102 protein-coding genes and 2 tRNA genes (2 of these 104 running past the window's edge) are annotated in these 115,343 nt (G+C 47.3%); 44 read left to right on the forward strand and 60 right to left on the reverse strand.

Going from position 1 to position 115,343, the window contains the following annotated elements; all coding sequences use genetic code 11:
* The 4 genes from ABD880_RS03430 to groL all read left to right on the forward strand — a co-directional run.
* Window positions 1-953: the 3' portion of a hypothetical protein gene (locus ABD880_RS03430; RefSeq protein ID WP_345162364.1), read on the forward strand. Its footprint begins 1,189 nt before the window's first position; the window shows 953 of its 2,142 coding nt (coding positions 1,190-2,142); its start codon lies off the left edge, out of view; its stop codon occupies window positions 951-953.
* 1 nt (window position 954) lies between these two features.
* The gene (secG, locus tag ABD880_RS03435) at window positions 955-1,326 is read left to right on the forward strand and encodes a preprotein translocase subunit SecG (RefSeq protein ID WP_345162366.1); all 372 of its coding nucleotides are present in this window, start codon (window positions 955-957) and stop codon (window positions 1,324-1,326) included.
* Window positions 1,327-1,644: 318 nt separating this feature from the next.
* On the forward strand, window positions 1,645-1,932 hold the full coding sequence (locus tag ABD880_RS03440) for a co-chaperone GroES (protein ID WP_345162368.1): 288 nt from the start codon (window positions 1,645-1,647) through the stop codon (window positions 1,930-1,932).
* A gap of 49 nt (window positions 1,933-1,981) precedes the next feature.
* On the forward strand, window positions 1,982-3,625 hold the full coding sequence (groL, locus tag ABD880_RS03445; RefSeq protein WP_345162370.1) for a chaperonin GroEL: 1,644 nt from the start codon (window positions 1,982-1,984) through the stop codon (window positions 3,623-3,625).
* A gap of 123 nt (window positions 3,626-3,748) precedes the next feature.
* On the opposite strand, the gene ABD880_RS03450 is transcribed toward groL, so the two are convergent.
* The 3 genes from ABD880_RS03450 to ABD880_RS03460 form a co-directional block, all read right to left on the reverse strand.
* Window positions 3,749-4,351, reverse strand: a complete 603-nt coding sequence (locus tag ABD880_RS03450) for a hypothetical protein (protein WP_345162372.1) — start codon at window positions 4,349-4,351, stop codon at window positions 3,749-3,751.
* A gap of 133 nt (window positions 4,352-4,484) precedes the next feature.
* Window positions 4,485-5,312, reverse strand: a complete 828-nt coding sequence (locus ABD880_RS03455; RefSeq protein ID WP_345162374.1) for a glycoside hydrolase family 25 protein — start codon at window positions 5,310-5,312, stop codon at window positions 4,485-4,487.
* A 103-nt stretch (window positions 5,313-5,415) separates the two neighbouring features.
* Window positions 5,416-7,005 carry a peptide MFS transporter gene (locus ABD880_RS03460; RefSeq protein WP_345162376.1) on the reverse strand — a complete coding sequence of 530 codons (1,590 nt, stop codon included), beginning with the start codon at window positions 7,003-7,005 and terminating at the stop codon, window positions 5,416-5,418.
* A 247-nt stretch (window positions 7,006-7,252) separates the two neighbouring features.
* On the opposite strand from ABD880_RS03460, the gene pckA reads away from it, so the two are divergent.
* From pckA to smc, 4 genes are all read left to right on the forward strand, one after another.
* Window positions 7,253-8,866 carry a phosphoenolpyruvate carboxykinase (ATP) gene (gene pckA / locus ABD880_RS03465; RefSeq protein ID WP_345162378.1) on the forward strand — a complete coding sequence of 538 codons (1,614 nt, stop codon included), beginning with the start codon at window positions 7,253-7,255 and terminating at the stop codon, window positions 8,864-8,866.
* A 125-nt stretch (window positions 8,867-8,991) separates the two neighbouring features.
* Entirely contained in the window at window positions 8,992-9,705 is a 714-nt protein-coding gene (locus ABD880_RS03470) for a 16S rRNA (uracil(1498)-N(3))-methyltransferase (protein ID WP_345162380.1), read from the forward strand.
* Between the two features lie 27 nt (window positions 9,706-9,732).
* Window positions 9,733-10,398 carry a DUF4159 domain-containing protein gene (locus ABD880_RS03475; RefSeq protein ID WP_345162382.1) on the forward strand — a complete coding sequence of 222 codons (666 nt, stop codon included), beginning with the start codon at window positions 9,733-9,735 and terminating at the stop codon, window positions 10,396-10,398.
* Between the two features lie 162 nt (window positions 10,399-10,560).
* Window positions 10,561-14,121, forward strand: a complete 3,561-nt coding sequence (gene smc, locus ABD880_RS03480) for a chromosome segregation protein SMC (RefSeq protein WP_345162384.1) — start codon at window positions 10,561-10,563, stop codon at window positions 14,119-14,121.
* A gap of 89 nt (window positions 14,122-14,210) precedes the next feature.
* Here smc and ABD880_RS03485 read toward each other — a convergent pair whose 3' ends face one another.
* From ABD880_RS03485 to ABD880_RS03505, 5 genes are all read right to left on the reverse strand, one after another.
* A complete protein-coding gene (locus tag ABD880_RS03485) occupies window positions 14,211-14,759 on the reverse strand; it encodes a lysophospholipid acyltransferase family protein (protein WP_345162386.1) in 549 nt (182 codons plus the stop codon).
* A gap of 82 nt (window positions 14,760-14,841) precedes the next feature.
* On the reverse strand, window positions 14,842-15,453 hold the full coding sequence (locus ABD880_RS03490; protein ID WP_345162388.1) for a hypothetical protein: 612 nt from the start codon (window positions 15,451-15,453) through the stop codon (window positions 14,842-14,844).
* 99 nt (window positions 15,454-15,552) lie between these two features.
* A complete protein-coding gene (locus tag ABD880_RS03495) occupies window positions 15,553-16,314 on the reverse strand; it encodes a patatin-like phospholipase family protein (protein ID WP_345162389.1) in 762 nt (253 codons plus the stop codon).
* Between the two features lie 3 nt (window positions 16,315-16,317).
* Window positions 16,318-17,160: an MBL fold metallo-hydrolase gene (locus ABD880_RS03500; protein WP_345162390.1), complete on the reverse strand. Its 843-nt coding sequence runs from the start codon at window positions 17,158-17,160 to the stop codon at window positions 16,318-16,320.
* Window positions 17,161-17,216: 56 nt separating this feature from the next.
* Window positions 17,217-18,164: an acetyl-CoA carboxylase carboxyltransferase subunit alpha gene (locus ABD880_RS03505; protein WP_345162391.1), complete on the reverse strand. Its 948-nt coding sequence runs from the start codon at window positions 18,162-18,164 to the stop codon at window positions 17,217-17,219.
* A 236-nt stretch (window positions 18,165-18,400) separates the two neighbouring features.
* On the opposite strand from ABD880_RS03505, the gene ABD880_RS03510 reads away from it, so the two are divergent.
* Together ABD880_RS03510 and ABD880_RS03515 are read left to right on the forward strand one after the other, a co-directional pair.
* Window positions 18,401-18,474, forward strand: a tRNA-Asp gene (locus ABD880_RS03510).
* A gap of 335 nt (window positions 18,475-18,809) precedes the next feature.
* Window positions 18,810-18,883: transfer RNA gene (locus tag ABD880_RS03515), tRNA-Asp, on the forward strand.
* 78 nt (window positions 18,884-18,961) lie between these two features.
* Here ABD880_RS03515 and ABD880_RS03520 read toward each other — a convergent pair.
* Window positions 18,962-19,723 (reverse strand): SOS response-associated peptidase, encoded by a 762-nt coding sequence (locus ABD880_RS03520; protein WP_345162392.1) that lies wholly within the window; start codon window positions 19,721-19,723, stop codon window positions 18,962-18,964.
* Window positions 19,724-19,925: 202 nt separating this feature from the next.
* On the opposite strand from ABD880_RS03520, the gene ABD880_RS03525 reads away from it, so the two are divergent.
* Window positions 19,926-21,224: a DEAD/DEAH box helicase gene (locus ABD880_RS03525; RefSeq protein WP_345162393.1), complete on the forward strand. Its 1,299-nt coding sequence runs from the start codon at window positions 19,926-19,928 to the stop codon at window positions 21,222-21,224.
* 241 nt (window positions 21,225-21,465) lie between these two features.
* On the opposite strand, the gene ABD880_RS03530 is transcribed toward ABD880_RS03525, so the two are convergent.
* Window positions 21,466-21,693, reverse strand: a complete 228-nt coding sequence (locus ABD880_RS03530) for a cold-shock protein (RefSeq protein WP_345162394.1) — start codon at window positions 21,691-21,693, stop codon at window positions 21,466-21,468.
* Window positions 21,694-22,301: 608 nt separating this feature from the next.
* On the opposite strand from ABD880_RS03530, the gene ABD880_RS03535 reads away from it, so the two are divergent.
* The 4 genes from ABD880_RS03535 to ABD880_RS03550 all read left to right on the forward strand — a co-directional run bounded on the left by ABD880_RS03535 (window position 22,302) and on the right by ABD880_RS03550 (window position 26,733).
* Window positions 22,302-22,493, forward strand: a complete 192-nt coding sequence (locus ABD880_RS03535; RefSeq protein WP_066511290.1) for a cold-shock protein — start codon at window positions 22,302-22,304, stop codon at window positions 22,491-22,493.
* A 493-nt stretch (window positions 22,494-22,986) separates the two neighbouring features.
* Complete coding sequence (locus tag ABD880_RS03540) at window positions 22,987-25,734, forward strand: S8 family peptidase (RefSeq protein WP_345162395.1); 2,748 nt, start codon at window positions 22,987-22,989, stop codon at window positions 25,732-25,734.
* Between the two features lie 195 nt (window positions 25,735-25,929).
* On the forward strand, window positions 25,930-26,379 hold the full coding sequence (locus ABD880_RS03545; RefSeq protein WP_345162396.1) for a hypothetical protein: 450 nt from the start codon (window positions 25,930-25,932) through the stop codon (window positions 26,377-26,379).
* Window positions 26,380-26,541: 162 nt separating this feature from the next.
* Window positions 26,542-26,733, forward strand: coding sequence for a cold-shock protein (locus ABD880_RS03550; RefSeq protein WP_066512944.1), 192 nt, complete (start codon window positions 26,542-26,544; stop codon window positions 26,731-26,733).
* 230 nt (window positions 26,734-26,963) lie between these two features.
* Here ABD880_RS03550 and ABD880_RS03555 read toward each other — a convergent pair whose 3' ends face one another.
* The 4 genes from ABD880_RS03555 to ABD880_RS03570 form a co-directional block, all read right to left on the reverse strand.
* A complete protein-coding gene (locus tag ABD880_RS03555) occupies window positions 26,964-27,866 on the reverse strand; it encodes a lytic transglycosylase domain-containing protein (RefSeq protein ID WP_345162399.1) in 903 nt (300 codons plus the stop codon).
* Between the two features lie 214 nt (window positions 27,867-28,080).
* The gene (locus tag ABD880_RS03560) at window positions 28,081-28,692 is read right to left on the reverse strand and encodes a cupin domain-containing protein (protein ID WP_345162401.1); all 612 of its coding nucleotides are present in this window, start codon (window positions 28,690-28,692) and stop codon (window positions 28,081-28,083) included.
* Window positions 28,689-29,162 (reverse strand): RNA polymerase sigma factor, encoded by a 474-nt coding sequence (locus ABD880_RS03565; RefSeq protein ID WP_345162403.1) that lies wholly within the window; start codon window positions 29,160-29,162, stop codon window positions 28,689-28,691. The genes ABD880_RS03560 and ABD880_RS03565 overlap by 4 nt, the downstream gene beginning before the upstream one ends.
* Before the next feature lie 151 nt (window positions 29,163-29,313).
* Window positions 29,314-29,712 (reverse strand): NUDIX hydrolase, encoded by a 399-nt coding sequence (locus ABD880_RS03570; RefSeq protein ID WP_345162405.1) that lies wholly within the window; start codon window positions 29,710-29,712, stop codon window positions 29,314-29,316.
* Window positions 29,713-29,950: 238 nt separating this feature from the next.
* Between ABD880_RS03570 and ABD880_RS03575 the strand changes: the two genes are divergently transcribed.
* Together ABD880_RS03575 and ABD880_RS03580 are read left to right on the forward strand one after the other, a co-directional pair.
* A complete protein-coding gene (locus ABD880_RS03575; protein WP_066511309.1) occupies window positions 29,951-30,142 on the forward strand; it encodes a cold-shock protein in 192 nt (63 codons plus the stop codon).
* Window positions 30,143-30,428: 286 nt separating this feature from the next.
* Entirely contained in the window at window positions 30,429-30,743 is a 315-nt protein-coding gene (locus tag ABD880_RS03580; RefSeq protein ID WP_345162408.1) for a hypothetical protein, read from the forward strand.
* Between the two features lie 60 nt (window positions 30,744-30,803).
* On the opposite strand, the gene ABD880_RS03585 is transcribed toward ABD880_RS03580, so the two are convergent.
* The 3 genes from ABD880_RS03585 to msrA all read right to left on the reverse strand — a co-directional run bounded on the left by ABD880_RS03585 (window position 30,804) and on the right by msrA (window position 33,044).
* Window positions 30,804-31,265, reverse strand: a complete 462-nt coding sequence (locus ABD880_RS03585; RefSeq protein WP_345162410.1) for a DUF4268 domain-containing protein — start codon at window positions 31,263-31,265, stop codon at window positions 30,804-30,806.
* A gap of 416 nt (window positions 31,266-31,681) precedes the next feature.
* Window positions 31,682-32,344, reverse strand: coding sequence for a transmembrane-type terpene cyclase (locus ABD880_RS03590; protein WP_345162412.1), 663 nt, complete (start codon window positions 32,342-32,344; stop codon window positions 31,682-31,684).
* A gap of 139 nt (window positions 32,345-32,483) precedes the next feature.
* A complete protein-coding gene (gene msrA, locus ABD880_RS03595; RefSeq protein WP_425575820.1) occupies window positions 32,484-33,044 on the reverse strand; it encodes a peptide-methionine (S)-S-oxide reductase MsrA in 561 nt (186 codons plus the stop codon).
* Window positions 33,045-33,188: 144 nt separating this feature from the next.
* Here msrA and ABD880_RS03600 point away from each other — a divergent pair, with 144 nt between their 5' ends.
* A complete protein-coding gene (locus ABD880_RS03600) occupies window positions 33,189-33,854 on the forward strand; it encodes a hypothetical protein (protein ID WP_345162414.1) in 666 nt (221 codons plus the stop codon).
* Between the two features lie 159 nt (window positions 33,855-34,013).
* Window positions 34,014-34,490 carry a DUF1622 domain-containing protein gene (locus ABD880_RS03605; protein WP_345162416.1) on the forward strand — a complete coding sequence of 159 codons (477 nt, stop codon included), beginning with the start codon at window positions 34,014-34,016 and terminating at the stop codon, window positions 34,488-34,490.
* Between the two features lie 161 nt (window positions 34,491-34,651).
* Here ABD880_RS03605 and ABD880_RS03610 read toward each other — a convergent pair whose 3' ends face one another.
* The 11 genes from ABD880_RS03610 to glgX all read right to left on the reverse strand — a co-directional run bounded on the left by ABD880_RS03610 (window position 34,652) and on the right by glgX (window position 50,597).
* Window positions 34,652-36,496 (reverse strand): serine hydrolase domain-containing protein, encoded by a 1,845-nt coding sequence (locus ABD880_RS03610; RefSeq protein ID WP_345162418.1) that lies wholly within the window; start codon window positions 36,494-36,496, stop codon window positions 34,652-34,654.
* A gap of 274 nt (window positions 36,497-36,770) precedes the next feature.
* Complete coding sequence (locus ABD880_RS03615; RefSeq protein ID WP_345162420.1) at window positions 36,771-37,355, reverse strand: pseudouridine synthase; 585 nt, start codon at window positions 37,353-37,355, stop codon at window positions 36,771-36,773.
* A gap of 80 nt (window positions 37,356-37,435) precedes the next feature.
* The gene (thpR, locus tag ABD880_RS03620) at window positions 37,436-37,984 is read right to left on the reverse strand and encodes an RNA 2',3'-cyclic phosphodiesterase (RefSeq protein WP_345162422.1); all 549 of its coding nucleotides are present in this window, start codon (window positions 37,982-37,984) and stop codon (window positions 37,436-37,438) included.
* A gap of 30 nt (window positions 37,985-38,014) precedes the next feature.
* Window positions 38,015-38,716 carry an MgtC/SapB family protein gene (locus ABD880_RS03625; protein WP_345162424.1) on the reverse strand — a complete coding sequence of 234 codons (702 nt, stop codon included), beginning with the start codon at window positions 38,714-38,716 and terminating at the stop codon, window positions 38,015-38,017.
* 183 nt (window positions 38,717-38,899) lie between these two features.
* Window positions 38,900-39,637, reverse strand: a complete 738-nt coding sequence (locus tag ABD880_RS03630) for a hypothetical protein (RefSeq protein WP_345162426.1) — start codon at window positions 39,635-39,637, stop codon at window positions 38,900-38,902.
* A gap of 18 nt (window positions 39,638-39,655) precedes the next feature.
* The gene (locus ABD880_RS03635) at window positions 39,656-40,405 is read right to left on the reverse strand and encodes a hypothetical protein (protein ID WP_345162428.1); all 750 of its coding nucleotides are present in this window, start codon (window positions 40,403-40,405) and stop codon (window positions 39,656-39,658) included.
* Window positions 40,386-41,264 (reverse strand): ABC transporter ATP-binding protein, encoded by an 879-nt coding sequence (locus ABD880_RS03640; protein ID WP_345162430.1) that lies wholly within the window; start codon window positions 41,262-41,264, stop codon window positions 40,386-40,388. Before ABD880_RS03640 ends, ABD880_RS03635 begins: the two co-directional genes overlap by 20 nt.
* A 331-nt stretch (window positions 41,265-41,595) precedes the next feature.
* Window positions 41,596-42,129: a DUF2911 domain-containing protein gene (locus ABD880_RS03645; RefSeq protein WP_345162432.1), complete on the reverse strand. Its 534-nt coding sequence runs from the start codon at window positions 42,127-42,129 to the stop codon at window positions 41,596-41,598.
* A gap of 81 nt (window positions 42,130-42,210) precedes the next feature.
* Window positions 42,211-46,443 (reverse strand): malto-oligosyltrehalose synthase, encoded by a 4,233-nt coding sequence (gene treY / locus ABD880_RS03650; protein WP_345162434.1) that lies wholly within the window; start codon window positions 46,441-46,443, stop codon window positions 42,211-42,213.
* Between the two features lie 142 nt (window positions 46,444-46,585).
* On the reverse strand, window positions 46,586-48,448 hold the full coding sequence (gene treZ / locus ABD880_RS03655) for a malto-oligosyltrehalose trehalohydrolase (RefSeq protein ID WP_345162436.1): 1,863 nt from the start codon (window positions 48,446-48,448) through the stop codon (window positions 46,586-46,588).
* Between the two features lies 1 nt (window position 48,449).
* A complete protein-coding gene (glgX, locus tag ABD880_RS03660) occupies window positions 48,450-50,597 on the reverse strand; it encodes a glycogen debranching protein GlgX (protein ID WP_345162438.1) in 2,148 nt (715 codons plus the stop codon).
* A 337-nt stretch (window positions 50,598-50,934) separates the two neighbouring features.
* Here glgX and ABD880_RS03665 point away from each other — a divergent pair, with 337 nt between their 5' ends.
* Window positions 50,935-52,221: a citrate synthase gene (locus ABD880_RS03665; protein ID WP_345162440.1), complete on the forward strand. Its 1,287-nt coding sequence runs from the start codon at window positions 50,935-50,937 to the stop codon at window positions 52,219-52,221.
* Window positions 52,222-52,337: 116 nt separating this feature from the next.
* On the opposite strand, the gene ABD880_RS03670 is transcribed toward ABD880_RS03665, so the two are convergent.
* The 3 genes from ABD880_RS03670 to ABD880_RS03680 all read right to left on the reverse strand — a co-directional run bounded on the left by ABD880_RS03670 (window position 52,338) and on the right by ABD880_RS03680 (window position 56,025).
* Complete coding sequence (locus tag ABD880_RS03670) at window positions 52,338-54,266, reverse strand: OmpA family protein (RefSeq protein ID WP_345162442.1); 1,929 nt, start codon at window positions 54,264-54,266, stop codon at window positions 52,338-52,340.
* A 4-nt stretch (window positions 54,267-54,270) separates the two neighbouring features.
* Window positions 54,271-54,852 carry a 7-carboxy-7-deazaguanine synthase QueE gene (locus tag ABD880_RS03675; protein ID WP_345164109.1) on the reverse strand — a complete coding sequence of 194 codons (582 nt, stop codon included), beginning with the start codon at window positions 54,850-54,852 and terminating at the stop codon, window positions 54,271-54,273.
* A 291-nt stretch (window positions 54,853-55,143) separates the two neighbouring features.
* Window positions 55,144-56,025, reverse strand: a complete 882-nt coding sequence (locus ABD880_RS03680; RefSeq protein ID WP_345162444.1) for a bifunctional 5,10-methylenetetrahydrofolate dehydrogenase/5,10-methenyltetrahydrofolate cyclohydrolase — start codon at window positions 56,023-56,025, stop codon at window positions 55,144-55,146.
* A 213-nt stretch (window positions 56,026-56,238) separates the two neighbouring features.
* Here ABD880_RS03680 and ABD880_RS03685 point away from each other — a divergent pair, with 213 nt between their 5' ends.
* Window positions 56,239-56,877 carry a carbonic anhydrase gene (locus ABD880_RS03685; RefSeq protein ID WP_345162446.1) on the forward strand — a complete coding sequence of 213 codons (639 nt, stop codon included), beginning with the start codon at window positions 56,239-56,241 and terminating at the stop codon, window positions 56,875-56,877.
* Between the two features lie 197 nt (window positions 56,878-57,074).
* Here the strand turns inward: ABD880_RS03685 and ABD880_RS03690 are convergent, their stop codons facing one another.
* The 4 genes from ABD880_RS03690 to ABD880_RS03705 all read right to left on the reverse strand — a co-directional run bounded on the left by ABD880_RS03690 (window position 57,075) and on the right by ABD880_RS03705 (window position 61,427).
* A complete protein-coding gene (locus tag ABD880_RS03690) occupies window positions 57,075-57,566 on the reverse strand; it encodes a c-type cytochrome (RefSeq protein WP_345162448.1) in 492 nt (163 codons plus the stop codon).
* A 68-nt stretch (window positions 57,567-57,634) separates the two neighbouring features.
* The gene (gene lepA, locus ABD880_RS03695; RefSeq protein WP_345162450.1) at window positions 57,635-59,422 is read right to left on the reverse strand and encodes a translation elongation factor 4; all 1,788 of its coding nucleotides are present in this window, start codon (window positions 59,420-59,422) and stop codon (window positions 57,635-57,637) included.
* A 204-nt stretch (window positions 59,423-59,626) separates the two neighbouring features.
* A complete protein-coding gene (locus ABD880_RS03700) occupies window positions 59,627-60,841 on the reverse strand; it encodes a sensor histidine kinase (RefSeq protein ID WP_345162452.1) in 1,215 nt (404 codons plus the stop codon).
* A gap of 211 nt (window positions 60,842-61,052) precedes the next feature.
* Window positions 61,053-61,427, reverse strand: a complete 375-nt coding sequence (locus tag ABD880_RS03705; RefSeq protein ID WP_345162454.1) for a winged helix-turn-helix transcriptional regulator — start codon at window positions 61,425-61,427, stop codon at window positions 61,053-61,055.
* A gap of 105 nt (window positions 61,428-61,532) precedes the next feature.
* Between ABD880_RS03705 and ABD880_RS03710 the strand changes: the two genes are divergently transcribed.
* Window positions 61,533-62,228 carry an NADPH-dependent F420 reductase gene (locus ABD880_RS03710; RefSeq protein ID WP_345162456.1) on the forward strand — a complete coding sequence of 232 codons (696 nt, stop codon included), beginning with the start codon at window positions 61,533-61,535 and terminating at the stop codon, window positions 62,226-62,228.
* A 120-nt stretch (window positions 62,229-62,348) separates the two neighbouring features.
* Here the strand turns inward: ABD880_RS03710 and ABD880_RS03715 are convergent, their stop codons facing one another.
* On the reverse strand, window positions 62,349-62,996 hold the full coding sequence (locus tag ABD880_RS03715) for a trimeric intracellular cation channel family protein (protein WP_345162458.1): 648 nt from the start codon (window positions 62,994-62,996) through the stop codon (window positions 62,349-62,351).
* Window positions 62,997-63,182: 186 nt separating this feature from the next.
* On the opposite strand from ABD880_RS03715, the gene ABD880_RS03720 reads away from it, so the two are divergent.
* On the forward strand, window positions 63,183-66,587 hold the full coding sequence (locus tag ABD880_RS03720; RefSeq protein ID WP_345162460.1) for a methylmalonyl-CoA mutase family protein: 3,405 nt from the start codon (window positions 63,183-63,185) through the stop codon (window positions 66,585-66,587).
* Between the two features lie 532 nt (window positions 66,588-67,119).
* On the forward strand, window positions 67,120-67,740 hold the full coding sequence (bamJ, locus tag ABD880_RS03725) for a BamJ family beta-barrel-assembly machinery protein (RefSeq protein WP_345162464.1): 621 nt from the start codon (window positions 67,120-67,122) through the stop codon (window positions 67,738-67,740).
* Window positions 67,741-67,806: 66 nt separating this feature from the next.
* Here bamJ and ABD880_RS03730 read toward each other — a convergent pair whose 3' ends face one another.
* Window positions 67,807-68,229 (reverse strand): hypothetical protein, encoded by a 423-nt coding sequence (locus ABD880_RS03730; protein ID WP_345162466.1) that lies wholly within the window; start codon window positions 68,227-68,229, stop codon window positions 67,807-67,809.
* A 370-nt stretch (window positions 68,230-68,599) separates the two neighbouring features.
* Here ABD880_RS03730 and ABD880_RS03735 point away from each other — a divergent pair, with 370 nt between their 5' ends.
* Window positions 68,600-70,549, forward strand: a complete 1,950-nt coding sequence (locus ABD880_RS03735) for a KUP/HAK/KT family potassium transporter (protein WP_345162468.1) — start codon at window positions 68,600-68,602, stop codon at window positions 70,547-70,549.
* Between the two features lie 116 nt (window positions 70,550-70,665).
* Here the strand turns inward: ABD880_RS03735 and ABD880_RS03740 are convergent, their stop codons facing one another.
* Entirely contained in the window at window positions 70,666-72,471 is a 1,806-nt protein-coding gene (locus tag ABD880_RS03740) for a M61 family metallopeptidase (protein ID WP_345162470.1), read from the reverse strand.
* A 126-nt stretch (window positions 72,472-72,597) separates the two neighbouring features.
* Between ABD880_RS03740 and ABD880_RS03745 the strand changes: the two genes are divergently transcribed.
* Both ABD880_RS03745 and ABD880_RS03750 read left to right on the forward strand, forming a co-directional pair.
* Window positions 72,598-73,188 carry a C40 family peptidase gene (locus tag ABD880_RS03745; RefSeq protein WP_345162472.1) on the forward strand — a complete coding sequence of 197 codons (591 nt, stop codon included), beginning with the start codon at window positions 72,598-72,600 and terminating at the stop codon, window positions 73,186-73,188.
* Window positions 73,189-74,132: 944 nt separating this feature from the next.
* A complete protein-coding gene (locus ABD880_RS03750; protein WP_345162474.1) occupies window positions 74,133-74,561 on the forward strand; it encodes a DUF2147 domain-containing protein in 429 nt (142 codons plus the stop codon).
* Between the two features lie 74 nt (window positions 74,562-74,635).
* Here ABD880_RS03750 and ABD880_RS03755 read toward each other — a convergent pair whose 3' ends face one another.
* From ABD880_RS03755 to ABD880_RS03765, 3 genes are all read right to left on the reverse strand, one after another.
* Window positions 74,636-75,106, reverse strand: coding sequence for a hypothetical protein (locus tag ABD880_RS03755; RefSeq protein ID WP_345162476.1), 471 nt, complete (start codon window positions 75,104-75,106; stop codon window positions 74,636-74,638).
* Window positions 75,107-75,325: 219 nt separating this feature from the next.
* Window positions 75,326-77,293, reverse strand: a complete 1,968-nt coding sequence (locus ABD880_RS03760) for a M1 family metallopeptidase (RefSeq protein WP_345162478.1) — start codon at window positions 77,291-77,293, stop codon at window positions 75,326-75,328.
* A 113-nt stretch (window positions 77,294-77,406) separates the two neighbouring features.
* Window positions 77,407-78,720 (reverse strand): T9SS type A sorting domain-containing protein, encoded by a 1,314-nt coding sequence (locus tag ABD880_RS03765; protein WP_345162480.1) that lies wholly within the window; start codon window positions 78,718-78,720, stop codon window positions 77,407-77,409.
* Window positions 78,721-78,866: 146 nt separating this feature from the next.
* Between ABD880_RS03765 and ABD880_RS03770 the strand changes: the two genes are divergently transcribed.
* A complete protein-coding gene (locus tag ABD880_RS03770; protein WP_345162482.1) occupies window positions 78,867-81,083 on the forward strand; it encodes a sensor histidine kinase in 2,217 nt (738 codons plus the stop codon).
* A 10-nt stretch (window positions 81,084-81,093) separates the two neighbouring features.
* Window positions 81,094-81,819, forward strand: a complete 726-nt coding sequence (locus tag ABD880_RS03775) for a response regulator transcription factor (protein ID WP_345162484.1) — start codon at window positions 81,094-81,096, stop codon at window positions 81,817-81,819.
* Between the two features lie 34 nt (window positions 81,820-81,853).
* On the opposite strand, the gene ABD880_RS03780 is transcribed toward ABD880_RS03775, so the two are convergent.
* The 3 genes from ABD880_RS03780 to ABD880_RS03790 all read right to left on the reverse strand — a co-directional run bounded on the left by ABD880_RS03780 (window position 81,854) and on the right by ABD880_RS03790 (window position 83,229).
* Complete coding sequence (locus ABD880_RS03780; protein WP_345162486.1) at window positions 81,854-82,486, reverse strand: cytochrome c oxidase subunit 3; 633 nt, start codon at window positions 82,484-82,486, stop codon at window positions 81,854-81,856.
* Between the two features lie 180 nt (window positions 82,487-82,666).
* Window positions 82,667-83,020 carry a hypothetical protein gene (locus tag ABD880_RS03785; RefSeq protein WP_345162488.1) on the reverse strand — a complete coding sequence of 118 codons (354 nt, stop codon included), beginning with the start codon at window positions 83,018-83,020 and terminating at the stop codon, window positions 82,667-82,669.
* A 2-nt stretch (window positions 83,021-83,022) separates the two neighbouring features.
* Window positions 83,023-83,229, reverse strand: coding sequence for a hypothetical protein (locus tag ABD880_RS03790; RefSeq protein WP_345162490.1), 207 nt, complete (start codon window positions 83,227-83,229; stop codon window positions 83,023-83,025).
* Window positions 83,230-83,381: 152 nt separating this feature from the next.
* Between ABD880_RS03790 and ABD880_RS03795 the strand changes: the two genes are divergently transcribed.
* Both ABD880_RS03795 and ABD880_RS03800 read left to right on the forward strand, forming a co-directional pair.
* Window positions 83,382-84,119, forward strand: a complete 738-nt coding sequence (locus ABD880_RS03795; RefSeq protein WP_345162492.1) for a TapB family protein — start codon at window positions 83,382-83,384, stop codon at window positions 84,117-84,119.
* Between the two features lie 251 nt (window positions 84,120-84,370).
* Window positions 84,371-85,087 carry a 3-ketoacyl-ACP reductase gene (locus ABD880_RS03800; RefSeq protein WP_345162494.1) on the forward strand — a complete coding sequence of 239 codons (717 nt, stop codon included), beginning with the start codon at window positions 84,371-84,373 and terminating at the stop codon, window positions 85,085-85,087.
* Between the two features lie 90 nt (window positions 85,088-85,177).
* Here the strand turns inward: ABD880_RS03800 and ABD880_RS03805 are convergent, their stop codons facing one another.
* Entirely contained in the window at window positions 85,178-86,326 is a 1,149-nt protein-coding gene (locus tag ABD880_RS03805) for a DEAD/DEAH box helicase (protein WP_345162496.1), read from the reverse strand.
* 117 nt (window positions 86,327-86,443) lie between these two features.
* Here ABD880_RS03805 and ABD880_RS03810 point away from each other — a divergent pair, with 117 nt between their 5' ends.
* Together ABD880_RS03810 and ligA are read left to right on the forward strand one after the other, a co-directional pair.
* On the forward strand, window positions 86,444-86,854 hold the full coding sequence (locus tag ABD880_RS03810) for an endonuclease domain-containing protein (RefSeq protein ID WP_345162497.1): 411 nt from the start codon (window positions 86,444-86,446) through the stop codon (window positions 86,852-86,854).
* Window positions 86,855-87,083: 229 nt separating this feature from the next.
* Entirely contained in the window at window positions 87,084-89,135 is a 2,052-nt protein-coding gene (gene ligA, locus ABD880_RS03815; protein ID WP_345162499.1) for an NAD-dependent DNA ligase LigA, read from the forward strand.
* Between the two features lie 187 nt (window positions 89,136-89,322).
* On the opposite strand, the gene ABD880_RS03820 is transcribed toward ligA, so the two are convergent.
* On the reverse strand, window positions 89,323-89,523 hold the full coding sequence (locus ABD880_RS03820; RefSeq protein WP_345162501.1) for a hypothetical protein: 201 nt from the start codon (window positions 89,521-89,523) through the stop codon (window positions 89,323-89,325).
* A 253-nt stretch (window positions 89,524-89,776) separates the two neighbouring features.
* Between ABD880_RS03820 and ABD880_RS03825 the strand changes: the two genes are divergently transcribed.
* The 4 genes from ABD880_RS03825 (at window position 89,777) to ABD880_RS03840 (ending at window position 93,637) form a co-directional block, all read left to right on the forward strand.
* Window positions 89,777-90,820: a sensor histidine kinase gene (locus tag ABD880_RS03825; protein ID WP_345162503.1), complete on the forward strand. Its 1,044-nt coding sequence runs from the start codon at window positions 89,777-89,779 to the stop codon at window positions 90,818-90,820.
* An 18-nt stretch (window positions 90,821-90,838) separates the two neighbouring features.
* On the forward strand, window positions 90,839-91,576 hold the full coding sequence (locus ABD880_RS03830) for a LytR/AlgR family response regulator transcription factor (protein ID WP_345162505.1): 738 nt from the start codon (window positions 90,839-90,841) through the stop codon (window positions 91,574-91,576).
* A gap of 99 nt (window positions 91,577-91,675) precedes the next feature.
* Complete coding sequence (gene dapA, locus ABD880_RS03835; protein WP_345162507.1) at window positions 91,676-92,554, forward strand: 4-hydroxy-tetrahydrodipicolinate synthase; 879 nt, start codon at window positions 91,676-91,678, stop codon at window positions 92,552-92,554.
* Between the two features lie 126 nt (window positions 92,555-92,680).
* Window positions 92,681-93,637: an alpha/beta hydrolase gene (locus tag ABD880_RS03840; protein WP_345162509.1), complete on the forward strand. Its 957-nt coding sequence runs from the start codon at window positions 92,681-92,683 to the stop codon at window positions 93,635-93,637.
* 84 nt (window positions 93,638-93,721) lie between these two features.
* Here ABD880_RS03840 and ABD880_RS03845 read toward each other — a convergent pair whose 3' ends face one another.
* The 8 genes from ABD880_RS03845 to ABD880_RS03880 form a co-directional block, all read right to left on the reverse strand.
* Window positions 93,722-94,459 carry a (Fe-S)-binding protein gene (locus ABD880_RS03845; RefSeq protein ID WP_345162511.1) on the reverse strand — a complete coding sequence of 246 codons (738 nt, stop codon included), beginning with the start codon at window positions 94,457-94,459 and terminating at the stop codon, window positions 93,722-93,724.
* Window positions 94,460-94,465: 6 nt separating this feature from the next.
* Window positions 94,466-95,317, reverse strand: a complete 852-nt coding sequence (locus tag ABD880_RS03850; RefSeq protein ID WP_345162513.1) for a hydroxymethylglutaryl-CoA lyase — start codon at window positions 95,315-95,317, stop codon at window positions 94,466-94,468.
* Window positions 95,304-96,620, reverse strand: a complete 1,317-nt coding sequence (locus ABD880_RS03855; RefSeq protein WP_345162515.1) for an O-antigen ligase family protein — start codon at window positions 96,618-96,620, stop codon at window positions 95,304-95,306. Before ABD880_RS03855 ends, ABD880_RS03850 begins: the two co-directional genes overlap by 14 nt.
* A 72-nt stretch (window positions 96,621-96,692) precedes the next feature.
* Window positions 96,693-97,808 carry a glycosyltransferase gene (locus ABD880_RS03860; RefSeq protein ID WP_345162517.1) on the reverse strand — a complete coding sequence of 372 codons (1,116 nt, stop codon included), beginning with the start codon at window positions 97,806-97,808 and terminating at the stop codon, window positions 96,693-96,695.
* A complete protein-coding gene (locus tag ABD880_RS03865; protein ID WP_345162519.1) occupies window positions 97,809-98,606 on the reverse strand; it encodes a glycosyltransferase in 798 nt (265 codons plus the stop codon). It lies immediately after the preceding gene.
* Complete coding sequence (locus ABD880_RS03870) at window positions 98,603-99,856, reverse strand: O-antigen ligase family protein (RefSeq protein WP_345162521.1); 1,254 nt, start codon at window positions 99,854-99,856, stop codon at window positions 98,603-98,605. The genes ABD880_RS03865 and ABD880_RS03870 overlap by 4 nt, the downstream gene beginning before the upstream one ends.
* A gap of 3 nt (window positions 99,857-99,859) precedes the next feature.
* Window positions 99,860-100,768 (reverse strand): glycosyltransferase family 2 protein, encoded by a 909-nt coding sequence (locus tag ABD880_RS03875; RefSeq protein WP_345162523.1) that lies wholly within the window; start codon window positions 100,766-100,768, stop codon window positions 99,860-99,862.
* 462 nt (window positions 100,769-101,230) lie between these two features.
* Window positions 101,231-102,517: a flippase gene (locus ABD880_RS03880; protein ID WP_345162525.1), complete on the reverse strand. Its 1,287-nt coding sequence runs from the start codon at window positions 102,515-102,517 to the stop codon at window positions 101,231-101,233.
* Between the two features lie 113 nt (window positions 102,518-102,630).
* On the opposite strand from ABD880_RS03880, the gene ABD880_RS03885 reads away from it, so the two are divergent.
* On the forward strand, window positions 102,631-103,503 hold the full coding sequence (locus ABD880_RS03885; protein WP_345162527.1) for a hypothetical protein: 873 nt from the start codon (window positions 102,631-102,633) through the stop codon (window positions 103,501-103,503).
* A 5-nt stretch (window positions 103,504-103,508) separates the two neighbouring features.
* Complete coding sequence (locus ABD880_RS03890) at window positions 103,509-104,114, forward strand: DNA-3-methyladenine glycosylase family protein (RefSeq protein ID WP_345162529.1); 606 nt, start codon at window positions 103,509-103,511, stop codon at window positions 104,112-104,114.
* A 136-nt stretch (window positions 104,115-104,250) separates the two neighbouring features.
* Here the strand turns inward: ABD880_RS03890 and ABD880_RS03895 are convergent, their stop codons facing one another.
* Both ABD880_RS03895 and ABD880_RS03900 read right to left on the reverse strand, forming a co-directional pair.
* Window positions 104,251-105,168, reverse strand: coding sequence for a DUF58 domain-containing protein (locus tag ABD880_RS03895; RefSeq protein ID WP_345162531.1), 918 nt, complete (start codon window positions 105,166-105,168; stop codon window positions 104,251-104,253).
* A complete protein-coding gene (locus ABD880_RS03900; RefSeq protein ID WP_345162533.1) occupies window positions 105,149-105,565 on the reverse strand; it encodes a septal ring lytic transglycosylase RlpA family protein in 417 nt (138 codons plus the stop codon). Before ABD880_RS03900 ends, ABD880_RS03895 begins: the two co-directional genes overlap by 20 nt.
* A gap of 132 nt (window positions 105,566-105,697) precedes the next feature.
* Here ABD880_RS03900 and ABD880_RS03905 point away from each other — a divergent pair, with 132 nt between their 5' ends.
* Window positions 105,698-106,033 carry a DUF3276 family protein gene (locus ABD880_RS03905; protein WP_345164111.1) on the forward strand — a complete coding sequence of 112 codons (336 nt, stop codon included), beginning with the start codon at window positions 105,698-105,700 and terminating at the stop codon, window positions 106,031-106,033.
* A 243-nt stretch (window positions 106,034-106,276) separates the two neighbouring features.
* On the opposite strand, the gene ABD880_RS03910 is transcribed toward ABD880_RS03905, so the two are convergent.
* Both ABD880_RS03910 and ABD880_RS03915 read right to left on the reverse strand, forming a co-directional pair.
* Complete coding sequence (locus ABD880_RS03910) at window positions 106,277-106,762, reverse strand: YybH family protein (protein WP_345162535.1); 486 nt, start codon at window positions 106,760-106,762, stop codon at window positions 106,277-106,279.
* Window positions 106,763-106,868: 106 nt separating this feature from the next.
* Window positions 106,869-107,306 (reverse strand): hypothetical protein, encoded by a 438-nt coding sequence (locus tag ABD880_RS03915; protein WP_345162537.1) that lies wholly within the window; start codon window positions 107,304-107,306, stop codon window positions 106,869-106,871.
* A gap of 489 nt (window positions 107,307-107,795) precedes the next feature.
* Here ABD880_RS03915 and ychF point away from each other — a divergent pair, with 489 nt between their 5' ends.
* The 3 genes from ychF to ABD880_RS03930 all read left to right on the forward strand — a co-directional run bounded on the left by ychF (window position 107,796) and on the right by ABD880_RS03930 (window position 111,267).
* The gene (gene ychF / locus ABD880_RS03920) at window positions 107,796-108,893 is read left to right on the forward strand and encodes a redox-regulated ATPase YchF (protein ID WP_345162539.1); all 1,098 of its coding nucleotides are present in this window, start codon (window positions 107,796-107,798) and stop codon (window positions 108,891-108,893) included.
* A 246-nt stretch (window positions 108,894-109,139) separates the two neighbouring features.
* Window positions 109,140-110,633, forward strand: a complete 1,494-nt coding sequence (locus tag ABD880_RS03925) for an OmpA family protein (protein ID WP_345162541.1) — start codon at window positions 109,140-109,142, stop codon at window positions 110,631-110,633.
* A 100-nt stretch (window positions 110,634-110,733) separates the two neighbouring features.
* Window positions 110,734-111,267 carry a DinB family protein gene (locus ABD880_RS03930; RefSeq protein WP_345162543.1) on the forward strand — a complete coding sequence of 178 codons (534 nt, stop codon included), beginning with the start codon at window positions 110,734-110,736 and terminating at the stop codon, window positions 111,265-111,267.
* A gap of 373 nt (window positions 111,268-111,640) precedes the next feature.
* Here the strand turns inward: ABD880_RS03930 and ABD880_RS03935 are convergent, their stop codons facing one another.
* Window positions 111,641-113,797, reverse strand: a complete 2,157-nt coding sequence (locus ABD880_RS03935) for a dipeptidyl-peptidase 3 family protein (RefSeq protein ID WP_345162545.1) — start codon at window positions 113,795-113,797, stop codon at window positions 111,641-111,643.
* A gap of 145 nt (window positions 113,798-113,942) precedes the next feature.
* On the opposite strand from ABD880_RS03935, the gene ABD880_RS03940 reads away from it, so the two are divergent.
* Window positions 113,943-114,413, forward strand: a complete 471-nt coding sequence (locus ABD880_RS03940; protein ID WP_345162547.1) for an Mpo1 family 2-hydroxy fatty acid dioxygenase — start codon at window positions 113,943-113,945, stop codon at window positions 114,411-114,413.
* Window positions 114,414-114,526: 113 nt separating this feature from the next.
* On the opposite strand, the gene ABD880_RS03945 is transcribed toward ABD880_RS03940, so the two are convergent.
* On the reverse strand, window positions 114,527-115,343 hold the 3' end of the coding sequence (locus ABD880_RS03945; protein ID WP_345162549.1) for an ABC transporter permease. The gene runs 1,640 nt beyond the window's last position; 817 of the gene's 2,457 nt are visible here — the last part of the coding sequence; its start codon lies off the right edge, out of view; the stop codon is at window positions 114,527-114,529.

Here is a 115,343-nt window from a genome sequence, read left to right on the forward strand (position 1 = left end):
TCAATGAGGCTTTTGAAGAAGGTGCAATGCACCACCCTTCTCATGCAGAGCTTTCATCAGAAGCAGATACTACTCTTGATAAAGAAGAAGTTACCTCTACGCAAGGAACGCATTTAGGTGCAACAGACACAGGTGTTGAGGAAGACGAGCTTTTCAGTTTAATGCAAATAGACGGCCTGGCCACGCTATCGGCTCCTATTCCTAGCGTCAACCTTACCCACGCTGAAATCATCTCTGAGCTCACTTCTAAGCCAGAGCCTTTAGAGTTCTTGCCAGAGGAGGAACCTGTCACCGAAGAGCTGACCGAAGTTGCCGCAACTTATGACGAGCCGGTAACAGTAAGTCCGGAACTGATAGGATTTGTGGCGGGCTTGCAAGGCGTGCAGGCAGAGGAAGAGCGCATTCTAGATGGCGAGCAGGGCTCCTTCCCTATGCTGCAAATGGCGCCCGTAGCTACAGGGATGCCAGAGGTAGAAACCGAGAAAGACCCGTACCTAAGCATCTTCTACCACAACAGCCTGGCCTATTGGATGGACTCCAGCCGCATGGGCGAGACCATTCAGTTACGTGATGAACTGACCACGTCCAAGCCGTATTACTTCCAGCCAGATTTGATTCTGGAGCACGTGAAGGGCAACGGGGCCATGGAGCAGGTGGTTAAGCCGGTAACCAAACTGGATGTGCAGCTGAGCATCATTGACCAGTTCTTAAAATCAAATCCCAAGCTTAAGAGCATGGCCCACCTGCAGCAAAAGAGTGAGCCGCAGGAAGACCTTTCTGCCAAAAGCTCTAAAATCAAAAAGAACCTGGCCTCAGAGAATCTGGCCCTCATCTTCATTAAACAAGGCAAACACAAGAAAGCGCTCAAAATTTATGAGCAACTAATTGTTAAATTCCCCGAAAAAAAGAGTTACTTTGCCGAACAGATTGAAAAATTAAGAAACGAATTGTAACATGTATATTGCTCTGATCAGCGTCATCCTTTTCCTTTGCGTATTGTTAATCTTGGTGGTATTGTCCCAAAACTCCAAAGGAGGCGGGCTTTCTAGCCAGTTTGGCGGTGGTGGCACCAGCCAATTGATGGGTGTTAAACGCACGGGAGACCTTTTAGAGAAACTGACTTGGGGCTTCGCCATTGGAATCATTGTGTTGAGCCTGAGCTCACACTTCATTTTGAATGGCTCTGACCAAGTAGAAAGCCGTAGCGTGAACGAGCAGCGTGCCGGACAGGCTGCCCCAGCCGCAGCACCAGCAATGCCTCAGCAGAACGCAACCCCTGCCCCAGCGGTGGCCACTCCTGGCGCAGGAACTGACTCGGCTGAATAATTTTAAAACCGATACTAATCTAGCCCTTTATAAGGCCCCGGACTTCACCGTTCGGGGTCTTTTTTTATGCTTCCGTTTTTGGCCTCTTTTCCTGAAAACAGGCCAAAAATGACTGATAAATCTGCCTACTCTGCCAAAGTGTTTCATGCCGTCAATAGCTTGACAGGCCAGAATTGAAATCTTGGCAGTCTGGCTCTGCCAAAATGGGCAAGAATGTCAGGGTTTGGGGTTTGGCACAGGAATGGCAATAAGGCAATGCGTCCTGGCCACACCAATGGCGGACATAGAATTAACTTAACCTTATATCATAAGAAAACTATGGCATTAAACATCAAACCAATTGCTGGAACCGCGAACAGAGTGATTGTAGAGCCAGCTCCGGCAGAAGAGAAAACTGCATCGGGCCTTTACATCCCAGACACTGCCAAAGAAAAACCACAGAAAGGAACGGTAGTAGCTATTTCAGATGAAGATGGCGAAGGCAAAAAGCCATCTGTAAAAACTGGTGACCAGGTTTTGTATGGTAAGTACGCCGGCACTGAGATCTCTTTGGACGGATCAGACTACCTGATCATGAAAGAGTCTGACATCCTGGCGGTTCTTTAATCTCCCCTATTGTATCTAAATCATCAACCATAACCATTGAAAGAATAGTATGGCATCTAAGAACATTACCTTCGACATCGAAGCCCGTAACAAAATTAAAAAAGGCGTTGACACCTTGGCCAACGCAGTAAAAGTGACCTTGGGCCCTAAAGGCCGCAACGTGATCATTGACAAGAAATTTGGCGCGCCTAGCATCACCAAAGACGGTGTGACAGTTGCCAAAGAAATTGAATTGAAAGACGCCGTTGAGAACATGGGTGCTCAGTTGGTGAAAGAAGTAGCCTCTAAAACCGCCGACATGGCTGGTGACGGTACTACTACTGCCACCGTATTAGCCCAGGCCATCTACACGGCCGGTTCTAAGAACGTAGCCGCTGGTGCCAACCCAATGGACCTGAAGCGCGGTATTGACAAAGCCGTTGCTAAAGTGGTTGCTAACCTGAAGGAGCAGTCTAAGAAGATTGAAAACTCTTCTGAAATTGCCCAAGTAGGTACTATCTCTGCCAATAATGACGTGGAAATCGGGCAGATGATTGCCGATGCCATGGACAAAGTGGGTAAAGACGGTGTGATCACGGTTGAGGAAGCCAAAGGTACTGAGACCGAGGTGAAGACTGTAGAAGGTATGCAGTTTGACCGCGGTTACCTGTCTCCTTACTTCGTGACCAACCCAGAGAAAATGGAAGCTGAGTTTGAGAACGCTTACATTTTGATCTATGACAAGAAGGTGTCTACCATGAAAGAATTGCTTCCTGTATTGGAGCAAGTGGTTCAGACGGGTAAAGCCTTAGTGATCATCTCTGAAGACGTAGACGGCGAAGCCCTTGCTACTTTGGTAGTAAACAAATTGCGTGGTTCTTTGAAGATTGCCGCTGTAAAAGCACCAGGTTTTGGTGATCGCAGAAAAGCTATGTTAGAGGACATCGCAATCTTGACGGGTGGTACTGTTATCTCTGAGGAGCGTGGTTACAAACTGGACAACGCTACGCTAGATTACTTAGGTCAGGCGGAGCGCATCATCATTGACAAAGACAACACTACCATTGTGAATGGTCGTGGCGAGAAAGATGCTATCTCTGGTCGTGTGAATGAGATCAAGTCTCAGATTGAGAAAACCACCTCTGACTATGACAGAGAGAAATTGCAAGAGCGTCTGGCTAAATTGTCTGGCGGTGTGGCTATACTTTACATCGGGGCTTCTACTGAAGTAGAGATGAAAGAGAAGAAAGACCGTGTGGATGATGCCTTACACGCTACCAGAGCGGCCGTAGAAGAAGGTATTGTTGCAGGTGGTGGTGTTGCCTTGATCAGAGCCATTGAGGCCCTGAACGACGTGGATACCCGCAACGAAGATGAGAAGACAGGCGTGCAGATCATTCGCACGGCGCTTGAGTCTCCTTTGAGAACCATTGTTGCCAATGCTGGTGGTGAAGGTTCTGTGATTGTAAACGAAGTACGTGCCGGTCAGGCTGACTACGGATACAACGCCCGCGATGACAAGTTTGAGAACATGTTTGCCGCTGGTATCATTGACCCAACCAAAGTAACGCGTCTTGCTCTTGAGAACGCTGCTTCTGTGGCTGCCTTGTTGCTGACTACGGAGTGTGTGATTGCTGATGAGCCTGAAGAGGCTGGCGCAGCTGCCGGTGGCGGAATGCCAGGCGGTATGGGCGGCATGGGTGGCATGATGTAATCATCTCCCCAGCAGAATACGTTGCATATATAAAAGAAGCCCCGGCCAAATGGTCGGGGCTTCTTCATTTTAGGGGCATTTCGTTTTTGGCCTAATTCTGAGAAAACAGGCCAAAAACGGTTATTACTGTATTTCTTTAATCTTGATGTTGATGGTGTGCGGGGCTTTTTCATCGCCGCCAAAGTATGGATACAACTGGTAGCCCTGGCCTTGGCCGGAACAGCTGCGCTCATGTTCCACCTTATTGTTTTTTACCTGATAGGTGTATTTGCCATCGGTTAGGGTAAGTTCGCAGACATAACTTTTGTTCAGGTCAATGTCTGTGATAAAGGTTGAAGTATTCTTGCCGTCCTTATAAGAATACGCATGTAACTCTAATTTGCCTTTGTACCATCTCCAGCCAAACCGCGCGCTGGACACATGATGAAACGCACCGCAATCCGCCATGCCATATAGCTTGTTAATGTCCGCTTGGTTATTGGGGTCTTTGGTAGTGTAAATGGCCGTGGAGTCAAACTTCACCTCAAACTTGATTTTGCTCTTGGTGAACGTCTTTAAAGGATTGGTAGTCTCATGCCGGCCCGCCGTAATCTGATAGTTAATACCTTCTTCTGTGGCTGGAGGTACATCAGTCTGAGCAGGCGTAATCAATTCTTCTATAGAACAGGAAGAAAAGAAGATAGCGGATGTAAAAGATAGGAATGTTAGGAGTAGAGTTTTCTTCATACGCATAGTTAATATGGTATAAAACTAATCCCTGCTCCGCATATTATCTACACCAAGAAGCTTTTCCTTAGGAAGTTACTATCAAGTTGTTGTTTAAATATTATTATATTTTTAAGAACCTCCGTAACGCCATTTAATTTTTAGGTTCGTAGCACATATTGTACAAATCCTCTAAAGAACCTTTAAAGACGTTTAAGTCTGCATTGCCTTTAATGCCTTTTAGTTTGCCCGTATCTGTGTGCTGCCAAAAAGACCAATTGTGGTCATTGATCTTGTGTCCGTTTTCGGGGGTGTAATGTGCCAGCCACAAGGGGTAGTCGTTGAAGTGGCCTTCCAGATGCATTTTATAAAAGGCGTAATTGGTATAAATGATAGGTTTGAGGTTGTACTCCTCCTCTACCGCATCTAACCAAATTTGAACCCCTGCCCTTATCTCTTCATCTGACTGGTGGTTGGTGACCTCTACATCCAACACAGGAGGCAGATCACCCGCTTCTAAATGCACCCGGTCCAGAAAGTTTCTGGCTTGGGCTTCGGCGTTGCGAGAAGGCAGAAAGAAATGGTAGGCGCCCCGTAAGATGCCATGCTTTTTAGACTCGCGCCAGTGCCTGGAGAAATAGTTGTCCTGGTGGTTGACGCCCTCTGTGGCCTTGATGAAGGTGAACACTATGTCCTCTTCCTTTACTTGCTTCCAGTCTACCTTGGGTTGGTGATGTGAAATGTCAAGACCCAGCACCTCATAGTTGTTCGGCCGGAAGGTAGTTAGCGTGTTGGATTGGGTGGCTTCGTCTACTTTGTGCTTCAAAAAGGCCAGCCTGCCTCCTTCTTTGTAATACTCCATTGCCAACCGCAAAACCAAAAAACCTAGTACGCCTAATAGCAGTGGCTTCCAGAGAGAAGTAGTTTCTCTGGGCGTCTGGGCCTTTTTTGCAGGTCGCTTGTACGGTTTTTTGGTGGTCATAAAAGGAAGAGTACTGCAAAGATACAAAGCCTAGGCGGTACCAAAAAAAAGAAAGCCCCACGAACCAAGGTCGTGAGGCTTTCTGAAAGAAGTTAATAAAACGCTAGTGTACACCGTGCATTTTCTTCTTGAGCGTGCCATTCAAGGCAAGCATAATCAGACCCGCCACTACTGGCAGCGCCGTGAATATCAAGAAGAAGATAGTAATGGAATATTGCTCTGTGATGTGGTCAATGAAGCTACCCGTCAAACCAGCCAGGTAGTTGGCCACAAAGTTGGCAATAAACCAGATCCCGAACATCAAGCCCACTAATCTTGCAGGAGAAAGCTTGCTCACGTAAGAAAGGCCTACCGGAGACACGCAAAGCTCGCCTAAGGTATGGAATAGATAGGCTAAAATTAACCAAATCATGCTCACTGAGGCCGTCTTAGCACCCTGCGGAATGGAAAGCCCGCCGTAAGCTAAGATACCAAAACCAATACCCAGCAAAAATAAGCCTAAGGCAAACTTTACCGGGCCGGAAGGATTGTATTTACTTTCCCAGATCTTAGAGAAGATAGGCGCCAAGGAAATGATGAAGAATGAGTTAAGGATCTGGAACCATGACGCTGGTACTTCAGTGGCATCTGCTGAGAACTCTTTGTTCAACATCCAGATGATGATGGCCCAGATGATGACAAAGCTAGTGCCCAAGAAAACGTTAGAGATGGGAATGAGCTTGAACGTCTGACGGAATAAATTCCAAAGCACGTAGGTCAAGATCAGCATGGGTACAACTACTAAGAGGGCGTTCACCCACTTAAACAAAGTAGCGCTTCCGCCTACTAATTCCCTTTGGGTATAGTCATTCGCGAAAATGGTCATGGATCCGCCCGCCTGCTCAAATGCCATCCAGAAGAAGATGGTGAAGAAGGCCAACACGGAAATTACGATGATTCTGTCTCTCACAACGTTGGCTGGTTCTTCAGCCGCTTTCTCAGCGGTTTTCACAGAAGCGTCGTTGTTTAGGATGTGCTTAGGACCTAATCCTATTCTCCCGAAAAGGTTCTTAGAGAAGGCAAATTGCAACATACCAAAGAACATGAAGATACCGGCTAACCCGAAGCCGTAGCTCCAGCCCACCTTCTCGCCAATGTACCCACACAATAGAATACCTAAGAAGGCCCCTGAGTTGATACCCATGTAGAAGATGGTGTAAGCGGCGTCTTTCTTCTTCTCATTGTTGGTATATAATTGGCCCACCATAGAAGAGATGTTTGGCTTAAATAAACCGTTACCTATAATGATCAAGCCCAGGCCCAGATAAAAGAAAAACTCGGTCTCAAAGGCCATGCTGGCATGACCCAGCGTCATTAAGAGGGCACCTATGATGATGGCCATCCTAAATCCAAGAAATTTATCAGCAATATAGCCGCCAATAATTGGCGTCAGGTAAACCAGACCCGTATAGATACCGTAAAGACGTAACGCCTCATCCCTTTCCCAGGCCCAGCCGCCTTTTGCTAACGTAGAAGTAAGGAAAAGCACAAAGAGGGCGCGCATTCCATAATAGCTGAAGCGTTCCCACATCTCTGTGAAGAACAGTACAAACAATCCCGGAGGGTGACCATTGTCAATCTCTAACGGCGTTTCACCGTACGGAATGTTGTGCTTGCTGACCTGATCATTAAGCGGGTGATCTTTTTCAGACATAGACTAAAAAGTTAAGAGTTGTTTGTGATTTGGTGTTTTTTGGCAATTTAGTAAAGGTAAATGTATCACGTTAGACGCATTTATTCAAATATGCCCCTTTATTAATAAATACAGCTACTTTCAGGCCAACTTATAAAACAAACATCCGTTAGGGTTTGCTATTATATCCCCTCTTTTTTGTAATTTTGTTAAACCAAGGCAATTGACGCCTTTCCCTTTTATCAAAAATCAATTTTCAAACCTCCTTATGAAAGAATTTGGCAAGAAATCATCAGCAATGGACTTAACCAGCTTAGGAATTTCACAGGCAAAAGACGTGTATTGGAACCTGACTCCCGCTGAGTTGGTGGAAGAGGCACTGAAAAACGGGGAAGGTTTCTTGACTGATACCGGTGCCTTGATGTGTGACACCGGCAAGTTCACCGGCCGTTCGCCCAAAGACAGATTTGTGGTGAGAGACGAGAAAACAGAAAACTCTGTTTGGTGGGGTGATGTCAACATTGCCTTTGAGCCTGCCAAGTTTGAGGCGCTGCATCAGAAGATGATTGCCTACCTAGCCGACAAGAACTTGTACGTGCGTGACGCATACGCTGGCGCTGACCCTGAATATAGATTGAACCTACGCATTGTTAATACCATGGCGTGGCACAACCTCTTCTGCAACAATATGTTCTTGCGTTTGAACGAAGAAGAGCTTGAGAACCATAATCCAGACTTTACCATCATCTGTGCCCCAGGATTTGAGGCAGACCCAGCGGTAGACGGCACGCGTCAGCCTAACTTTGCCATCATCAACTTCTCCAAAAAGATGATCTTAATTGGTGGTACGGGTTACGCCGGTGAGATGAAAAAAGGTATCTTCTCTGTCTTGAACTACATCTTGCCGCATGAGCGTGAGACCTTGTCTATGCACTGCTCAGCCAACGTAGGCAAAGACGGTGACACGGCCATCTTCTTCGGGTTATCTGGTACTGGTAAGACCACTTTGTCTGCTGATCCTAACCGCGGTTTGATTGGCGATGATGAGCACGGCTGGACCAAAGACAGCGTCTTCAACTTTGAAGGTGGTTGCTATGCTAAAGTAATTGACCTTTCTAAAGAGAAAGAACCACAAATCTGGGATGCCATCAAGTTTGGCGCCATCGTAGAAAATACCCGCTTCATTGAGGGCTCCCGCACCGTAGACTACACAAACAACTCTGTTACAGAGAACACGCGTACCGCTTACCCTATCAACCACATTGATAATGCCATTGAGCCTTCTGTGGCTTCAATTCCGCAGAACATCTTCTTCTTGACGGCAGATGCGTTTGGCGTATTGCCTCCTATCTCTAAGTTGAACAAGAGCCAGGCCATGTACCACTTCATCTCTGGCTACACCGCAAAAGTGGCTGGTACTGAGGTTGGCGTAACCGAGCCGCAGACCACGTTCTCTGCTTGCTTTGGCGCGGCCTTCTTGCCATTGCACCCAACCAAGTACGCTGAGATGCTGGGTAAAAAGATGACTGAGAACAATGTGAACGTTTGGTTGATCAACACAGGCTGGACTGGCGGTTCTTACGGTACAGGTTCACGCATGAAGCTTCCTTTCACCCGCGCCATGATCACGGCCGCCTTGAACGGAGAGTTGAATGACGTGTCCTTCTCCAAGCACCCAATCTTTGGCGTGGAGATGCCTGATACCTGCCCTAACGTACCGGCAGAAATCTTAAACCCACGCAACACCTGGACCGACAAAGACGCTTACGATCAAAAAGCAAGTGAACTGGCCAAGGCCTTCGTGAAGAACTTCACTAAGTACGCAGACTATGCCAACGAGGAAATCCTGGCTGGCGCTCCAGAAGTAGCCGTGGTTGCCTAAGATAACACATACTTTTTTCCATTATAACGTTAAAAGCCTTCCACCAAGTGGAAGGCTTTTCTTTTTCTGGCGCTTTACCCGTTTTTGGCTTATTTTTGAGAAAACAGGCCAAAAACGCAACGCTTATGCATGTTTTCTTCACTCCAGACATTTTCCCTTCTTCCACAACCTATGTCTTGTCTGAAGAAGAATCTAAGCATTGCGCACGGGTATTGCGGTTGGGTGTGGGAGATTTGGTGCAGTTGATAGACGGCAAGGGCGGGCAGTATTTGGGACAGATAGCTGAAGCCACGCCTAAAAAGACAACGCTCCAGATTCTGGAACACCATTCCACAGAGGACCAATGGGCTTTTAAGGTCCATATTGCCGTGGCGCCTACTAAAAACCTGGACCGCATGGAGTGGTTCGTGGAGAAGGCCGTAGAAGTGGGCATAGATGAAATTACGTTTTTACAGTGTGCCCGCTCAGAACGCAAAGCCATCAACCTGGAGCGTCTGGAGAAGATTGCTGTGAGCGCCATGAAGCAGTCCCTTAAAACGCACCTGCCCCGCCTGCATGCCTTGACAAAGTATTCAGATTTTATAAAAACCGTTCCAGTAGAAAATACTTTTATAGCGCATTTAGTGGAAGGCAGTGAACGCCACTCACTGGTCAAAAGTATTTCAGGTAATAACCATTACACCGTTTTGATTGGGCCAGAGGGCGATTTTTCTCCAGAGGAAATCCAACTGGCCTTGGCTAGAGGCATAAAACCCGTCACCTTGGGCACTAGTAGACTGCGCACCGAGACGGCGGCTTTGGCGGCCTGTCATACCTTTCACGTGCTGTTGGACGTTTAACGTTTTTGGCCTCTTTTTCGGAAAACTATGCAAAAACGGTTCTTTCTCTTTTCACTTCTACTTCTCTTATGCGTCAGCTTTGTAAATGCCCAGCGCCCTAGCTTTAAGATAGCGCGGCTGAAGTATGGCGGCGGCGGGGACTGGTATGCCAACAAAACCTCACTTCCCAATCTCATCAATTTTTGCAACCGAGAACTCAAAGCCAACATAGCCCCGCAGGAAGAAACCGTAGAGCCGGGCAGCCCTGAGCTCATGGACTATCCGTTTGTGCATATGACGGGTCACGGCAACGTCCTTTTCACCGAGGGAGAGGCCCAGAACCTGCGCAAGTACTTGATCGGAGGCGGCTTTCTGCACATTGATGACAACTACGGTTTAGAGAAATTCGCGCGGCGTGAGATGAAGAAAGTGTTTCCTGAACTAGAATTTGTGGAGATACCGTTTAATCACCCAGTCTATCATCAGAAATTTGACTTCCCGCGTGGTTTGCCCAAAATCCATGAGCATGACAACAAGCCGCCTCAGGGCTTCGGGTTGGTTTACCAAGGCAGATTAGTTTGTTTCTTCTCTTATGAAAGTGATTTAGGCAACGGCTGGGAGGATCAGTCCGTGCACAATGATCCCATTGAGAAGCATTTGGCGGCGCTAAGAATGGGTGCCAACTTAGTGTCTTACGCTTTGACAAACTTCTAGCCATACACTTTGCTTAGCATAAGACCGTTTTTGGGCTGATTTCCGGAAATCAGCCCAAAAACGGTTTCTCTTTTTAAGGCCCTTACATGCCTGTTCACTTGCGGTACTCAGAACTCTTTTTCGTATTTTTGAGGTTGTAGCCAGATTAACTGGTAGAAGCGCATGGAATTAGCAAGACTAGAGATTAAGGGCTTTAAAAGTTTCGGGGACAAAGTCACCATTAACTTTGACAGTGGCATTACCGGCATTGTAGGACCCAACGGGTGCGGCAAGTCTAACATCGTGGACGCCATCCGGTGGGTGTTGGGCGAGCAGAAGACCCGTAACCTCCGCTCAGACAAGATGGAGAGCGTTATCTTTAACGGTACCAAAAACCGCAAGCCCCAGCAATTAGCCGAAGTATCGCTTACCTTCAACAATAATAAAGGCATTCTGCCTACAGAATATTCGCAGGTCACCATTACACGCAAGTACTACCGCACCGGCGAGAGTGAATACCTGCTCAACAACGTTACTTGCCGCCTCAAGGACATCAACGACCTGTTCCTGGACACCGGGATTGGCTCTGATTCCTACGCCATCATTGAGCTGAAGATGGTGGACGACATCTTGAATGACAAAGACAATTCACGCCGTACCCTGTTTGAAGAGGCTGCCGGAATCTCCAAGTTCAAGGTGCGCAAGAAACAGACCATGCGCAAGCTGGAAGAAACCGATGCCGATCTTGAGCGCGTGGAGGACGTCTTGTTTGAGATTGGCAAAAACCTGAAAAGCCTGGAGCGCCAGGCCAAAACCACTGAGAAATACTACTCCCTTAAAGACGAATACAAGAAACTAAGCCTGGAGTACGCTCGCCGTAACATTGGCCACCACCAAGAGGCCTTGGAACGTCTGGAAAGTGACCTTAAAAAGGAAACTGAACGCAAAGGTGGTTACTCAGAAGAGCTAGCTACTCTTGAGAATGCGCTCCAGGAGCAGAAGACCTTGGTGGACCGTACCCAGTTGCAACTTCAGAATACCCAGAAAGAAGTACACGAGCATACTAGCCAACTGCGCCAGCTGGAGAATGAGATTAAACTGAAAAGCGAGCGCAAGTTCTATTTGCAAGAACGCGCCAAAACCCTGCAAAGCCAAATAAGCCAGGATACTACCAACATCGGGCAGACTGAGGCCAGCCTGGGTCAGTTGCAGAATGATTTAGAGGAAGTCCAGGAAGAACTGCTTGTATCAGAAGAGCAGTTGGGTCTTACCAAAAAAGAAATGGAGCATGTAAATCAGCAGAAGTCTGATTTACAAAAAGAGGTGCAGGAGAAAACCCTGGCCCAGCGCCAGGTGCAGAATGAGGTCTTTACGCTCAACAAGAGCATTGAGATCACCCAAATGCAGATTCAGACGCACCGCGCCGAACTGGAGCGGATGCAGCTGATGGAAGGTTCTGAGAATAGCCTCCAAATGCAGTACGAGGATGCGCTCGCTGAAACACAGCAACAGTTGGAGGAAGCCCAGGCGAAATTGGTGGCCTTACAAGAAGCCGAAAGACTCTTGCAAGAAGAAATGACCAATACGGAGGCTACCTTGCATGAGTATCGTCAACAACTGATTGACATTAACCGCCAGCTGGACTCCAAGAAAAACCAGTACACCTTGACCAAGTCCCTGGTGGACAATTTGGAAGGCTTTCCGGATGCCATCAAGTTTCTATACAAGTCCAAGACCTGGCAGAAGCCTGCCCCGCTCCTATCAGACATCATCTCCTGTGACCAAGAGTACAAGGCCCTGATTGAAAGCTACCTGGAGCCGTACATGAACTTCTTTGTGGTAGAAACCGCCGAGGACGCCGTAGAAGCCATTCATCTGCTCAACAACCAAAACAAGGGCCGCGCTAACTTCATCATCCTTTCTGAGGTGGAAGATTTGGACGTGCCCGCCACCATCAGCACCCCCAAATACAAAGCGGCGCTGGAGACCGTCGCCTCTGAAGAGAAATATCATCCTTTGTTGCGCTACATGCTCAATGAGGTGTACATCAGCGCCACGTCAGACACGGAGCTCTATCTAAGCGACGGTCGCACCTACATCTTAAAAGACGGGTCTGTCATCAAAAAGCCTTTGAGCGTTTCGGGTGGGTCTGTGGGCTTGTTTGACGGCAACCGTTTGGGCCGCAAGCAGAACCTGGAGAAACTGGCTGAGGAACTGGAAGCCCTGAAAGAGCAGTCTGAGCTGATGAAAAACAAAATTAGCACGCTCCAGCACGTTCTCCAGAACCAGAAGAACGGCACACAGGCAGAGGCCATCAGGCTGCAGGAACGTTCCATCAACACCTTGCAACAGGAGCTTATCAGCCACAAGGTGCGCTATGAGCAATTCCAGTTGAACCTGCAGAATCAGGCCAGCAAGAAAGATGAGCTGTTTGAGAAAATTCAGGAATTAGGCGAAGCTTTAGCCGACCTCCTACCCGATTCCGAAAGCAAGAACCTGGCCCTCAAAAGCTATGAGCAGGAACTGGCGGGCCTGACACAAGTCCTTGACAAACAGAACGAAATCATCACTGAGGTAAGCAGTATCTTTAACCAGGAGAACATCAAGTTTCACCAACTCAAGAACCGTCTGCAAAGCATCCAGCAGGAACTGGCCTACAAGCAGAAGACGGTGATGAACCACCAGGAGCGCCTGGTGCAGCTGCAGGATGAACTGGCCCGCGCCGAGGATGAGACCGCCACCCTGGAGCAGTTTGTAGAAGACCAGTCCTACCAATTGGAGGAAGGAATGGTGCAGAAAAAAGACTTGGCCCAGCAACTGGACGAGGTAGAGAAAGCCTACTTCCATCTGCGCGGCGAGGTGGACGAGAAGGAGAAAGCCATCCGGGAGTTGCAACGCAAAAAAGAGAACACCGATGAGGTGTTCCAGTCCATGCAGCAGGCCATCACCGACACCCGCATCAAGTTGGTGGCCGTGATTGAGCGTCTATCCGCGGAGTTCAACATGAGCCAGGAAGATTTGGCGGAGGCCCCTACCGAGAAGCTGGACATCTCCAATGAGGAACTGAGCCAGCAAGTGAACACCATAAAGCACAAGCTGGAGAACGTAGGACCGGTGAACCCCATGGCCGCAGAGGCCTATCAGGAGATTGAAACGCGTCACCAGTTCATTCAGACGCAGAAGAATGACTTGGTAGGTGCCAAACAACAACTGTTGGACACCATTGCGGAGATAGACACCGTAGCCAAAGAAAAGTACTTGGAAGCCTTTGACCAGATCAAGGAGAACTTCATGCGCGTATTCCGGTCCCTGTTCTCTGAGGAAGATACCTGTGATTTGTACATCCAGGACCCAAGCAACCCGCTGGAGTCTAAGATTGAGATCATGGCGCGGCCAAAAGGCAAGCGTCCGTTGACCATCAACCAGCTGTCTGGTGGTGAAAAGACCTTGACGGCCATCTCTCTGCTGTTTGCCATCTACCTGTTAAAGCCGGCTCCGTTCTGTATCTTTGACGAAGTGGACGCTCCTTTGGACGACGCCAACATTGACAAATTCAACAACATTGTGAAGAAGTTCTCAGGAGACTCGCAGTTCATTGTGGTGACGCACAACAAGCGCACCATGATCTCCACAGACGTGATCTACGGCATCACCATGCTGGAGGCCGGCGTGTCCAGAGTGATTCCAGTAGATTTAAGGGAATTAGCTCCAGAACCTGAAGAAGCTGCAGCGCTTTCAGCGTAAATCGCCTTATAACAAATCGGTCCGTTTTTGGCCTCTTTCCTGGAAAAGAGGCCAAAAACGGACCGATTAGCTTTTTTAAATGGTAAAAACTACCGAACGCCCTGGCTTGGGTATTTGGCCGTGACGGTTCTGTAGAAATTTAGGATCTTTTCCATGTCCGCGTCAAAATCTCCGGTAGGCTGGATCATGGGCCCAATGCCGGCCTCCTTTTTAGCGTAGTCCAGGTACCCCATCACAATGGGAACGCCCGCGCCCAAAGCCGTGTAGTAAAATCCTTTCTTCCAGCGGGGTTGGTATTTACGAGTTCCTTCTGGCGTGACTAGCATCACCAGCTCGTCGCGCTGCTTAAACAAATCTACCATGGCGGCTACCAAGTTATTGTTCTTCTTGCGGTCTACCGGGATGGCACCTAAAGCTTTTAGAATGGGGCCCATCGGGAAGAAAAAGGCTTCTTTTTTAATGGTAATCTTAACCGGCACCCCCATCAAGTAAAAGGCCGCGCGCGCATAGATAAAGTCCCAGTTGCTGGTATGCGGCGCCGCCACCATGATCGCCTTTTTAACACCAGGAGGCATACCACCCTTTAGCGTCCAGCCAGAGAGTTTAAAGATAGATTGAGCAAGAAATCTTCCAAGCATAACAGGTGGTTTCAAGATTGAGACTACAATGATACAAAAAATACCAGCCTTTTGAGCTGGTATTTAGGTTATGTTAACTACCTCATTTGTTGAGGCTGCGCTCCCTGAACAAGTATACTTGCAAACCAAGGTTAAGCGATGGACCAATTTCAGTGTAATGGTGCCCTGGACTGGCAGGATTTTTTTCTTTGTAATATGTGAATAGTATGGCCGGCTCTATGGCCACCTTGGGGTTAAGAAACAAAGAATACCCTATTCCAGCACGCGCCTCAGATAAGTCCCGTTTTTGGCTGTCTGATACGTTCTGAATACCTATACCGTAACTGGCTTCGCCAAAAATGCCGTTGTTCAGGAAATACCTAGCAAAGGGCCCTACTAAAATATGCGTGGTGGGATTTGCGTTGGCTCCATCCATTTTGACGCTGGTATGTGATACGGTACCTAAGGCTCCTAGTGCCAAGTCATTGATGACAAAATACCCAAACCTACCCTGCCCGTCAAATTGCTTTTTAGAACCCGAAACGGAAGAATGGCCAGATTGATTTTGGATGGACCTATAGGCCCCGTTCACCCCGCCGCCTACCATGATGGACCTCTGAACGATTTTTGCTGGAATTAAACTACCTCTGTATTCTTGTGCGTGTGCTACTGTAAATCCTAAAATAAAGAGTAAGCTCAGTCTGAATTTGTGCATGAAAATTGAAGAAGAACTGAAGGCTTATACGCACGTCTGCTCTTAACAATCTTTGTTATTCATACAATGTGATTGCATTACTAGAAGAAGTTTGCACATTTAAGAGTTAACCAAGCTTTTTAATTCTCTCTCTAATGTCTTTGTATGCTGGTACCCAATGTCAAATATCTCCTGGGCCTTGTTGACGGCGTAGATATGATAATTTTTTAAGGCTGGCGGCTCAATAAATACATTGCAGTAGGAGACGCGCTGTTGCACATTGGCATTGATGGCCAAATGGAAAACCCTTTCCGTCACTTGTCTAATAGTTTTAATATTGGCTTGATGGTTGACGGGGTTCACGTGCACGCCTATGATTTGGTCACAGGCACCTGTCAGGCATTCTACCGGCATATTGTTAAGTAACCCACCGTCTACCAGCAACATGTCTTGGTAAGCCACCGGCTGGAACATGATGGGCAAAGCAGAGGAGGCGCGTAAGGCGTTGGCCACTGATCCTTCAGAGAGGTAGACGGTGCTGCCTTGATTTAAATCTGTGGCAGAAATGATGAGCTGGGTGGAGAGATTCGCGAAGGTGATGCTCTCTAAGTGCTGTTCAAAGATTTTAAGCAGGGAATTAGAGTGCAGTATTCCTTTATTCAAGGCAGGCCGCAGAAACTGCCGTACAGACAAGTCGCAGACTAGTTCCAAGACTTTTTCGGGAGCAAAACCAGCGGCTAGAAAAGCGCCGGCAATGGCGCCAGAACTAGTGCCAGAAATGACCTCTATGGGGATTTTAAGTTCGTTAAGGGCTTTCATGACGCCCAGATGCGCTATGCCGCGGGCGGCCCCGCCAGAAAAGCAAATCCCAATGCGGCACATAGGCTATAGCGCTGACAGCGGGAATACCTCATCTACCCGCACGCCTTTTTCAGTCTGTTTAACGGTACAGCATTCGTTGACGGCGTCATGCTCTAAGAACAGCACCCAGTTTTCTTCGGCTGCCTGGTTTAAGAAAGCTTCCTTCTCTTGCAAAGTCAGCAAAGGCCTGGTGTCATAGCCCATCACGTACGGCAAGGGCATATGGCCTACAGATGGCAAGAGGTCTGCCATGAAGCATACCGTGCGGCCTTTGTATTGCAGGCGCGGCACCATCATCTTGTCCGTATGGCCATCTACGTAAGTGACGTCAAAGCCAGAGAGAAACTGCTCCTGCCCTACTTCCAGAAAGGAGAGTTGACCGCTTTCTTTCAAAGGCAGGATGTTCTCTTTCAAGAAAGACGCTTTCTCCCGTGGGTTAGGAACCGTAGCCCATTGCCAGTGGTCCTGGTTGCTCCAGTACTGGGCGTTCGGGAAGACCATTTCCAGGCTGGTCCCGTTGCTGGCGTATTTAACAGAGCCGCCGCAGTGGTCAAAATGCAGGTGCGTCAAAAAGACATCGGTGATGTCAGAAAACCCAAACCCAGCCTTGTGCAAGGACTTCTCCAGGGAGTCATCGCCGTGCAGGTAGTAATGGCTGAAAAACTTGGCGTCCTGCTTGTCTCCAATGCCATTGTCAATTAAAATGAGCCTATCTCCCATTTCTACCAGCAGACAGCGCATGGCCCAGGTGCAGAGGTTGTTCTCATCTGCGGGGTTGGTCTTCTGCCAAAGCGTCTTGGGCACCACGCCAAACATGGCGCCGCCGTCTAATTTAAAATTGCCAGTAGGAATGGGATATAGTTTCATGGCGCTTGGATGCGTTTTTTGCCTGTTTTCTGGAAAATAGCCTAAAAACGGGATGCTTATTCTTCTACCACGCCCATCGCGCTGAACTTCTCAATGCGTTGCATGATGCGCTCCTCTGGATCCAGGGCTTGTAGTTCTTCTAAGGTTTCTACCAGCTTTTTCTTAAGAGTTACCATCATCTTTTCTGGGTTGACGTGGGCGCCGCCTAGTGGTTCTTTGATGATGCCATCCACCAGCTTGTTACCTAGCATATCGGTCGCGGTCAGTTTTAGGGCCTCGGCAGACTGCTCTTTGTAGTCCCAGCTGCGCCAAAGAATGGTAGAGCAGTTTTCTGGCGAGATCACCGAGTACCAGGAATTCTCTAGCATGAAGACTCTGTCGCCAATACCAATGCCCAAGGCACCACCAGAGGCTCCCTCGCCAATAATGATGCAGATTACCGGCACTTTAAGCATGAACATCTCCTTCAAGTTGCGGGCGATGGCTTCGCCTTGTCCGCGCTCTTCTGCCTCCAGGCCTGGGAAGGCACCCGGCGTGTCAATGAGGGTAATGATGGGCTTGTTGAATTTCTCAGCAAGTTTCATCAGGCGCAAGGCCTTGCGGTAGCCTTCTGGGTTGGCCATCCCGAAGTTACGAAACTGACGCTCCTTGGTGTTGCGGCCTTTCTGCTGACCAATAAACATCACCGTTTGGCCGGCTATCTCTCCAAAACCGCCCACCATGGCCTTGTCATCCTTCACGTTGCGGTCACCATGTAGTTCCACAAAGGAAGATGACAGTCCTTTGATGTAATCTAAGGTATAAGGTCTTTCTGTATGGCGTGACAATTGCACGCGCTGCCAGCGGGTTAGGTTGGCATAGGTCTCCTTCTTCAAGGACTTTATTTTCTCCTCCAGGGCCAGAACAGCAACTGACACATCTACCTGGCTCTCTGAGGCCAGTTTCTTCATTTCAGCAAGCTTGCCTTCTAGCGCGGCGATGGGTTGTTCAAAATCTAACAGCATAATCAATAAGTCTATATCTTATACTAATGTATACTTGCAAAGGTAATTGAATATGCGAAGTTTATTAATATCTGTTTTGGACTGTTTTAAACGAAATTTTTCCGTTTGAATCTGAGCCATTTACCTATTCCTGACCGTCATTTTACAGGTTTTTTAGGCTGCAAGCTTGTGTATCTTAAACTCTCCCCCTACATTTGCATCATCAAAACAGAGACATCAGGTCTTTGTTGGATGTTGGTCCGGTAGTTCAGTTGGTTAGAATGCCGCCCTGTCACGGCGGAGGTCGCGGGTTCGAGTCCCGTCCGGACCGCAAGAAGCCCTCTCAGAGAAATCTGGGAGGGCTTCTTCGTTTTATAGGAATTTGGAATTGATAACCAACCAGTACCTCCGCCTCACCCCTGTTTATATCTGACTCCATTTACTGCTTGCCTCGTTTTTGGGCTGTTTTCTGGAAAATACCCCAAAAACAGATTTTAGTGATTTGGGAGGCACTCTTTATAACACTGCCCTTCATGCTTTTACATTAGCTGGGAACGGCTTTCTTAAAAATAAAAGGATTTCTTGCAGGGCATTCCTTGCATATCAAAAAACAACTATATACATTTGCATCATCAAAACGAGGACGTCTGGTCTTTGTTGGATGTTGGTCCGGTAGTTCAGTTGGTTAGAATGCCGCCCTGTCACGGCGGAGGTCGCGGGTTCGAGTCCCGTCCGGACCGCAAGAAGCCCTCTCAGAGAAATCTGGGAGGGCTTCTTCGTTTTACAGGGTTTCTGGCAATCCTTTAACCAGCGCTGCTTTACTTGGAATTGAGTTTGGGCGCGACGTAGTTACCCAGCATGCTTTCATAATCATCAATGGCCATCACCGACATTTGCCTGGGGTCATAGGGCTGTAACACCTTCAGATAATCTTTCTCCTGCAAGCGGTTGTCCAGCCAAATGTTTTCGATGTGCGGCGTGAGGATGACGGGCATGCGGTCATGGTACGGCTCTACGGCGGCATTGGCCTTGGTGGTAATGATAGTGAAATGCGGATAATGCTCGCCAGTGTCCTGGTGCAAGGTTTCGCGCCAGAGGCCCGCCAACCCGAAGGGTTCTTCCTGCTTTAGCGTGAATCTGTATTTCTGCTTTAGGGGCTTGGCTTTCTTCAGGCGTTTCTTTTCAGCCTCGCTTCTAATAGGATTCCCGAACAAGTCTAGCCCTATTTCTGGAGTGTGCGCCTGGGTGGATGACTCCTCCTCTTCTTCTACTTCCTTCCATTCAAAGAACCCGTCTATGGGAATGATGCAACGGTTTTTAGGCAACAGTTCTCTAAACCTTGGGATAAAAAGCAGATTCTCTTCCCGCACATTAAAAGGCAAGATTGGTTTTCCGTCCTCTTGTTTGGTAGGATCTGCCCAGGTAGCCATGACCGCTTTCTCTGCCGTAGAAAGAATCACCGGTAATTGCTGTGATGGGCGGGCGTCAAAATTAGGCTCAAAGGTTAGCCCCTCAAGCCTTTCAGCGTACCTATGGGCCAGAGGTACTTTCTTTTTGGAGAAGGAATATCGTCCACACATACGCCTATAGATTGGTTTAAATTTGCTTGAAACAGTTGTACTGGTGCTTGTAAGGTAAATGAAACGTCTTTTTATCTAAGTATCTGCACCAGGCTTTAACTTTATTGAACACTGGGTCAATTAAGTTAAAGGATGCCGTTGTGGTTTAATTTACGGAACTTGCCCTTTCTTATCCATTTTTATCAGCGCACCGCTTAAAAATATGTTAGCAAAAATCCTGAACAGCCTAAAAATCACCGCCCTTAATGAGATGCAGGAGGCCGCCTTGGCCGCTGCCCGTGAGAACGATATGGTGCTTCTCTCGCCAACGGGTTCTGGCAAGACTTTAGGCTTTCTATTGCCCTTGCTAGAGCAAATCAAGCCAGACGTAAATGGCGTCCAAGCCCTTATATTAGTACCCACCAGAGAGCTGGCCTTACAGATTGAGCAGGTGTTCAGGCAGATGGGGGCTGGTTTTAAGATTGTCTGCAGTTATGGAGGCAATTCTACCAACACAGAAAAACGCAACCTGGCCAATCCGCCGGCCGTCTGGGTAGGCACACCGGGGCGGGTAGGCCATCATTTGCGTTCCCAGAACGTGGACGGTTCTACCATTACTATCCTGGTGCTAGATGAGTTTGACAAGTCCCTGGAGATGGGTTTTCAGGAGGAGATGAAATTCATCATTGACCTGTTGCCTAACATCCAAAAGCGGCTGCTTACCTCGGCTACCAATATGGCGGAGATTCCAGCGTTTACCGGGCTTAAAAAACCAACCACCGTTAATTTCTTAAAGGACAGCGCCTCCGCCCCAGACATTGATGTAAGGGCGGTAGAGGTGATTAAGGAGGACAAACTGCTCACCTTGTACAGCCTGCTGTGCAAACTGGGCAATAGACTGGCCTTGGTGTTTTGCAATCAGCGAGATGCGGTGGAGAATGTAAGCGCTTATTTATATAAGAAAGGCATTGCCCATGGCATTTTTCACGGCGGCTTGGAGCAACCAGATAGAGAAAGGGTGTTACTCAAATTCAGGAACGGCACTTATCCCCTGCTCATCAGCACGGATTTGGCGGCGCGCGGCCTGGATATTCCCGAGATAGAGAGTGTGATCCATTTCCAGCTGTCAGACGCCGAGACGTTCCTGCACCGGAACGGCCGCACGGCCAGAATGCAGGCCAAGGGCACGGCCTATCTATTGTTACATCCCGGCGAGAAGCCTGGTTTCTTACCCAAATTGCCTCCCTTTGAATCCTTGCCTTCCAAGCCTACCCTTCCGGCACCCTCTTTTTGGGACACAGTCTACATAAGCGCAGGCAAAAAGGACAAAGTAAGCAAAGGAGACGTGGTGGGCTTGCTCTTGCAGAAAGGAGGCCTGGAGAAATCAGACCTGGGCTTTATTGAAATACAGGAGTCTGCCGCTTTTGCCGCGGTCAACAGAAACAAACTAGACAAGCTGGTACTGTTGCTGAAAGCAGAAAAGCTGAAAGGCAAGAAGGTAAAAATAGAGCGGGCTTCTTAACCAGAGGAAAATAGTGAAACGAAAAGACCGGGCTTGCGCCATAGAAAATTGCGGAGGCCCGGTCTTTTCGTTTTTGGCCTGTTTTGGGAAAAACAGGCCAAAAACAGAAATTGAGGTGTAGAAGCGAAAGCTCCTGGGCACCTCAATTTTTTATAATGATGGTCTGGCATGCTTTTTCCAGGGGGTAAGGCGGTGGGCTCTACCCCAGACAGAAAAAGAAGACAGTAGAAAAGACCTTAGGTTATTGGGCCGGACGTGGCTTCTTGGCGTCTGCAGGATCTTCTTTTTTCTTCTCTGGTGGCGTTGAGGAGAAGTTGCCGTTCTCATCTACGTATACCATCATGGCTTCTAATGAGCCACCTGAAGAGTTTTCCTGACGCTCTTGCTTGCGTTCTTCTTTCTCTTTTTTCTTCTTTAATTTTTTTTGCTCCAGTTGTTTCTTCATGAAACTGTTCTGCGATCTTGCCATAGGGACTTTGTAAGGTGAAACAGGCCGCTGGTTCCTGTGTGTATACTTTCTTATACTCCAATACAAATCATTGGTTAAGAAAAAGCGACAGAGGCGAGCCAGCCTGTTATGAATGATTTGAAAGCCGGAGAGCAAAGGTGATACCGCCTAAGGCATCATTGGCGCAAAATCAGTTGTTCTCTTTCTAAACCCATTTAATAATGTGGCCAGTCCAAGAAATAAGAAGATTAAAGTTACTGCACCAGCCTAACAACAGGCCATCCAAGGATTATCAAGACTTATTCCCGTGTAATGTAGATTGGGAAATAAGGAAGGAGATAATGATTGCTTTCCGCTACAAAAGTACGCATTTAATTTGAAGAACCCTAGGAAAAAGCTATATGTGGTTCTATTAATATTCAAGAATATGCCTGAATAAAATACAAATTTAACTAAGACATATAGACCCTTGAGAGGTAGTAGTTAAATTCTGTAAATCAATAATTTACCATGGTAAGCTATAATCAAACCAGCCGTTTAACCTTATCACGTATCTATATTTTAAAATACTAATAGGATATCTAATGGGTTTGCCTACCTTTACTGACAGTAATTATAACAACAATCAGATGAATCAAGGTACAGTAAAATTTTTCAACGACTCTAAGGGGTTCGGTTTTATCAAAGACAACAGTGACAATCAGGAGTACTTTGTACACGTATCTGGTCTTGTTGACGAAATCAGAGAGAATGACGAAGTAGTGTATGATCTTCAAGAAGGAAGAAAAGGACTAAACGCCATCAACGTTAAGCGCGCTTAGTCTTTCGCTATAAAGACAAATTGCTGAAAAGCCTCTCCCCTATGGAGAGGCTTTTTTTTTGTGTCTCTCCTTTTCAATTCTTCTCTTGATTTTATTAAAACAAGCTAAAACTGACATCAGCCTTCTTACAAAATACTTGGTTCTGAACAAATAGTGCTTGTTTAAAGAATACCGTTTTTGTTACGTTCTACTCCAACTTTTCCCCAAAAAGAAGCTTAAACGTGCCATGTGCAGAGGTGTTTTAGGACCTCCTATCCTCAAACCTAAAGCATGATAAATGATTGTGCATTGGATGGGCTCACTTTAACCTTTTAGCTAAAAGGAATATTTCCCTTCTTCAAAAGCCAACGCTTTCAAAGATTTATACAAGTTAAGCAGGTGGCCTTTGTTTCCTGAACCTTAGAAATGGTTTGGTGGTAATGGCAAGTACTTGGGGTAGCCCCCACCACCCCGGGTATATTCAACCAATCCATCTTTCACCAAACAACACTCTATGTTAAAAGTTTACCAAACGCAAAAGAAGAAGCTGTTCGGGCTCTTCGTGCTCCTATTGCTCTCTGGGAAAGTTGCCAACGCCCAGGCTTCATTAGACAAGTCCCTGCAACAAGTCTTGCAAACGGCCACCGCGCCTGTTCAGGTGGTGGTTACCTTTTATGGCAACGGCGCCCCCAACAGTACGCATTTGCAATTGCTGCAGTCTTTGGGACTTACGCAAGGCATCACGCTTAAGAACCTGCCCATGGCAGGCGTTTTAGCCAGCGCTTCACAGGTTGAGGCACTGTCCAAAAGCCCTTATGTACGGTCAGTGTTTTTAAACAAGCGCCTAACCTATTTTAACAACAATGACACGCACATTACGGGCGTACAGCGCATGCGCACCGACAAGGACATCATTGCCCGTAACAACGGCATGCCTGTTTCTGGTAAAGGCGTGGCGGTGATGGTCAATGACAGCGGCGTGGACGGCACCCATGAAGACATTAAACTGGGAGCGCATCTGGTTCAGAACGTAATGGGTTCTACCAATCTTAACTCGCTGTCTTCCCTATTGCCGGTTACGTATCTGGAGAACATTCCTAACACAGACACCAACTCTGGCCACGGCACGCATTGCGCGGGCACCGTGGGGGGTAACGGCGCTAAGTCTAATGGACTGTACGCGGGTGCGGCACCTGGAGCCACGCTGGTAGGCTACGGATCTGGCGCGGCCTTGCTCATTTTAGACGCCATTGGCGGGTATGACTATGCCTTGACGCACCAGTATCAGTACGGCATCAGGGTGATCAGCAACTCCTGGGGCACCAGCGGTGATTTTGATCCAGCAGATCCTGTGAACATCGCTTCTAAGAAAGCCTATGACAGGGGTATTGTCTCAGTGTTTGCCGCCGGCAATGAAGGGCCTAGCTCAGACACGCACAACCCCTATGCCATTGCCCCCTGGGTTATCTCTGTGGGCGCCGGTGACAAGTTTGGCAAGCTGGCAGACTTCTCTTCTAGAGGCGTGAAAAACGAAGGTGGTTCTTTTACCATGGATGGCGAGAACTGGACCTATGAGAACCGACCTTCTTTGGTGGCTCCTGGCGTAGACGTTATTTCTACCAGAGTGATTGGTCCGATAGCTTCCTTGTCTGCCCAGATGGATGTGGAGCAGTTAGATCCTGCCCACGTTCCTTTTTACACGCACATGAGCGGCACATCCATGGCCACGCCGCATGTGGCCGGGGTGGTAGCGCTTATGTTAGAGGCTAAGCCCTCTTTGAGTCCAGGTGAGGTAAAGGAAATCTTACAGAAGACGGCCACCAACATGCCAAGCCACGAGTCTTGGGAAGTAGGCGCCGGGTACGTGAACGCGTATGCCGCCATTGACCACATCTACCGCAACACGGCTTTTGGGGCAACCTTGAACTATACCAAAAGTTTCAACGGCAGTGTTAATTCATCTTCAGAGACAAATTCTTTCACCATTGATTATAACCCAGCTGTAGCTACGGGTAATCAGATCACGTTCACGGTGGCGTCTGGCACCAACAGTTTAGAGGCTAAATTCAAAACCACTGGCTTGTTGGGCGAAACGGGCAATACGGTTAACCTGATTTTAGTCTCTCCATCTGGACAGCAGTTTAGGTCTGGGATACCAGTGGCGTTTGCTATCACCCCAGACAGAGGCATGGCAGTGGCATCACCAGAAGCCGGTACCTGGACCTTAAAAGCCGAAGGTTTAAACGGACTGGCCTTGCCTGAGACCATTCAAGGAACGATCGCTAAGTCTTTCATCACGGGCACTTCTGGCTTAGCTGACATTGCAGGTCACCCAGCCGAGGCTTCCATCAAAATGGCCGTGGGCAAGCGCTTACTTGATGGCTTGGCCACCGGGTTTAAACCGAACGAACTGTTAAAGCGCATTCAGTTGGCAGATTATCTGGTGATGGGACAAGCCATTCGTCAATTCATGCCTACCAACGGTTCGCTTACAGTGACAGACGTAACTGGTTACCAATCTCTCTTGGCCGAATCAGTGCTTTCTAAAGGTGCCGCCCTCAGAGACCGAACCCATGCCTTTAAAGGTGTGATGACACCAGCCGCCGCCGGTAAATTCAACCCGAATGGTTCTGTCACCAGGGCACAGCTAGCTTATTCTTTGGTGCAAGCACTGGGCTTGCAGGAGTTTGCCTTAGCGCGCACTGGCAAAGCAGTGACTGTTATGGTAGATGGCAAGAGCTACCCTATTGAGGATGCCGCTTCTATACCTGCGGGGTTAGAAGGATATGTGAGCGTAGCCTTAGAGATGAACCTCATTAACGCTTTCTATTCCGTGACCCAAGGACCATTGGATCTGTTCCCAACGCTGCATGCTACCTTTAAGCCCATTCAGGAGGTGACCCGTGCTGAGTTTGCCGTGATTGTGACCCGCACGCATGCCAGCTGGAACGCGGCCACTCAACCAATAGCATCCACGGCAAACAGCACAGAACGCTTGGCTCTACCAAAGGCAAATTACTCCTTCCCAAATCCGTTTAGTGGTTCCACTACCATTTCGTACGCAGTAGAAGACGCTGGATTTGTGACCGTTGAAGTATTTGACCTGAGAGGGAAAAAGATTAGCACGCTGGTAGCTGAACCTAAAGAAAAAGGAAGCTATTCTGTCCCTTTTAATGGTGGTAACCTGCCCACTGGCACTTACCTATACAAAATATCTACTGGTGCAAAAACAAGCAGTCACAAAATGATTTTGGCCAGATAAGTAACTTCTTTCCCTAGTTTCCTGGAAAGCCTAGCCCTACCCGGCTAGGCTTTCTATTTTTGTCGTTTTTGGCCTGTTTTCCAGAAAAGATGGCAAAAACGATACATGTGGCGAACTGCCATTCTACCATTTCAACGCGTATCTTTGCAAACATAGGAGAGGCGAAGCAACACCCTCCTTTTCATTTCCATCACTATGGCAGAAATCAAAGACAGGGAAGCCATCCAACAACTATACACCAAGGTGCTTCCCAAACTGGCTGAACGCATTTACCACCATTTAACCGAGGTGGTGACTATGTTTGACAATTTTAGGCTGGAAAAGGTGGTTGATACCTGGACCAAAGACAAACAAGCAGCCTCAGATAAAGAGATTAGCCTGGAGAATGGCAATGTGAGCCAGATGGGTTTGCAGTTACAATTATTGGGTTTTCAGAGGCCCGGCCTGGATGCTTTTGATCTGCAAAAAGACTTGGTCTTTAAGCTAGAATACGCGCATTACACCATTGGCCCAGATAGAACCATAGAATGGCTGGAGAAACCGTATTTCTATAATTGGCCAGCCCAAGAGTTAGAGGAACTGGCCGTTCAATTTAGTGAAGACGTGATTGAGGAGCTAACCAGGCAGTTGCAGAGCATTAAATAGAGGTATAGCCCTGTCTGCTAAGCCCCTATCTCCTGTCCTTAAAAAGAAGGCGCTAGCTATCAGAAAATAATTAAAGAGGTTTTACTAGATTTTAGATTTATTTTGTATAATATTGAACCTAAGGCAGCACATTGCTGTCTGTAGTGTATAATGAACAATAATATGAATCAAGGAACAGTAAAATTCTTTAATGGCGAAAAAGGTTTCGGCTTTATTAAAGACAACAACACCAATCAAGAGTACTTTGTACACGTATCTGGTTTGGTAGATGAAATCAGAGAAAACGACGAAGTAGTTTATGATCTTCAAGAAGGAAGAAAAGGACTAAACGCGGTTAACGTTAAACTTGCTTAGTCTTTCGCTATAAAGACATAATGCTGAAAAGCCCCTCCCCTACGGAGGGGCTTTTTTTATGCCCTTTTTTTAGTGAGTGATTGAATGAGAGGTTGAATGAATGAATTCGTTTATAGGCTGTTTTGACAAAATGAGCCGGAAAACAGCCTTAAATGAACAGGCTTGTTAAAATTGCTGGTTGCTCTTTTTCATTCTCTCATTCCTTCAATCACTCATTCTTCCATTGAGAATTACTCCGGCATGGCTAAGACAAATTCCTTGCCTGCAGGAACTGTCAACTTATAGGCTTTAATCCAAGGGTTGTACATGCGCAAGGTTTTGTAATTGGTGCCTTGCTCAAGCGCAAATGCCGGCAAATCTTCAATGGTGGACCTTACGGTATAAGTCTTAGTGGGCAATGGCGCGTAGCCCTGCTCCTTGGGTAATTCAAAACCATATTTTGAGGGGTTGCCTAATACCTCTTTCAAAGCCAGAATCCTGAACATATACCTGGAGGTTTCATCATTCAGATAGAGGTCATAATAAGAGGATACTCCTTGGCGCTTAAGCGCGGCGTCAATCCCTCCCATGCCTCTGTTGTAAGCGGCGGCGGCGTTGGTCCAGGATCCGAATTTTTTATGTGCAGTTTTCAAGTAGCGGGTGGCGGCCACCGTGGCTTTCTGCACATGGAAGCGTTCGTCTACTTCTGCGTTAACCAGAAGACCGTACCCACGGGCCGTGTCGGGCATGAGTTGCCAAAAACCGGCGGCGCCCGCCGGAGACGTTACCGGGCTGAACAGGCTTTCAGCTAAAGCCAGATAGATAAAGTCTTCAGGGATGTCGTTTTCTTTGAGCATCTGCTCAATTTCTGGAAGGTAGCGCTGCATGCGTTTTAGGCCTAGCAAAGAGGTAGCGTGCAGGTAAGAATTCACCAGCAGTTCGCGGTCAAGGCGTTCGGCCACGTCTGGCACCTGCAAAGGCACCGGTTCACCGGCAAACGTCATGGTGGCAGGTAGCGTAGGCGCCTTAAAAATCTTCCCCTCCCTAAACGAGCCACTCTCCTCTTCTTTTATCAAAGATTGCTGGCTGCACAGGTGCAAGGTGATAGAGATGATAAATACAAGGGCCAGTGTTCTCCAGATCTGCTGATTCATGATTTCCTCCTTTTTCTGTTTACAGGCGTTGCTCCATCCTTTCTACGAAAAAAATAGCCTTACCAGATAAACGACCTATCTACTATTATAGTGCCAAGGTGTAGGAAGCCCACAACAATTTGCAGGAAGTACTAGCTGCCTGATTACAATCACAGGCAATGCTCCGTTTTTAGGCTAATTTGGAGAAAACAGCCTAAAAACGATTTTCAGGAATCTAAGCGGCTATCCGTTGAATGATCACCTTGTACGGGTTGGTGGAGGTCACTTTGATAGTGTGAGGCGTATGCAGGGGCACTTCATAGAAATCACCCACTGTCAAGGAATACTGCTTGTCACCAGCGGTTATGATGCAGGAGCCTTCCAGAATAAGGAAACGTTCTAGCTGGTCATGGTGCACCTCTTCATTAGACTGATTCTTGAGCCAGGCAATGGCGGTGATGACTTCTGGCGTGGCGGCTAACAGATGCGCGTGTATGTTTTCTGAATCTTCAGGTAAGGCCAGGTCTGGTCTGGAGAACCATGGTTCATACGCTTCTGCCGTTGAGGTGGGCGTAAGCAATGGAACCTCCACCACGGGTTCCCCCGCCTTGAGGCGTTCCATGTAAGCAATGGTGGCCAATAGCAAGGGCTTTACGTTTGCACAAGGCTCTACGGCATGCGCATGAGCATAGGCCTCAAGGGTCAAACTGATCTGGGTCAATTCTGCCTGCACCTGCGGGTATAGCTGCGCCATCTGCTCCACCAGCGCAGTTTCTTCTGGAGTGGCCGCCCCCATGATGTAGAGCTCTAACAAGCCAGACTCTAATATGTCAGTAGGTTGGTTCATGCGGCTTTTTGCGCTCCAATGTGTTTAAATGCCATTTTTAGACTAGACTTTAGAGCCTCCTCAGGGATGCCCATAGCGGAAGCAGCCTGTTGGCAAGAATATCCTTTCAAATAAATGAGTTCTAGGGCTTCTCTTTCTTGGGGCTCTAAAAGGCAAAAAGCCTCTTGTATTCTTTTGTCTTCTATCTTTTTTGCAAAAGTAGTGGTTTCTGAAGGTTGCACAAGGTGTCCGTGCTTGCCGGTATTCAATGCTTCAATGGCTATGCCCCTGGCAATGGCCAAACCCCACGTGAGAAACCGGTTCTTGGAGGGGTCATACACCTTGATCCTAGACCAAATGGCCACAAAGGTTTCTTGCAAGACCTGCTCAGCCACGTCTGGGTGCTGGACTATTCTGGTAATGACTCCTAGCAAAACGGGGGCATACGACGTGTACAACTTACCCAAGGCCGCCTGATCTCCATTTTGCAAAGCCTTAATAAGAAAATGGTCTTGTTGTTCTGGTGAGTTAGCCCTAATCATACAATCCGTCAATGGTTTACCTGCGTTTGCTTACCATACGCGTTCCCTGTGGCAAGGTACGCCCTGCCGGAGACAATTCTAAATAAAAACAGCTTTTCCTTTACCTTAAGGAGCCTTGTTCCAGCAGCCAGTCAAAAATAAGCTGATCTACGGCAGATACCTGTTCCCTGTCTTGGTAGGTGAGCCAGACAATCTCCTCAATTTCATGGGCAGGCTGCAAGGTGCCCGTATATTTTGCAGCATAACACGTCATCTTCACCGTCACCCCTGTGGCATGGCTGTCGGCCTGCGCTTGAAACGTCTTTAGGTAGGTTAAGGAGTCTGGTTCTAGTTGCACGCTCAGTTCTTCCTCTATTTCTCTAATCAGCGCCTGCTTATCCGTTTCACCTGACTCGCGTTTGCCACCGGGCAGGTAGTACTTGGTTCGGCCCTTGCTTAAAGTGCTCAATACCTTTTCGTCCTTAGTTTCTATCCAGGCAATCTTATCAATTAGCGTCATATAATGTGTGTTTGGTCTACGGCCTCTGAAACCAGAATAAAATAATGAAATATTTTTTATAGGATAATTACCATCCTATAGCTTATCAAAAGCAGGTTTAAACACTTTAAGTAGCTATTATCTTTTCTCAAAATAATACTTATCCCACCCAAGCCTAGATTCAAATATAGATATCTAAAAATATAATGAACGATTCTTCCCTAGTTAGCGTATTGAGGGTATAATAATTAATAACACGATGAATCAAGGAACAGTAAAATTCTTTAATGACGAAAAAGGTTTCGGTTTTATTAAAGACAACAGTGACAATCAAGAGTACTTTGTACACGTATCTGGTCTTGTTGACGAGATCAGAGAGAACGACGAAGTAGTTTATGATCTTCAAGAAGGAAGAAAAGGACTAAACGCTACCAATGTAAAACTAGCGTAGTCTAGACCATACATTCTCAAAAAAGCCTTCCGGTAGCGGAGGGTTTTTTTTATGCCCAATTTTTTATGATGTTCTGCTTTATTGAATTGTAAAATCTTCCAAGCTATCCTTGGGCATAAAACATCCACTCCTCCATTCATGATGTTTCCTGCGCCATTTTTAGGCTATTTTCTGAAAAAAGCCTTAAAAACGGTGGTGGCAAAGATGGGCAGTGATAATTTTCAGGGCAATCTATACTTGCAAATTCCATTTTCGTAGAAAATAGATACACCTGGTCCAGCATCTCATGGAAGAACAGAATCAAGCGTTTGACGAGGCCGTTCACAATGAACTGAATCTTTACTTCAGGAGCAAGATTCGGGAACTTCTGAGCAGCCATCCAGACCTCCAAAAACTAAAAGAAGAAAACAAACTTCAGCTTTCTGACTTGGTGGCCTGCATGCCGTTAGAGGACCAAAACCGTTGGCATCGCTTTCTTCATCTAGACCAACTCAAACTCAACCAGGACATCATGAATCATCTTGAAGGCAAAGGCGAGCCGTTTAACCCCGGCCACCGCTTTGGCAACCCCTTCGCAGACTTGACAATGGATAATGATTAGTGACTAATGATTAGTGATTAGAATACAATTAATCATTAATCACTATTCATTAATCATTACTTACCGGAGTGCGTCAAAGCTGTATTGGGCGTCTGACCAAAAAGCGTCCAGGGCAATGATGCGGGGTTTAAAAAAGGAGATGAGCGTGGGCCAGTCGTCTTTATTGAACACGCTTACGGGGCTTATCTCTTTGTAAATGCGGCTGACGGTGCGGCCGTATTCATCTGTGGTGTGCAGCGCCCACTCCCATTCCTCTTCCAGGGTCTCGTGCAATAGGGTTTTTAGAGCTACAAACTGCTCAAAGAACAATTCCTGTAATTCAGGATCTGCGTGGTTTATTTCTATGGCAATAGAAGCAGATTTTTTATCGGCGTCCATTTTAAAGGCTACGCCCGGCAAACCTGTTTTGTAATTCACCCAGTTGGTGCGTAAGCCCTCAGCAGATAGATGCGGAGCAATATATTGACCAAAGGTGGTCCAAAACGCTTGTCTTAATTGGGAAGCCTGTTCTCTTGTGTACATCTGTTCTTATATGCAAAAACCGCCCGCAAGTTACTATAGCTTTTTAAGTAGCGAGGTTTCATCTGGGTGGTGGAGTAGGTTTTTAAACAAGTTATGTAACTAGAATGATGAAATAGGCAGGCTAACGCAAACCCAAATGTGGATCTGGTGGCAGAGTAAATATGGCCTCACCCATGTATAATAGACATGCTTAAATACAAACACTTATATATCAGGTAATTAATATTATTGCACCCATTATTTTTCCTGTAAATACCTAGTAATAGGTATTCCATAAGTGGAATGAAAATTTGTTATTTGCAATGCCTGGTAGATTTTGAAAGGTTCTATCACGGTTTTTTGTTTTGTCTGTTAAAAAGGGGACCTCGGGGGTGGTCTCCTTTTTACTTTTTTAACCCTTCCTCTTCTCAAGCCTTTTATACTCTCTTCCAAGGCGATATCCCCTCCTTTTTGATGTGTCTGTACAGTAGATAGAAATACACTGTGTCAAAGAGTAAGATGCCCATGTACAGCAAGATGAGCAGATAGGATTTAGGGAAGTACAGATAAAACAGCACTGACGGGAACACCGTACCAATCAATTTAGCCAAGGCAATGTATATGGACTGACCCTGCACATGGTAGCGCTTCAAGTACATGCGCACAAATAAAATGGACATCATCAAATTCTGTCCGAAGGCCGCGTAAATGCCTATGTATTCATTAAACTCTCTGGAGATCGCTGCAATTAACAAAGCGGCAAAAATCAAGGAGAAGGCAAAGGTTGGGTAGAAGAGCGCTCTAGGCAGGTGGTCAGGAAACTCTTTGCTCCCGTACCGTAGGTATTGCACAAGAATGCCAATATCAAACAACAGCCACAGATAGTCAATGTATAGCTGCGGCGCCGGATGCGGATGCACAAAAGAGAAGATGAATTCCCAAGCCAGGTTGGCGCAGAGAGCGGCCATGGGCATGCCGTACGTTTTGTCCAGGTACCCGCGCCTAAGAATAAGCAAGTAGGTAATTGTCCAGAATACGCCGCTCCCAATCATTAGAAAGTGAGAGACACCAGTGCCTAAGTGAACGGGATTTTCTAACATAGCTCCATAACCGGCCTACCCAATTCAGGTTAGTGAAAGGAATATATTATAGCCAGCAATCACGGTGATTTTACAGGAAAAGAGTTCCCGTTTTTGGCCTAATTCCCAGAAAACAGGCCAAAAACGGATAGCCAATATTTTATTGATCTTCTTGTTTCCAGTGTCTTTCTAAGAAACCTGCCCTGCCAGAACCTACAAAGTACCGGCCATAATGGCTGGGGTTCTTTTTGTAATAATCCTGATGGTACTCTTCGGCGGGATAGAATTCCTGCGCAGGCAGAATGGGCGTGACAATAGGCAGTTGAAACGGTCCGCTGTTTTGCGTTTGTTCCTTAGATTGCTGTGCCTGCTCCTTTTGCTTCTCTGAATGATAAAAGATGGCTGTTCTATAAGAAGAGCCTCTGTCGCCAAACTGACCACCCGCGTCTGTTGGATCAATGGACTGCCAGAAAATGTCAAGTACCTCTGGGTAGGTAATGACGCTTGGGTCAAAGGTAACCTGTACGGCCTCATAATGGCCGGTGGTTTCTGAGCAAACCTGCTCATAAGTGGGGTTCTTGACGTGTCCACCGGTGTACCCAGAAATTACTTCCAGCACGCCCTCGTATTTATGAAACGGCTTGACCATGCACCAAAAACAGCCACCGGCAAAGGTGGCTACTTCTACTTCTGTATTGTTCTGAGGAGCTATATTTTCCATAGGTTTTATTTACTTTCTGCTGTTGGTTAAACCTAAAATTTGGGGTTTTGTTGCTGATGATGAAAGGAAAGAGGTCACTCTGCAGAATGCTTTGGTAGGTAATATTCTAAATTTCAAATAATTTGCGGCAAACTACCATTTTTCATGAAACGCCTTTCCTTCCTTTTCCTCTTCATTTCTTTACTTGTTACCAAAGCCTACAGCCAAAAGACGGAAGATTACATCATTACTACCGCCGGTGATACAATTGCCGGAAAGGTGATTTACGCACCAGGTACTAAAATTCAGTTTAAAGCCGCAGGCCAGAAGAAAGTGAAGGAGTATTTTCCTCTTGAAATCCATGGCTACTGGTACAAAGGCTCTTACAAAATCAGCAAGTTCAGTAAAACCGACAACAAAGCGGTATATGCTTACCATTACAGACCTAATGAAGACTCCGTGGCTTTTGAGAAAGCCACTGGCTTAACTGTTCCGCAAAATGGTAAAATAGTCTTATACTACAACAAACCGCGCAGAAGTGCCACCTTTATGAGTTCTACAGGAGCGATGATGGGTGGGGGGCAAACCACTGCATCGGTGATTTATGAAGTAAAGGGAACAGATGAGCTTTACTTCTCTACCGTGTATTCTTCTGGCCTTTTGTTATGGGACAAGTCAGAGGCTATCCAAATCTTAGCTGAAATTGTAAAACCCTACCCAGAATTAGCACAACGCGTGAAAAGCATGCAAGGGAAGTTTACCATTGAAATCGTTAGCCAAATTGTAAAAGAGTACAATGCCTGGTATGTAAGTCAATCTGCAAAATCATAAGGAAGGCAACATTCACATCTTTCCCTTGGACTAGTAGTTCTAGCTTGTTAATATGCATATGCGTCTTTGAGTATTCCATTTTGCGTGCTATGGCCTAATTTCTTACGCAAGCGTATTAAAGGAGTCATTTAACTAAAGGCAATTTAACCGGCTGTTGGTATGCTCCTTCTTTTACAAGACAGCATTTCTTCCACTACAGAAAGCCCTGGCTTAGGTTTTCTGGAGGGCAATATCATTCAAGGAGTTCAAATCCTGAAACTATTGATTGAGACGGTTAGCGCGCTCATCATTGGCATTGGGGTAATGATTGCCTTGTTCTACTTCATCAAATCCTTTCTGCCACCCAAGGTGCAGAACTACAATAAGATACGGTTGGTGCTAGCCCGGTATCTGGCCTTAGCCTTGGAGTTTCAACTAGGCGCCGACATCCTTTCTACCGCCATCGCTCCTACCTGGGACCAGATTGGAAAGTTGGGTGCCATTGCCATCATCAGGACGGCCCTCAACTACTTCTTGACCCTGGAGATGAAGGAAGAACAGAAGCAAAACGATCAGGAACAAGACCTGCACGACCAAGCCAGCAGAAATGATTATGATTCTTCTCCAGATTCCTCCTCTCAAAAATCCAGACTATAACAGTAAAGAAGTTGGCAGAATACTACTTATCAACGGTAGTGGGGAAGTTGTGGGCAATCTCTGTAACCATTTCATAAGAAACTTGCCCTCAAGCGCATACGGCCAGTGGCTTGAGAAATCTCACCACTGGCCGTATGCGCTTGCCGTCCTCAATCCTGTACTTAAGACTTTACCTGAACCGTTTGCGACTTTTCAATGGCCTTGTAGATGGCGTCTTGGATACGAGGCCTGATGTTAAGAGTATTGAGCTTGTTTGACACAGATGGGTGCACCCGGTTAGAAAGAAAGATGTACACTAGTTCATGCTTAGGGTCTACCCAAACACAGGTGCCGGTGTAGCCCGTGTGCCCGTACGTTTGCGAAGAAGCCAATTGTGACGGATAATGTTTGCTAGTATCAGGGTCCCAGCGGTCAAACCCCAGCCCTCTTCTGCTCACTTTGGACTGACGCGAGGTAAACAATTCCACCGTTTCTGGCTTGACATACTGCCTTCCGCCATAAGCTCCTTTGTTCAAGAGCATCTGATGCAGGATGGCCATGTCATTTGCCGTGGAGAAAAGACCTGCATGCCCGGCAACTCCACCCACTTTGGCTGCCCCACCGTCATGTACATAGCCTTGCAACAAGGTTTTTCTGAAGTAGGTATCGCGCTCTGTGGGCACAATGCGGCTCTTGTCAAAACGGGTCAGCGGCAGATACCCTGCTGTTTGCATGCCCAACGGAAGGTAGAAAGCACTCTGCACAAAGTCTTGGATAGAAGCTTCTGCCTGCAGTTCTACAATCTCCTTCATAAAATACATGGTCAAGTCTGAGTACACATACTTGCCCGGTGTATTCAATTTAGAATGGACCATGCGCGGCCATAGCACCTCCTGATAGTAAGCATTGCTCAAGAAAAGACTGTCTGACGCCTGTACCTTGAATTGTTCTGAAAACTGTTTCTGTGCGTATCCAGCCGGCACCGGTAGCGTCACTCCCGCAGGCATTCCTGACTCATGCAACAATACCTGCTTCATCTTAAGAGAGGCCTTGTTACTTTCCTTGACAGAAGGAATATAGGTACCCAGGGGCGCGTTCAGGTCTAACTTTTTCTGGTCATAGAGTTGCATTAACGCCACCGTAGAGGCAGACGTCTTGGTCAAGGAGGCCAGATCATAGATGTCATCTATCTGCGTAGGCCGCGTGTTGTCATACGTATGAGAACCATAGGCCTTGTTGAAAATGACGGTTCCGTTCTTTACCACCATCACAACCGCTCCCGGCGTGGCCTTCTGGCTGATGGCCTCTGCTACTATGGCGTCAATGGAAGGCTGTAAGTCTGCGCTGTTAATGCCCAGTTCTTCAGGTACGCCGTATTTTAAACGAGTAGCCTGCGTGCTGTGGCCTTGGCCTTTCTGATATTTGGTTGAATATGTTTGTGAAAGCCTGGCGGTGGCTCCTACCCCTCCAAACAGCAACTGTGCTACATAATGGGCGGTGGCAGGCGTTTCCTCATCGGCCCACACCATAGGAGCGGTGACGGCATCTGCCAAAGGCAATAACTCCTTATTTCCGTAGACCGCCAAGACCAATTTCTTTTGGGACTGTAGGCTTTTAAGTAAATTAAGGTTGGGCAGGTATTGCAGTTCTTCGGCGGGGATCTGCACAATGACGGTTTGATACGGCGCCAGGTAGGTGGCTAATCCTTTAGCCAGCGTGTCTTTGGCTAATGACTCGCCAGATAACGTTGCCACGGTGGTGTACTTGTTTAAAAGGCTGTCAAACATAGTCGCTTGCCCTACGCCTAAGGAAAGGCTGGCTATGCTTTGTTGTAAATTTTGAATGGGGACAGCCTTAGAACCATTGTTAAGCAGCACCGTGGTCTGACTAGCCTCTTTTTGTTGCTGCCACCATGTTAAGTTCTTCTTTACCGGGCTTTCTTCTTTAGACGCGCCCGCAAACCCAATGCCCGTCAGGCAAAGCAGGAGTGCCAATTGAGTGAAGCGGCCTTTTAAAGAATGCAGCATGGTTTAAAAGAAAATAAATAATATGGGACAACCTTATCAATAACATTGCAAACGCTGTGCCTGTTTATTCTGTCTTGTGAAAATTCCAGTTGTCAACGTGCCGATTTAGGTATCATCAAGATACTAGAAAATTCCCTTGCAGGGTATGATAACCACTTAGAAAATTTTCTGAAGTCTGCATGGTAGTATAGATAAAAGGAGGCTAGCCTGCTTAAAGTTCTTCACCATGGCCTATTTTTGACAAATAGCCGCTGATAAGGATTAAAAAATAGGCTTACACGGTCAAATTGGAGGCCTCTTGTACTTCACCAGAGGCCATGGTACCCAAGGTGATCTCCCCTATTCTTACCCTGATTAACCTGAGCGTAGGAAAACCAACGGCCGCCGTCATTTTGCGTACCTGGCGGTTCTTGCCTTCGGTGAGGATGATGGACACCCAGCTGGTAGGTCCGTGCCGGTCATCCCGGACCCGTCGACTCCGCTCTGGGAATTCTGGCGCAGGGTTTAGATGACGAGCTTGGCAGGGTAAGGTAAAGTATGGTTGCTTTTCGTGGGCAATCTCAATGCCGCCGGCTTGTAGTTGGGCAATGGCCTCTGGGGTGATGATGCCGTCTACCTGCGCATAGTATTCTTTTTCCACCTTTCGGCCGCGTACATGCTCGCTCATTTTACCGTCAGTGGTCAGCAGGAGCAAGCCTTCGCTGTCTTGATCCAATCGGCCGATGGCCATGGTGCCTACCGGGAAATCATACAAGTGCCCTAAAAGTTTTTTATTCTTGGGGTTGCCTATGAACTGGCTCAAATACCCAAAGGGTTTATGCAAAATGAAATGACGGTGCGGAAGCGGTAAGTCAGACAAAGAGTGTGGCGTTTTTGCGCTAATTAATGGAAAACAGGCCAAAAACGGAAACCTAACTACACTTAAACGCCTTCAGGCTGTCAATTTCCTAAATTAAACTCCTTAACTATCGTGTAGACCGGATGCGGTGATGCTAGCGTAGACTGCCATAGGGCCAACGACTCCACCTGAAACTCAACTATTTCTTTTGGCTCAATGATCGGCAAATCTTTCATTGAGCGGTCTTCTTTCTTAATCCGGCTTAGGGTGATGTGAGGGATGAACTTGTCATGGCCAGCTGGATTATTCGCGAAGGCCTTTGCTACCTCTAAACTAAGTTTTTCAAAGGCGGCGTGGGGCTGAAAGCGGGCCCACACCAACCGCGGTGCAGAGCGTTTAGGACCAGGTTCCAACTGCTCTAGTGTAAGGGTGAATGGATTATGTAGTCTTGCAATATTCTGCAATTGCTCCAGTATGACATCTAGCTGCGCGGCAGGCTCATTGCCTAGAAAGAAGAGTGTTAAATGCAGATTCTGTTCTGGCACTGCCCTAATGCCAGGGACATCATACGCTTGTCTGGTTTTCACCAGGTAGTCCTTCAGGGTTTGAGGTAAAGGAACGGCCACAAAAAGGCGGAGGGTGTTGAACATGCGCTTACCTGCTGTTTATTAATAGGAGGTTTAAAAATCTTGGCTTAGAGATATTTGGCCTACGTTTTTAAGTTCATTTAGCTCTTTGTACAGCTCTTTGAGTTTTAAATCATCGGGCACGAACACATACAACTGAATTTGAGACTTATGATCTGGGTTGGACTGCTCCACGTTCACGTTTTTGACCTCAATTTTAAACTTCTCCAGCACCCCAAACACCTTAGTGGTCTCAATCTTAGCCGACTGAAAACTTATGCGCAGATTTTTAAGGGAGCCACCCATGAATATTTTCTTGCTTACTTTGTCTAACACGTAGAGCACAAAAAGCAATAGAAACGTCCCGATGATGGCCGCGTCATACATGCCTATGCCTACGGCCAGTCCAACGGCGGCCACCGCCCAGATGGTAGCGGCCGTGGTGAGCCCGTGCGTGTTGGCACCCAGCCTGAAAATTGCCCCTGCTCCTAGGAAGCCAATGCCAGAAACCACCTGCGCAGCTATTCGGCCAGGGTCAACGGTCTTGTATTGCGAGAAGGTTTGAGGCACGTACACAGAGATGAGCATCAGTAGACAGGAACCTACAGAAATCACCATCAAGGTTCTAAAACCCACGTGTTGCTTGAGCGTTTCGCGTTCCCACCCCAGCACGCCGCCCAGCAATAAGCTTAGGATCAACCTGAAAGCGGTGGTGGTAAGATTGACTTCGGTAGAGTGCCAAAATGAAAAATCCATAGCGCCAGAGCATGACTTTAAGAGGTAAAGCCTTAGCTATACGCTAAATGACTGTTGCAGGTAAATAATTATGCTCTCCCTTTAAAGGAATTGTACTGTCAAATTTATTGCACCTAGTACAGCATCAAGGTCCTACCCGATTTTGACCTGTTTTCTAGAAATCAGGCTAAAAACGCATAAAAGCTACCCTTTTTTAGTCATGAAGTAAAGGAGGTTCATGCGTTTGTGAACAAGGTAGACCACTGTAAATAGTAAGGCAGTAATAAGTAAATTCAGCTTTGCCAGCCAGAACGTGTCTTCTCCCCAGTATATAGAGGACTCTTGAAAAGACAAGTTGATGGAAACCCTGTTCATGCTTTCCAATGGGTAGCCAAAGGGAACTATGTCTCCAAGGCCTTGAAACGATAAAAACAGGAATAGCAGTAATTGCGCCACCCCCAAGCCTAAGTTGTTGGTAAACAGAGAGCACAATGAAACCAGAAGCAAGTAACTGCTTAACGGTAGCAACAGATACAAGTAATAGCTAGACAAATATGTGAATGTATGGGCCTCGCTTAAAAACGCGTGGCTTATAAATGAAAGTACCCAGTAAAGGCCACTTACCAAGGACACGGCCAATACCCTTTGAATGAACAGCTGATAAAAACTGGTGGGCAGAGCAGCAAACCGCTTTAAACCATTGTTTCTGCCTTCTAGCATTTGAAAGACATACGCCGCCAGTAATACCACCAAATGATGGAAAGACAAAAGCACTTGCAGATTGGTGAATGCAAAATTTTCAGCGATGCCACCATTATTTTGACGGGCATACAGAAGGTTTACCAACAATACCGCCATCAGGCAAACGCTTAGGAGCATCCTTACCTCCTTTGATCTAAGATAGACAAGCAGTGATGCTGTTAGGGTAGATACAAAAGCCATAAAACGAAGGTTTAATTTTTACGAAGCAACAACTGTGACCCTTGCTCTGCCCTGATAATAACAATAGGCTGCTAACATAAAAGAAGCCACCACTAAAACGCCTAGCGATACAGGTATTCCTCTTGTAATAGAAACGTCCATTGCCTTGATTCTTGCAAAGGCATAACCTGGGATTAGAGGTGCGCCAATAGCACCTAGCATGCCTGTTAAGCCCATGAGAAAGTAGTACAATGTGGGCTTGTCCTTGGTAAAATAGGCAAGAACCATCAACAAAGCACTATAAAACAATCCTCCTAACAAGTGATGCTCTATTAATAGAAGAAAGGCGTTTAGATGAACAGGCTCTCCTATGTCAAAATCCAAAACCAAAGCACTCACCAGCGCTAATGGAACAGACACTATTACCATAACTAAGACCAATCCTAGGTATACCAGTAATTGCTTGTAGAAAAGTGATTTTAGTAATGAAACTGGGAATAACCTGTAATGCCTCCAACCTGTTCCGTTTTCTATTTTAATCCATAAACCTGTTAGTAAACCCATGGTCACCACATGGGTGAGCATCCAGATTTGATTAATCTTGAAAAGCCAGAAATGGTAGGGCTCTTGCACCATTTTTAGGTAAAACAGGTTGATGAAAGCTTGATCAAAAGAGTCATATACCAAAAAGTGAAACAGAGTTGCCAATAACAAGGCAGAAAGTATAATGCTCAATACCAGCTTTTTGCTCCCCAGCAGTTTCATAACCTCAATAGGAAAGTAGTTCATGGGTGGCATGGCTTTTCTGTTGGTGTAAGGCTAGGTAAATATCTTCCAGGCTTGGGGTGTTTAACTCTTCCCAAATATACGGGTAGGTGGCCAGAGGTTTCTGTAGCAAGGTGAAGGCTTCCTCTTCTCGCCAGAAACTTTGGCTCGCTAATTCTTCGGCTAGATGCGGGTAGGCTTGGTGCGGCAACAGTTTAAACGATTCAGTATTTTGAATTGCGCTGTCATATACCAACCTGCCTTGCTTTAAAATAAGAATGCGGTCTCTGTAAAAGCTTGCCTCCTCTAGTTGGTGTGTACTTATCAAGAAACTCACGCCCTCTGTCCTATTCAGTCGCTTCACCAAACTCCTGAACTCAGAGATGCCTTCGGGGTCAAGGGCATTGGTGGGCTCATCTAGAATCACCAGCGACGGTCTATGGAACAGCGCCATGGCCAGGCCCAACCGTTGCTTCATGCCAGATGAATAATACTTGGTCTTCTTTTCCTGGTCTGGTGACAATCCTACTAATTCCAGCACTTCCAAAATCCTGGATTTTTCACCGCTGTAATACCTGCGCACAAAGTCCAGGTTTTCATAGCCGGTCAAATGCTCATACAAGGCAGCACCTTCTATCAATGCCCCTACCTGTTGCAAGAATTGGTTTCTTGTGTCAGGACTATGTTCTAAACCGTTGATGTTGATGTACCCGGCCTTTAGTTGAAATATCCCGAAAACACTTTTAAAAAGGGAAGACTTTCCGGCTCCGTTTCTTCCTAAAAGGCAGCAGATCTGCTTTTCCTGGATAGCAAATGTGATGTTATCTAAAATAGTCTTTTTCCCTTGGTGCAGGGTAACATTATTAAATTCTAGAATAGACATAAATAGTAAATGTGAAATAGCATGGGAATATTTGGGACGACTTCAGACTGTTACGGCAACAGGCTATGCGCTCTAATTTTTATATTATATATTCAATATATTTACTTTTAGCAAGTTTCCAAGCTGATGCATGCCTATAAATTACTGGATTAAGAGGTATCAGTTTTTAGTGAAGGGAGTTGCTAGAAAGTAAACTAACATAGTGCATCATCTCTGCCGGTATTAACAGGAAGTACCAATAAGGACTTATGCAAGAAGCCTCTGATTTTGGCCTGTTTTCTGCAAAACAGGCCAAAATCAGAGGCTTAAAAAGCTAAAGTTTATCCGTCAGTTACTTGATAGCCACCGGAATTTCTAAGTTCTCCCATAGCAAAGAAAAGCCTTTAGCATTGATGTCATACGTTAGGCTCTCATACATCTTGGCAGATTTCTTAGGCATTACCGTTACGGTCAGCACGGTATTGGCCGGGTCAAAGTTAGCGCCCTGGCGGGTAGTTCCCCACTGGCCGGTTTGCGAGTTGAAAATGATTTGCCACTCTTTTTCACTTGGCACGGCAAACAAGCTGTATTTGCCTGCCTTCAGCATTTTGCCTTCAACCATGATGTCTTTGTCTGTAATGAAGGTGGTGGCTTCATTGGCTCCCGCTCTCCAGGCCTTGTTATACGGCACTAATTCTCCCCAAATAGTACGGCCCTTCACAGAGGGGCTGCTGTAGTTGATGGTGAGGGTGGCCTTGCCCACTTTTCCGGTGGCCGCCATGGCCGGACTGGCTTTTGGCTTCGCGTCCTGCGCTAAAACAGAAGCCGTCATGGTCAAAAGAAATAAGACCGTTAACAAAAGAGAATTTGTTTTAAGTGTTTTCATACAATGGATGGTTAATGGTTAGTTTTTAAGGTAAGATGGAAGAATACTAAGATAACCATAATGCTAGACTTCTTAGTATGCTCAGTCTCTATTATATAACTGGGTCCATTCCTTCAACTGATTCTGGGTCTGTTTGTTTACCTGGCCAGGCATTAAGCGCCAGCCCCAGTTGCCATGGGCTTGACCAGGCGTGTTCATGCGGCCCTGTTCGTCAATGCCTAACACGTCTTGCATGGGCAGAATGGCGGTCTTCGCCACAGAGGCATACGCCAACCGAGCCATTACCCAGTAAATGTCCTCTTCGCTTAAGCCGCGGCCTACGTAGTGCTCAATCTGCTGGTGGTGCGGTTTGCCTTCCTGGCGGTACCAACCCAGCGTGGTGTTGTTGTCATGGGTTCCCGTGTAGGCAATGAAGTTACGCGCGTAGTTGTGCGGCATATAATCATTCTGCGGCATCTCCTCTCCCCAGGCAAACTGAAGGATCTTCATGCCGGGCAGGTTGAAATCATCGCGCAGTTTCAAGACCTGGTCATTGATTTCGCCTAAGTCTTCGGCAATAAATGGAAGGCTTCCCAGCTCTTTCTCTACCACTGTGAAGAAGTCTGCACCCGGACCGGGTTTCCATTGGCCGTTTTTGGCGGTTTGTTCTCCAGCCGGAACTTCCCAGTAGTCCGCAAAGGCCCTGAAATGGTCCAGCCGCACCAGGTCATACAGCTCCATGTTTTTGCGCAGTCTGCCTATCCACCAGCCATAGTTTTGCTCTTTAAGGACGTCCCATTGAAAGACCGGCATGCCCCACAGCTGTCCGTCCTCAGAGAAGGAATCTGGCGGTACGCCGGCCACACCCGTCATGGCTCCTGCCTGATCCACGGCAAAAATGTCCCGATTGCTCCAAACGTCTACGCTGTCATAGCTAATGTAAAAAGGCATGTCCCCGAACATCTGGATGCCCCGGTTGTTGCAATAGGTTCGCAGGCGCTTCCATTGCTGGTTAAAGACAAACTGGATCCATTTGATTTTGTCCATCTCCTCGGCATGTTCCTTCGCCAGTGTTTCCAAAGCCATCGGGTCGCGCTGCTTGTAGACTTCTTCCCACTGGAACCAAGCATTACCGCCATTCAGGTCTTTTAGCAGCACATACAGCGCAAAGTCATGGAGCCAGCCGGCCTCTGTGAGGCAGTATTCCGTGAACTGCTGTTGTATGGCGGCAAAATCTCCAGTATTATAGGTTTGCCAGGCTTTTTCTAGCAGCTCATCCTTTACGCGTTTGGCCTGCTCATAGTCCACGCTTCCAGTCTGGAGTAAATGGTAGTTGGCTAGTTCCTGTGCGTTGAGCAATCCTTCTTTGGCTAATATTTCTGGAGAGATGAGCAGAGGGTTGCCGGCTCTGCTAGAGATGGAACTGTACGGCGAATAGCCTTGGCCCGCCTCAATGGGGTTGAGCGGTAACAGCTGCCAGTACTTCTGGTGGCTAGCCTGCAAGAAATCAGCAAATCTGCGGGCCTCTGGGCCCATGTCGCCAATCCCAAACGGCGATGTTAAAGAGGTGATGTGCAGGAGAATACCTGCCCCGCGTTCATTTCTAGCTTGTAATTTGAGCAAGGCCAACGGTAAAATGTTAAACAAATCACTTACGCTAAGCTCATGCGCATATTGTCCCGTTGTGCGTACCAGCGTATTCTGCCAGTCTTTGGGCGCCTCCTTGGGCAGTATGACTTTGGTGTCCTTCCAGTCAATGTCCTGAACAGAGCTTACCCCTTGCTTTTTAGCCAGTATCGCCAGATGCAAAGGCACGACCACCACATACCAAGTATGCAGGTGCTGACGCGCGAAAGCCAGCACGTGTTCCCGGTGTTCACCCGCAACCTCCAACGGCAGGTAGGCGCCTTTGGCGAAGTAGTCTGCGTTGTTTTTGCGCTCGGTGAATAAGCTGCGCGTTAGCCACAGTTTGATGCGGGCATCATTGGGGTTTTTCCAGAGGTCTTCCCAAAGCGCTTCCTGTTTGTTGAGGTCATAGCTCTCCAAATCCTCTAACCATGCCTGCCGCTTGTCATAGTCAACCGGACGACGGTTGTCTGGGTCTACCAGGCTGAAGTCCCAGAGTTCGGTGCCCTGGTACACGTCTGGAATGCCCGGGGCGGTAAACTTGAGCAACACCTGGCTTAAAGAATTAGCAATACCATACTCCAGCGTTTTTGCCCTGAAATCCAGAAAACGGCCCCAAAACGGCCTGTTCTTATCTAGCAATTTTACCGCAAATTCTTTAGTGGCATTCTCATAGGCTTCATTAGGTGACGTCCAGTTGGAGTGCGTCTTAGCTTCACGTAATGCTTTCTGCACATACGCTTGCAGCCGGTTGCCAAAATCATCTTCGTCCTCATCAGGCATAGGGTAGGCTCCGTACAAGGTTTGGTATATGAGGTATTCGTCATTGGCGTCTGGGGCGTCACTTTGCTTAAGTTCAGCGTTTAAGGTGCGCCATTCCTGCACGGCCTCTGCCCATTCTTCTGACAGCTCTGTGAGCACATTCAATCGGGCACGTACGTCCTCGCCGCGTTTGGTGTCATGGGTAGACGTACCATTGAGCGAAAGCGGCCAGTTCTTCTGCCTTTCTTGCATGATGAGATGAAACTGCGCGGCGCTCATGCCAAAAGACTCTGGTGCGTCTCCTACCTCATTATGCCCTATGAAGCGGTTGTACGTGTACATGATGGTATCCTCCACCCCTTTGGCCATAAGCGGCCCCGTGAACTGCATGAGGCGTTGGTAAAATTGTTGAGCGCGCTCTAAGTAGGTGTCGTCTTCGCCTTCGGGTGAAGTTCCTAAAAGGGTTCTCTCCAGAATTTCAACCGCGCCGGATAACCCTGGTTTACTTCTTCGGATGTTGTTAAAAATGCCCTGCACCGCTTCTGCCTCTTCCTTTTCTAATGGCATTTGGTTTCCATAATACCGGTACACCGGGCAATGCACCAGAAACGCTGCTATGGCGTCTTTTATCTCTGATGAAGGCACTGTGTTGAGTACATCTTCTGGCACCAGTCGCTGCGTTAGAAATAACTGGTACAGGTTCTCCAGTTCGCCGGCCATGTGGTGGTGCAGGATGTAGGCTTTCTTGGCATGAATCTGCTCATGCACGCGGGCCTCGTCACCTACCAACTCCTGGTACAATTTGTTAAAGGTTTCCTGGCCCGGGCTGTACGTAAAAAGGTTGTTCACGTAGGCTAGAAAGTCGTACCCGGTATTGCCCTGAATGGGCCATTGGTTGGGCATGTTCTCGCCGGGCTCCAGGATTTTCTCCACGGCTATGTAAGTCTCCGCGCCGGTCAGCTCCCGCAGTTGAGTCAGGTACCCCGTTGGGTCATACAAGCCGTCTACGTGGTCAATCCTAAGCCCCTGAAAGACGCCTAGGTCCAGCAGTTGTTTGATGTATTGGTGGTAGGTGTCAAAGACAAGCGAGTCTTGGATGTTGAGGCAGATTAATCCGTTCACCGTGAAAAACCGCCGGAAATTGATGTGCGCATCGGTCTCCTGCCAATGGCACAATTGGTATGCCTGTTGGTTGGCTAAGTCTAATAGTTTGGTTGGATTTCTATTGACTTTTTCAAAATTTTCTTCTACCGCTACCCGCACTTCCTGATTGCGCATCAAGGCCGCCAGCTGCAACCTAAACTCATCCCACTTAAGAGAAAGCGCTTTGGGGTTCTCTTCCAAGTGGATGTCTTTTAACTCTACCAGCAGTTGTGCTATGGCTTGGTTGGAGGAATGTTCTCCTTTTAACAGGATTTCATAAGCCCGCAGGTTCAAGGGATACGCGCTATCAAAATACTGAAAGACCAGTCTCTGTTGCTCTAGGTTATAGGCAACTTTCAACTCACCCTTTTGAATGACTTCCTCCAGAGAGTCTCCCAAAAACGGAACCATTACCCGGCCCTCATGCAAGGTGCTGCTCCAATGGATGTCAAAGAAATTGTAGTATTGACTAAGAGGCCCTTTTTCCAACACGTCCATGAGCCATGGATTGTTAGAATGATACGCCATGTGATTGGGCACGATGTCCTGCAACCAGTTGATGCCCTGTTCCTTCAAGCCATTGGCAAGGGTGACTAATTCTTCCTCTGTTCCTATCTCTGGATTGATGCGATGAGGGTTGACCCCATCATACCCATGCGTGCTTCCAGGCGTGGCTTCAAAAACCGGCGAGGCGTAGATGGTGCTCACTCCTAGTTTTTGCAGGTAAGACAAGATGCGTTCAAAGTCCTGGAAAGTAAAAGCCTTGTGAAACTGCAGCCTATAGGTAGCGACGGGATTGTGCATATGGTAAGTATTGGAAATTTGGAGATGAGGAGCCATGAAAAGGATGTAAGATTCATACTCTCCCCATCAAAGCAAGTATGGTTAAATTTGTTTTTGGCCTAATTCTCAGGAAACAGGCCAAAAACGGCATCTGGCCCTGTGACTATCCGTGTGTGAGAAGTGAAGAGGTGCCAGCATATACAAATAGGCTTTCTGGTGGCATGACAACTTCTTCACCACCCGCGGCGCTTGCATCAATTGCCTTTGGCCCTTGGAATTCTGGAGAAGCAGAATTAAGTAGTAATTGCCACTCTTTGGCTGAGGTTGGCAATTGCATGGTTTGTTGTACTGTGGAGAAGTTCATGACACACAAAACCTGCTCCTGACCATGCCAACGGCGCACCATCAAAGTTTTATGAGCTTCGTTTTCCTGCACCTCCAAGCACTTTCTGTTGAGGTGCTTTAGAGCAGGGAATTCCTTTCTAAGTTTGAGTAGTTTTTTGTAATACCCATGCATGGTCTTGTGCGGCTCTGCTTCAAGTAATTCCCATTGTAGTTTGCTAGACAGGAACGTCTCTTCTGCCATGGGATCTGGCGCCTCACCTTGCGCAAGAAACGCGGCAAATTCTGCTTTCCTTCCCTGCCTTACCGCTTCAAGCAGATCTGGGTCTGTGTGGCTAACAAAGTATTGGAAGCGGCTGGTCTCTGCGTATTCTTCGCCCATCCAAAGCATAGGCAGAAACGGGCTCAGAATGACGGCTCCAGCGGCCAGTTTCTGCATTTCAAAACTTACCAATTCATTGAGCCGTTCACCCAGCATGCGATTGCCTACTTGGTCATGGTTTTGCGTGAAGACAATGAACTGCTGTCCCGGATTATCTTCTGCCTTAACGCCAAACGTTTTTTGCCGGTGCGGTGAGAATTGTCCGTCATACACGTAGGCATCACGGTAGGCCTTGGCCAAATCACAGATGCCGGTAAAGTCTGAATAATACCCGGTGTTTTCGCCTGTGACGGTCACACGCAGGGCATGGTGAAATTCATCTATCCACTGGGCGTCCATGCCGTAGCCTTGCTCTTCCAAAGGATTAATGAAGCGGGTATCATTCAGGTCTAATTCCACTATCATGTAATGAGTGCGGCCGGTAATTTCCATGAGTTGGTTGACCTGCTCTTTCATCTCCCTTAAAATGTGGACCGGGCTGAAGTCTTTGATGGCGTGTACGGCATCCAGCCGCACGGCGTCAATATGGAAATCCCGGAACCACATGAGTAGGTTTTCTGTGAAATAGCGGCGCACGCCGTCACAGTACGCGTCATCAAAATTGATGGCGGGTCCCCAGGGGGTGTTGTATTTGTTAGTGAAATAAGGGCCGTAGGCGCCCAGGTAGTTTCCTTCAGGCCCAAAATGGTTATATACCACGTCTAGTATCACGGCCAAGCCTTTCTGGTGACAAGCGTTCACCAAATGCTGCAAAGCCTCAGGGCCACCGTAAGAGTCTTGCACCGCAAACGGAAAAACGCCATCATAGCCCCAGTTTCTATCTCCTGGGAATTGTGCCACGGGCATCAGTTCAACGGCTGTCACACCCAGGTTTATCAAGTAATCCAACTTTTCTTCTAGACCGGCAAAAGTGCCATCTTGCGTGAACGCTCCTGTATGCAGTTCATAAAGAACATAGTCTTGTAAGGGCAGATTCTGCCAGGCATCATCCGTCCAGGAGAAGGCTGTTTCATCAAAGGCCTGAGAAGCACCGTGCACGCCTGTTGCTTGAAACAGAGAAGCCGGGTCAGGGAATTCCTGCTCATCATTCAACCTGAATTTGTACGGGTCTCCGGGCACTATTACATCCGTGATGACAGACCAGTAACCGAAGTCTTCTTTTTTTAAGGGCACGCTGGTGTTGCCCTCGTTTAGGATGAGTTCCACCTGCTCGGCCAGCGGTGCCCATACCAATACTTGAGCCTTGCCAGAAGGCAGGAAACTAACGCCCAGCGTTCTTTTTTCTAAAGCCAGTCTATGCATCTTAATCTAAGTCTACCTCATGAACATGATTCTTCAAGACCAGCACAGACCGCCCCTCTACATGAAAGGAATCTCCAGCGTTGTAAATCACGGGGTCTTTAGGTTCTACCAGGTCTCTGAAGGTATCTACGGCCACCGCCCAATGACTGCCATATTTTTCTGGCGGTAAGGTAAAATCAATAGAGTCATGATAGGCATTGAAGATGACGTAGAAAGAATCATCAATCACAATCTCCCCTTTTGGCCCCCGCGTGTGGACGCCACGCCCGTTCAGATAAATGGCCAGCGATTTGGCGTGTTCCTCGTCCCAGTGCTCATCTCCCATGTCTGTACCGTTGGGCAGAAACCAGGCAATGTCCTCTAACCCCAAGCCTTTTATCTGCTGGCCCTGGAACCAGCGCCGGCGCCTGAAAACCGGATGACTTTTCCTGAAATGGATGAGCTTTTTGCTAAACTCCAGAAGTTTTTGGTCTGCGCCCTTCCAATCTATCCAGGAGATTTCATTGTCCTGGCAATAGGCGTTGTTGTTGCCCTGCTGGGTTCTGCTTAGCTCATCACCGGCTACCAGCATGGGCACACCCTGTGATAAGAAAAGCGTGGTCAGGAAATTGCGTTTCTGGCGGTTTCTCAGATCAACAATCCATTGGTCTTCCGTGGGGCCTTCAACGCCGCAGTTCCAGGAGCGGTTGTGGTCGTCTCCGTCCTTGCTGTCCTCCCCATTGGCCTCATTGTGCTTTTCATTGTAAGACACCAGATCATGCAGCGTAAAGCCGTCATGGGCCGTGATGAAGTTGATGCTGGCGGTGGGTCTTCTAAAGTCATCAAAGTATAAGTCTGAAGAGCCCGTAAAGCGGTTGGCAAACTCTGCCAGCATGCTGTCCTCGCCACGCCAGAAGTCCCGCATACAGTCGCGGTACATACCGTTCCACTCGGTCCAACCTGGTGGAAAGTTACCGACCTGGTACCCGCCTTCGCCCACGTCCCATGGCTCTGCAATGAGTTTTACCTGTGAGATGACCGGGTCCTGGTGTATGATGTCAAAAAAGGAACTGAGCTTGTCCACGCCGTGCAGCTCGCGGGCTAAGGCAGAGGCCAGGTCAAACCGGAAACCGTCTACGTGCATTTCCAGAATCCAGTAACGCAGGCTGTCCATGATCAACCTGAGCACGCTAGGCAGATTGGCATTGAGTGTATTGCCCGTGCCGGTATAGTCCATGTAATAGCGCTGGTCACCATCTACCAATCTGTAATAAGAAGCGTTGTCAATCCCCTTAAAGGAGAGCGTGGGCCCTTTCTCGTTTCCTTCGGCGGTATGGTTGTAGACTACGTCTAAGATCACCTCAATGCCCGCCTTGTGCAGCGCCTTTACCATGTTTTTGAATTCCACTACCTGCTCACCCAGCACCCCAGAACTGGAATAGCGCACGTCTGGTGCAAAGAACCCTATGGAATTGTAGCCCCAGTAGTTTTTTAGCCCTTTGTCCTGCAAATACCAGTCTGTCACAAAATGATGGACGGGCAGTAGTTCAATAGCCGTAATGCCCAGCTCTTGTAAGTACTGGACGGTCACCGGATGCCCGATGGCCGCATAAGACCCTTTGATCTCTTCTGGAATGGCCGGGTGCAGCTGCGTGAAGCCTTTGATGTGGGCTTCATAGATGATGGATTTATGGTAAGGGATTTTGGGCGCTCTGTCATTGCCCCAGTCAAAGGCAGGATTCACCACCACAGATTTGGGAATGTACGGGGCGCTGTCCTGCTCACTAAAGCTCAGGTCTCCATCTTCATGGCCAAACTGATAGCCAAATAAAGACTCGTGCCATTGGATGGTACCAGAGATGGCTTTGGCATAAGGGTCAATCAATAATTTGTTGGCATTAAACCGGTGGCCATTCTGGGGTTCATAAGGGCCGTCTACTCTAAAACCATAGAGCTGACCGGGCTTTAATTCTGGTATGTAGATGTGCCAGACCTGGTGAGAACGCTCTTTTATCTGGATGCGCTCACTTTCTGTGGCGTCTTCTGCTGAGTTGAAAAGGCAAAGCTCCACGCTGGTGGCATGGTGGGCAAACAGGGCAAAGTTCACGCCCTCGCCGTCCCAGGTAGCTCCCAGCGGAAACGGTTGACCCGGGTAATGTATAATGCTCATAGTAGTGTCAGTGTAGAAATAACGGTTGCCTGGGCAACGGATTCCCCACCTCTACGCATAAACTTGGGTAAGGGTGCCGCCTATAAGAAATCATACACCCTAACATTTAGGAAGGTGACTGGTTTTTCTTATCAGATTCAAATGCCAAGGTGACGCATTTATAATGGGCAATTGGCAGGCTGATTAATCAAATCGTTAAAAAAGGCGTATAGGCCAGTAGCCAGAATAAAATTTTGCTTTTAAAAAGGGAGTAATGCATAACATTTTTCATTTTAGGCGCTTTTGGCTTAACTTCGCCCACGAAGGCAACACAAACTCTTAAACTCAAAAAAGTAATATGTCAGAATTTGCTGAACTTATCTTAGATGGCAAGTCATACCAGTTCCCGGTTGTAGAGGGCACTGAGAATGAGAAAGCCATTGATATCAATGCTCTGCGCGCGCAAACAGGTTACATCACCCTAGATTCTGGTTATAAGAACACCGGTGCCACAGAAAGCGCCATTACCTTTCTAGACGGCGAAGAAGGCATTCTTAGATACCGTGGGTATCCTATTGAGCAGCTGGCAGAAAAATCCAGCTTCATTGAAGTAGCCTATCTTTTGATCTATGGCACGCTTCCTACCCAGACGGAGCTTGATGAATTCAGCAATCAGATTAAAGTACATACGCTGGTAAATGAGGACATGCGCAAGATTTTAGACGGTTTCCCGTCTACGGCGCACCCTATGGGTATCCTGTCTGCCTTGGTTAGCTCCTTGACGGCCTTCTATCCAGAGTCCTTGAACCCTAACCAGACCAAAGAAGAGGTAGATCTTTCCATTATTCGTTTAATGGCTAAGCTGTCTACCATTGCCGCCTGGTCTTATAAAAACTCTGTTGGGCACCCGGTTAACTATCCAAAGAATAAACTGGACTACTGCTCTAACTTCCTGCACATGATGTTTGCCTACCCTACTGAGGAGTATGAGCTTAATCCTGTGGTAGTGAGCGCCTTGAACAAATTGTTGATCCTGCACGCAGACCATGAGCAGAACTGCTCTACTTCTACTGTACGTCTGGTAGGTTCTGCCAATGCCTCGCTTTACTCTTCTGTGTCTGCAGGTATTTCTGCTCTTTGGGGTCCGTTGCACGGTGGTGCCAACCAGGCCGTAATTGAGATGCTGGAAGAAATCAAAGCAGATGGCGGTGACTCTAAGAAATTCATTGCGAAGGCAAAAGACAAAAACGATCCGTTCCGTCTAATGGGCTTCGGGCACCGTGTGTACAAGAACTTTGACCCACGCGCTACCATTATCAAGAAAGCCGCCGATGACGTATTGACTGCCTTGGGCGTCAACGATCCAATCCTGAACATTGCCAAGGAATTGGAAGAAGCAGCCTTGAACGATCCATACTTTGTAGAGCGCAAGCTGTACCCTAACGTAGACTTCTACTCTGGCATCATCTACCGCGCCATGGGCATCCCAACGGAGATGTTCACTGTGATGTTTGCCTTGGGTCGTCTCCCAGGCTGGATTGCCCAGTGGAAAGAAATGCGTGAAGGTAAAGAGCCAATTGGTCGTCCACGTCAGGTGTACACAGGTGCCACTGAGCGCAACTACACAGACATCAATAAACGCTAAGCATTAGTAATTGCATAACAAAAAGGCCCTGAGAGATCTGGGCCTTTTTGTTTTTTGGGCTATTTTCTGGAAATCAGGCTAAAAATGGCATAACCTGCAAAGTATCTAATGAGCTGTTAGAGAATTCTGAGTTCAATTCTTCTGTTAAGCTGTCTGTTTTCCTCAGTGGTATTATTGGCCTTTGGTTGGGTTTCGCCATACCCTTTTGCCTGGAAGATTGACGCCGAAAGGCCTTTAGACACCAGGTATTTTACAACCTCCTGAGCCCTTGCCTCAGAAAGCTTTAGGTTGCTGGCAGGCTGGCCTACATTGTCTGTATGCCCGGCAATTTCCACTTTTAGGGAAGGGTTGCTTTTCATGAACTGGTAAAGTTTATCAAGTTCTGTGCGCGATTCTGTTCTTAATGTGGCTTTGCCAGTGTCAAAAAACAGGTTGCTCAAAACGGCCTTAGATCCCTTGCTGATAGGCTGCAGGTAAAAATCCAATGCCAGGGGTTGAGAGGTAGCATTCGCGGAGATGTGGCGGCTTACCAGTACGTAGCCCGGCGCAGTCACATACAAGGCATATTCTTGCCCTTGGTTCACTACAATGGTATACGCACCAGTAGATTTGTCTGAAGGTACCTGCTGGCTCACTACGCTGGCAGAATCCAAATCATATACCTGAACCTGAGCGGCAATTGGTTTTTTGGTGACGGCGTCATACACGGTGCCTAGCGCAAAGCTACTAGTGACCTTTCCTTTCCAGATGGCCGGGACTTCAAACTGTGAAAGGCCGATCAACACATTTCCGGTGGTGCCTGGCTGTCCAGAATAGTAGCCCATCTTATTATCGGCGGTAATGAAAATTGACGTTTCGTCTCGGTGCGTGTTCAATGGGTAGCCCATGTTCTCAGGCTCGTTCCATCCTTTCTCAGACCTGGTTGCTTTAAACAAATCCAGTTTGCCCATCCCCTGCCTTCCGTCCGTGGCAAAGTAGAGCGTGGCATTGCTGGCATGTAGAAAAGGAGCCGCTTCTCTGCCCGGCGAGTTGATGGTACTGCCCGCGTTGATGGGCACCATCCAGGTTCCGTCTTCTAACTGGTGGGTGACCCAGATGTCTTCACTGCCCAGGCCGCCTTTCCGGTTTGACGCAAAGTAAATGGTCCTGCCGTCGGCAGATAGGCTAGGCTGAGAATCCCAGGCGGCGGTGTTGACCTTAGAGCCCATATTGACCGGTTTAGACCAGGTGGTCCCCTCTCTATACGAGATGTATAAGTCACAACTCCCAAAAGAATCTTTCCGGTTGCACGAGGTAAACACTAAGACTCTGCCGTCTGCTGAAATGGTTGCGGCGCCTTCGTTCAATTCTGAATTGATGACTTCTGAGATGGACTCTGGTGATTGCCATTCGCCATTCTTTTTCAAGGAAAGATACAGGTTCTCGTCATCCAGCCCGCCCTTGCCCGTACGGGCCGTAAATAAAAGAGACTGTTGGTTGGCGGTGAGTACCGGCGAGTATTGCATGCCTATGGCATTCACCACCTGGCTTAACGGCACAGGCGTATACGCTACCGGGTTAGCCATTGCCTTTAAGGCAAAGTCCACGTTCTTAAGCTGCTGGGTGGCGTGCAGGCTCTGCTTTGAGGTTTTTGATTTTGACAGGTCCAGGTATTTCTGGTAGTATTCTGCAGATTGGCTGTACAGCCCCCGGTCAAAAGAAAGATCGGCAAAGGTGAGGTATTCTGGTGCTAAGCCCGGTGTGGCCGGCAGTTTGGGCAGTCCTCTTTTATAATAAGCGTAGGCAGCGTCAGGTTTTTGCAGAATGCGCGTAAGCCCGGCTGCGCGCAGGTACGCTTCTCCATATAAAGAATCTCGTTTAATGGCCTCGTCAAAGGCCTCAATGGCTTTCTCAAACTCCCGGTTGCCAATCAGCTTCATTCCCTCCTGGTAGGACTTCTGAGCCCTGGCATTGGTAGAACCACCTTGTGCTTGCTGCGCCCTACTACTTACTCCATTACCAACTACAATACCAACCAGAAGAATCAGAAGTCTAAGCTCACGCATGGGGTTATGGAATGTTCAAGAATTTATGAGTCTGTAACGATACCTGCCATTTGGGGTTTTCCTTCACGTAATCCACTATTAACGGCATTATTTGGTCTGCCTTGCTCCATTCTGGCTGCAAGTACAAACGGGTTTCTGGGCCAACCTGGGCGGCATGCTCTTCTGCCCAGGCAAAATCAGACTTATTGAACACGATCACCTTTAGTTCACCGGCATGTGGCAGAACGTTGGGGTGCGGACCCTTGAATTTCTTAGGCGAAAGGCAGATCCAGTCCCAGGTACCGCTTAATGGATAAGCTCCGGACGTTTCAATAAATGTTTGTACGCCGCGTTTTTGCAGTTCTGAGGTTAGGTAATCCAAATTGTACAGCAAGGGTTCTCCGCCGGTCACTACCACGGCTTTGCCAGGGTACTGAATGGCTTGTTGTACTATCCAATCAGTGTCAGTGAGCGGGTGCAGGTTGGCATCCCAGGACTCTTTCACGTCGCACCAGTGGCAGCCAATGTCACAGCCACCCAGCCGAATGAAGTAGGCCGCCTTGCCCGTATGATAGCCTTCACCCTGAATGGTATAAAAATGCTCCATGAGCGGCAGTTTGGTGCCATCTTTAGGGACAGTATGAACAGAGGCGGTTTTTATTTCTAAGATCTCTTCCAAAGCGGTAAGGTGATAATTTCCGTTTTTAGCCTTTTTTCTAGAAAACGAGCCAAAAACGGATTGAGTTGTAAATGGGTAACAATTTGAACCGGCGGTAAGTTGCCTGGCTTGTCAAGGTTATTTCTAAAAATAAATAGCAACCTTCTCTTAGTTAGAAAAGGTTGCTACAAAGGTACTAAATAGAATTTTTCCGGTGTAGGGTAATTTAAGCACTTATCTTTACCCGTAAACTTCTTTCTTGGCAGCTTTTAAGGTGTTTTTCAAGAGCATGGAAATGGTCAAAGGCCCCACGCCGCCCGGCACCGGCGTAATATAGCTGCACTTGGGGGCCACGTTCTCAAAATCTACATCTCCACGTAGTCTCCAACCTCTTTCTCTGGTGGCGTCTGGCACGCGGGTAGTGCCCACGTCAATGACCACCGCTCCTTCTTTCACCATATCTGCGGTCACCATGCCGGGTTTGCCCACGGCCACAATCAAGATGTCTGCCATGCGCGTGTGCATGGGCAGATTGACCGTGTTGCGGTGACAAATGGTCACGGTACTCTCACCGGGAATGGTGCACTTACTCATTAATATGCTGATGGGCGTACCCACAATGTTGCTCCGGCCTATCACCACGCAGTGCTTACCTTTGGTTTCAATGTTATAACGCTCCAGCAGCTGCATGATGCCATAGGGCGTAGCTGGTAAATAGGCTGGCAAGCCGGCCACCATACGGCCCACGTTCACCGGGTGAAAACCGTCTACGTCTTTCTTGTAGTCCATCACCTCCAGCACCTTGTTGCCGTTGATGTGCTTGGGCAAAGGCAATTGAACAATGAGCCCGTCTATGTTGGGATCTTGGTTGATCTCCTTTATCTTGTTGAGCAGCTCTTCTTCCGTGATGGTGTCTTCATAATGTAAAAGCGTGGAGTCAAAGCCTACGCGCTCACAGGCCAGCACCTTGTTGTTGACATAAGTCATGGAGCCGCCGTCCTGTCCTACCAGGATGGCCGCCAGATGAGGAGCTTTGCCGCCGTGTTTTTTGATGTCCGCTACTTCGGCGGCAATTTCACTTTGAATGGCTTCTGAGGTTTTCTTTCCGTCTAAGAGAATCATGTAGATAAGAAAAGGAAGAGGTGAAACGAAGGCCAAAAGTACACCCCTTCTTGTAAAATGCCTTGTTTTATCTTCAGTAATTTCCCTGCCACCACCCTACTTGCGTATGTACTATTTGATACTTATAATTAAGTTGTCCTGGCCTTTATGCCTTGCCGTGTAAAGGCGCTAATCTGTACATTTGATCCTGCATACTAAAGACGCTCATATCTTATGACTACGTACCAAGAGATTTTTAAGAACAATGAGGCCTGGATTGCCCAGAAAACCAGTGACCACAAAGACTTTTTTAAAGAACTGGCCGCCGATCAGAACCCTGATTATCTGTATATTGGCTGCTCTGACAGTAGAGTTACCGCCGAGGAAATCATGGGCTTAGGACCTGGAGAGGCATTTGTGCACCGCAACGTAGCCAATCTGGTGAACAACGTAGACCTCAACGTCATGTCAGTGTTGAATTATGCCATTCGGCATTTAAAGGTAAAACACATCATTGTCTGTGGCCACTATAACTGCGGCGGCGTAAAGGCGGCCATGCAGCCCAAGGATCTGGGGTTACTTAACCCATGGCTCCGTAATATCAGAGACGTGTACCGCCATCACAAAGCCGAACTAGACGCCATCACAGATGAGACCAAACGCTATGAACGCCTGGTAGAGTTAAACGTGCTGGAACAATGCACCAACATCATCAAGACGGCCGCCTTACAATTAAGCTACCAGGAGAACGGCTACCCCGAGGTGCACGGCTGGGTGTTTGACCTGCATACCGGAAAAATCATTGATTTAAACATTGACTTCAAGAAGATCCTGGCTGAAATAAAGGACATCTATGACCTGACAAATAGTTAATTGCTGGTTGCTGATTGTTAATAGTTGGTTGCTGATGCTATGCGCTAAATTACATTTGGCTATTCCTCCCCTTTTGTCATCCTGAAAGGACCTTGTGGGCAAGCTAGCCGAGCCATTGCTACAGGAAATATTCGTTTTTAGCCTTTTTTCCATAAATCAGGCTAAAAACGAATCAATCAACTTATTATATGCTGTTCTTATTCTATAGGAAATGCAGGAAAATCTGGTTGGGCATTAATATAATCAAACAACGAATCTAACTCTTGCTTGGATAAGGTAAACGAAGGCATTTGCTGTCTAGCGTATTTCTCATAAATGGCCACGGACGAAGAGTCTTTTTTTTCAATCATCTCTGTGGAATTCAAGACAAACTCATACACCCACTCCCTTGAGTGACGATCCATTATACCATGCAGAGGCGGTCCAACAACCACTTCATGAAAGGCATGGCAAGGCTCACAATTATTTTTAAATAAGGTTCTACCAGTTGCATTATGTAATACTTCCTCTACATACAATACATCATAGAAAGGTTTTTCGGCCACGGTTCCGCACCATGCTTCATTTTCACCTGTAAAACCTTCTGTATTAGTCACTACCTGGTAGGCTAAACTGACTATGAGGGCAGTAAGAGCAAATACAGTAAAATTTAAAAGCCAGGCAGCTAGTGTAAGCTTCTTTTTGAGCATAGCCAGTACGGGAAAAGATAAACTGAAAGTAACAAAAAACCCGATGCTCGCACATCGGGTTTTGTAAATCAATCTAGTTTCAAGACAGCTAAGAAAGCTTCCTGCGGAATCTCTACGTTGCCCACCTGGCGCATACGTTTCTTACCTTTCTTCTGTTTTTCCAGGAGCTTACGCTTCCGCGAAATATCACCACCGTAGCACTTGGCCAATACGTTCTTACGCAATGCCTTCACGGTCTCGCGGGCAATGATCTTCTGCCCAATGGCGGCCTGAATGGCAATCTCAAACATTTGACGCGGCAACAGCTCCCGTAATTTTTCACAGAGGCGCTTACCCCAGTCATAGGCCTTGTCACGGTGCACAATGGCAGATAAAGCATCTACCTTCTCCCCGTTCAGCATGATGTCCAGCTTAACCATGTGCGACTCTCTAAACCCGATTAGCTCATAGTCCAAAGAAGCGTAGCCGCGGCTGATGGTCTTGAGCTTATCAAAGAAGTCAAATACAATCTCAGCGAGCGGCATTTCAAACACCAATTCCACGCGGTCTGCCGTCAGGAAGTTCTGAGCTAGCAAAATACCACGCTTGTCCATACAAAGGGTAATGATAGGACCAATGAACTCTGCCTTAGAGATAATCTGCGCTTTGATGAAGGGCTCTTCAATGTGATCAATGTAGTTAGGCTCCGGCATCTCTGACGGGGCGTTCACCTTAATCTCACCATCTTTGGTAGTGAAGGCCTTAAACTGCACGCTGGGTACCGTGGTGATCACGGTCATGTCAAACTCGCGCTCCAGACGCTCCTGCACAATCTCCATGTGGAGCATGCCCAGGAATCCGCAACGGAAGCCAAAGCCAAGGGCAGCTGAGGTTTCAGGTTCCCACACTAAAGAGGCATCGTTCAACTGCAACTTCTCCATAGAAGACCGCAATTCTTCGTACTCAGTGGTTTCTACCGGATAGATACCGGCAAATACCATGGGCTTCACCTCTTCAAACCCTTGGATCTGGATGGTGTCTGGATTGGCGGCGTGCGTGATGGTATCCCCTACTTTTACTTCCTTGGCATTCTTGATACCCGAGATAAGGTAGCCCACGTTTCCGGCGGCCATTACCTGGCGCGGCTCCTGGTTCAGTTTTAGGACGCCAATCTCATCTGCCTCATACTGCTTACCAGTGGCAATGAACTTTACCTTGTCGCCTTTGCGTAAGGTACCGTTCATAATCCTGAAGTACACTTCAATACCGCGGTAAGAGTTAAATACTGAGTCAAAGATCAAGGCCTGCAATGGCGCATCTGGGTCTCCTTTAGGCGCTGGAATGCGGTCACAGATGGCGGCCAGAATTAAGTCAATGCCAATGCCGGCCTTGCCTGAGGCATGCACAATGTCTTCGCGTTCGCAGCCAATCAAATCTATGATCTGGTCGCTCACTTCTTCTGGCATGGCGTGTGGCAAGTCAATTTTGTTCAAGACCGGGATGATCTCCAGGTCATTGCCTATGGCCAAGTACAGGTTTGAAATGGTCTGGGCTTCAATGCCTTGACTGGCGTCTACAATCAGCAAAGCACCCTCACAGGCGGCAATGGATCTGGACACCTCATAGCTAAAGTCTACGTGGCCGGGCGTGTCAATGAGGTTGAGAACGTAGTCCTCGCCTTTATAATGGTAGTTCATCTGGATGGCGTGGCTCTTGATGGTGATGCCGCGCTCGCGCTCCAGGTCCATGTTATCTAATACTTGGTGCTGCATTTCCCGCTCCGTCACCGACTGGGTAAATTCCAGCAAACGGTCGGCCAGGGTACTCTTACCGTGGTCAATGTGCGCAATGATGCAAAAATTGCGGATGTTCTTCATAGAAATCAGTTACAAAGAGCAAAGATACAAAATAATGCGCGCCGCCGGAATGGGTTATGAAGAAGGTAGGGCAGTTTTTACCAGAACTACTCATTTTTAGCCTTATTTCTGGAAAACAGGCCAAAAACGGACGAATTGCTTAAAGAGGCTTCCCATTGCTTTTAGGAGAGAAACTGAAAGCTCCACGCTAGGACGAAGCAAGATTTATAAGATAATGGTGAAGGTAGTGCCTTGGTTCAGGGTGCTTTGCACATGGATTTCGCCCTGATGGTGGTCTACCATCTTCTTGACAATGTATAGGCCCAGGCCGGTGCCGTCCACGTGGTCATGCAGGCGCTTGTACATGGCAAACACTTCTTGCTGCTTGTCTTCTGGAATCCCCAGGCCGTTGTCTGACACGGACAGGTGCACTCGCCCGTCTACCTTCCCCAGTTTTACCTGCACCTGCGGCAAACGCTCTGGTGACCGGTATTTAATGGCATTGCTCAGCAGATTCTGTAGAACGCTCTTAAAGCTTTTTTTGGCGAATTTGAGTTCAAACTGCTCCTCGCAGACGATGTCAATGATGGCGTTGGACTCATGTATCTGCTTGCTTAGGTCCTGCTTTACGTTCTCTACAATGTCATAGAGATTCACTTTTTGCAAAGCGGCCTCTTCCTGTTCATTGCTTAGTTCGGCAAAGGTGGTAAGCTCTTCAATGGTGACAGCAAAACGGTCTACAGAGAATTTCATGAACTCCATGATCTGACTTATCTCTTCACGGTCAAGCTCTTCTTTATGAATTGCGTCTGTGAGGGCTTCCAGCAAAGCCGTCAGGTTAGAGACAGGCGTTTTTAAGTCATGCGAGGCTGAGAAGACAAAGTTGTCTAAGTCAATATTGGTATTGGTGAGCACCCGGTTATCATGTTGCAACTCAAGGGTGGTATGGTAGCTGCGTTCCAGCAACTCTTGGCTTTGCAGATGAAAGGCCAGCAGCTCGGCAAACATGGCAAAAGTACCCATCACCTGGGTGTTGCTCACTTTGGCTGGCTTGGCATCAATGGCACAGAGCGTCCCGAAGAACTCGCCAGATTTTAAAATAATTGGATATGAGATATAGCTTTGTAAGCCGTATAGCTTGGGCGTGTGATGGTCTTTGTAGGTGGCATCTTCAGCAACATGGTCAATGACAATAGGCTGCCGGTGGTCTCTTATCTCATTGCACAATGTGGTTTTAATCTCAAGTTCACCGCCTTCAAGTAAACCAAAGCCCACCTCATCACGCACGCTGCAGGCAATCCATCTTTCATCTGTTACTCTGGCAATAGCCGCGAAGCCCATGCCGGTGGTCTGGCAGATGACCTCTAACATGGTAGGAACCAAGGCTATGCTTTTCACAGCCTCCAAATCTTTTAATAATTGCTCTGGAGTTTGATTCATGTAGGAAGTGGGGAAGTTTCCTTGCTAAAAGAAAGCTTAAAAGGTAATTGATATACTAAAGCTACCTCTAAAAATTTAAAATCTCAAGGGCTTCTACCAAATAAGGTGCATTTAACTTACCCTCTACTTGGCTGTTTTATGAAAATGCATGGGAAGAAAATCTCCATAAGTGAGGCAGCCTTGAAGGGAATTGCAGAAGTAAAAAAAGCCTTTATTCTACCTGAATGATCTTGCCTTTCTCGGTGCCGGTTTTTCTTCCCCAGGTGGCAATCTCATGTAAGAGTGGTAATAGGGTCTTCCCAAAATCTGTGAGAGAATACTCTACTTTTAAAGGGGGTTTTGAGGCGTACACTACTCTGTTCACCAGGCCGTCTTCTTCTAGTTGTTTTAACTGGATGCTCAGCATCTTCTCGGTGATTTGCGGCATCTGGGCCTTAAGCTCGCTGAACCGTTTCTTGTCATTTCTCAAATACCATAGGACCACCGTTTTCCATTTGCCGCCAATAAAATGCATGGTCACATCCATGGCGCAATGAAACTGTTTTTCCTCCATCTGGAACACCATTTCAGTATTATCTATAATCATGGACAAAGAAAGTTTGAGCTGTCAAAATTGACAGTTATTGCAAAGATATTAGGCTATACTTAGGTTTGCAACTATAAAAAGGATAGCTTAACGAATGATAGAATTATGAACATTTCAGTTTTAGGCACAGGGTCTGTAGGACAGGCGCTTGCCACCAGATTAATTGGTTTAGGACATACCGTTTACATGGGCACCCGCAACGTGCAGGACAGCCTGAACAAGACTCAGCCAGATAATTGGGGCAACCCTGCCATTGGCACCTGGATCAGAGAAAACACTTCCGTTGAACTCCTGCCATTTAAAGAAGCCGTAGAAAAGGGGACCGATTTGATTGTGTTTGCCATGAACGGCCATGCAGCGTTTCAATGCTTAGAGGCGGTTGGCGAGCAGGCCTTGCAAGGCAAAACCATGCTAGACATTTCCAACCCGCTGGACTTTTCAAAGGGCTTCCCTCCTTCTTTGTTTGTGTCCAATACTGAAAGCCTGGGCGAGCAGATTCAAGCCAAATATCCAGCCTTAAAAGTGGTGAAATCCTTGAACACCATGAGCAATCCCATTATGGTAAACCCTGCCATATTGGAGGGAGAACACACGGTATTTGTAAGCGGAAACGACCAAGAGGCGAAAACGCAAGTAACTAACTTATTGAAAAGCTTTGGGTGGCAAGAAAGAAACATCATTGACCTAGGCGATATTACCACCGCCCGCGGCACCGAAATGATTCTGCCGCTTTGGGTGCGGTTGTATGGAAAATTGCAGACCCCGTTCTTCAACTTTCATGTGAACATGGCCAAGAAGTAGAAAGGATAAAAGAATTGACATCCTCCATGGGGCAAGCGGACGTTTGCTCCATGGTTCACTTTGTAATTAATCCTTTTGTCGTTTTTAGGCTGATTTTCAGAAAAGAGCCCAAAAACGGCCTTAGCTCAAATTAGGGAATGCCCACTTCAGCTTGACGGCCAGCACGCGTATTAGGATGATAATGCCCACGGCTACCAAGATAGGCACGTCTCCTGAGATGGTGGCTTTACGCATCAATAGATAGGCTACCCCGCCGGCCAGGCAGGCCGTCGCGTAGATTTCCCTTCTAAAGATAAGCGGAATGTCATTGCAGAGAATGTCCCGCACCACGCCGCCAAACACCGCAGACACCACCCCCATGACCAGGGCAATGATGGGGGAAACTCCCATGCGCAAGGCTTTCTCCATACCCAGGATGGTGAACAGGGCAATCCCGATGGTATCAAACAAGAACATGGTTTTGCGGTACTTCTCCACTTGTTTTCTAAAAAACAGCGTCACCATCACAGAGACAAAAACCGTGATGAGCAGCTTCTCTTCCTGTACCCACACCGGCCGTACGTCCAACAGTACATCACGCACCGTTCCGCCGCCCAAGGCCGTGACAAAGGCTATCACCGAAGCCCCGAACGGATCTAGTTTCTTGGAGGCCGCGGTAAGCGTCCCGCTAATGGCAAACACGAACGTACCCACTATGTCAATGGCTGGGATGAGCGCCGAGACCGGAATTTCAGTAATGGGAATATCTGTGATGGGAAGCTGGGGCATGGCAAAAACATTTGCTGGCAAACTACACAAAACCGTTTAAAAGGAAACTCTCCGGCCTGAACGAAAGCCATTTTTAGCCTGTTTTCAAGAAACGAAGCCAAAAACGGCTATAGAGAGTTTGCGCCATCTCCTGCAATCTATCTGAAAATTCGTACTTTCGCCTACCAAACATTAGCAACCTAACAAATGTCAGTTTCTGCTGTTCAGCCGTATAAACCGGTCAACCATATTAGAATTGTCACCGCTGCGGCGCTTTTTGACGGCCATGATGCCGCCATTAACATCATGCGCCGCATCATTCAATCCTCGGGTGCCGAGGTGATTCACCTGGGTCACAACCGCTCCGTGCAAGAGATTGTGGACTGCGCCATTCAGGAAGACGCCCAGGCCATTGCCATCACCTCCTATCAAGGCGGTCACCTGGAGTACTTCAAGTATATGTATGACTTGCTCAACGAGCGCGGAAGTGGCCACGTACGCATTTTTGGCGGCGGCGGCGGCGTGATTCTGCCTACAGAGATTGAGGAATTGCACGGCTATGGCATTGCTAGAATCTATTCGCCAGACGACGGACGCGCCATGGGTTTACAGGGCATGATCAACGACATGCTGGAGAAATGCGACTTCCCGACGGGCCAGAACCTAAATGGCGAAGTGAAGCACCTCATAGACAAAGACGCCAAATCTATTGCCCGATTGATTTCTGCCGCCGAGAACTTCCCGGAGGAATTTGCCAAGGTAAAAGAGCAGTTACTAGCGGGTGTTGAGCAGCAAACCGCTAACAATGAATTGGCCACGCCTGTACTGGGCATTACCGGTACGGGTGGCGCTGGTAAGTCTTCTTTGGTAGATGAACTCGTACGCCGTTTCCTGGCAGATTTTCCAGATAAAAACATTGCTATCATCTCTGTGGACCCATCTAAGCGCAAAACGGGCGGGGCTTTGCTAGGCGACAGAATACGCATGAACGCCATCAGCAACAGCCGCGTCTACATGCGCTCTTTAGCTACGCGTCAAAGCAACCTGGCTTTGAGCAAGTATGTGCAAGACGCCGTAGATGTGGTGAAAGCCGCCCAATTTGACCTGATCATTTTGGAGACCTCAGGCATTGGCCAGTCTGATACGGAGATCATTGAGCATAGCAATGCCAGCTTGTACGTGATGACGCCAGAGTACGGCGCCGCGACCCAGCTGGAGAAGATTGACATGCTGGACTTCGCAGACATCATCGCCTTGAACAAGTTTGACAAGCGCGGTGCCCTGGACGCCATCCGGGACGTGAAGAAACAGTACAAGCGCAACCACCAGCTTTGGGACGTAAACGATGACGATATCCCGGTGTTCGGGACCATCGCCTCGCAATTCAATGACCCGGGCATGAACCGTCTGTACAAAGCAGTCATTGCTAAAATCACGGAGAAAACCGGCGTGGCCTTCGCCTCTAATCTGCAGGCGACTGGTGAGATGTCAGAGAAAGTATACATCATCCCTCCTGCCCGCACGCGCTACCTTTCTGAAATTTCTGAGAACAACCGCGCCTATGACAAGTGGGTGCAGGAACAAGCCAGCGTGGCCCAGAAACTGTACGGCATTCGTCAGTCCATTGAGGCCATCCAAGCCATTGAGGTTGAAGATAAAGACCGCCTGATTAAAGGCTTAGAGTACGCCTTTGAAGAAACCGCTTTAAAACTGGACGGCCAAAACAAGAAGCTGTTGGAGCAATGGCCAGAGAAGCGCCAGGCGTATAAAAATGAGTTCTTCGAGTTCAAGGTGCGCGACAAAGTATTAAAGATTGCCACCCATACCACCAGCCTGTCACAACTACAGATTCCTAAGATTGCCACGCCGCGCTATGAGGCCTGGGGCGATTTGCTGAAATGGAATCTGCAGGAGAACGTACCCGGTGAATTCCCTTACACCGCAGGCGTGTTCCCGTTCAAGCGCGAAGGCGAAGACCCAACCCGTATGTTTGCCGGCGAAGGCGGACCAGAGCGTACTAACCGTCGCTTTCACTACGTAAGTAAAGGACTGCCAGCCAAGCGTTTATCTACCGCCTTTGACTCTGTTACTTTATATGGCGAGGACCCAGATTTGCGTCCGGATATCTACGGAAAGATTGGTAACTCTGGGGTAAGCATTGCCTGTTTGGATGATGCCAAGAAGCTGTATTCGGGTTTCAACCTAGCTGACCCGATGACGTCTGTGTCCATGACCATTAACGGTCCGGCCGCCATGCTGACGGGCTTTTTCATGAATGCTGCCATTGATCAGCAGTGTGAACTTTATATTAAAGAGAACGGCTTAGAGTCTGAGGTGAACAGCCGAATTGAGGCTATTTTCCAGAAAACAGGCCAAAAACGCCCTATCTACCAAGGCGAACTGCCAGCCGGCAACGATGGCTTGGGCTTAATGCTTTTAGGCGTAACCGGTGACCAGGTGTTGCCAATTGAAGTCTACAATCAAATCAAGGAACGTACGCTGGCCTCGGTAAGAGGAACGGTACAGGCAGATATCTTAAAAGAAGACCAGGCACAGAACACGTGTATCTTCTCTACTGAGTTTGCCTTGCGTTTGATGGGTGACGTGCAGCAGTACTTTATTGACCACAACGTCCGCAACTTCTACTCAGTGTCCATTTCTGGGTACCACATTGCAGAGGCAGGCGCCAACCCTATTTCACAGCTCGCCTTTACGCTGGCCAACGGCTTCACGTTTGTGGAGTATTACGTGAGCCGCGGCATGGACATCAACGCCTTTGCGCCTAACCTGAGCTTCTTCTTCTCCAACGGCATTGACCCAGAATATGCGGTGATTGGTCGCGTGGCCAGAAGAATCTGGGCGAAGGCCATGAAACTGAAATACGGCGCCAATGCCCGTTCGCAGATGTTGAAGTACCACATCCAAACCTCAGGCCGATCATTGCACGCGCAAGAGATTGACTTCAATGACATCAGAACTACCTTGCAGGCGCTGTACGCCATTTACGACAACTGTAATTCGTTGCATACCAATGCCTACGATGAGGCTATCACGACGCCTACAGAGGCTTCGGTAAGAAGAGCCATGGCCATTCAGTTGATCATCAACCGAGAGTTGGGTCTGGCTAAGAATGAGAACCCGTTGCAAGGCTCGTTCATAATTGAAGAACTGACGGACTTGGTAGAGGAAGCTGTATTGCTGGAGTTTGACCGCATCACCGAGCGCGGAGGCGTGCTGGGAGCCATGGAGACCATGTATCAGCGCGGCAAGATCCAAGAAGAAAGCTTATACTATGAAACGCTCAAGCACACGGGTGAGTACCCTATCATTGGCGTAAATACCTTCTTGAGTAGCACCGGTTCTCCAACGGTCATTCCGTCTGAGGTCATCAGAGCCACTGAGGATGAGAAGCAGTACCAGATTTCCATGCTACAAGAATTGCATGCCCGTCATGCAGAGAAGGCTCCTGCCCTGTTGAAGCAACTACAGGAGGTAGCCGTACAGAACGGCAACATCTTTGAAGCCCTCATGGAAGTTTCTAAATACTGCTCATTAGGCCAGATAACCAATGCCTTGTTTGAGGTGGGTGGTCAGTACAGACGTAATATGTAAATCATAGTTCTTAGTCCTGAGTCGCGAGTTCTGAGTCGGGGCATAATTTAGATAAGGAGCCGATGTTCATCGGCTCCTTATTTTATATGAGGCTGTAAAGCAAATCCTAAATATAGGCACTTCGTTTTTAGGCTACTTCCATATAAACAGGCTAAAAACGGTAGGATGTTTAAAGAGAAATTGAATCTACCTTTTTGCAGATAAGACCTTAATGGAAAGGTAACTTAGGGTTAATGATGGGATGAACTTGGTAGTAGAATTTTGCGTTAAATATATAACCATAAAATGACACGAGCCATGAAAGCAATCTCTACCCTCTCTTCCATTTTAGTCCTTGGTGTTATAGGAGTATTGGCTACGTCGTGGCTGGCTACTGAAGACAACATCACCATTGATCTTTCAGATGAAGACTACCATCTTTATTTGTAACGTATAGCCTTTAACATGGAAAGCCCCGCTTCTGCGGGGTTTTCTATTATGCCTCTTCATATTTTACCAGAAACCGTACCTTTACTAGTACAAAAGAAAAACTATGGATTTAAAAGACCTTAACCAAAAGATTAGTTACATCATTGGCCGCGACATGGCTGCCAACTTTACCAAGCAAGGCATCACCATTGAAGCAGACGCTTTGTCTCTAGGTTTGCAAGAAGCATTAAGCGGAAAGCCTTCACAATTGTCGCAGGAGGAGATTCAATCTTGCATGATGCAGTTACAAATGCAGATGCAGGAGAAGCAGCAGGCGTCTGCCGGTGCGTCTGGTGAAGAAAACAAAAAAGAGGGTGAGGCTTTCTTGCAAGAAAACAAGGCAAAGTCTGGCGTCACTACCTTGCCTAGCGGTTTGCAGTATGAGGTCATCAAGAGTGGATCTGGCAAGACGCCAACCAAGAGCTCTAACGTGACTACGCACTACCACGGCACCTTGATCAACGGCACCGTGTTTGACTCTTCTTACGAGCGCGGAGAGCCTGCCACCTTCCCGGTAAATGGCGTGATTGCCGGCTGGACAGAAGCTCTGCAACTCATGAAAGAAGGCGACAAGTGGAGACTCTATATTCCTGGTGACCTGGCCTATGGCCCAAGAGGCGCCGGTGGAGACATTGGACCCAACACCACGTTGATTTTTGACGTGGAGTTGCTACAAGTTCACTAAGACTAATTAATGACAAAGAAGGGCCCTTTACTTATATAAAGGGCCCTTCTTTTGTTAAAAGTGTTTTTATTGATGTGAGAAGGTGGTATGTTCATGTACCATCCAGTGCAAGGCTTCGTCTTGACTGGTAAAGTAATGAATCTCTAAAGGCAGTTTCTTATGGCTGGCCCGCAGCAGTGAATAGTCCTGCACCATCTCCTGGTATTTTTCTTCAGTCATGACATAGGCCACTTGGTGCATGAGAAACTTGTCACCGGCATTGTCAAAAATGGTGGCGGTGAGCCAGTCTTCTGCCTCTGGGCTTAACAAACCTTTATGGGTTGAATTGACGAGCCACTTGTTGAGTTGATATTGTTTTATCACCTCCCGCAAAGCTAGACTACCCTCCTGAAATTCAGGCAGTGTTACTTCCCTCTTCCAGAAAAGAATGGCCACCTGATTTGTGTCATCAAGAGACACTTGATAGAAATCAGTTTCAAACGTTAACATTTCTTGAGTAAAATTTTCTCTATAAGAATTCCTTTATTAAATACTATTTGCTTTACGGGGAATAGGCATACTGTATTTCTAATGTACTGATTTATAATTCTATTTCACAAATATTTATTCATATTAAAATATCACTCATAAGAATATCTATATTTATAAAAATTTTAAATTAAATTAATACCATTTAATTTTCCATGATTATATGAACAAGCCGTAGCCTATTAAATATTTATAGCCTGATCTGGTTTAAATTGAGAACAGCCTGCTAATTTTGGCGCCGCGTAAGCAAGAATCCTGATTTAAATTAGGAGTTGCTACACTTTGACTTAAAAAGATAGCCCTCACCAACCAGATTATTTAACAGGGACTTATGAGTAGCAATAGCCATTCTGCCAAACGCATCACCACTGGTAGTTTACTTATCGCATTAGGCATCATTTACGGTGATATTGGTACCTCACCGCTGTATGTAATGAAAGCCATTATGGGCGAGCGAGCCATCAGTGAAGTGCTGGTATATGGTGGCATTTCCTGCGTAGTCTGGACGCTTACCATCCAGACCACCATAAAGTATGTCATTCTTATTCTTAGGGCAGACAATAATGGAGAAGGCGGAATTTTCTCGTTGTATGCCCTAGTCAGGCGGCATGCCAAGTGGCTCACTATACCAGCTATCATTGGTGGCAGTGCGCTGCTAGCAGATGGTATTATCACTCCGCCTATCTCTGTGTCTTCCGCTGTAGAAGGTTTGGAGCTGATTTATCCGCACATACCTACCATGCCCATTGTGATTGTGATTCTTACCTTGCTCTTTTTGCTGCAAAGTTTCGGGACGCAGATTGTAGGAAAAGCCTTTGGTCCAATCATGCTGGTCTGGTTTACAATGCTGGGGGCTTTAGGTCTTTTGTCAATTATTGAGCATCCAGAAATATTATCAGCGGTTAATCCTTACTATGCCTACCAACTATTATTTACCACTCCCGGCGGGTTTTGGATTCTGGGAGCTGTATTCCTTTGTACCACCGGCGCCGAAGCCCTTTACTCTGATTTGGGTCACTGTGGAAAGGAAAACATTAGAATTAGTTGGGTATTTGTAAAGACCTGCTTGTTGCTTAATTACTTCGGACAAGGAGCTTGGTTAATGCAACACACCGGTGAGTTATTGCCATCGCTCCCAATTGCCAATCCCTTCTATGCCATTATGCCAGACTGGTTCCTCATCTTCGGGATCGGGATTGCTACCATAGCGGCCGTGATTGCCAGCCAGGCCTTGATCACCGGTTCATTCACTTTGATAAGTGAAGCCATCCGACTGAATTTTTGGCCGAAGGTGCGCCTTATTTATCCCACTAACGTCAAAGGGCAGATTTATGTGCCTAGTGTCAATTTATTGCTTTGGATGGGATGCGTGGTAGTGGTGCTCATCTTTAAAGAGTCTGCCAATATGGAGGCAGCCTATGGCATGGCCATTACCATCACCATGCTCATGACCACTACCCTTTTAAGCTATTATTTGTACACCAAACGCGTGGGCAGGGTCTGGGTATTGGCTTTTTTAGCCCTTTACCTCCCCATTGAAGGCTCTTTCTTTGTAGCCAATCTTCTTAAGTTTACAGAAGGGGGCTGGTTTTCATTAACTGTGGCCATCTTAGTAATCACCTTGATGTACATTTGGCGGAAAGCCTTTTATATCAAGAAACGCCTCACGGAGTATGTACCCATAAAAGATTACATTCCCCAGCTTAGAAACTTACGGGATGACGAGTCCATTCCTAAATATACAACCCACCTGGTGTTCATGTCCTCGGCAGATAGAACCTCAGAAATAGAATCCAAAATCATTTACTCCATCTTCCAGAAACGTCCTAAGCGCGCGGACATCTATTGGTTTATACACGTAGACACCATGGATGAACCTTACACCATGGAATACAAGGTGACCATGCTAGATGGCAAGGATGTGATTAGAATTGACTTCAGGCTTGGCTTCAGGGTAGAGCAGCGGATTAACCTGTTCTTTAGAAGAGTGGTAGAAGATCTGGTGAAGAACGGCGAAGTAGACATTACCAGCCGGTACAGCTCTTTGAACAAGCAGAACTTGATTGGTGACTTCAGGTTTGTAGTGCTGGAGAAATTCCTTAGCTATGAGAACGACCTGCCTTTTTGGGAGAACACCATCATGCAGTCTTATTTTAACGTGAAGCAGTTCACCACCTCAGAGGGTAAATGGTTTGGCCTGGATACCAGCTCTGTGAAAGTAGAGAAAGTGCCCCTCATCATCAACCCTGCTCGTGAGGTAGAGTTGCAGCGCGTCAATTAAATCCGTTTTTAAGCTATATTCCAGAAAACAGGCCAAAAACAAAAAAGAGATCGGCTCCCTGAATCACCAGGGAGCCGATCTCTTTTTAATGCCTTCTTCTTATACTAACTAGTTGCCTATTTCTTAGGATCTAACCAGGCTCTCAACTGCTTTTTCTGAGCCTCTGTGGCATTAGGCAGCATTTGGGCCTGGTATTTTACGGTTTGGTCTTTCAATAACTTAACCGGTATGATCATGAGTTGACCCGCTCTATTGACAACCAACTCCAGCACGTCTCCTACCTCATAAGATAAAATAGATTTGTTCAAGTCATCTGTTACGCGGTAGCCATTCATGCCAATGATTTCATCATGCACGTTCAAGCCAGCCTGCCAGGCGCTTCCGTTACGGGTCACGGAGGTCACCATGGGCTTACCGCTGGCCAGGGAAATACCTGCCCCCAACAAAGGATTGTTGCTGCCTTCGTTCACATTCACCAACTGCACGCCCACGGTGGCAAAATAGGAATTGTAGTCAGGAGTTTCTACGCCGTACGCGTACTTCTGGAAAAAGCTATCCATAGAACGCCCCGCAAACTTCTCTATGCCCTGCTGGAACTCCTTGTCTGTGTAGCCTCTTTTCTTCTTTTTATAATACTCATCATATAGGGCGTCCATGGCATCGTCCAAGCTTTTGGCACCGTTGGTGGCCTTTCTTATTTCAAGGTCTAACAGCATACCTAAGATGGCTCCTTTGCTGTAATAAGACAAGAACGTGTTATATGAGTTCTCATCTGGGCGGTATTGCTTGATCCAGGCGTTAAAACTGGATTCTGCAGCCGACATGGCCTTGTTGCCCGGCGAGTTCTCTGCGCTGGTAATGCCCGCAGCCATGTCATCCAAGAACTCCTTGTCCGTGGTGAAGCCACTGCGTTTTACAATAAGGTCTGCATAATAGCTCGTGAAACCCTCAGATACCCACAGCATGTTGGTGTAGTTCTCGGCGTCATAGTTAAACGGTCCTAAAGCGATGGGGCGTAAACGCTTTACGTTCCAAAGATGGTGGTACTCATGGGCTACCAAGTTCAGGAAGCCTTCATAGCCGCGTTCTGTGCCATAGGTGGTTCTTGTAGCCTGCAACGTGGTAGAGTTCAAGTGCTCCAATCCTCCGCCGCCGTTGTGCAGGTTCTGTACAATGAAGAGGTAACGCTTTACGGGTATTTCACCAAAGACCTTCACAGCCTCTTCAGTGACCTTCTGCATATCGGCCATCAAGCGCTTGGGGTCATAATTGGCATCTCCGTACATGGCTACTTCATGCGGCACGCCGTTGGTCTCAAACGTGAAAATCTCATGGTTGCCAATCTCAAAAGGCGAATCGGCGAGCACGTCATAGTCTGGCGCAGCATAGGTGAACTCTTTCCCTGCCACAGAAGATAAACCAGTAGATACTTTGGTCCATCCCTTGAACGGTACAATGGTCACGGTAGATCCCAGCTCTTTGTGGCCGTCTGGGTACATGAACACGCTGGTTCCGTTTATGTACCCGTGAGTGGCATCCACAAAACTAGTGCGCACGCTCACTTCATAGGCATACACCTTATAACGTACCGTTAGGTCCTTGCCGCCGCTGGCAATGCGCCAGGTGTTCTTATTGATTTTAGTGGCAGGTACCTTTGCGCCGCCGGCATAGGCCTCAAAGGCTTCTACGTTCTTTGAGAATTCTCTAATGAGGTAAGAGCCGGGAGCCCAGGTGGGCATCTTTACGTCCAGGTTTTTGTTCTTGAAACCAGCAAGGCGCATTTCAACTTCAAAGTAGTGCGTATGCGGTTCTGGCATGGACACCTGGTACGATATGGACGGAGCGGCAAATGCCTGAGAAGTGAAAGCCAGCGTGAAAATAAGAAGCAGACTAACACCCCAGCTAAATGATGTTCTTATCATGAAAATGGAAAGTTTTGTGTGGGTTGAAACCGAATAATACGGCTAAAAACGGGGTTTTGCAAGGCAAATGCCGGCAAAGCCAACCACGCAGCCCCCTCTTCCCGTATGCAGGCCAAAGACATAGTCATGAAAAAAATTTGGATTGGGTTTGGAATAGCCCTCTTAGTGATACTTCTAGTGAAAGTATTTACCGGTGAATCTGGAGATAAAACCGCCCTCATTACCCGCACCAGCAAAGACGGGAGAGACAAAACCTTTCACAAAGACGCTGCCGCCCAAGAGCCCTCCCTGGCCCGTGCCAACCTAGACGTGCTGGAAGGAAACTACGCCAACAAAGCCGATAGCATTGTAGCTTTTGCCCTGCAACGGTACGGTGTAGAATATAATTATGGGGGTGCCACCGAAGAAGGTTTTGACTGCTCTGGCTTCACCACTTATGTATACAAGAAGTTTGGCGTTGATATTCCGCATGGTTCTAGCCTTCAGGCTAAGGAGGGCGTATCTGTTCCATTGAAACAAGCGCGCAAAGGTGACTTGCTCATCTTTACTGGCACCAACGTGGAGGACCGCACGCCCGGCCACGTGGGCATTGTCATGACCGGGCCCGAAAAGAAAATCCAGTTTGTGCACTCCTCTTCCAATGGCGGCGTGAAAGTGAGCGAAGTGATGGGCACCCTCTATGAGAAACGCTTTCTGGACGTGAGAAGACTGTTTTAATTTCAGACATAAGACGCAAGATTCAAGACACAAGACTTTCTTACAAAGTAGCGGCTCGTTTTTAGCCTGTTTTCATGAAAACAGGCTAAAAACGAGCCGCTATGATTTTCAGGAGACATGCTTCAATTTATGATAAGTCTTACATCTTGTGTCTTAAATCTTACGTCTAAAAAAAGGGCAAAAAAATACCCGGCCACTGCAGTAGCCGGGTACGGAATCCTTTGAAATGGTATCAAGCGACACAGGAAGGAACTGCCTCCCTCAAATGCTTGGCTACCTCATGTCGGATTCGCCAGTTAGACCAAAGTCTTTAGCAAGCTTCAACACGATAAACGGTTGACACATGAGCTAGGCTTGATACATTCTTACTGGGATTAGACACTTTTACCTCCTTTCTTTAAGTACAACATAAACCCGTCTGTACCTCCAAATAACTTATGGTTTCCATTCAGGCCCGGAGCACTCGCTTCCGAAGTATAAAGTAAAAAGAACCGGTGATAGTTCAAAAGAAAAGCCAAAAAAACAGGTGTTTTTCTAAGTGCCTAAAAATGAGTATAATTTAATTAAACCAAGTAGTAGAAAAAGGCTTCCTTCCCCCAAAGCCACTTGCCCAATTCCATCATGAGCTATTGATAACGGGCAGAGATTAATCCAAAATCTAAAAGTAACGCTTCCACTACTATTAAAAGGATGTTAAGATTAAAGATGGTTCTTAAGGTCCTTGTAATTGAGTTTTATTTAAATGCTGCTGTTGAATAGGTAGCTACTATTATATAAGGTATACCCATTGACACAAGGGCTCTTTTTCATAGCTCTTCTAATTGAGTAACAAGAGCATAGGATGAATTTTTATTTAAAATTAATGTTCACAGGATAGGCAATTATGGAATTGGACCATTTATTGCATATATTCCCATATAAAACAACAAACTAACCAAAACAGTATGAAAAAGTTCTTTTTCCTTGCTCTCTTCCTTTGCCTTACCACCTTGGGATGGGCTCAGAAAGGCTCTCCTATCGGCACTTGGACCAACCAAGAAAAAGATGCCCGCTTTGAGATTTACCAATGCGGAGATAAGCTTTGTGGCAAGATCACTTGGCTTAAGGAGCCTAACCGGGACGGTAAACCAAAGTTAGACCAGTTTAACCCAGACCCTAAATTGCAAAAGCGTCCTATCATGGGCTTGGTGTTCTTAAAAGGTTTTGAGCCAGATGACGCCGGCAAGTGGGATGATGGCGAGATCTATGATCCAAAATCTGGTAAAACCTATTCTTCTTATATGAAGGTTCTTGGCAAAGACAAGCTAGAAGTGAAAGGCTACATTGGAATTTCCTTGATTGGTAGGTCACAAATCTGGACTCGCGTTCAATAAGTATATTCTTATATAAAAACAGAAAGGGCTACCATTGGTAGCCCTTTCTGTTTTTATATAAGAATCAGTTTCTTTTAGCAGAGGTCAAGAATCTTAATTTGGTTATCTCTAAAGGTAAACGTGTCTCCTTTTACCTTACCGGCCATTGCCTGGAAAACCGGCGAAGCCGGTGAGATGGCAAAAAACTTTTCTCCGTCTATGTTCACTTCACCTAGGCTCACAGAGATGAAATAGTTCTGCGTGTTGGTCCTCACTACAGAACCAAGAGAAATGTCATCATTCACTTTGTTACGAACAATACGCTTAAGAATGCTCAACTTGCCAATGGCTTCGTCTAGCTGCTTGGCAAACATATCGCGCTGTATGTGGCACGCCTCTCTGAATGACTCAAATTTATCCTCAATGGCGCCCTGACTGTCATTGGCACTTTCTTGGGCCTCTTCCATGGCATATCTGGCGTTGTCTACAAAGTCTGTCTGCAACCGTATGCACTCATCCACCAAACGGTGTTTTATCTCTAATTCAAAAGCTGTATCTGTCGTCATACTTCAAGTTTTAAAAGATTAAGGAAAACCATGGGCCGCACGCCCTGACTAAGAAGATAATTAATAGGCAATGAAACAGATAAATAACCGTTTTTGGGCTGTTTTCAGGAAAGTAACCCAAAAATGAGTACTTCTTATTAGAGAATCATTGCAAAGCTTTAAACTGAAAATATGGAATTTTGTTGAATAATTCTTAAAAATTCATAGCATTTATACCATTTACAACTTAACAAACCGGACGTAACTATACGTATTCCCTTGTTTAAGCCTTAGTAGATAACTGCCAGCCCTTAACCCTCCTACCTCAACAAACCCTTGGTTAAATTTAACTAACATCAAGGTTCTACCAAGCATGTCTACCACAGCAGCTTCTTCAAAAATAGTTGCATCACCTGTAATGTATAACTTGTCTGCCGTGGGATTAGGGTGGACCACCAACGTAGTAGACAATTGCTTTAAAAGTTCAGGGTCTTGTTTGCTGGAAGTGACTTTGTCTAACAACCATTGATCCGGATCCACAACTATTGCCTGGATGTTACCTCTTACTTTAAGCTGATAGGTGGCAACAGGAGCAGTTTGTTCAAAGGTCACTAAAGTGTCCACTTGATCTGTTTTCACCAGATACTCAACCGAGGTTTTAAAGAAGGGCGTGGCGGTGCTGGAACCAGTTTGTTTGTTGCTAAGTACCACGTCTTTGCCCTGCTGCGCCCATGAAATGTCAAACTGCGGATACCCCTCCCCGTACACCCATTGGTCAAAAAATGTCTGAAAGGATAGACCAGTAACCTTCTCGACCACTCTTTGAAAGTCCCTGGTGTCTGCTACCTGGTATTTGTAGGTCTGGCGGTATTCTTTGAGGATCTGGAAGAAGACGGCATCTTGCTTGACTGCCCTTCTTAGCATGTGCAGCACAAAAGCTCCTTTCCGGTAAGAAAGCGCCGAGCTGAAAATGCGGCTCACGTTGGTGCTGTCTTTTACAAACACAGCCCCCTGTGGCACGCTCAAGGCGCTTTGGTGGGCCGTGTTGAGCCAATTTTTAGCATCTGAAGGGATTAATTTCTGTAAGGCGATGTACTCTGAATACGAGGCAAACCCTTCATTCAGCCAGATGTGGCTCCAGTCCTCACAGGTCACCTCGTCCCCCCACCATTGGTGCGCCAACTCATGGGCCGTTAGCGTGAAGTTAAAGCTGGACTGTGTGGTCATGGTCTGGTGTTCCATGCCCCCGCCTATGGGCGCCATGCTATGCCCGTACTTTTCCTGATAAAACGGATACGTGCCGTACAACTCAGAAAAGGTCTGCAACAAAGGCCCCGTCTGGTCAATCTGGAACTTAAAGGTGTTTAGAAGGTTGGGGTGATTGTAAACAAAGTTCTGTACCAGTACCGGTTGTGAAATTCCAGTCAAGTTGACTAGAAAGGAATACTCCTGGTAATCAGATACGGCTACTGATATGAGGTAATAAGCAATGGGATACCTGGACTTCCATTCATAGCGGTGCTTTTGGTTGGGCATGGGCGTAACGCGCTGGAGCAAGCCGTTGGAGCCTACTTTGTTGGTCACGTCTGTGGTTATCCAAACATCCACAGAATCTGCTTTGTCAGACAACAGCTGCTTTACCGGAAACCATTCATAAGCCGCAAACGGCTCGCTTAAAGACCATGTCACTTGGCTTCCCCAGGGCTGTGCTACGCCCGTGTTGAAACCGTTGCCTATGGCCGCGCTAGCGCCAGAAGGCGCAGTGCCTGCGTAGGTGATGATTACGGTGAACTTGGCGTCCTTGGGCAAGGCGTCCGTCATTTCAGCTATGGCCTCACCACCCACTCGCTGCACGGTAGTCTCTACGCCGTTCACCGTGAGGCTAGAAATCACCAGGTTGGGATGCAATTCAAACGCGAACCTGGAAAGAGGCGACAACGCTTTTGCTTTAACAGTGACCTGGCCCCCTACCTGCAAAGAGGCTCTTTCTACAGCAAGGTCCAGTTTATTCCAGTTCACGTCATATTGCTGCATAAGGGCCTTATGCATTGCAGAGGTCATACCATCGGCTAATAATTGGATGGTGGTGTTGACTCTGGCAGCGGCGCAGGAATGTACCTCTAATGGCTTTATTTGTCCAACCACCTGCCCTCCTGCCCAGCCTTGAGCAAGACATAGAATAAAAATGGATTTGAGGAGCGTGCGCATGGCCAACATAAGTTTGAATTGAAAAGCAGTACACCAAGTTAGTAATCTTGGACCATATATAAACAAACAAAGCCCGGTAGTGGCCGGGCTTTGTTTAAAGAAATGATATGAATTTATTGCACAACCACTCTTTCTGAGCGCACGTTCTTCCCGCAAAGAATCTGAAGGATGTAAACACCTCTGCCAAATTTGCTTATGTCCAGGTCACGGGTGAACAATCCCTTTTGCATGCCCGCATTTTCTTCCATCACCGTTCTACCGGTGCTGTCCACTACGCGCAGTCTGGTATCTGATTTCTTGTCAATGGTAAATGATACCGTAAACCTGCCGCTGGTCGGGTTGGGGTACAAAGACACCTTAAAGTCGTTGTTTGTCTTAGCTTCTTTAGACTTGCTGGTTTTTGCCTTCTGCGGCTCTTCTGCTTTTACGGTAGGCCGTAGGACTATAATTTCAAAACGCTCCTTTTCTTTGGGTAAGGCCAGGCTCAATCTTCTTTCTGCTCCCGCGCTGCCTTCGTTAATACTTTGGAACACATTTATTTGCCCAGCCACGTCTTTAACAATGGAAAAGCTTTTGTTCTTCATTAAAGTATCCCTTACTAGTTGCACTAGGCTGTCTGTATAAATAAATACTTTGCCGGGCAGTAAGGAATCCCCGCTCATAGATCTTCTTAGATAGAAGGTATGTCCTTTTTTGGGTTCACCGTTAGCCTCCACAGTGGTAACCCATTTGTTAGCTTGTTTCCCATTTTTAATGATTTGCCCATGCACTACTTGCACCGCGCTATCTCCAGAGATGGACCTAAAGGTCATAGCCTTGGTAGAGTCATTGCTAGCCAAAGCATGAATTCTCATCTTTTCAAAAGTCTGAACACCAGGAATGGTGGAATTCTGGACTGGTTTAGCCCCGAGCGATCTTAAGGAATGGCCTTCTGGGCTTAACTTTCTGACGGCTGTCATCTTAGAAACGCCCGCCGGAATCACCAGCGTGGTATCCAGCATGTAATACTGCCCCTCTTCCTTCTTCAGGATTTTTAGTTTTACGGTGCGCTCTTTGGTGGAATCTTCAGAAGCCAGTAACTGCGCCCTCAGGCTACCTTCTCCATCTACCATAGCCCTGCCCTGAATGATCCCGTCCATGGAAGTGGTGCCCATTCCCGAAGGCCGCACCAGAATACGCTCAATACTCTGTGAGTTTTGCCTGGCATTTTCAGCGAGGTGCTTGTACCTGGCCAGTTCCTCTGGCGTTACGGTGACAAGCGTGTCTACCAGCACCAATTTGCCATTTTTCCCATGGTACATGCGCACGCTGGTTTTATCTTTAGCTGGTGCCTTTTTCTTCTTTTGGGCGAAAGCCTGTGAGCCAGAGAGGGTTCCTACAGCAAGCATGCTCAAGAACACAGAGGTAAAGGTTGTATTCATTTTCATATCTAGGTATCTTAGAGGTGTTTAAACCGTTGACTGGCACAATATTACTGACTCAAAGTATAAGAAAGGGTTAAGACTCTGTTAATGTCTGTTAAGGAAAAGTTAAAGTCTAAAATAGAGTGCCATTTGCCCTTATCTTTGTAGAGATGAGAAAGAAAACACTGGTTCTGGTCATTGCCTTGATGAGCGTCTCCCTGCTGGGATTGATTGCTTTTCAGGCGTTCTGGATTCACCATGGCTTAAGGATGGAGGCCGAGGTGTTTGACCGCAACGTGCAGGATGCTTTGCTGCAGGTGGTGAACAAACTAGAGACCCAGGAAAAAATCCAGTTTTTAAAGCAAGAGGCACCGCAAATCAGGAAAGCAGTTTTGGAGCCCAGCCAAAAAGAGTCTAGCAAGACAGGCCGGACAGAATCAAGAACTTCGGCGAAGGTACAAGTCCCGGCCCCGGTGGCCCCAACTCCCTTTTCCAACAATATAACAAGCTATGTAGTGACAGAAGAAGCTGTCACAGCTAAACCAACCATAGCCCAACCCAAGCACATTGCTATTTCTGCCGGCACAATCGTCTCCTTTCCAGACAATCAATTGGTGGCCATTCCCGGCCACAAGACAGTACCACACGGCCAGAACTTTACGTATGCTGGTGCCCGAGGTGGTGAAAGAAGGCATGTTATTCAAAAACCTAGCAAACCAGACAGTTCTGTTGTTTCTTTCAACCACTTGTTTGGGAATAAGAGAGTAGATTCTGTCATTGTCTGGAAAGTGCTGGGAGCTCAAGCCAGAAAAGCAGACTCCCTATTGGCTCGTAGTCAACGCAATTCAAGCTTCATTGGCAGGAAAGACTCTGTAGCATTTTTACGGTTGGCAAATGACTCTACTCTTAAGAAAAAAGATTTTGACGTTTACCGCAGTATTCCCACTAAGGACATAAGCTCAGTCCATGTAAGAGGCAAGGTCATTAACATATACACAGATACATTAAGAGGCATACCCCATGCCACGACCTTTTCCTCTAGAGGAACAAAAGACACGGCTCGGCAAAAGGCATACAAGACATGGGTTTATGAGAGCGCGCCCCCAGTTCCTGTACCTGTTAAGAAATCCAAAAATGTAGTAGAACAAACAATCCAAGAGAAAAGGGCGCTGGCTTCTACCCTACAGCAGAAACAGCATGAAGCTAAACAACAGGCAGCTACCGCCAAGGCAGAAAAAGGGCTGGAAAAGGTGATGCAGCAGATGGCGGTGGAGTATGTGCGCAAAGAGAAACCCCTGCAGGAACGCTTAAAACAACTCAAGTTAGAAGAGCTATTGGCCAATGAGTTAAAGATCCGCCAAATCCTGACGCCCTACCACCTACAACTACTTCAATCTGCAAAAATAGCTGAGAGCCCTGGTGTCATGTTAACCTCCTCTACGCTGCTCACAGGCGGGACTTTACCAGGCGCTCAACAATACAAGGTGCGCCTTTTCCCGAATGACGTTTTATCAGCACCCAGTTATTTGACCCTTATATTTCCTAACCGGGACGCCTATGTCTGGCAGAGCCTATTGCTGCCCACGTCCATTTCGGTGCTCTTCACCTTGGTCATGGTGCTAACCTTTGCCTACACTCTGTACACCATCCTGCGCCAGAAAAAGCTGTCAGAGATCAAGAATGACTTCATCAACAACATGACGCATGAGTTCAAGACGCCCATTGCCACCATTTCTCTGGCCCTGGATGCCATGGTCAACCCAAAGGTGCGCAAAGACGAGGTAAGAATTGGCTATTATGCACGCATCATCAAAGACGAAAACAAACGTATGCACCAGCAGGTGGAGAAAGTGTTGCAAACGGCCCAATTAGAGCGCAACGACCTGCAATTATCCTTAGAGGAGGTAGATGTGCATGCCTTGATTCAGAAAACCATTGAGCCGTTCCAATTGCACATAGCCCAGCGGCAGGGCCATTTGGCATTAAAACTGGAAGCTACGCCGGCTTTAATTCAGGCAGACCCTGGTCATTTAAGCAACATGATTGCCAACTTGCTGGACAATGCCAACAAATACTCGCCAGACGCGCCTAACATCGTTTTGCAGACGGCCACGGTTGCCAATGGCTTGCACATCATGATAGAAGACCAAGGCCTGGGCATGACCCGAGAAGCCCAGAAACGGGTCTTTGACAAATTCTACAGGGTCCCTACCGGCAACGTGCACAACGTTAAAGGCTTTGGGTTAGGGCTAAGCTATGTTAAAACCATGGCGGAGGCGCATGCAGGTAACATACATGTGCGCAGCGAGTTAGGCAAAGGCAGCAAATTTACCTTATGGCTGCCCAAGGAAGTCACAGACGTTTCTTCAAGAGTAAATTTTTTCTAATCTATCACGTATGAGCCAAGCCCCTGCTACCCGTTTATTATTGGTTGAAGACGACCCCAACTTTGGCATGGTCCTAAAAGACTATTTGGAGCTGCATGACTATGAGGTGACACTGTGCACAGATGGCTTGCAAGGGTACCAGGCGTTTCAGAAGGAACTGTTTGACGCCTGCATACTGGATGTAATGATGCCCGTAAAAGATGGGTTCTCTTTGGCCACGGATATAAAAAAGGAGAACGCCCACCTGCCCATCATTTTTCTGACGGCAAAAGCCATGAAGGTAGACATGCTGGAAGGCTTTAGAATTGGCGCAGATGACTACGTAACCAAGCCTTTTGACTCAGAGATTCTTCTGTGCAAGCTAAAGGCCATCCTGCAGCGCAAGCAATCCTCTATAGCGCCACCTAAAGAAGAAAATAAAACAGAATATCAGATTGGCAGATTCCAGTTTAACGCTAAAACCAGGTTGATCTTGGATGGGCCGCAAACGCAGAAACTGTCTCCAAAAGAAGCAGAACTATTGCTGCTTCTTTGCCAGCACGTGAATGATGTTTTACCCCGTGAGGTGGCCTTGAGCAAAATCTGGGGAGAGGACAACTACTTTACCGCCCGCAGCATGGATGTGTTTGTAACCAAGCTAAGAAAGTACCTAAAGGCAGATGCTGCGGTAGAGATAGTGAACGTGCACGGCAACGGGTTCAGGCTTTTGGCGCCGGCAGGCATCCTATCAGAATAGCTTTTGGCAAACCGTTTTTGGGCTGTTTTCTGGATTATAGGGCAAAAACGAAGACAAAGTACAAGGCCAGCCACAGCACACCCATAAAATGCCAATAACTGCGGAGCATCTCTAACTGCATTCGTCTAAATGGATCCCGAATGTACACCAGATGCCGGATTGGGTCGCTGGCGGCGCGGTTTACCTTCATGTACAGAATGGTAAGAAAGGCCAGCCCTCCTCCCAGGTGCAACAAGTGCATAGCAGACAGCAGATACAAATACGTTCCCAGAGCCTGCCCCGAAAAGTAAATGCCGCTCTTGGTCATCTCATACCAGGCCACTACTTGTGAAAGCGTGAACAAAAGGCCCAGCACCAGGCCCCACCGCATGTTTCGTTTTAGCTGGTGCAGATTGTCCTGCCGGTAGAACATGGGCACGTAATGGATGAAGAAGCCGCTGAACAGAATAAGTACCGTGCTCAGGGAGAACAATTTGGGCAGCTTGTAGGCATAGGTAAACGGCAAGGACCAGACCCGGTGCAGAAACAGGAATATGACTACCATGAAAAGGATGCCCATGCCCGCCATGCTCATGTACAACAGCATTTTAAGCGGCGGAATGCGCTCAATCTTTTCAAATCTGGAAGACCTGCCGGCTCCTATCTTATTTTGATTCTCAGATCTCATCTGGTCTTTTTCTACTGGTCACACCTATCCCCGGCCATGGCTAAAGGCTGTTATTCTTTAATACCTTGAGGATGAGGCAAATGTTTAAGGGATGTGCTAAATAGATGCAATTTGTTGCCAGGGGGTTGCATCAATATTTTCTTTCTGAAATATATTCTACCCGCTATAAGGGTATAAGCCCTACTTGCCTTTAAAAAGAGAGCCTAATTTGCCAAACAAAGCGTTTCCCACGGCATACCTTGGGGTTGGCCCCGCACCAAATTCAACATAGGTTTTATTGTCCACCCGCACGTCCACCTGTAAGCCTAACTCCAAAATAATCTGGTTTATTTCGCGGGCTTTTTCAAAAAGTGCATTCAAGCCACCCGAAGCGCCTTTTGAAGCGCTGGATTTAAAACTATCGGCTACGCGCTCCAAGGCGGCATGGTCCTTAAAATTGATGAGCACAAAATTCTCCTCGGCCACCACCATGACGTTGTCTTGCCCAATGCTCACCAGCAATTGGGCCGAAAGCTCTATAGACCCCGCCCGCATGTTTAGAAATGCTCTGACCGTGAGGAACTGGTCTTGATGGTCAACCGGCCGTTGAGCCGCCAGGTAGCAGGGTTTCCTTGGGCGCCGGGACCCTGCATAGTAATGTCGTCAAACTGAAAAGAGGCTTCCATGTCGGCGGCGGTAAGCTTGTCTAGAATAACGGCGGCCAGCTCAGAGAATTTTTGGATGGATTGGGGAGAATCGTTCATATATGAAAAGGATACGTCGTGTTGAAAGTACGGTAGGCCCGGCTGCGTGTTGCAAAACCGGGGCACTATATAGAAACGGTCATATCCAAGAAGGTCCCCTCTACGTATTAGCCACAAATCACACCGAAGAAATAACTTTGGTACGTACTACCATGAAACTATTTTACACTTGTATAGCCATCCTTGCTGTTGGCTTTTCCTTTACCGCGGGCGCACCTGCAGCGGTTGCCCAGACGGTGGCTTGCCCCCAGCCTTTTGGCTACGCCAAGAACACAGAATTTATATACCAGGTCACGGACAAAGGCAGAACAAAGGGCACCTTGCACAACCTAGTCATGCAAGAAACCACAACCGAAGACGGAGCCACTCAGATTGATTTTAAAAGTGCCAGGATAAAGCACAAAAAGCGCCCAGAACCGGCAGAGGAGTTTAGAATTATCTGTAAAGGAGATTCTGTGTACCTTGATGCCAAGCTACTGCTGCGCGAACAAGCCCTAAAAAGCTTTGACGGCAAAGAGTTTGACTTTGTAATGAAAGACATTGCCTATCCCCTTAATTTGGCCGTGGGGCAAAACCTACCCACTGCTGGATTGGACGTACGCGTACGCTCCTCCCAGATCAACATTACCCGCATTGTCATGCTGGCCACTAACCGACAAGTGACGGCCAAAGAAACCATTAAAACCCCAGCCGGCTCGTTTGATTGTTTTAAAATCACCTACCAATATGCCGTTTCTTTAGACGCGATGGGTATGCCCCTAAGAGACGTGTACAGCGTTGAAGAATTTTTCTCGCCAGAGCATGGGCTCATTAAGGTGCAGTTTTACACCAAGAAGGGCAAAAAGGCCAAAGGGTTAGAACTGAATTCAAGAAGAGACAAGCGTAGTTAAGGTAGAGAATACATACAAAGTACCTTCAGCCGTTTTTGGCCTGTTTTCATGGAAACAGGCCAAAAACGGCTTTTCTTTAAATGCGAATTTTAACGGCTAGGACTTGTTTTGACTGGACTAGCAGTGAAAATCCTACGGCATTTAGATTTAAGAAAATCAACCAGACCTGTTTTTGCTCGTTACTTTAAGAGAATCTGACCTTTTAAATAGGAGGCCGGTTTCTTTAGAAAAGACATGTTACAAGTATACTTATGGAATCATTGAAAGGAAAGACGGCCCTGGTCACTGGGGCCGGAAAAGGAATAGGAAAAGCCATTGCCATTGCCTTGGCCAAAGAAGGAGTGAATGTGGCCTTGCTGGCGCGCACTAAAAGCGACCTTATGAAAGTGGCGCAGGAGATAGAAGATTTAGGTGTAGACACCACTGTGGTCACGGCAGACGTTACCAACATCAACAGTGTGAATGAAGCCGTGGAGCAAGTAATGCAAGACCTGGGCTTTATAGATATTCTCATCAACAACGCCGGCACGGCCACCTTCGGCAAGTTTTTGGACTTGGAGCCTGACCAATGGGAACAGATCATTAAAGTGAACCTGATGGGTCCTTATTACGTGACCCGCGCTGTGTTACCGGCCATGATCTCCAAAAAGACCGGCGACATTGTGAACATCTCCTCTACCGCCGGCCAGCGCGGCGCAGCCATGACCAGTGCCTACAGCGCCTCTAAGTTCGGGTTGATAGGCTTGACGGAATCCCTTATGCAGGAAGTGCGCAAACACAACATACGTGTGACCAGCCTTACGCCCAGCACGGTGGCTACAGACTTAGCCGTTGAACTCAAACTCACCGACGGCAATCCAGAGAAGGTGATGCAGCCAGAAGACTTCGCGGAATTTTTAGTCTGCCAGCTGAAGCTGAACAGAAGGGTTTTTATCAAGGACGCTGGCATCTGGTCTACCAATCCATAAAGATTACCAGCGGGTAAAGCAAGAAGCCCGTTTTTGGCCTGTTTTCTTTAAAACAGGCCAAAAACGGGCTTCTTGCTTGAAATGGATAAGTTAAAAACCCTTCAAGTCTATGCCTTCCGTCTCTTGGGTTGGGATCACGCGCTTGGTCTGCTTCTGGATAATCTTGAAATGGTGCGCATCTTCTGGCGTAACCAGCGTGATGGCCTCGCCGGTTTCTCCCGCCCTGCCCGTGCGGCCAATGCGGTGAATATAATCTTTGGAAGACCTAGGCAAGTCATAATTAATCACATGCGGTAGAACGGGTACATCAATACCGCGGGCAGCCAAGTCGGTGGCTACCAATACCGGCACCTTTCCTTTCTTGAACAAGGCCAGCGCCTCGGTTCTAGCCCCCTGACTCTTACCACTATGTAGGGCCACGGCCTTTATACCATTGTTGGCCAGCTTTGTCACCAGATGGTCGGCGCGCTGGGTGGCAGATACAAAGACAAGTACTTGTTGCATCTTCTGCTCTTTGATTAAGTAGCGCAAGAACGGCCCTTTCTTTTCTGTGGCAATCAGATACGCCAGCTCTGTGATTTGCAGTTCCTCTAGAGGTTTCTCTTCTTCCTTCACTTCTACCACCACCGGGTTTACCAGCAAGGTTTCCTGTATGGCGTTGACCTTGTTGTCCAGCGTGGCCGAGAACAACAGGTTCTGGCGCTTTTTTGGCAGCAGCTTTAAGATTTGACGCATCTCCTCCTCAAAACCCTGGTTCAGCATCTTGTCCGCTTCATCCAGGACTAGAATTTCAACGTCACTCAAATGCACCGCGCCAGATTCCACCAAGTCCAAAAGTCGGCCGGGGGTGGCTACCAGAATGTCAGTGCCCTGGAGTTTCATCATCTGCGGGTTAATGGACACCCCGCCAAACACTGCCAGCGTCTTCACCTTGATGGCCATGTGTGCGCTAAAGCCTAAGAATACCTCTCCTACCTGCAAGGCCAGCTCACGGGTGGGCACCAAGACCAACCCCTTCACAAAGCGGTTTCTGAATGCGCGGTTGGTCTGCAACAGATCCAGCATGGGTAGCGCGTACGCCGCCGTCTTGCCAGATCCCGTCTTGGCGATGCCTAACAAATCCTTGCCTTTCAGAACTGCTGGAATAGCCTGTTCCTGCACCGGCGTGGCTTGTGCGTAGTTCTGCGCCGAAGCGGCTTTTTGCAAGGCAGGCGATAAGCCTAAAGAAGAGAATGACATAAATAGGGAGCTGGTAATAAATGCAAATGTACGGTTAATCTGTCATAAGCTGGGTTGGTTGGAAGAAACGGAACATTCTTATCCCTATATAGGTTTTCGGCTAATATGTTTTAAGTAATGAGTACTCCCATTCACAATTCTACTATACTTAAAGAGTATAGGAAATCACTCCGTGATAAGTTGACACCTGCAGAGGCATTCTTATGGAGTTATTTAAAGGGTAGTCAATTGGCTGGACGAAAGTTTAGAAGGCAACATAGCGTAGGTTTTTACATTCTAGATTTTTACTGCCCTAGCGAAAGAATTGCCATTGAATTAGATGGCGCTCACCATTATACAGAAGCAGGACAAGAAAATGACATGGAACGAACCGCATTTTTAAATAATTTATACATTAAGGTTCTTAGATTCGAGAATAAGGATGTATTTGACCACACGGAGACAATTTTGGAAGAGATTAAAAAAAGTTCAAGCCCTAATTTACCACCCCCAACCCCTCCTAAATTAGGAGGGGAGCCTTCTAAGTAAGGTTGTCTCATGGGGTTTCTGCTAATTATCTTTTAGCTTCATTTAGTTAAAAATTTAAGATGCTACTATCATTTTGCTTGAAAACAAGGAATTGGCTTGGCTGTAAACAATTGGAAGTAGCATAGCTCCCCTCCTAATTTAGGAGGGGTTGGGGGTGGTAAAAACAAGATTTCTAAAAACCGCGTTTTGCATATCTTTACCCTCACAGATAAAAAACTACTACCTCGCCATGTCCGAGCAGAACATACAAGCCCGCATTCTAGAGCTGACCAACCGCCTGAACTACCTTAACTACCAATACTACCAGAACAGCGTTTCTGAGGTGTCTGACTATGAGTTTGATCAGATGCTGGTAGAATTGCAGAAATTGGAAGAGGCGCATCCAGAATTTAAATCTGACAACTCCCCTACCCAGCGCGTGGGCGGGACCATCACCAAAAACTTCCCCACGGTCAGGCACAAATACCCCATGCTGTCTTTGAGCAACACTTACTCAGAGGAAGAGGTGCGGGAGTTTGACGCCCGGGTGCAGAAGACCATTGGCGGCACGGTAGAATATGTCTGTGAGCTTAAGTTTGACGGCGTGGCCATGAGCCTCACCTATACCAACGGCGCATTAACCGCTGGCGTAACGCGCGGAGACGGCACCCGCGGCGATGACATTACGCCCAACGTGCGCACCATCAGAACCGTGCCCTTGCATTTGCAGGGCCAGGACGTGCCCGCCGAAGTAGAAGTACGCGGCGAGGTGTTCATGCCCTTTCATGTGTTTGAAGAATTAAACAAAGAGCGCGAAGAAATCGGCGAAGCCTTGATGGCCAATCCTAGAAATGCCACCTCAGGGACTTTGAAATTACAAGATTCTAAAGAAGTGGCTCGTCGACGCCTGAGCATGTTTGCCTATGGCCTGTTGAGTACACCTACCCTATTTGAAAGCCACTCTGACAGCTTGGAGGCCTTGCAACGCTGGGGCTTGAACGTGTCACCTACCTGGAAGAAGTGCGGCACCATTGAAGAAGTGATGGCCTTTATTCAGGAGTGGGAAACCAAGCGCTTTGAGTTGCCTATTGCCACGGACGGCATTGTAGTCAAAGTAAATTCTTACGCCCAACAGGAAGAACTAGGCTACACCGCTAAAAGTCCGCGCTGGGCCATGGCCTACAAATATAAAGCCATGGAAGCCGTGACGGAGCTTCTGGGCATAGAATACAATGTGGGCCGCACCGGGGCCGTGACGCCTGTGGCGCTCATGAAGCCGGTGTTACTGGCCGGTACAACCGTCAAGCGTGCCTCTCTGCACAACGCCAATGAAATTGAGCGCCTGGGCCTTATGGTACATGACCACGTGATGGTGGAAAAAGGCGGCGAAATCATCCCTAAAGTGACGGGCGTAAAACTGGAGCTTCGGCCGGAGATTGCCACGCCTATCATTTATCCTGTGGTTTGTCCCGCCTGCAATACGCCTTTGGTGCGCAAAGAGGGCGAAGCCAACCATTACTGCCCCAATGAGAAGGGCTGTCCGCCGCAGGTAAAAGGCAAGTTGGAGCATTTCATCAGCCGTAAGGCTATGAACATTTTAAGTTTGGGCGAAGGCAAGATTGAGTTACTGGTGGAGCAGGGTTTGGTGACCAGCCCAGACCATCTGTATGACCTTACCTATGATACGCTCTTTGGCCTAAAGAAAACTTTTGTCAATGAAGAGACGGGCAAGAGCCGCGTGGTCACCTTCCAGAAAACCACGGTAGACAACATATTAAAAGCCTTGGAGAAATCTAAAGATGCCCCGTTTGACCGGGTGTTGTTTGCCTTGGGTATTCGGTATGTGGGTAATACGGTGGCTCAGAAGTTGGCCCAGCACTTCAGGAACATAGATGCTCTGCGTGCGGCCAGTGAAGAAGAACTCATCGCGGTACCAGAGATTGGCGAACGGATTGCGGCCTCCGTGCGGGAGTACTTCCAGGATGTGGCCCACGTGCATTTGGTGGAGCGCCTGAAACTGCACGGCTTGCAATTAGACTTAGGTGAAGTGGCCGTGGTAGAACCAGCCTCAGACAAGCTAGCAGGAAAAACCTTTGTGGTCTCAGGCGTATTTAGTGGCTATTCCAGAGATGAATTACAGGACACCATCATCGCGCACGGCGGAAAGATTGTGTCCAGCATCTCAAAAAAACTCTCTTATTTGGTGGCCGGCGACAAAATGGGCCCCAGCAAACTAGAGAAAGCCACTTCTTTTGGGGTTTCTATTGTCTCAGAAGAAGAATTCAACCAGATGATTGCCTAGGTGACGGTCCTTAAGCTTCTCTTCTCTTGCTCTTTCGTTTTTGGCCTCTATTCCTGAAAACAGGCTAAAAACGAAAGAGCGAGGGAAAATCCCCCGCTCTTTCGCTACTAAACATAAAACTAAACCTTAAGTACTGTCTCTATCTACTACAACCAACGACTGGGCTTAAAGTTTATTGAGTGTTTAATTATTTTATTTTCAGGGGCAAAATATAAAGCCTTGGCATTACTGCCTTAGCCTTCACGCTGGTAGCTGGATACGTAAATGGCCCCTGTAAACGCTCTATCTTGTTTTGATGCTGCACTAAGACGTGCTGGACTTTCACATCCCATTTAGCATTGAACCAGCCCAGGCAAGCTCCCAGAACTAAGACGAAGGCTATTTTCATAGATTTAGGTTTTGGCGTATTTTTAAGAAATCAGGCAAAAAACAGCAAATGCTCTAGTGCCTTGTGCCAAAGGAAGCCAATGCCCTACCCCTCTGCAATTAAATTAGACCAACTTCCCCATCACCTAGACAAAACCCTGCTCCTTAGTAGACAACCAATTGGTCTAGAAGATTTGGCAGTTGGTCTAGTTCCTGTTTTGGTTCTTTGCTAAGGCGGTATGTTTGCGTACTTTTTGGCTAATTCCTGAAAAACAATGAAAAAACGGCTGCCGCTTCTGCTTCACATTTTGCTTTGGGTGGCTTTGATTGCCTTCAACTTTTTCTTTTCTAATACCTATGAATCCAAAACCCCATGGCAATGGGTGGTCCTAGACAAGACGCAGACATTCCTGTTTCATATCGCGCTTTTCTATTTTAATTGGTTTATCCTGTTGCCCAAGCTGCTGGCTAAGGACAAAGTTGTATTGTATGCTTTAGCGGTAATTTTTACGCTGGCTGTATTTGGCTTGGTAAGGGCACCGATTGAGATATTTGAATTGAAGCAACTTGCCACGATTGATGAAGATTTAGCCAAGCAATTAGCCAAATTCCCAGACCGGCTTTCGTATTTGAGTACTATGTTCCAGTTAAGCATCATGGGCTTGATGACGGTTTTCTTGAGTTCGGCTCTGAAGGTCACAGGGGACTATTTGAAAAATGAGCGGTTGCGCAAAGAACTGGAACACCAACAAACCGCCACTGAATTGGAGTTGCTAAAAGCACAGGTGAACCCGCATTTCTTGTTCAATACGCTTAACAACATTTATTCCCTGGCCTACCAGCAGGCACCCAACACCCCAGACGCCATCATGAAGCTGTCCCTGCTCTTGCGGTACCAGCTCTATGAAACAGACATGCCTCTGGTCCTTCTGGAGAAGGAGATGGAGCACCTGCAAAACCTATTAGACCTGCACCGGCTTAGGCTTACAGATCCTAGGTTGCTCTCCTTAGAAATACACGGCGAGACCGGTCATTTTCAGTTGCCGCCCATGCTGTTAATGCCTCTGGTAGAAAACATGTTTAAGCACGGGCTGGCCTCGGGGCCCATGAAGCTATGGTTGGAGGTGAATAACAATACCTTAACCTTTACTGCAAGCAACCTTCTTAAACCTAACTCTCCCTCAGAGTCTTATGGTGGTTTAGGCTTGCAGAACCTACGGCGTAGACTGGCTATTCTGTACCCAGGTCATCATTCCTTAGAAACGCAGGTAGTGGGTCAGGAATTCAGGGCCACCCTTTCGCTATACAACAATGCATAAGAATCTGTATCTTTCTGTATGGAACTGACTTGCCTAGCCGTAGATGATGAACCCCTGGCCCTGGACCTGATGAGATCGTACATCGGCAAGGTGCCGTACTTACGCTTGGTTCAGACCTGCTCCAGCGCTCTGGAGGCGATGGCTGTTCTTCAAAGCCAGCGCGTAGATCTTTTGTTCTTGGACAATGAGATGCCTGACTTGACCGGCGTGCAATTGATGCAGGCGCTGGCCCCCCAGAAACCGGCCGTCATCTTCACCACCGCTTATCCGCAATACGCCCTAGACGGGTTTTCTCTGGATGCCGTAGACTATCTGCTCAAACCCATTCCTTTTGACCGGTTTTTAAAAGCCGTGAACAAGGTGCAGGAGCGGACCCAGCTCTTGGCTAACCGGCACGTTCCAGTCCAAACCTCCCCGTCCCCTCCGCCATCAGATAGTGAAGAATTCATTTTTGTAAAGGCTGACTACAAAACCATCCGGGTCAATCTCAAAGATATTCTCCTGATTGAGGGCTTAAAGGATTACGTGATCCTGCATACGCCTAACAAGAAGATCATCACGCTGTTATCTATGGGTAAAATCATGGAGAAGCTACCGGCGCAGGACTTTGCTCGGGTGCACCGGTCTTACATTGTCTCACTGGCCCACATTGAGTCCATTGAACGGAGCCGCATTAAAATCAAGGAACAGGAAATTCCTATTGGCGACAGCTACCGCGAGGAGTTCATGCGCTGGGTAGACAGCAAGAACTTGTAAGCTTCTTTAGCCTATCAGAATTTAGCTAATGGGTGCCGTTGCAATCATGTTGAATTTGTACCTTTGGTGAGGATACTCCCTACCTAAAACAACAAACGCATGCAATCTTTAAGAGGAACCGGCGTGGCTTTGGTCACTCCTTTTCAAGCAGACCATTCCGTAGATTTTGACGCCTTCGCGCGATTAATTGAATACAACCTGGCCAATGGCGTAAACTACTTGGTGGTGAACGGCACCACCGGCGAGTCTGTGACCACCACCGCAGAAGAGAAAAAGCAATTACTGGCCTTCGCCAAAAAACAGATAGCGGGCCGCGTTCCTTTGGTATACGGCATTGGCGGCAACAACACCCAAGCCGTCATTGACCTTATCAAAAACGCTGACTTGGCCGGCGTAGACGCGTTGCTGTCTGTAAGCCCATATTACAACAAACCATCACAAGAAGGCATCTACCTGCATTACACGGCCGTAGCAGACGCCAGCCCGGTGCCGGTCATTTTGTACAACGTACCGGGCAGAACGGGTAGCAACGTGATGGCGGCTACTACGTTGCGTTTGGCCCAGCACCCTAGCATCATTGGCATCAAAGAGGCATCTGGTAACATGGAGCAGTGCATGGCCATTGTGCAGGACAAGCCAGAAGGATTTCTAGTCATCAGTGGCGAAGACATGCTCACCGTGCCTATGATTTCCATTGGGATGGACGGCATAATCTCTGTGTTGGCGAATGCGTTTCCGGCCCGTTTCAGCCGCATGACCAAACTAGCCATGGACGACGACTTTCATGAGGCCGGCGCCCTGCAACGTTCCTTTCTGGCCATAAATCCTTTGATGTATGAAGAAGGAAATCCGGTGGGTGTGAAATTCGCTTTGGAGCAGGCCGGCATTTGCGGCGCTTACGTACGCTTGCCACTGGCGCCGGCATCAGACAGCTTGAAAGAGCGTATCAAAGCGTCTTCAATTGGCCTAGAGAATTAAAGTCTGTTTATTAAAATTAAAGCCTGCAGCATCGTTTTTAGCCTCTTTTCCAGAAAACAAGCCAAAAACGTGGTTGCAGGCTTTCTTCATTTATGATCAGTTGTTAAACCAGATTTCAGGTAGCATATGAGACTAACGCTGTATTCCTTCATCTTATGGGTGGCGCTTACTGGAAACATCTTCGCGCAGGGAACAAGCACCCCTGCCGGCCAGCCTCTGGACCTTATCACCACCACAGGCACGCTCAAAGGCACCTTGCTCCTGCCTGCCTCTACTAAACCAGTGAAGGTGGTCTTGTTGCACGCCGGCTCTGGCCCAACCAACCGTGACGGGAACATTGGCTCCATGCAGAACAACAGCCTTAAATTACTAGCAGAGGCTTTGTACGCCCAGGGAATTGCCACCGTACGCTATGACAAGCGGGGCATAGCAGAAAGCCTAGGGGCTGGGCTGAAAGAGGCTGATCTTAGATTTACTTCTTATACAGATGACGCTACCGCCTGGGTAGAGAAACTCAAAAAGGACAAACGTTTCTCTCACGTGATAGTATTAGGTCACAGCGAAGGCTCTACCATTGGCATGATAGCCGCAAGGCAAGGAAAAGCAGATGGTTTTATCTCGGTGGCGGGTCCGGGGCAGTCAGCTGATAAAATCATTAAGCAACAACTGCAGCCGCAACCTAAAATGGTGCAAGACATGGCGTTCCCAATCCTGGATTCCCTGGCCAAGGGAATATTGGTGCCAGACGCTAATCCAATGCTGCAGTCTTTGTTTAGGCCCAGCGTGCAGCCGTATTTGATTTCTTGGTTTAAAATAGACCCGCAGGTAGAAATCAAAAAACTGACGGTTCCGGTGTTAGTGGTACAGGGTACTCAAGATTTGCAAGTAAGCACCCAAGAGGCGCAAATGCTACTAGACGCGCAGCCTAAGGCAAAACTGGTCATCATAGAAAACATGAACCACGTTTTAAAGGAAACCACCGCAGACAAAGCCGCGAACATGGCCACATACAGCAATCCAGACCAGCCTGTAATGCCTAAGCTTATCCAAGAAATAGTAGCCTTTGTGAAAGCGGTTAAGTAATTACTTAGTTGAAATGCAAGCGTCCCGTTTTTGGCCTGTTTTCATGAAAACAGACCAAAAACGGGACGCTTCTATTTGCGTGAATTACCAGCCTTGGGTCAAGACGTCTGCTATGTGCATGACCTTGATGGGCTTATTGTTGTGCTTGATGTAGGCTTGCAAATGCATGAGGCAGCTGGTGTCTGTGGAAACGATGTATTCGGCACCGGTTGCCAGGGCGTTTTCTACTTTCTGCTCGGCCATAGCCACAGAGATGGCATCAAACTTCACGGCAAAGGTGCCGCCAAACCCGCAGCAAGTCTCGGTTTCGCGCATTTCAGTGAGGGTCAGGCCTTCTACCATGCCTAGCAACTGACGCGGGCCTTCCTTGATCCCGCATTCGCGCAAGGCGCTGCAGGCATCATGATAGGTAACCTTGGCCGGAAGCCTGGCTCCCGGAATGCTGGTCACCTGTAAAACGTCGGTTAAAAACTCCGTCAGTTCAAACACTTTGCGCTCCATGGTGCGGTATTTCACAAAGTTAGAAGAGGTCACAAACATGTCTGCGTAGGCATTCCTGATCATGCCCACGCAAGACGCCGAGGGGGCCACAATGTAGTCGCTTTCCTCGCTGGAGAAATCATCCAGAAACTTGTCTGCTACCTGCCGGCATTCTTTCTGGAAACCTGCGTTAAACGCCGGCTGGCCACAACATGTCTGGTTGGTATTATACTTGACCGTACAACCCAGCGCCTCTAACAGTTTAACCATGCTCCAGGCGGTTTCTGGGAACAGCTGGTCTATGAAACAGGGTATGAAAATATCTACAACAGGCTTTGCCATCTTACCTTAGTGCACTTGAAAAACAGAAGTAGCCAGGGCCAGCGCTCTTTGTAAGGCTTCCTGGTTTAAGCCCAAAGGTACTTCTTTCTCTTGTAAATAAGACAGTACGTTCTCTGTAGGCATGTTTCCTACCAGCTCGTCCTTGGCCATGGGGCATCCACCATAGCCCAGCAAGGCACCGTCCATACGTCGGCAGCCGCTAGTATAAGCAGCCTCTACCTTCTCACGCCAAGTATTGGGATTGGTATGCAAATGCGCTCCAAACTCAATATGCGGAAACGCCGGAATCAAGGTGCTAAACAGGTAGGTAATGTTTTCAGGCGAAGACACGCCAATAGTATCTGACAGAGAGATGATTTTAACGCCCATCTGGTCTAGTTGTTGGGTCATGGTGGCTACCTGCTCTGTCCCCCACGGCTCGCCATACGGATTCCCGAAGCCCATTGACAGGTAGGTCACCAGCTCTTTGCCATGTCTTACGCATAGGTTCTGTAGTTGCTCTACCTCTACCTGCGCCTCTGCAATGCTCTTATTGGTATTGCGTTGCTGGAACTGCTCAGACAAGGACAATGGAAAACCCAGATACTGGATTTGGGAATGTTGCACAGCCTGCTCTGCTCCGCGCAGGTTGGCTATGATGGCCAAGAGCTTGGTTTGAGTTTTGGAAAGGTCCAGCAACTCTAAAACTTCCTCTGTATCCCGCATCTGCGGAATGGCCTTAGGCGAAACAAAAGAGCCAAAATCCAGAGAGTCAAAGCCCACCTCTAGCAAAGTTTGCAGGTACTGAGCTTTTACTTGAGAGGGAATGAATTCATGGATTCCCTGCATGGCATCGCGGGGGCATTCAATTATTTTCATAGACAAGTTTCTTTAACGGGACAGTCTCTTTTGAAAGGGAATATGCCACAAATAAACACCAGAAAAAAATGTAAAAGGCCACTCCCTCCTGGGTTCTCAGCAAAGACTCGGTCATTGAACTGAATAAGAGAAGGACCATAAACGCCATGGCCATCCAGTTCTGGGTTCTCCAGAAGAGATGCAGCGAATGGTACAAGAGCCATACAAACACAAGCAACCCCATTATTCCCGTTGCCATGGTAATTTCCAGGAACTGATTATGCGGATCAAATCTATTTTGGACGGCATACAGGAACCCGCGATTTTGATAAGCCTGCACAATCTCGTCCTTCACGTCGCCCACGCCCACGCCAATCAAAGGGTTCTGCTCAATGACATCAAGCGCGCACCGCCATTTGGCCATCCTTAAGGTTAACCCATTCCAGTTTTCTGCTTGATTGGCGGCATTGAAATGGTCCAGCTTGTTTTGATTGGCAAAGGAATACTTGAGGTTGCCTATGCTCTGAAACCGGGACTTGGTCTGCGGAAACAACTGCAACAAGGCCACAAATGCCAGTACCATCATAGCCACGCCCGTCCCAGCCAGCACATACCTACGGCGCTGCATTAACTTTATAAAAACTGTAGCCATCCCTACTGCCAAGGTGATTAACAACACCATGCGCACAGCCAGCAAAAACAAGATGAGGAAAAGAAACACGGCCACAACGGCCAGCAGAATTTTTTCAAGCCGCGTGACCGCATCTTTTAACAGAAAATAGCCGCAAATGAAAATGGAAAAGCTCACGTAGCCTCCAAAGAAGACCACGCGCTTTTTGGTGATGCTAATCAGGCCTTCGTTGTAAAAATAGTTTGCGTCCTGGTTGCCATACAGAAAGGTATAAACCCTAAACAAGAGACACCCTAAGCAAACCAAGGCGCATAGGTAAACAAACAGTCTTAATAAAAAGTGAAGGTGCTTTTCTGATATGTTACTAGTTGAAAACACCAAAGGGAACAGCAGAAAAGGCAAGCGCACGGCTAAGGCTGAGAGGGCATCTTCTTTGTTGGCGGAGTAAAAAAAACTAATGGCAGAAAGCAGAAACAACAGAAAAAAACCTTGGTATACCCTGTACTTGGCTCCTAAGGCAAATTCCTTTACATCAAGAATCCACCCGCCAGAGGTAGCCAGCCAAGGAAGTAAAAGGAGAATGGCAAACAAATGGTTGATGGTAGCCAAAGGCAATAACAAGGTAATGACATATCCTGCCAGCAACACGCGGCTCACCCGTGCCATCTTCTCCGTCCCTCCTTGCGCCAACATGTTCCCTTTGCTTATTTTGTAGTGAATGAATAGAGGTGGCAAACCCACTAGCCGATTAAAAATTTTCAACGCTTATGTAGTTACTACTGCCGAGTTACCCTGGTACAGTTCTCTCATTTTAGAGAAGTTAGCCTGGGCGTTAAACTGACGGGCACACAAATGCAGCGATGCTTTTCCCATTTGGGTGATGACCCCTGGATTTTCCAGCCAAGAGTATAACAAGTTTATTGCCTGCTGGGCAGAATCATACAGATGACCATTTACGCCTTCTTCTACCAAATCCACATTGCCCACAGCGCGTTTCAGCAATAAGGCTTTTCCGCAACTCATGGCCTCTAAGACGGCAAAAGGCAATCCCTCCCACAGCGCTGATGACAAATACACCTGGCTGTTCAATAGCTCCTGGCGTACCTGCTCCTTGGTTAACCATCCAGTGATCCTAATGTTGGGACTGGTAATCTCTGAGCGCAACTCACCCTCGCCAATCCAGACAAATTCAATGCGCGTGTCCCCGGTAAAGGCTTGGGCAATCTGATTAAAAAGCGTTGGATTCTTCTGGTTGGACAAGCGGCCGGTGGTGCAGATGGTAATTTTACTTGGCTGACCAGGAAGATGGGTGGCTCCTTCTGGTGTGGTTTCGGTGCCGTTGTTAATATAGCCCAAGGGTTTCATCCCTTGTTCCACATAGGCTTCATACTCAGACTTAGAGCAGCACAGAATCTCTCCTGCCAACGAATGGGCAACCCGTTCTAGCTGCGCAAAGAACTTACGCTTGCTCATGGTCACGTCCAATCTTAGAAAGGGAGCGCCATTGGGGGTATAGAAAAGCTTCTCTTTTCTTCTGGTGACAAAAAATAGCAAACGGCCAATAAAACCAGCTTTTGAGGAATGCAGGTGCACTACATCAAAGGGCCCTAATTCCTTCAAGAGCTTGCGCAAGCTCCAAATGCTTTTTAAATCTGGGATGGGTTTTACTTCGCGCTGCACCTCTTCCCACTGGCGCAATTGGACGTTGGGCAGCGGAAACTTTGCTTTAAACTCCTGCAAGACAGAGGCAGTAGCGCGTCGGCCTTCTAGAGCATTGCCAAACACCACTATATGTTCATCTTCTGGCAGATGACGGGTAATCTGAATCACGTATTCCAGCAAGCCGCTTCCCAGCGTTTCAGCAATGTGAATGATGCGCATTTAATATAATTTTTTCTTCGCCCAGGATACCCAACTATAAGGTAGCATTAAAAATACGCAATTTTTTACAAGCCCTATAAAAGCCGCCGGACTATAGTTGAAATAATGCAGAATCACTTTGTTGCGGCTTTTAATCTGCACCGTTCGTTTGGTCATGGAAATTCCGTTTGGGTGGTGCTCACAAGTCAGTAGCACCTGGTCCAGTATTGCTACCTGGTATTGCTTCACAAACCTGAAGAAGTACTCATAGTCTTCGGCGGCGGGGAAGTCCAGGGAATAATAGCCCAAGGTGTCTATGGCAGAAGCCTTGAACATGACGCTTGGATGCAGAAAGCAATTGTTGATGTACATCTGCGAGGCAATCCTCTCATGGCCAGTGGGTGCCGTAAAGGTGAACAAATGCTTCTGCGCGGGATCTACCATGTCTACCCAAGATCCCACCAGAAACACTTTTGGCCTCTCCTGTAGAAAGGCGGCTTGTTGGTCTAATCGCTCTGGATGACATGTGTCGCCGGCATCTAATCTAGCCAGAAAGAGACACCCCAGCTCTTCTTTGGCAAACTGCAACCCCCTGTTCAGAGACTTTTCAATACCTGCATTTTGAATATTGGTAAGCAAATGCAACGTGACGCCTGGTTTCAGAAAGGGCATTAGCTGCTCAGGCTCCACTTTGGGCAGACTTCCATCATCAATTACCACCACTGCTGTTTTACGCTGTGACTGTACGCTGGCTACAGACTTCTGCAAACCCGCCAGGTTGTTGAAGCATGGAAGAATAACGGCTATCTCGGCGTTCATGCCTGGTAAGGTGAAGAAGTAAAAACCGAAAGAGAAGGTTTAAATCTGTATTGCACAAAAAAAATACCCATGTATAACCAAATCATGCTTTCGGCACCCCTGAATTGAATGAGTGAACTTATAAAATAGCACAACAAAATCACGGCCAAAGGATTTGCCAGTTTGGACCAATGGATTCTCTTTAACAATTGATACACAAGAATAAGGTATAAGGGCAGTCCTATCATACCGAATTCCAGCAGTACCTGTAAATAGTAATTGTGCACGTTTTGCTCAGAAAAATCTATACCGCTTACCTTCTCAAGACCCAGCATGGCATTGCCGGCACCGTACCCAAGGTAGTGGCTTTCTGCCATAGCCTCTGGGAACTGTTCCCACATGGCCATTCTCCCAGACATACCCGCATCTTGAGAAGACCCAAAATCTGCGAAACGCTTTAAGCCATATACTTTCTGGGAAATTTGTCCAATATCCAGGCTCACCAAAGCCAACAAGAGCAAGAGAACCAAGCCTGTCAGCAGATTCCTACGCTCCAACGCACCTGGCACAGCTGAGATAAACCTCAAGAGAAAGACCAGCAAACTCAAAATAACCCCTACCCTGGAAGCGTACAAAATACTTAGCCCCAGTGAGAAGGCAACCAGACCATAAAAAAGCCATTTTCGGCTTCGTATAAAAAACGCTAAGTGAAAAGCCACCCAAGTTGCCTCCAGGTTAACGCCCCCGCCAAACAGGGTCTCAACGTTAGGATGCCCAATAGGCGCTTTTAAGAACTTGACAATCTCACTATGGTAGTACAGCAACTTTACGGCAATGATGCAAAAAACCAGCAGAGCAACCATCCTAAGCACCGACATCACTTGGTCCTGCGTTAATTGGCTGGCCACCAGTCCGCCAATGAGCAGGCAGAAAAACGCAAAGAGGTAGTTAATGATCATGCTATTAGCTCCATACACGGTGTACAAAGCCACAGAAGAGAACACAACCCAGACGCAGAAGTGAAAAACATACCTGGGCAGTTTGGGCAGCCAGATGCCGGTTTTGGTCAGGAAGAAGGGTAAAAACAGCAAAGAAGCCACATGGTAGCCCTTGATGGTATCAATAGACTTTTGATTGAATTCATCCTGAAGGGTCATCCACCCGGTAATGCTGAGCATCTGCAAGTTGAGTAGCAGAAAGAAAAGACCTAAAGTAAGCTGCAGGACCCGCTGGTGGGTAAGGTGTAACCGCATTTGTAACGTTTGCTCCATGGACTACTCCATTTTTATCTGGCCCAGCTTGGCACCTAAGCCTTTTCTTATGGCCTGCAGCTGCTTCTTCCAACCTGCCCAGCTGGTATCCTTGTCTATTAGGACGTTCTGCAGCACCAGTCTGAACAAAATCTTAGGAAGGGCTTTAAAATAGAAGGTGGCCAAAGAGGAATGTTCTTTTAGCAAATACACGTTGTTGCGGTACTCATACAGTCTTTTCAAGGGCGAAGCCTGCACCGCCATCATGCACTGCCCCATGACCTTAATGGGCACGTACTGGGTCTGCGGATGGTAGATTCTACTGCCTGTTACGTAGAACAAGTGCAACTGGTATTTGACGCGCGCCCGCAGGCACATTTCTGCATCATCTCCCCAGATGAATATTTCTTTAAGTGGCAGACCAATCTGTTGCAGGGTGCTTTTATGAATGCAGAAACCTAGAAAAGGGATGCTGGTGGTTTCTACTACTTCTTCTTGCAAACACTTAGCCTCATTGGTATTCACCCAGGCATTGCCCAGTTTCACCTTGGTATACCAGGCCAGTTTTTGGGTATCTGTCTCACTGATGGCTACACTGCCGTAGATGTTATTGGTTTGGTGCAGGTGCTTGCTCAGCGCCTCATACGCGGTAGGTGCCACCACACAGTCGTCATCCATGCACCAGCTCCAGTCATAGCCCATGTCTATGCTCTTTTGCATACCAGCATAAAAGCCCCCGGCGCCTCCCAGATTTTCTTGCGTGAACACCAATAGTCCGTCTTGGGCAGACAGCCAGGCTGCAGTGCCATCTGTAGAGCCGTTGTTAACCACCAAGATAGCATCTACCGGCCGCGTCTGTTCTTTTAAAGACTGAACACAGCGTTTAAGCAGTTCTAAACGGTTATAGGTTACAACAACGGCAATGGTCTTCATTCAAAATTTTTAAGGCGATATACTATCTCCAGCCAAATAAGTTAGGCCAATGTTTTTAATAAATTATAAGGCTTTCATTCTCAAATCATAACAAGCCAAAGGACTCCTAAACAAGTAATAATTTTAGCGGCAGTATTGTCCAACCTACTTATTAATGAAACAAAATTGAGTATTAAAACCTGTAATCCCTACAAGCCAAGGCATTTTCTTTATTTTATGCATAGACGCCGGGCCACCCACGTAACGTACATCATCGTTTACTTCTTGCCTCTTCCTTAAATTACGGCCCTACTTAAAAACAAGAAAAAATAATCGTTAGCAAAGCTCTGGTAAGATTGAGGCAAATGTCATTTTAAGGCTGATTTCCAGAAAATAGGCCTAAAACGGATGTCAAGGATAAGTACTAATAATGCTCAGGAACGTCCTAATATTATGATTTTTGAATATACTATTCTTTGACCTTTATAGCAACTTTACTCCTCTTTTATACAAGAAAAAGTACATGAGGCCCGTCACTAATCCTTCTGTGATCATTAGGAGAAGAGCCACGCCTGTATATTTAAAATGCTCGGCCACGAATGGCACGGCGGCAATATTCAAGACACTGCCCGTAAACAAGATGTAAAAGAACTGCCTTCTGTATCCAAGGTTAAGCATAGCCTGAATCCCGAACACGTTGCTCAGGCAAACCAGCAAAGGCAAACCAGCCAGAATGCGCAACACGGGTACCACTGGTAAGAACTCCTCTCCCATCACCAGCTTTACCAGCCAGGGCGCAGCAACAGCAATTATAAAAGACACCAAGGCCGCGCCCAGGAACGTCCAGCGGGCCAGGGTACGCAAAAGCCCTATCATTCTTTCGGGGGACTCATGCATCAGTTTGCTTAGGTACGGGAACAAGGTCTGCGACACCGGGATAAACAAGCCTTGGACGGCCCTCACAATTTTTTCGGCGCCAGAGTAATAGCCAGCCGCCACAGGTCCTGCCAGAAGGCCCAAAAAGAACGTATTGGAAATGGTATAGGCACTTATTGAAACATTAGAGATAAACACAAACCAGCCCTGCCCCAACTGGTACTTTAGCCCGGAAAGCGTCACGCCTGTAGGCCGCATGCCAAACTCCCGCCAGAGAAGCGTTAAACTCACTCCGCCGGCCACTACTATACCTGATGCTTGTAGTATGGGCACCCAAAGTATGTCCTGGGGCTGGCGCACCACCAAAAAGATGAGTCCGGCATATATGGCTTTGGAGATCAGGTGCACAATGGTCACGTACTTCATGCGCTCCATGCCCTGGAAAAACCAGATGGGCATCAATAACTGGCCCAAGGCCACGCCAAAGGAGACTAAAAACAACAGCCTGTTTTCTTGAAACACCGGCACCCAGGTTACCAATCCCAATAGCACCAAGAAGCTGGAGACAAAGAAGAGCAGCTTAAGCGCAAGAATGTGCGTGACTATCTCCTTCAGCTTTTCGGGCTCCTCACGGTGGCGGGCAATCTGTTGGGTGCCAGACAAGTCAAAGCCATAGTCTATGACAATGATAAAGTACTGGATGAACGCCTGCGCATAACTTAGTAACCCAAACGTAGCTACCCCTAAGGCTTGCATGAGCACGGGCATCACCAACAAGGGCAATAGATAGTTGAGCCCCTGCAAGACAGACAGAGACACAAAATTCTGGAGGAGCCGCTTTCTGGTTTGGTTTAACAGCAACCCTTGCACACGTACAGGAAGAAAGCGCTTCAAAAGATGAATAAAAGAGGAAGGTGGTTTATGAACAGCATCACAAAACTACTAAAAGCCCAGAAAGCGGGAATAATATAAAATGACTATTTTAGCCGGTCTTTACACTGGTCACTATGCGCACACCTACTACCTCTTCACCATCCTCCCCCACAGAAACAGGAGAGTATATTGACATCATTAGTCTGTTAAGAAGCATGTTCAGGTTCATGGGCACCTTGGTACAGGCTGTTTTCAGGAACATCTTATTGGTGCTGGCCTGCCTTTTTCTTGCGCTGGCCCTGGCTTATTATGAATACACAACCAGAACACCCTATTATATCTCTGAGATGGTGGTAACCACAGGTGCCCTGGATCCTACTATCTCAAAGGTGATGCTAGAAAGGCTATCCGCTGACATTGAAGACCAGAGTCCAGACTATCTGGCAAAAAAACTCGGTATTTCCCCTGACGTAGCCGGCCAGATTTCCAGCATTGGGGCCATTGAACTCCCCCCCACCAACCTAACCAATTACTATGACTCATTGGGCATCAGAGCCCAGCCTATCGTGTTTAGTGCCACCGTTACCAATCCGGCCATTTTTGACACGGTGCAGACGGCCCTGGTCAAGTACGTTGAGGAAAATGCTTTTTTTAAACAATACAAAACCTCGGCAGAACAGCGCATCACCAACTTTATTTCCAGGATTGACCGGGACATCAGGCAACTGGATAGTGTCAAGCTGGCGGTCATCCAGTCAGGTAGGTCTACAGACGCCATTCAGCCCGAAGGTTTGTTTAGCGAAGGCCTTAACTTGTACAGAAAAAAAGAAGCCCTGCAACGGCAGTTAGAAGATCTACACCATGTGCAGGTGGTGGTCCCCTTCACGCCCCAGGCCAAACCGCACGGTCCCAAAAAATGGTATTTCCTTTTGGTGGGCGCCTTTATTGGAGGACTGGTAGGCACGGCGCTGGCGTATAGAAGAGACTTGAAAAGAGGTAAAATCTAACCAGCATGGCTTCCTCTACCTTATTCCCGCAAGATGCACTCCTGGAAGACCTGGTGCGCAAGCAAACACCAATTGTATTAACGGAGAACCGTAAACCTATCTATGATTCTCTGCTGAGCTCTATCATCTCGCAACAATTGTCTGTAAAGGCGGCAGCCACCATCAAGAACCGGTTTTTGGCCTTGTTTCCAGAAAATAACCCAAAACCGGAATTGGTATTGACGGCCAGTGTAGAGGAGTTGCGTAGCGTGGGTTTGTCTGGCCAGAAAGTGGGCTACGTCAAAAGCGTGGCTCAGCATAAACTGGACGGCCTCTTAGAAGACCAGGACATTGCCCACCTTCCCGACGAAGAATTGATTGACCGCCTGGTGGCCATTAAAGGGATAGGAAGGTGGTCTGCCGAAATGATTCTGATGTTTGCCCTGCAGCGCCCAGACGTGATGCCCGTTGATGACCTGGGCATTTACAACGCCATGAAACGACTCTACCAATTCACGGAACCGCACAAAGAAGCCAAGAAGAAAATGCTGGCACTTTCAGAAAACTGGCGCCCAAACAGAACCTTAGCTTGCCTTTACCTCTGGCAATCTTTAAACAACACTCCTGATTAAGTTGAGAGTTAAGAGTTATGAGTTAAAAGTTTAGGGTTAAGGATCTTCACGGAAAGAAACTTTTAACTCATAACTTTTAACTCTTAACTGCTAATTCATTTTTGGCTTGGTTCACAGAAAACAAGCCAAAAATGAATTAGCGCACTTTTTGGCGTTTGACCAAGTAGGCGTACAACACCTTGTCCATGGGCTCCTTTAAGTCTACAGAAACCAGGTCAATACGATGTTGCCCACAGCGCATCTTCAATTCATTTTTAAACCGTTGCATGGCCTGTACATAGGCTTCGCGCACGTCTGAGGGTTGCACCTTGACGCGGTCACCCGTTTCTAAACCTACAAAAGTGAAGGGCCGGTCTGCAAAGTTGAATTCTTCTTCGGTTTCTGCGTGCGTAATGTGGAAGATAAGGATTTCATGCTGTTGGTGCCGCAGGTGTTGCAAGGCCGTAAATACCTCATCTAACTGTTCAGACTGGCTTAGCATGTCTGTAAAAAGAATCACCAAAGACCGCTTGGGTAGCGTTTGGGCTATTTGGTGCAAGACGTTGCCCACCTTGGTTTGCTTCTGGGGCGGGGCTGTCTTCTTCAATTGCCCTTGTAGCGCCAGCAACAAGGTGTGCAGGTGCGCTCCTGTAGATTTTATGGGCGTCTGGTATTCTATATGGTCAGAGAAGGTAGTTAGGCCTACGGCATCGCGCTGTTTTTGCAGAAGCGTGGCAAGGGCGGCGGCGGCTATGACGCCATAAGACAACTTGCCGTAGTTGTGTGTGGGGTAATACATGGAGCCAGAAACGTCCAGGAGCAATTGGCAGCGCAGATTGGTTTCTTCCTCATAGCGTTTCACAAAAAGCTTCTCTGTCCTGGCAAAGACCTTCCAGTCTATGTGCCGGGTGCTTTCGCCGGGGTTGTAGAGCCGGTGCTCAGAGAACTCTACTGAGAAGCCGTGGTATGGGGATTTGTGCAGTCCTGTTATAAAGCCTTCCACCATTTTCTTGGCCAGAAACTCCAGGTTCTCCACTTGCCGTACGGCGTCCAGGTCAACTTCTATTCTGCTCATGCTTGTCTTGCTCCTCCTGCCAGTACGCCAATGCGGCCTCTTTGGTAATGCCTGTAATGCGCACCTGTTTGCTGCCCGGCCCTAGGATGTTCAATTCCTGGGCGGCAGACTTGGACAAGTCAATCACAAACGGCGACTTCTTGCTCATGCGGTCGTTGATCTTAACCACCACTACATGGCCGGTGCTCAGGTTCTCTACCTTTACGTACGTGTTAAGCGGCAAATACGCGTGGGCGGCGGTGGGCAGGCTGGGATCATACTTTTCGCCGCTGCTGGTCTTGCGGCCCTCATACTTACTAGCATAATAGGTGGCTTTGCCCAGCTGTTTGTACGGTTTGGTACCAAGTCCTAAGAAAGGAGACAGCACCAGCAAAAGGAAGAGTATGTTACGTAGCATGTTATTGGGTTTGCCTGGAACATTAATACATTCGAATTTAACTATTAAAATTAATCTTTAAAATTTTTTAAAATCGAACTCTTCCTTTAAATTGGCTTCCACAAATACTAACAAGGAACCCTTCAAGTTATGGTGGAAGAGAACAATGACAAAGCGGAAATCTACTCACAACGAGTAAGAGCAGGAAAGCGCACCTATTTCTTTGATGTGAAGTCAACCCGCTCCAATGATTATTACCTGACAATCACGGAGAGCAAGCGTAAGTTCAAGGATGAGAACTACTCCTATGAGAAGCACAAGATCTTCTTGTACAAAGAGGACTTCGCCAAATTTGTAGAGGCGTTGCAAGATACCATTGACCACGTGAAAGGTGAATTGTTGTCTGAAGAGGCATTAGCTGACATGGAACGCCTGGAACAAGAGGCCCCTACCACCGCCACCGTAGACGAAGAACTGAAGTGGGAATAACCTCCCTCCTTTTTTCTCCTCAAGCTCATGCCTCGCGTGAGCTTTTTTTATGCCCAGCAGGTTTCGTTTTAGGTCTGTTTTCTGGAAATTAAGCTAAAAACGAAATGATTGTGACGGAACGAATATTTGTGAAATAGCAAAATCTGGAAAGCCTCAGCTTCACTTTTGATTTGCAGTTAATTAAAACTTCAGCTTAAATGTACTTTTATCCGCTATTTTATAAAGCTTGTGTTAGCGCCTGTTTTAGTGTTTGGAAGATTGTTTATCTCTTGCATCAGAAATCAAATGAGCCTTTATTTTCCATCCGTTAGTATCTCGTTGAAGCACTCTTAAATGCGTTGTTTGTCTATCTGACAAAACAGATCCATCGGGCATTTGCTGGCCTTTCCGTACAACAGCTGTATGTACAATGACATTGTTGTTGCTCAGTACCTGATATCTATGTTCTGCTGTTTCACTTTTACCAGACATAACAAATGGCAAAGCAAAAACTTCCTTGAGAAGAGCTTCTACTTCTTTTTGTCCATTACGCTTGTCACCAAAGGCATTGGTGAAGCGAGCATCTTTACTATACCATTTAGAAGCAAGTTTATAATCCTTCACCTCCCAGGCTTTGTTCCAATCTTGTATCATGGATTGGATTTGTAAACTGTCATTAGGGGCTAAAGTTTGGGCTTTTGACGCAAGGGCAATCACCAGAAGAGATATCAATACAAAAACCTGTTTCATAATATAGTATTTTAATCATTTGTAAAATAGCTGCTAACGGCCTCGTGTAAAAGGCGGCGAAGGCCGTCGGCCGAAGATGCCTTTTACACAATGTTGTGCGTAGTTCTTATTTTAACATTTGCTCTTCATTGCCAATAAAGGCTGGATTTCCAATAACCTCTAATTCAGTATTGTCTTTTTTGCGGCTATATCTCTGGCCGATTATATAACCAACTTCATCTTGTCTATCAAATCCTTTTACTAAAACAGCATCTACTTTATTCCCGTCGACTGTTAAATAGCCATCATAGATAACTATACCGTATCTGGCCTCTTTTTCATTCATTAAGAATTGCTCGCCTTTTTTAAGACCCTCTTCCATACGTTCTGTCACGAACCTCTTCAAATCTCTTTCACCTTCTTTCTCTGTAACAACAATCGGGATTAATGTGCCAGCGCTATCTGCATGGAGATTTTCGATTCCATAGTCTAGCCCAAAGAACATCAAGTCGGCAAGTTTTTCCTCTGCTTGGTCAAATTCTTTCTTTTTAATGTCCGCTTTCATGCAACTTAGAGTCGATATGATGCTCAGTAGGATAATGATTTTATTTTTCATTTGAATTACGCACAACTACTGTATCAACCGAACTATTCGGATTATCTGCACTATGTATGGTGGTTGTGAAGAGGTTTGAAATGTACAGGGAAGTTAGGAATTTCTATCTTGTCTTCAAAAAAGCATGTAAACAGCGTAGCTAGTGCGTGTTGGCCATTCTCAAAACGCAAAGTATTAAAAAGAAAACGTTAATAGCCGTGTTATTACCCGGGTATACAAGTTTATACTCGGGCAAGTAAAAGTCCTTACAGTTTATTTAACCGTTTTCGGCCTCTTTTTCAGAAAACAGGCCAAAAACGGTGACTCTTATTATACGCCGCCAGATTCACGCCAGAATGCGTATATTTGCGGCCGTTTAAAGGCACCTATCTCTACCTTGACCAATGAGTGCCTTAACTTGTAATCAATCTTCAGAACTTTTAATAACGCCTTATATATATGGGACTTCGTTGTGGAATAGTGGGTTTGCCAAACGTGGGCAAGTCTACGCTGTTCAATGCCTTGTCAAACGCCAAAGCAGAATCTGCCAATTACCCTTTCTGTACCATTGAGCCCAACGTGGGCGTGATCACCGTGCCAGATGAGCGCCTCCAGATTCTGGAAGGCCTGGTACATCCAGAGCGTGTATTGCCTACCGTGATGGAGTTTGTAGACATTGCCGGTCTGGTGAAAGGTGCCAGCAAAGGCGAAGGACTGGGCAACAAGTTCCTGGCCAACATACGCGAGGTAGATGCGGTCATCCACGTGGTGCGTTGCTTTGACGATCCCAACATTGTGCACGTGGCTGGTGGCGTAGACCCGGTGTTTGACAAGGACGTGATAGACACTGAGCTTCAGTTAAAAGACCTGGAGTCCATTGACAAGAAGATTGCCAAGGTAGAGCGCACCGCCAAATCTGGTGACGCCGCCGCCAAAAAGGAGTTTGCATCTTTGCAGCGTTTTAAGCAGCACCTAGAAAGCGGTAAGAATGCCCGTTCCCTGGACGTTTCTGATGAAGACCTGGATGCGGTAGAAGATTTAAAACTCTTAACCATTAAGCCTGTCATTTATGTAGCCAACGTAGACGAGGCCTCCATCCAGACGGGTAACAAATTCCTGGACGCCCTTAAAGCCCACGTAGCCGAAGAGAATGCCGAAGTGGTAGTGATCTCTGCCGCCATTGAAGAGCAAATCGCTGACTTTACAGACGCCGAAGAAAAAGAGATGTTCTTGGGAGAGTATGGTTTGACAGAGTCTGGCCTGAACAGATTGATCAGGGCTTCTTATTCATTGCTCAACTTGATCACCTACTTTACCGCGGGTGTAAAGGAAGTACGCGCCTGGACTATTCAAAAAGGCTGGAAGGCCCCGCAGGCCGCCGGAGTCATTCATACAGACTTTGAGAAAGGATTTATTAGAGCTGAGGTGATCAAACTGCCAGATTACGTGGAGTATAAGTCTGAAGCCAAAATCAAGGAAGCTGGTAAAATGTCTGTTGAAGGCAAAGAATACGTAGTACAAGACGGCGACATCATGCACTTTAGATTTAACGTCTAAGTATTCATATTTAAAGATTACTTCAAAAACCGGAGAGCTCAAAAGGCTCTCCGGTTTTATTTTTTGGCATTTTTCTGCAGTTCCAAGCCCAAAATTGAGTTGGACAACTAACATAAATAGTGAAATTAATAACCTGCCCCTCTGCTACTTACGTACTATGAATATTTATTATTTCAAAGAAATGGAAACATTTTATTTCATTTGGGGTAAACATGCTCATATTACTATATTCCAACTTTTAAAACTATGAAAAGAACCTTACTAAAAGCAACAATGGCAGGCGCGCTTTTGCTGTCCATGGGTGCTACCAACAATTCAATAGCTCAGTCCGCTGACCGGCCATGGGGACTATCGCTTTACGCAAGCGCCAACCAGGCCAGAACCAACGTGCGCAATGACATGTGGGACATGAGCAACTCCTCTTGGGGTGGTGGCTTGGCCATTAACCGTTACCTGTCTCCTTCTTTTGACCTGTCTTTGCAGTTAAACTACTTTAACTTAAAGCAAGACGCTCCTTTTGTAACTTGGAGAACCACGGGTTACGGGCCAGGAAGATTTGATGACGAGGTAGGAACTGCCAACCTTGCCTTCAAATTAAAGATGAACAATGGCAAAATCTTGAAAGAGGAGTCATTCATCAAGCCTTACTTAGTAGCAGGTCTTGGCTTGCAATACGCTAGCGTAGAAGCCTACCTGCCTGTAGCTATCCCGGGTGGTACGCGTGAAGAGAAATGGGATGAAGGCTTGTTGCGCATGAACTACATGGGCGGCGCCGGTCTTGGTTTCAGAATCACTGACGGTATTAGCCTGTTTGTTCAGTCAACCTTGAACTACCCAACCACAGACTTATTGGACGGTATCTCTAACGAGCAGTCTGATGAGTTGAACGACCGTTATTTACAGCACCAGTTTGGTCTTTCTTTTGGTTTAGGTAAAGCCAAAGACACAGACGGTGATGGCGTTTCTGACAGAAGAGACGAGTGCCCAGACACCCCAGCCGGTGTGCAGGTAGACAAAAAAGGCTGTCCATTGGATGGTGACGGTGACGGCGTAGCTGATTACTTAGACAAATGCCCTACTGAAGCCGGTTCTGCCGCTCTTGAAGGATGCCCAGACAGAGACAATGACGGTGTACGTGACTCAGAAGATGAGTGTCCAGACCAAGCGGGTCCAGCTGCCACTCGTGGTTGCCCAGATGCTGACGCAGACGGCGTAGCAGACAAAGATGATAAGTGCCCAGGTACTCCAGCCGGTACAAGAGTAGATGCTTCTGGTTGCCCAGTAGTAGTTGACCGTGACGGTGATGGTGTAAACGATGACGTAGACAAGTGTCCAGATGTTGCTGGTTCTGCCGCCAACATGGGTTGCCCAGCCTTAGACGCTGCTGACAGCACCTACATGGCACGTGTTCCTAAAATCCAGTTTGAATTCAACAGAGCGGTATTGAAGCCAGTTTCTTACGGTACGCTTGACAGAATGGCCACCATGCTAGGTAAGTATCCTCACTACAACCTGCGTATCTCTGGCCACGCTGACCACGTTGGTTCTAATGAGTACAACCAAGAGCTTTCTCTAAGAAGAGCAGACGCTGCCAAGTCTTACTTGATTGACAAGAAAGGCATCAGCACAGACCGTATCTTAACAGAAGGTTTTGGTGAAGAGAGACCAATTGCTCCTAACACGACCAATGCTGGTAGATCACAAAACAGACGTGCCGAGTTCAGATTGTTCATTCAATAGTTGAATCAAGCATAAAAAACAGAAAAGCCCTGCCTTTGGTGGGGCTTTTTTGCGTTTAAGGAGTATTGGCTACCCAAAGAATTTACATTCCTTATTACTCATGGATATCCCAGCAAGAGAAGTTTGGCAGAGAGGTCCCCTGCCCGGAGTACCCTCCATTTTACAGCCCGTGGCCCATGCCCTCTTGCAAGCTGAGGAAGAGGTACAAAAAGAGATGCAAGCTTTTCCAGAAGAGCTTTTATGGAAACGATTAGGTGGCGTGGCCTCAGTAGGTTTTCATTTACAACATCTTACCGGTGTCTTAGATAGACTTTTCACCTATGCCCTTGCCCAGCCCTTACAACAAGAGCAACTGCAATCCTTGGCAATAGAAGGAAAGGAATCACCTGATATAGTAGTATCTCAATTGGTCGCTGCATTTCATGGACAGGTAGAAAAGGCCATCGCTCAATTGAAGAACGAAGAGGAAACCCAGCTGCTTGCCGCCCGGGGTATAGGAAGAGCCCAAATTCCCACCACTGTCCTTGGACTCTACGTTCACGCCGCAGAACATACCATGCGCCACGTTGGCCAATTGCTGGTCACTGCCCGAATCTTAAAAAGCATGACACACGATCAAAGAGCAATTGATTGATTGATTGATTGATTGATTGATTGATTGATTAGGTCCCAAGTGATTTCAGTGCAAAACCGTTTTTTACCTGTTTTCGTGGAATTAGCCTAAAAACGTATTTGACACGTCTCTTCTCTCTAAGGGAAAAGGTTAAGATGAGGAAGTTGCTCTTTATAGGTAAAAACCAGGTACTGCCATGTCTTGGCGTATAGCATACTAATCCAGAATTCTTTGCTAAGTGTAAATACCCCTCTTTCGTCCCTCTCTAAATCTCACGTTTGGTTGGGAAATAGATGCGCGTGGTAAAAGTTATGGGATAAAAAAAAACGCTTGAGAAATATCTCAAGCGCTTTTCGTTTTTAGGCTGTTTCCCAGGAATTAGGGCAAAAACGGCTTAGTTGTAATGCGGCAGGAAGTTATACGTGTCACCGTACTCTAGCATTTGCTGCGTAAAGTTGGTTGGGTAGGTTAGCAACACATCTACAATCTTACCGTCTTTAACCACCGGCGTCAACTTTGGCTGAATGAACCCGGCATACGGGGCAATGTTGAGTTTGCTGTAACGCTCCAAAACTTCTTTGTGCAAGGTCTGGTCTACTTTCACGCCATACGTCTCTACCAGGTTCTTGGCGGCATTGTAATCTCCTTCAGAAGTGATGCGCTGGGTTTCTCTCAACAATTGGCCAAACAAACCTCTCAGTTTCTGGTAGTCGTTGATTTTGAAATAAGTTTTGCCATTTCTGGTCACGCGCTCAATTACGTTGTCCTTCTTGCCTTTCTCAAAAGCCCAGGCGGCCACCATCTGGCGGTTGCGCATGTGGGCTTCTTCAATGGTTTCACCTAATTCAATTCTTGACAGTTGCGTCATTAAACCACCGCGTATGTAGCCGTCATATTCTGCCTTGCCCGCGTCAATACTAGGCATCACGCCTATCTCTACCAATTTAGGGTCCATGGCGTAGTACAAGGCCACTAAGTCGGCACGGCCTTCCTCAATGGTGCTGGCGTAGCTCTTCAGGGTTTCCTTAGGAGTACCAACGCCCGGGTTGATTTGGCCAGAGGCGTGTCCAATTACTTCGTGCATGTCGGTGTGCAGGTCACTGGCCAGAGAAGAGTATTTCTTGGAACGCTCAATCTCCTCGGGGCTGAAGGCAAACTCCGTCAACACGCTTCCGCCGGTATTAGCGGCTTCATTGTAGGCTTTCACGATGTTGCCCAGGTTCACCGACTTGGAACCGTGCTCTTTCCTGATCCAGTTAGCGTTAGGGAGGTTAATGCCAATAGGCGTGGCAGGCGCAGCGTCACCGCCTTCTACCACGGTGGTAATCACCTTGGCGGTAATACCTACAACATTCTTCTTCTTATGCTGAGGCAACAGCGGTGAGTTGTCCTCAAACCACTGGGCCTGGTCACCTATGGCCTTGATGCGCTTAGTAGCCTCCTGGTCCTTAAAAGACACTACAGACTCATAGGCCGCCTTAATGCCTAGGGGATCGCCGTAAACCTCAATAAAGCCGTTTACTACGTCTGTGTTAGAGTTCACGTCCTTCACCCAGGCAATGTTGTATTCATCAAAAGTGCGCAGGTCACCGGTTTTGTAATACTGTACCAGCTTTTGTAAAGCCAGACGCTGTTGCTCATTCTCGGCTACCGGAATAGCTTTCTCTAACCAGAACACAATGCGCTTGATGGCGGCATCATACATACCCCCCACTTTCCAGACCTTCTCCACTACTTTGCCATTCTCTTTCATGAGCTTGGAGTTGAGGCCGTAAGAGATAGGACGCGGGTCCTTCTTATCGGTGATCTTGGCGTAATAGTCTTCTACTTCTTTGGTAGTTACGCCTTCATAATAATTACCCGCCGAGGTAGCCACTAAGTCCTGACCGGCCACTTGGTTCACGCGCTTGGCGGCCACGTTAGGGTCAAACAAGACAGGCGTTATCCAAGCGATGAACGCGTCCACAGATTCACCTTTTTGCAAAGGCAACTGGCCAGCCGGTACTTTCTTGATAGATTCAGCTAAAAAAGCTTTGCTGAATTCTGGCAGAAACTTGCTGGTTGAATAATGATGGTGAATGCCGTTAGAGAACCATACGCGCTTGGTATACACCATAAACTTCTCCCAGTCAGGAGAAGTTGACTTGTCGCGCTTGTTTTCTACAATGGCGTCTAGCGTGCGGCGTATGCGCAGGTTGTGCTTAAAGTTCTGGTCATAAATGATATCACGGCCAGACAAGGCGGCTTCATAGAGGTAGTACAAAAGCTCCTTCTGCTGGGTGCTCAACTGCTCAAAACCTGGTACTCGGTAACGCAGAATGCGAAGATCCGCGAACTGGTCCATCACGTACTGGAAATCCTGCTCTTCTTTTAGCACTTGGGGCGGCGAGGTCTGGGTTACAGACACTTGCTCTATTCCTGCTTCTACAGATGCTTCCTGTTGTTGGTTGCTTGCCGTACTGCTTTGCGAGGTGGTCGTATTTTTGGCACAGCTTCCTAACAGCATTGACGCCATCAAGAACGCTGACACTTGCGTGATATTCTTTTTCATTTGAGAATGATATGAATGGTTGGTTAAAAGTACTCAATTTGAAGAAAGCATCAAAAACCCGTCCAAGACAGTAATGGCTCCCAAACATGATGGTAAATTACTTTGTGGTTTGCTAACTTACAGTCACACTTACCACTAGCTCCATATGTCTGCCATCCACGTTTTGTTAGATGAATACGCCGAAAGCCACCGCAACGGCACCAACAAAACCATCCACTGGATTTGCGTACCCGCCATTATGATTAGCCTCATAGGTTTGCTTTGGTCCATACCGGTGCCGCTCCTTTTTGAGATGGTGCCTTATCCCATGAATTTGGGAATTTTATTTGTCTTGACGGCCATGCTGTATTATTTCTTGCTGTCGCCTAGACTGGCTTTGGGCATGGTGCTTATAAGCTTTCTGTTCTTATGGATAGTGTACCAATTAGAACAAATCTCCGGTGTCCCATTATGGGCCACTAGCCTTTTCATTTTTGTGTTGGCATGGATTGGTCAGTTTGTAGGGCATAAAATAGAAGGCAAGAAACCATCCTTCTTAAAAGACCTGCAATTCTTATTGATCGGACCAGTGTGGCTCTTGAGTTTCATTTATCAAAAGCTGGGCATTTCATTCTGAGATATCATGCATCCTTTCTTATGAAGGCTAGAGTCTACTTGTATTCCTTTGATTAAAATTTCATTCCCGTTTTTGGCCTGATTTCTGGAAATCAGGCCAAAAACGACACCTTTCTATACGTCTGACCGCAGCACTTCTAAGGGCGGCTTTGCCACCACGGCCTTGCTGTTGAACAACCCAATGAGCACCGTCAATAATGATATGGACCCGAAGATGATGAAGACGGGCATGACAGGTGGCGTGAACTGGGTCTCAAACTGAAACTTGGCCAAGGCCCAGCTTCCCAATAAGGACAAAACCACGCCAGTTCCGGCGGCCAATGCTCCCAGAAAGAAATACTCCAGCGCCGTGATGAGCAGAATCTGTTTACGGCTGGCACCCAGCGTGCGCAGCAATACGCTTTCCTGCATACGCTGATATTTACTGATGAGCACTGACGCAACCAATACCACCAACCCCGTGATGATGCTAAAGCCCCCCATAAACCTGATCACAAAGCCAATCTTGTCAAAGAGCTCATCCATCACGCTCAAAATCAAACCCAGGTCAATAATGGACAGGTTAGGGAACTGCTGCACCACGGCCTGCTGGAACCTAGCCGAGGCTTGGTTGTTGGGCACCCTGGTCATCAGGACATGAAACTGGGGCGCCGCCTCCAGCACCCCTGCCGGAAATACTACCCTAAAATTGGTCTGTACGCGGTTCCAGTCTACTTTGCGCAGGTTCCCTACCACCGTAGGAATCAAGGCGCCTTGTACATTGAACACCATCTTATCTCCTACCTTAACTTTAATACGCTGTGCGTAGCCCTGCTCCAGAGAAACAAACACCGTGTCTTCTGGTGTAGCTACTTTCCCTCTCCAGGCGCCCTCCACCAGCTGCTCAGAAGAAGTAATAGAATCTCTAAACGTGGCCCGCAATTCGCGCTGG

This window comes from Nibribacter koreensis (genome assembly GCF_039541795.1).
GTDB classification, from domain to species: domain Bacteria; phylum Bacteroidota; class Bacteroidia; order Cytophagales; family Hymenobacteraceae; genus Nibribacter; species Nibribacter koreensis.

Excerpts from the sequence above, each read along its gene's own strand:
- ABD880_RS03795 (WP_345162492.1), top strand. The coding sequence starts at position 83,382 with ATGAAACTATTTTACACTTGTATAGCCATCCTTGCTGTTGGCTTTTCC.
- ABD880_RS03750 (WP_345162474.1), top strand. The coding sequence starts at position 74,133 with ATGAAAAAGTTCTTTTTCCTTGCTCTCTTCCTTTGCCTTACCACCTTG.
- ABD880_RS03550 (WP_066512944.1), top strand. The coding sequence starts at position 26,542 with ATGAATCAAGGAACAGTAAAATTCTTTAATGGCGAAAAAGGTTTCGGC.
- ABD880_RS03770 (WP_345162482.1), top strand. The coding sequence starts at position 78,867 with ATGAGAAAGAAAACACTGGTTCTGGTCATTGCCTTGATGAGCGTCTCC.
- ABD880_RS03705 (WP_345162454.1), bottom strand. The coding sequence starts at position 61,427 with ATGATTATAGATAATACTGAAATGGTGTTCCAGATGGAGGAAAAACAG.
- ABD880_RS03860 (WP_345162517.1), bottom strand. The coding sequence starts at position 97,808 with ATGCGCATCATTCACATTGCTGAAACGCTGGGAAGCGGCTTGCTGGAA.
- thpR (WP_345162422.1), bottom strand. The coding sequence starts at position 37,984 with ATGTTCAACACCCTCCGCCTTTTTGTGGCCGTTCCTTTACCTCAAACC.
- ABD880_RS03670 (WP_345162442.1), bottom strand. The coding sequence starts at position 54,266 with ATGCGTGAGCTTAGACTTCTGATTCTTCTGGTTGGTATTGTAGTTGGT.
- ABD880_RS03765 (WP_345162480.1), bottom strand. The coding sequence starts at position 78,720 with ATGAAAATGAATACAACCTTTACCTCTGTGTTCTTGAGCATGCTTGCT.
- dapA (WP_345162507.1), top strand. The coding sequence starts at position 91,676 with ATGCAATCTTTAAGAGGAACCGGCGTGGCTTTGGTCACTCCTTTTCAA.
- groL (WP_345162370.1), top strand. The coding sequence starts at position 1,982 with ATGGCATCTAAGAACATTACCTTCGACATCGAAGCCCGTAACAAAATT.
- ABD880_RS03635 (WP_345162428.1), bottom strand. The coding sequence starts at position 40,405 with ATGAACTACTTTCCTATTGAGGTTATGAAACTGCTGGGGAGCAAAAAG.
- ABD880_RS03700 (WP_345162452.1), bottom strand. The coding sequence starts at position 60,841 with ATGAATCAAACTCCAGAGCAATTATTAAAAGATTTGGAGGCTGTGAAA.
- smc (WP_345162384.1), top strand. The coding sequence starts at position 10,561 with ATGGAATTAGCAAGACTAGAGATTAAGGGCTTTAAAAGTTTCGGGGAC.
- glgX (WP_345162438.1), bottom strand. The coding sequence starts at position 50,597 with ATGAGCATTATACATTACCCGGGTCAACCGTTTCCGCTGGGAGCTACC.
- ABD880_RS03900 (WP_345162533.1), bottom strand. The coding sequence starts at position 105,565 with ATGCTACGTAACATACTCTTCCTTTTGCTGGTGCTGTCTCCTTTCTTA.
- ligA (WP_345162499.1), top strand. The coding sequence starts at position 87,084 with ATGTCCGAGCAGAACATACAAGCCCGCATTCTAGAGCTGACCAACCGC.
- ABD880_RS03490 (WP_345162388.1), bottom strand. The coding sequence starts at position 15,453 with ATGCACAAATTCAGACTGAGCTTACTCTTTATTTTAGGATTTACAGTA.
- ABD880_RS03590 (WP_345162412.1), bottom strand. The coding sequence starts at position 32,344 with ATGTTAGAAAATCCCGTTCACTTAGGCACTGGTGTCTCTCACTTTCTA.
- ABD880_RS03545 (WP_345162396.1), top strand. The coding sequence starts at position 25,930 with ATGGCAGAAATCAAAGACAGGGAAGCCATCCAACAACTATACACCAAG.
- ABD880_RS03845 (WP_345162511.1), bottom strand. The coding sequence starts at position 94,459 with ATGGCAAAGCCTGTTGTAGATATTTTCATACCCTGTTTCATAGACCAG.
- ABD880_RS03745 (WP_345162472.1), top strand. The coding sequence starts at position 72,598 with ATGAAAAAAATTTGGATTGGGTTTGGAATAGCCCTCTTAGTGATACTT.
- ABD880_RS03675 (WP_345164109.1), bottom strand. The coding sequence starts at position 54,852 with ATGGAGCATTTTTATACCATTCAGGGTGAAGGCTATCATACGGGCAAG.
- ABD880_RS03910 (WP_345162535.1), bottom strand. The coding sequence starts at position 106,762 with ATGAAACAGGTTTTTGTATTGATATCTCTTCTGGTGATTGCCCTTGCG.
- ABD880_RS03735 (WP_345162468.1), top strand. The coding sequence starts at position 68,600 with ATGAGTAGCAATAGCCATTCTGCCAAACGCATCACCACTGGTAGTTTA.
- ABD880_RS03575 (WP_066511309.1), top strand. The coding sequence starts at position 29,951 with ATGAATCAAGGAACAGTAAAATTCTTTAATGACGAAAAAGGTTTCGGT.
- ABD880_RS03560 (WP_345162401.1), bottom strand. The coding sequence starts at position 28,692 with ATGAACCAACCTACTGACATATTAGAGTCTGGCTTGTTAGAGCTCTAC.
- ABD880_RS03470 (WP_345162380.1), top strand. The coding sequence starts at position 8,992 with ATGCATGTTTTCTTCACTCCAGACATTTTCCCTTCTTCCACAACCTAT.
- ABD880_RS03525 (WP_345162393.1), top strand. The coding sequence starts at position 19,926 with ATGTTAGCAAAAATCCTGAACAGCCTAAAAATCACCGCCCTTAATGAG.
- ABD880_RS03690 (WP_345162448.1), bottom strand. The coding sequence starts at position 57,566 with ATGCTCAAAAAGAAGCTTACACTAGCTGCCTGGCTTTTAAATTTTACT.
- ABD880_RS03840 (WP_345162509.1), top strand. The coding sequence starts at position 92,681 with ATGAGACTAACGCTGTATTCCTTCATCTTATGGGTGGCGCTTACTGGA.
- ABD880_RS03460 (WP_345162376.1), bottom strand. The coding sequence starts at position 7,005 with ATGTCTGAAAAAGATCACCCGCTTAATGATCAGGTCAGCAAGCACAAC.
- ABD880_RS03820 (WP_345162501.1), bottom strand. The coding sequence starts at position 89,523 with ATGAAAATAGCCTTCGTCTTAGTTCTGGGAGCTTGCCTGGGCTGGTTC.
- bamJ (WP_345162464.1), top strand. The coding sequence starts at position 67,120 with ATGGATTTAAAAGACCTTAACCAAAAGATTAGTTACATCATTGGCCGC.
- ABD880_RS03600 (WP_345162414.1), top strand. The coding sequence starts at position 33,189 with ATGAAACGCCTTTCCTTCCTTTTCCTCTTCATTTCTTTACTTGTTACC.
- ABD880_RS03495 (WP_345162389.1), bottom strand. The coding sequence starts at position 16,314 with ATGTGCCGCATTGGGATTTGCTTTTCTGGCGGGGCCGCCCGCGGCATA.
- ABD880_RS03740 (WP_345162470.1), bottom strand. The coding sequence starts at position 72,471 with ATGATAAGAACATCATTTAGCTGGGGTGTTAGTCTGCTTCTTATTTTC.
- ABD880_RS03450 (WP_345162372.1), bottom strand. The coding sequence starts at position 4,351 with ATGAAGAAAACTCTACTCCTAACATTCCTATCTTTTACATCCGCTATC.
- ABD880_RS03720 (WP_345162460.1), top strand. The coding sequence starts at position 63,183 with ATGTCAGTTTCTGCTGTTCAGCCGTATAAACCGGTCAACCATATTAGA.
- ABD880_RS03505 (WP_345162391.1), bottom strand. The coding sequence starts at position 18,164 with ATGCTGTTAGATTTTGAACAACCCATCGCCGCGCTAGAAGGCAAGCTT.
- ABD880_RS03630 (WP_345162426.1), bottom strand. The coding sequence starts at position 39,637 with ATGGCTTTTGTATCTACCCTAACAGCATCACTGCTTGTCTATCTTAGA.
- ABD880_RS03485 (WP_345162386.1), bottom strand. The coding sequence starts at position 14,759 with ATGCTTGGAAGATTTCTTGCTCAATCTATCTTTAAACTCTCTGGCTGG.
- ABD880_RS03850 (WP_345162513.1), bottom strand. The coding sequence starts at position 95,317 with ATGAAAATAATTGAATGCCCCCGCGATGCCATGCAGGGAATCCATGAA.
- msrA (WP_425575820.1), bottom strand. The coding sequence starts at position 33,044 with ATGGAAAATATAGCTCCTCAGAACAATACAGAAGTAGAAGTAGCCACC.
- ABD880_RS03680 (WP_345162444.1), bottom strand. The coding sequence starts at position 56,025 with ATGATTCTCTTAGACGGAAAGAAAACCTCAGAAGCCATTCAAAGTGAA.
- ABD880_RS03940 (WP_345162547.1), top strand. The coding sequence starts at position 113,943 with ATGTCTGCCATCCACGTTTTGTTAGATGAATACGCCGAAAGCCACCGC.
- ABD880_RS03610 (WP_345162418.1), bottom strand. The coding sequence starts at position 36,496 with ATGCTGCATTCTTTAAAAGGCCGCTTCACTCAATTGGCACTCCTGCTT.
- ABD880_RS03570 (WP_345162405.1), bottom strand. The coding sequence starts at position 29,712 with ATGACGCTAATTGATAAGATTGCCTGGATAGAAACTAAGGACGAAAAG.
- ABD880_RS03930 (WP_345162543.1), top strand. The coding sequence starts at position 110,734 with ATGGATATCCCAGCAAGAGAAGTTTGGCAGAGAGGTCCCCTGCCCGGA.
- ABD880_RS03645 (WP_345162432.1), bottom strand. The coding sequence starts at position 42,129 with ATGAAAACACTTAAAACAAATTCTCTTTTGTTAACGGTCTTATTTCTT.
- ABD880_RS03890 (WP_345162529.1), top strand. The coding sequence starts at position 103,509 with ATGGCTTCCTCTACCTTATTCCCGCAAGATGCACTCCTGGAAGACCTG.
- ABD880_RS03875 (WP_345162523.1), bottom strand. The coding sequence starts at position 100,768 with ATGAAGACCATTGCCGTTGTTGTAACCTATAACCGTTTAGAACTGCTT.
- ABD880_RS03925 (WP_345162541.1), top strand. The coding sequence starts at position 109,140 with ATGAAAAGAACCTTACTAAAAGCAACAATGGCAGGCGCGCTTTTGCTG.
- ABD880_RS03530 (WP_345162394.1), bottom strand. The coding sequence starts at position 21,693 with ATGGCAAGATCGCAGAACAGTTTCATGAAGAAACAACTGGAGCAAAAA.
- treZ (WP_345162436.1), bottom strand. The coding sequence starts at position 48,448 with ATGCATAGACTGGCTTTAGAAAAAAGAACGCTGGGCGTTAGTTTCCTG.
- ABD880_RS03895 (WP_345162531.1), bottom strand. The coding sequence starts at position 105,168 with ATGAGCAGAATAGAAGTTGACCTGGACGCCGTACGGCAAGTGGAGAAC.
- ABD880_RS03440 (WP_345162368.1), top strand. The coding sequence starts at position 1,645 with ATGGCATTAAACATCAAACCAATTGCTGGAACCGCGAACAGAGTGATT.
- ABD880_RS03760 (WP_345162478.1), bottom strand. The coding sequence starts at position 77,293 with ATGCGCACGCTCCTCAAATCCATTTTTATTCTATGTCTTGCTCAAGGC.
- ABD880_RS03730 (WP_345162466.1), bottom strand. The coding sequence starts at position 68,229 with ATGTTAACGTTTGAAACTGATTTCTATCAAGTGTCTCTTGATGACACA.
- ABD880_RS03870 (WP_345162521.1), bottom strand. The coding sequence starts at position 99,856 with ATGGAGCAAACGTTACAAATGCGGTTACACCTTACCCACCAGCGGGTC.
- treY (WP_345162434.1), bottom strand. The coding sequence starts at position 46,443 with ATGCACAATCCCGTCGCTACCTATAGGCTGCAGTTTCACAAGGCTTTT.
- ABD880_RS03640 (WP_345162430.1), bottom strand. The coding sequence starts at position 41,264 with ATGTCTATTCTAGAATTTAATAATGTTACCCTGCACCAAGGGAAAAAG.
- secG (WP_345162366.1), top strand. The coding sequence starts at position 955 with ATGTATATTGCTCTGATCAGCGTCATCCTTTTCCTTTGCGTATTGTTA.
- ABD880_RS03605 (WP_345162416.1), top strand. The coding sequence starts at position 34,014 with ATGCTCCTTCTTTTACAAGACAGCATTTCTTCCACTACAGAAAGCCCT.
- ABD880_RS03455 (WP_345162374.1), bottom strand. The coding sequence starts at position 5,312 with ATGACCACCAAAAAACCGTACAAGCGACCTGCAAAAAAGGCCCAGACG.
- ABD880_RS03555 (WP_345162399.1), bottom strand. The coding sequence starts at position 27,866 with ATGAATCAGCAGATCTGGAGAACACTGGCCCTTGTATTTATCATCTCT.
- ABD880_RS03800 (WP_345162494.1), top strand. The coding sequence starts at position 84,371 with ATGGAATCATTGAAAGGAAAGACGGCCCTGGTCACTGGGGCCGGAAAA.
- ABD880_RS03710 (WP_345162456.1), top strand. The coding sequence starts at position 61,533 with ATGAACATTTCAGTTTTAGGCACAGGGTCTGTAGGACAGGCGCTTGCC.
- ychF (WP_345162539.1), top strand. The coding sequence starts at position 107,796 with ATGGGACTTCGTTGTGGAATAGTGGGTTTGCCAAACGTGGGCAAGTCT.
- ABD880_RS03810 (WP_345162497.1), top strand. The coding sequence starts at position 86,444 with ATGAGTACTCCCATTCACAATTCTACTATACTTAAAGAGTATAGGAAA.
- ABD880_RS03580 (WP_345162408.1), top strand. The coding sequence starts at position 30,429 with ATGGAAGAACAGAATCAAGCGTTTGACGAGGCCGTTCACAATGAACTG.
- ABD880_RS03540 (WP_345162395.1), top strand. The coding sequence starts at position 22,987 with ATGTTAAAAGTTTACCAAACGCAAAAGAAGAAGCTGTTCGGGCTCTTC.
- ABD880_RS03665 (WP_345162440.1), top strand. The coding sequence starts at position 50,935 with ATGTCAGAATTTGCTGAACTTATCTTAGATGGCAAGTCATACCAGTTC.
- ABD880_RS03625 (WP_345162424.1), bottom strand. The coding sequence starts at position 38,716 with ATGGATTTTTCATTTTGGCACTCTACCGAAGTCAATCTTACCACCACC.
- ABD880_RS03885 (WP_345162527.1), top strand. The coding sequence starts at position 102,631 with ATGCGCACACCTACTACCTCTTCACCATCCTCCCCCACAGAAACAGGA.
- ABD880_RS03685 (WP_345162446.1), top strand. The coding sequence starts at position 56,239 with ATGACTACGTACCAAGAGATTTTTAAGAACAATGAGGCCTGGATTGCC.
- lepA (WP_345162450.1), bottom strand. The coding sequence starts at position 59,422 with ATGAAGAACATCCGCAATTTTTGCATCATTGCGCACATTGACCACGGT.
- ABD880_RS03500 (WP_345162390.1), bottom strand. The coding sequence starts at position 17,160 with ATGAAACTATATCCCATTCCTACTGGCAATTTTAAATTAGACGGCGGC.
- ABD880_RS03805 (WP_345162496.1), bottom strand. The coding sequence starts at position 86,326 with ATGTCATTCTCTTCTTTAGGCTTATCGCCTGCCTTGCAAAAAGCCGCT.
- pckA (WP_345162378.1), top strand. The coding sequence starts at position 7,253 with ATGAAAGAATTTGGCAAGAAATCATCAGCAATGGACTTAACCAGCTTA.
- ABD880_RS03790 (WP_345162490.1), bottom strand. The coding sequence starts at position 83,229 with ATGAACGATTCTCCCCAATCCATCCAAAAATTCTCTGAGCTGGCCGCC.
- ABD880_RS03785 (WP_345162488.1), bottom strand. The coding sequence starts at position 83,020 with ATGCGGGCGGGGTCTATAGAGCTTTCGGCCCAATTGCTGGTGAGCATT.
- ABD880_RS03755 (WP_345162476.1), bottom strand. The coding sequence starts at position 75,106 with ATGACGACAGATACAGCTTTTGAATTAGAGATAAAACACCGTTTGGTG.
- ABD880_RS03830 (WP_345162505.1), top strand. The coding sequence starts at position 90,839 with ATGGAACTGACTTGCCTAGCCGTAGATGATGAACCCCTGGCCCTGGAC.
- ABD880_RS03780 (WP_345162486.1), bottom strand. The coding sequence starts at position 82,486 with ATGAGATCTGAGAATCAAAATAAGATAGGAGCCGGCAGGTCTTCCAGA.
- ABD880_RS03855 (WP_345162515.1), bottom strand. The coding sequence starts at position 96,620 with ATGTTGGCGCAAGGAGGGACGGAGAAGATGGCACGGGTGAGCCGCGTG.
- ABD880_RS03535 (WP_066511290.1), top strand. The coding sequence starts at position 22,302 with ATGAATCAAGGTACAGTAAAATTTTTCAACGACTCTAAGGGGTTCGGT.
- ABD880_RS03520 (WP_345162392.1), bottom strand. The coding sequence starts at position 19,723 with ATGTGTGGACGATATTCCTTCTCCAAAAAGAAAGTACCTCTGGCCCAT.
- ABD880_RS03935 (WP_345162545.1), bottom strand. The coding sequence starts at position 113,797 with ATGAAAAAGAATATCACGCAAGTGTCAGCGTTCTTGATGGCGTCAATG.
- ABD880_RS03775 (WP_345162484.1), top strand. The coding sequence starts at position 81,094 with ATGAGCCAAGCCCCTGCTACCCGTTTATTATTGGTTGAAGACGACCCC.
- ABD880_RS03915 (WP_345162537.1), bottom strand. The coding sequence starts at position 107,306 with ATGAAAGCGGACATTAAAAAGAAAGAATTTGACCAAGCAGAGGAAAAA.
- ABD880_RS03865 (WP_345162519.1), bottom strand. The coding sequence starts at position 98,606 with ATGAACGCCGAGATAGCCGTTATTCTTCCATGCTTCAACAACCTGGCG.
- ABD880_RS03585 (WP_345162410.1), bottom strand. The coding sequence starts at position 31,265 with ATGTACACAAGAGAACAGGCTTCCCAATTAAGACAAGCGTTTTGGACC.
- ABD880_RS03715 (WP_345162458.1), bottom strand. The coding sequence starts at position 62,996 with ATGCCCCAGCTTCCCATCACAGATATTCCCATTACTGAAATTCCGGTC.
- ABD880_RS03475 (WP_345162382.1), top strand. The coding sequence starts at position 9,733 with ATGCAAAAACGGTTCTTTCTCTTTTCACTTCTACTTCTCTTATGCGTC.
- ABD880_RS03825 (WP_345162503.1), top strand. The coding sequence starts at position 89,777 with ATGAAAAAACGGCTGCCGCTTCTGCTTCACATTTTGCTTTGGGTGGCT.